General features: G+C 66.7%; 109 protein-coding genes, 1 tRNA gene and 3 pseudogenes (2 of these 113 only partly in view). 60 read left to right on the top strand and 53 right to left on the bottom strand.

Translation table 11 applies throughout. The features are described 5' to 3' along the window. The 5 genes in view from G6N66_RS05470 to G6N66_RS05450 are tightly spaced (at most 30 nt apart) and all read left to right on the top strand, a layout consistent with a single transcriptional unit that may run on beyond the window. A protein-coding gene (locus tag G6N66_RS05470) for an acyl-CoA dehydrogenase family protein (RefSeq protein WP_085234124.1) crosses the window boundary here: on the top strand, positions 1-1,028 show its 3' portion. 211 nt of this gene lie to the left of the window's left edge; the window shows 1,028 of its 1,239 coding nt (coding positions 212-1,239); its start codon lies beyond the left edge, outside the window; it ends in the stop codon at positions 1,026-1,028. Continuing rightward, the gene (locus tag G6N66_RS05465) at positions 1,025-2,398 is read left to right on the top strand and encodes a phosphotransferase family protein (RefSeq protein WP_085234123.1); all 1,374 of its coding nucleotides are present in this window, start codon (positions 1,025-1,027) and stop codon (positions 2,396-2,398) included. The genes G6N66_RS05470 and G6N66_RS05465 overlap by 4 nt, the downstream gene beginning before the upstream one ends. Next, positions 2,395-2,799, top strand: coding sequence for a nuclear transport factor 2 family protein (locus G6N66_RS05460; protein ID WP_085234122.1), 405 nt, complete (start codon positions 2,395-2,397; stop codon positions 2,797-2,799). Before G6N66_RS05465 ends, G6N66_RS05460 begins: the two co-directional genes overlap by 4 nt. A gap of 16 nt (positions 2,800-2,815) precedes the next feature. Next, on the top strand, positions 2,816-3,352 hold the full coding sequence (locus tag G6N66_RS05455; protein ID WP_169721527.1) for a YceI family protein: 537 nt from the start codon (positions 2,816-2,818) through the stop codon (positions 3,350-3,352). Positions 3,353-3,382: 30 nt separating this feature from the next. Beyond that, entirely contained in the window at positions 3,383-3,784 is a 402-nt protein-coding gene (locus G6N66_RS05450) for an Rv3143 family two-component system response regulator (protein ID WP_085234121.1), read from the top strand. A gap of 9 nt (positions 3,785-3,793) precedes the next feature. On the opposite strand, the gene G6N66_RS05445 is transcribed toward G6N66_RS05450, so the two are convergent. Then, positions 3,794-5,233: a PPE family protein gene (locus G6N66_RS05445; protein ID WP_085234120.1), complete on the bottom strand. Its 1,440-nt coding sequence runs from the start codon at positions 5,231-5,233 to the stop codon at positions 3,794-3,796. Positions 5,234-5,535: 302 nt separating this feature from the next. On the opposite strand from G6N66_RS05445, the gene G6N66_RS05440 reads away from it, so the two are divergent. Genes G6N66_RS05440 through nuoN form a run of 14 tightly spaced genes read left to right on the top strand, consistent with a single transcriptional unit; the run spans position 5,536 to position 20,983 of the window. Then, positions 5,536-5,913 carry an NADH-quinone oxidoreductase subunit A gene (locus tag G6N66_RS05440; RefSeq protein WP_085234119.1) on the top strand — a complete coding sequence of 126 codons (378 nt, stop codon included), beginning with the start codon at positions 5,536-5,538 and terminating at the stop codon, positions 5,911-5,913. Positions 5,914-5,921: 8 nt separating this feature from the next. Beyond that, on the top strand, positions 5,922-6,476 hold the full coding sequence (locus G6N66_RS05435) for a NuoB/complex I 20 kDa subunit family protein (RefSeq protein WP_085234118.1): 555 nt from the start codon (positions 5,922-5,924) through the stop codon (positions 6,474-6,476). Then, the gene (locus tag G6N66_RS05430; protein ID WP_085234117.1) at positions 6,473-7,198 is read left to right on the top strand and encodes an NADH-quinone oxidoreductase subunit C; all 726 of its coding nucleotides are present in this window, start codon (positions 6,473-6,475) and stop codon (positions 7,196-7,198) included. The genes G6N66_RS05435 and G6N66_RS05430 overlap by 4 nt, the downstream gene beginning before the upstream one ends. Before the next feature lie 16 nt (positions 7,199-7,214). Next, a complete protein-coding gene (gene nuoD / locus G6N66_RS05425) occupies positions 7,215-8,513 on the top strand; it encodes an NADH dehydrogenase (quinone) subunit D (protein ID WP_085234116.1) in 1,299 nt (432 codons plus the stop codon). Then, positions 8,510-9,286 carry an NADH-quinone oxidoreductase subunit NuoE gene (nuoE, locus tag G6N66_RS05420; RefSeq protein WP_085234115.1) on the top strand — a complete coding sequence of 259 codons (777 nt, stop codon included), beginning with the start codon at positions 8,510-8,512 and terminating at the stop codon, positions 9,284-9,286. The genes nuoD and nuoE overlap by 4 nt, the downstream gene beginning before the upstream one ends. Next, positions 9,283-10,602, top strand: coding sequence for an NADH-quinone oxidoreductase subunit NuoF (gene nuoF / locus G6N66_RS05415; protein WP_085234114.1), 1,320 nt, complete (start codon positions 9,283-9,285; stop codon positions 10,600-10,602). Before nuoE ends, nuoF begins: the two co-directional genes overlap by 4 nt. Before the next feature lie 7 nt (positions 10,603-10,609). Next, positions 10,610-13,054, top strand: a complete 2,445-nt coding sequence (locus G6N66_RS05410) for an NADH-quinone oxidoreductase subunit G (RefSeq protein ID WP_085234113.1) — start codon at positions 10,610-10,612, stop codon at positions 13,052-13,054. After that, positions 13,048-14,298, top strand: a complete 1,251-nt coding sequence (gene nuoH / locus G6N66_RS05405) for an NADH-quinone oxidoreductase subunit NuoH (protein WP_085234112.1) — start codon at positions 13,048-13,050, stop codon at positions 14,296-14,298. The genes G6N66_RS05410 and nuoH overlap by 7 nt, the downstream gene beginning before the upstream one ends. Further along, positions 14,270-14,848 carry an NADH-quinone oxidoreductase subunit NuoI gene (gene nuoI, locus G6N66_RS05400; RefSeq protein WP_372515868.1) on the top strand — a complete coding sequence of 193 codons (579 nt, stop codon included), beginning with the start codon at positions 14,270-14,272 and terminating at the stop codon, positions 14,846-14,848. The genes nuoH and nuoI overlap by 29 nt, the downstream gene beginning before the upstream one ends. A gap of 2 nt (positions 14,849-14,850) precedes the next feature. Then, the gene (locus tag G6N66_RS05395; RefSeq protein WP_372515871.1) at positions 14,851-15,636 is read left to right on the top strand and encodes an NADH-quinone oxidoreductase subunit J; all 786 of its coding nucleotides are present in this window, start codon (positions 14,851-14,853) and stop codon (positions 15,634-15,636) included. Further along, positions 15,633-15,932 (top strand): NADH-quinone oxidoreductase subunit NuoK, encoded by a 300-nt coding sequence (nuoK, locus tag G6N66_RS05390; protein WP_044510267.1) that lies wholly within the window; start codon positions 15,633-15,635, stop codon positions 15,930-15,932. Before G6N66_RS05395 ends, nuoK begins: the two co-directional genes overlap by 4 nt. A gap of 10 nt (positions 15,933-15,942) precedes the next feature. After that, on the top strand, positions 15,943-17,832 hold the full coding sequence (gene nuoL, locus G6N66_RS05385) for an NADH-quinone oxidoreductase subunit L (protein ID WP_085234109.1): 1,890 nt from the start codon (positions 15,943-15,945) through the stop codon (positions 17,830-17,832). Next, complete coding sequence (locus tag G6N66_RS05380) at positions 17,829-19,406, top strand: NADH-quinone oxidoreductase subunit M (protein WP_085234158.1); 1,578 nt, start codon at positions 17,829-17,831, stop codon at positions 19,404-19,406. The genes nuoL and G6N66_RS05380 overlap by 4 nt, the downstream gene beginning before the upstream one ends. Continuing rightward, on the top strand, positions 19,403-20,983 hold the full coding sequence (nuoN, locus tag G6N66_RS05375; RefSeq protein ID WP_085234108.1) for an NADH-quinone oxidoreductase subunit NuoN: 1,581 nt from the start codon (positions 19,403-19,405) through the stop codon (positions 20,981-20,983). The genes G6N66_RS05380 and nuoN overlap by 4 nt, the downstream gene beginning before the upstream one ends. 302 nt (positions 20,984-21,285) lie before the next feature. On the opposite strand, the gene G6N66_RS05370 is transcribed toward nuoN, so the two are convergent. Genes G6N66_RS05370 through G6N66_RS05350 form a run of 5 tightly spaced genes read right to left on the bottom strand, consistent with a single transcriptional unit; the run spans position 21,286 to position 25,402 of the window. Continuing rightward, positions 21,286-21,723: a hypothetical protein gene (locus G6N66_RS05370; protein ID WP_085234107.1), complete on the bottom strand. Its 438-nt coding sequence runs from the start codon at positions 21,721-21,723 to the stop codon at positions 21,286-21,288. Position 21,724: 1 nt separating this feature from the next. Further along, the gene (locus tag G6N66_RS05365) at positions 21,725-22,987 is read right to left on the bottom strand and encodes a DUF58 domain-containing protein (RefSeq protein ID WP_085234106.1); all 1,263 of its coding nucleotides are present in this window, start codon (positions 22,985-22,987) and stop codon (positions 21,725-21,727) included. 9 nt (positions 22,988-22,996) lie between these two features. Continuing rightward, the gene (locus G6N66_RS05360) at positions 22,997-23,947 is read right to left on the bottom strand and encodes an AAA family ATPase (RefSeq protein ID WP_085234157.1); all 951 of its coding nucleotides are present in this window, start codon (positions 23,945-23,947) and stop codon (positions 22,997-22,999) included. Positions 23,948-23,984: 37 nt separating this feature from the next. Continuing rightward, positions 23,985-24,467 carry a hypothetical protein gene (locus G6N66_RS05355; RefSeq protein WP_085234105.1) on the bottom strand — a complete coding sequence of 161 codons (483 nt, stop codon included), beginning with the start codon at positions 24,465-24,467 and terminating at the stop codon, positions 23,985-23,987. Further along, the gene (locus G6N66_RS05350; protein ID WP_085234156.1) at positions 24,464-25,402 is read right to left on the bottom strand and encodes a DUF4129 domain-containing protein; all 939 of its coding nucleotides are present in this window, start codon (positions 25,400-25,402) and stop codon (positions 24,464-24,466) included. The genes G6N66_RS05355 and G6N66_RS05350 overlap by 4 nt, the downstream gene beginning before the upstream one ends. 135 nt (positions 25,403-25,537) lie before the next feature. Here G6N66_RS05350 and G6N66_RS05345 point away from each other — a divergent pair, with 135 nt between their 5' ends. After that, positions 25,538-26,893, top strand: a complete 1,356-nt coding sequence (locus tag G6N66_RS05345) for a 13E12 repeat family protein (protein ID WP_163645784.1) — start codon at positions 25,538-25,540, stop codon at positions 26,891-26,893. On the opposite strand, the gene G6N66_RS05340 is transcribed toward G6N66_RS05345, so the two are convergent. Then, entirely contained in the window at positions 26,890-27,759 is an 870-nt protein-coding gene (locus tag G6N66_RS05340; protein WP_085231937.1) for an SDR family NAD(P)-dependent oxidoreductase, read from the bottom strand. The genes G6N66_RS05345 and G6N66_RS05340 overlap by 4 nt on opposite strands. After that, the gene (locus G6N66_RS05335; protein WP_085231938.1) at positions 27,756-28,358 is read right to left on the bottom strand and encodes a TetR/AcrR family transcriptional regulator; all 603 of its coding nucleotides are present in this window, start codon (positions 28,356-28,358) and stop codon (positions 27,756-27,758) included. The genes G6N66_RS05340 and G6N66_RS05335 overlap by 4 nt, the downstream gene beginning before the upstream one ends. 44 nt (positions 28,359-28,402) lie before the next feature. On the opposite strand from G6N66_RS05335, the gene G6N66_RS05330 reads away from it, so the two are divergent. Continuing rightward, positions 28,403-29,539, top strand: a complete 1,137-nt coding sequence (locus G6N66_RS05330; protein ID WP_085231939.1) for a phosphotransferase family protein — start codon at positions 28,403-28,405, stop codon at positions 29,537-29,539. Further along, complete coding sequence (locus tag G6N66_RS05325) at positions 29,539-30,663, top strand: hypothetical protein (RefSeq protein WP_085231940.1); 1,125 nt, start codon at positions 29,539-29,541, stop codon at positions 30,661-30,663. Before G6N66_RS05330 ends, G6N66_RS05325 begins: the two co-directional genes overlap by 1 nt. A 32-nt stretch (positions 30,664-30,695) precedes the next feature. Here G6N66_RS05325 and G6N66_RS05320 read toward each other — a convergent pair whose 3' ends face one another. Both G6N66_RS05320 and G6N66_RS05315 read right to left on the bottom strand, forming a co-directional pair. Next, entirely contained in the window at positions 30,696-32,066 is a 1,371-nt protein-coding gene (locus tag G6N66_RS05320; RefSeq protein WP_085231941.1) for an LLM class flavin-dependent oxidoreductase, read from the bottom strand. Between the two features lie 16 nt (positions 32,067-32,082). Further along, positions 32,083-33,063 (bottom strand): TIGR03617 family F420-dependent LLM class oxidoreductase, encoded by a 981-nt coding sequence (locus G6N66_RS05315; RefSeq protein WP_085231942.1) that lies wholly within the window; start codon positions 33,061-33,063, stop codon positions 32,083-32,085. Between the two features lie 62 nt (positions 33,064-33,125). On the opposite strand from G6N66_RS05315, the gene G6N66_RS05310 reads away from it, so the two are divergent. Next, positions 33,126-34,493, top strand: coding sequence for a flavin monoamine oxidase family protein (locus G6N66_RS05310; RefSeq protein WP_085231943.1), 1,368 nt, complete (start codon positions 33,126-33,128; stop codon positions 34,491-34,493). Positions 34,494-34,497: 4 nt separating this feature from the next. Here the strand turns inward: G6N66_RS05310 and G6N66_RS05305 are convergent, their stop codons facing one another. Continuing rightward, the gene (locus tag G6N66_RS05305) at positions 34,498-35,475 is read right to left on the bottom strand and encodes an alpha/beta fold hydrolase (protein WP_085231944.1); all 978 of its coding nucleotides are present in this window, start codon (positions 35,473-35,475) and stop codon (positions 34,498-34,500) included. Positions 35,476-35,688: 213 nt separating this feature from the next. Further along, positions 35,689-36,462 carry a hypothetical protein gene (locus G6N66_RS05300; RefSeq protein WP_085231945.1) on the bottom strand — a complete coding sequence of 258 codons (774 nt, stop codon included), beginning with the start codon at positions 36,460-36,462 and terminating at the stop codon, positions 35,689-35,691. Positions 36,463-36,584: 122 nt separating this feature from the next. Here G6N66_RS05300 and G6N66_RS05295 point away from each other — a divergent pair, with 122 nt between their 5' ends. Further along, positions 36,585-37,037, top strand: a complete 453-nt coding sequence (locus G6N66_RS05295; protein ID WP_085231946.1) for a hypothetical protein — start codon at positions 36,585-36,587, stop codon at positions 37,035-37,037. Beyond that, positions 37,021-37,719: a TetR/AcrR family transcriptional regulator gene (locus tag G6N66_RS05290; protein WP_085231947.1), complete on the top strand. Its 699-nt coding sequence runs from the start codon at positions 37,021-37,023 to the stop codon at positions 37,717-37,719. The genes G6N66_RS05295 and G6N66_RS05290 overlap by 17 nt, the downstream gene beginning before the upstream one ends. On the opposite strand, the gene G6N66_RS05285 is transcribed toward G6N66_RS05290, so the two are convergent. Beyond that, entirely contained in the window at positions 37,720-38,163 is a 444-nt protein-coding gene (locus G6N66_RS05285) for an SRPBCC family protein (protein WP_085231948.1), read from the bottom strand. It lies immediately after the preceding gene. Positions 38,164-38,216: 53 nt separating this feature from the next. After that, complete coding sequence (locus G6N66_RS05280; protein ID WP_139825108.1) at positions 38,217-38,642, bottom strand: STAS domain-containing protein; 426 nt, start codon at positions 38,640-38,642, stop codon at positions 38,217-38,219. Between the two features lie 364 nt (positions 38,643-39,006). Between G6N66_RS05280 and G6N66_RS05275 the strand changes: the two genes are divergently transcribed. Continuing rightward, entirely contained in the window at positions 39,007-39,624 is a 618-nt protein-coding gene (locus G6N66_RS05275; protein ID WP_232079210.1) for an ANTAR domain-containing protein, read from the top strand. 1 nt (position 39,625) lies between these two features. On the opposite strand, the gene G6N66_RS05270 is transcribed toward G6N66_RS05275, so the two are convergent. Then, the gene (locus G6N66_RS05270; RefSeq protein WP_085231950.1) at positions 39,626-40,672 is read right to left on the bottom strand and encodes a helix-turn-helix transcriptional regulator; all 1,047 of its coding nucleotides are present in this window, start codon (positions 40,670-40,672) and stop codon (positions 39,626-39,628) included. A 61-nt stretch (positions 40,673-40,733) separates the two neighbouring features. Continuing rightward, positions 40,734-41,897: a glycosyltransferase gene (locus tag G6N66_RS05265; protein ID WP_085231951.1), complete on the bottom strand. Its 1,164-nt coding sequence runs from the start codon at positions 41,895-41,897 to the stop codon at positions 40,734-40,736. Positions 41,898-42,082: 185 nt separating this feature from the next. On the opposite strand from G6N66_RS05265, the gene G6N66_RS05260 reads away from it, so the two are divergent. After that, the gene (locus tag G6N66_RS05260) at positions 42,083-43,006 is read left to right on the top strand and encodes a chemotaxis protein CheB (protein ID WP_085231952.1); all 924 of its coding nucleotides are present in this window, start codon (positions 42,083-42,085) and stop codon (positions 43,004-43,006) included. On the opposite strand, the gene G6N66_RS05255 is transcribed toward G6N66_RS05260, so the two are convergent. Genes G6N66_RS05255 through G6N66_RS05245 form a run of 3 tightly spaced genes read right to left on the bottom strand, consistent with a single transcriptional unit; the run spans position 43,003 to position 46,688 of the window. After that, positions 43,003-44,856 (bottom strand): CheR family methyltransferase, encoded by a 1,854-nt coding sequence (locus G6N66_RS05255; RefSeq protein ID WP_085231953.1) that lies wholly within the window; start codon positions 44,854-44,856, stop codon positions 43,003-43,005. The genes G6N66_RS05260 and G6N66_RS05255 overlap by 4 nt on opposite strands. A gap of 52 nt (positions 44,857-44,908) precedes the next feature. Continuing rightward, positions 44,909-45,676, bottom strand: coding sequence for an STAS domain-containing protein (locus tag G6N66_RS05250; protein WP_372515964.1), 768 nt, complete (start codon positions 45,674-45,676; stop codon positions 44,909-44,911). After that, positions 45,669-46,688, bottom strand: coding sequence for a chemotaxis protein CheB (locus tag G6N66_RS05245; protein WP_085231955.1), 1,020 nt, complete (start codon positions 46,686-46,688; stop codon positions 45,669-45,671). Before G6N66_RS05245 ends, G6N66_RS05250 begins: the two co-directional genes overlap by 8 nt. Positions 46,689-46,792: 104 nt before the next feature. Here G6N66_RS05245 and G6N66_RS05240 point away from each other — a divergent pair, with 104 nt between their 5' ends. The 6 genes from G6N66_RS05240 (at position 46,793) to G6N66_RS05215 (ending at position 52,095) form a co-directional block, all read left to right on the top strand. Further along, positions 46,793-48,904 (top strand): catalase, encoded by a 2,112-nt coding sequence (locus tag G6N66_RS05240; RefSeq protein ID WP_085231956.1) that lies wholly within the window; start codon positions 46,793-46,795, stop codon positions 48,902-48,904. Positions 48,905-48,976: 72 nt separating this feature from the next. After that, positions 48,977-49,234, top strand: a complete 258-nt coding sequence (locus G6N66_RS05235; RefSeq protein WP_085231996.1) for a DUF7218 family protein — start codon at positions 48,977-48,979, stop codon at positions 49,232-49,234. A 17-nt stretch (positions 49,235-49,251) separates the two neighbouring features. After that, complete coding sequence (locus G6N66_RS05230; protein WP_085231957.1) at positions 49,252-49,962, top strand: glycosyltransferase; 711 nt, start codon at positions 49,252-49,254, stop codon at positions 49,960-49,962. Further along, on the top strand, positions 49,959-50,708 hold the full coding sequence (locus G6N66_RS05225; RefSeq protein ID WP_085231997.1) for a PIG-L deacetylase family protein: 750 nt from the start codon (positions 49,959-49,961) through the stop codon (positions 50,706-50,708). Before G6N66_RS05230 ends, G6N66_RS05225 begins: the two co-directional genes overlap by 4 nt. Then, positions 50,705-51,331, top strand: coding sequence for an SAM-dependent methyltransferase (locus G6N66_RS05220; RefSeq protein ID WP_232079209.1), 627 nt, complete (start codon positions 50,705-50,707; stop codon positions 51,329-51,331). Before G6N66_RS05225 ends, G6N66_RS05220 begins: the two co-directional genes overlap by 4 nt. Beyond that, positions 51,331-52,095 carry an endonuclease/exonuclease/phosphatase family protein gene (locus G6N66_RS05215; protein WP_085231959.1) on the top strand — a complete coding sequence of 255 codons (765 nt, stop codon included), beginning with the start codon at positions 51,331-51,333 and terminating at the stop codon, positions 52,093-52,095. Before G6N66_RS05220 ends, G6N66_RS05215 begins: the two co-directional genes overlap by 1 nt. A gap of 58 nt (positions 52,096-52,153) precedes the next feature. Here the strand turns inward: G6N66_RS05215 and G6N66_RS05210 are convergent, their stop codons facing one another. After that, on the bottom strand, positions 52,154-52,441 hold the full coding sequence (locus tag G6N66_RS05210; RefSeq protein ID WP_085231960.1) for a DUF3349 domain-containing protein: 288 nt from the start codon (positions 52,439-52,441) through the stop codon (positions 52,154-52,156). Positions 52,442-52,712: 271 nt separating this feature from the next. Here G6N66_RS05210 and G6N66_RS05205 point away from each other — a divergent pair, with 271 nt between their 5' ends. The 6 genes and pseudogenes from G6N66_RS05205 to G6N66_RS05180 all read left to right on the top strand — a co-directional run bounded on the left by G6N66_RS05205 (position 52,713) and on the right by G6N66_RS05180 (position 61,244). After that, entirely contained in the window at positions 52,713-53,531 is an 819-nt protein-coding gene (locus tag G6N66_RS05205) for an SDR family oxidoreductase (RefSeq protein ID WP_085231998.1), read from the top strand. A gap of 35 nt (positions 53,532-53,566) precedes the next feature. Continuing rightward, positions 53,567-54,191 (top strand): annotated as a pseudogene (locus tag G6N66_RS05200) (superoxide dismutase). A 132-nt stretch (positions 54,192-54,323) separates the two neighbouring features. Beyond that, positions 54,324-55,337, top strand: coding sequence for an SDR family oxidoreductase (locus G6N66_RS05195; RefSeq protein WP_085231961.1), 1,014 nt, complete (start codon positions 54,324-54,326; stop codon positions 55,335-55,337). Positions 55,338-55,377: 40 nt separating this feature from the next. Beyond that, positions 55,378-57,171, top strand: a complete 1,794-nt coding sequence (locus tag G6N66_RS05190; RefSeq protein ID WP_085231962.1) for a thiamine pyrophosphate-requiring protein — start codon at positions 55,378-55,380, stop codon at positions 57,169-57,171. A gap of 24 nt (positions 57,172-57,195) precedes the next feature. Further along, a complete protein-coding gene (locus G6N66_RS05185) occupies positions 57,196-58,308 on the top strand; it encodes an enolase C-terminal domain-like protein (protein ID WP_085231963.1) in 1,113 nt (370 codons plus the stop codon). Beyond that, positions 58,305-61,244: an FAD-binding and (Fe-S)-binding domain-containing protein gene (locus G6N66_RS05180; RefSeq protein WP_085231964.1), complete on the top strand. Its 2,940-nt coding sequence runs from the start codon at positions 58,305-58,307 to the stop codon at positions 61,242-61,244. Before G6N66_RS05185 ends, G6N66_RS05180 begins: the two co-directional genes overlap by 4 nt. On the opposite strand, the gene G6N66_RS05175 is transcribed toward G6N66_RS05180, so the two are convergent. The 3 genes from G6N66_RS05175 to G6N66_RS05165 are packed head-to-tail and all read right to left on the bottom strand — an operon-like array spanning position 61,206 to position 63,393. Next, positions 61,206-61,838, bottom strand: a complete 633-nt coding sequence (locus G6N66_RS05175) for a UdgX family uracil-DNA binding protein (RefSeq protein WP_085231965.1) — start codon at positions 61,836-61,838, stop codon at positions 61,206-61,208. The two genes, G6N66_RS05180 and G6N66_RS05175, sit on opposite strands and share 39 nt — an antisense overlap. Then, a complete protein-coding gene (locus tag G6N66_RS05170) occupies positions 61,835-62,791 on the bottom strand; it encodes a TIGR03557 family F420-dependent LLM class oxidoreductase (RefSeq protein WP_085231999.1) in 957 nt (318 codons plus the stop codon). The genes G6N66_RS05175 and G6N66_RS05170 overlap by 4 nt, the downstream gene beginning before the upstream one ends. Before the next feature lie 41 nt (positions 62,792-62,832). Next, a complete protein-coding gene (locus G6N66_RS05165; RefSeq protein ID WP_085231966.1) occupies positions 62,833-63,393 on the bottom strand; it encodes a hemerythrin domain-containing protein in 561 nt (186 codons plus the stop codon). 158 nt (positions 63,394-63,551) lie between these two features. Between G6N66_RS05165 and G6N66_RS05160 the strand changes: the two genes are divergently transcribed. Next, positions 63,552-63,770, top strand: a complete 219-nt coding sequence (locus G6N66_RS05160) for a hypothetical protein (protein WP_085231967.1) — start codon at positions 63,552-63,554, stop codon at positions 63,768-63,770. Positions 63,771-63,831: 61 nt separating this feature from the next. After that, positions 63,832-64,809: a sensor domain-containing protein gene (locus tag G6N66_RS05155; RefSeq protein ID WP_085231968.1), complete on the top strand. Its 978-nt coding sequence runs from the start codon at positions 63,832-63,834 to the stop codon at positions 64,807-64,809. A 4-nt stretch (positions 64,810-64,813) separates the two neighbouring features. Here G6N66_RS05155 and G6N66_RS05150 read toward each other — a convergent pair whose 3' ends face one another. The 5 genes from G6N66_RS05150 to G6N66_RS05130 form a co-directional block, all read right to left on the bottom strand. Beyond that, positions 64,814-65,572, bottom strand: coding sequence for an SDR family oxidoreductase (locus G6N66_RS05150; protein WP_179968254.1), 759 nt, complete (start codon positions 65,570-65,572; stop codon positions 64,814-64,816). 75 nt (positions 65,573-65,647) lie between these two features. Beyond that, positions 65,648-65,935, bottom strand: a complete 288-nt coding sequence (locus tag G6N66_RS05145; RefSeq protein ID WP_085231970.1) for a cytochrome C oxidase subunit IV family protein — start codon at positions 65,933-65,935, stop codon at positions 65,648-65,650. Positions 65,936-65,938: 3 nt separating this feature from the next. After that, positions 65,939-66,517 (bottom strand): cytochrome c oxidase subunit 3 family protein, encoded by a 579-nt coding sequence (locus G6N66_RS05140; protein WP_085231971.1) that lies wholly within the window; start codon positions 66,515-66,517, stop codon positions 65,939-65,941. After that, complete coding sequence (locus tag G6N66_RS05135; RefSeq protein WP_085231972.1) at positions 66,514-67,329, bottom strand: hypothetical protein; 816 nt, start codon at positions 67,327-67,329, stop codon at positions 66,514-66,516. The genes G6N66_RS05140 and G6N66_RS05135 overlap by 4 nt, the downstream gene beginning before the upstream one ends. Then, the gene (locus tag G6N66_RS05130; RefSeq protein WP_232079463.1) at positions 67,326-67,997 is read right to left on the bottom strand and encodes a hypothetical protein; all 672 of its coding nucleotides are present in this window, start codon (positions 67,995-67,997) and stop codon (positions 67,326-67,328) included. The genes G6N66_RS05135 and G6N66_RS05130 overlap by 4 nt, the downstream gene beginning before the upstream one ends. Before the next feature lie 147 nt (positions 67,998-68,144). Between G6N66_RS05130 and G6N66_RS05125 the strand changes: the two genes are divergently transcribed. Genes G6N66_RS05125 through G6N66_RS05105 form a run of 5 tightly spaced genes read left to right on the top strand, consistent with a single transcriptional unit; the run spans position 68,145 to position 73,149 of the window. After that, on the top strand, positions 68,145-68,735 hold the full coding sequence (locus tag G6N66_RS05125; protein ID WP_085231974.1) for a TetR/AcrR family transcriptional regulator: 591 nt from the start codon (positions 68,145-68,147) through the stop codon (positions 68,733-68,735). 55 nt (positions 68,736-68,790) lie between these two features. Then, the gene (locus tag G6N66_RS05120; RefSeq protein WP_085231975.1) at positions 68,791-70,221 is read left to right on the top strand and encodes a long-chain-fatty-acid--protein ligase; all 1,431 of its coding nucleotides are present in this window, start codon (positions 68,791-68,793) and stop codon (positions 70,219-70,221) included. Beyond that, positions 70,218-71,687, top strand: a complete 1,470-nt coding sequence (locus G6N66_RS05115) for an acyl-CoA reductase (protein WP_308205870.1) — start codon at positions 70,218-70,220, stop codon at positions 71,685-71,687. The genes G6N66_RS05120 and G6N66_RS05115 overlap by 4 nt, the downstream gene beginning before the upstream one ends. After that, entirely contained in the window at positions 71,684-72,259 is a 576-nt protein-coding gene (locus G6N66_RS05110; protein WP_085231976.1) for a TetR/AcrR family transcriptional regulator, read from the top strand. The genes G6N66_RS05115 and G6N66_RS05110 overlap by 4 nt, the downstream gene beginning before the upstream one ends. Next, the gene (locus tag G6N66_RS05105) at positions 72,259-73,149 is read left to right on the top strand and encodes an SDR family NAD(P)-dependent oxidoreductase (RefSeq protein WP_085231977.1); all 891 of its coding nucleotides are present in this window, start codon (positions 72,259-72,261) and stop codon (positions 73,147-73,149) included. The genes G6N66_RS05110 and G6N66_RS05105 overlap by 1 nt, the downstream gene beginning before the upstream one ends. 19 nt (positions 73,150-73,168) lie before the next feature. Here G6N66_RS05105 and glgX read toward each other — a convergent pair whose 3' ends face one another. After that, positions 73,169-75,319 carry a glycogen debranching protein GlgX gene (gene glgX / locus G6N66_RS05100; protein WP_085231978.1) on the bottom strand — a complete coding sequence of 717 codons (2,151 nt, stop codon included), beginning with the start codon at positions 75,317-75,319 and terminating at the stop codon, positions 73,169-73,171. 86 nt (positions 75,320-75,405) lie between these two features. Beyond that, positions 75,406-76,587, bottom strand: coding sequence for an alcohol dehydrogenase catalytic domain-containing protein (locus G6N66_RS05095; protein ID WP_085231979.1), 1,182 nt, complete (start codon positions 76,585-76,587; stop codon positions 75,406-75,408). Positions 76,588-76,665: 78 nt separating this feature from the next. Between G6N66_RS05095 and G6N66_RS05090 the strand changes: the two genes are divergently transcribed. After that, on the top strand, positions 76,666-77,820 hold the full coding sequence (locus G6N66_RS05090; RefSeq protein ID WP_085231980.1) for an NAD(P)/FAD-dependent oxidoreductase: 1,155 nt from the start codon (positions 76,666-76,668) through the stop codon (positions 77,818-77,820). On the opposite strand, the gene G6N66_RS05085 is transcribed toward G6N66_RS05090, so the two are convergent. Beyond that, a complete protein-coding gene (locus tag G6N66_RS05085) occupies positions 77,821-78,168 on the bottom strand; it encodes a MerR family transcriptional regulator (RefSeq protein ID WP_085231981.1) in 348 nt (115 codons plus the stop codon). Between the two features lie 143 nt (positions 78,169-78,311). Here G6N66_RS05085 and G6N66_RS05080 point away from each other — a divergent pair, with 143 nt between their 5' ends. From G6N66_RS05080 to G6N66_RS29970, 3 genes are all read left to right on the top strand, one after another. Next, complete coding sequence (locus G6N66_RS05080) at positions 78,312-78,740, top strand: Hsp20/alpha crystallin family protein (RefSeq protein WP_085232001.1); 429 nt, start codon at positions 78,312-78,314, stop codon at positions 78,738-78,740. Positions 78,741-78,866: 126 nt separating this feature from the next. Next, positions 78,867-79,562 carry a PAS and ANTAR domain-containing protein gene (locus G6N66_RS05075; protein WP_085231982.1) on the top strand — a complete coding sequence of 232 codons (696 nt, stop codon included), beginning with the start codon at positions 78,867-78,869 and terminating at the stop codon, positions 79,560-79,562. A 118-nt stretch (positions 79,563-79,680) separates the two neighbouring features. Continuing rightward, positions 79,681-79,806, top strand: coding sequence for a hypothetical protein (locus G6N66_RS29970; protein WP_269474924.1), 126 nt, complete (start codon positions 79,681-79,683; stop codon positions 79,804-79,806). Positions 79,807-79,816: 10 nt separating this feature from the next. Here the strand turns inward: G6N66_RS29970 and G6N66_RS05065 are convergent, their stop codons facing one another. The 6 genes from G6N66_RS05065 to G6N66_RS05040 all read right to left on the bottom strand — a co-directional run bounded on the left by G6N66_RS05065 (position 79,817) and on the right by G6N66_RS05040 (position 87,027). After that, a complete protein-coding gene (locus G6N66_RS05065; protein WP_085231984.1) occupies positions 79,817-80,833 on the bottom strand; it encodes a PhzF family phenazine biosynthesis protein in 1,017 nt (338 codons plus the stop codon). Positions 80,834-80,914: 81 nt separating this feature from the next. Next, positions 80,915-83,092: a glutamine synthetase III family protein gene (locus tag G6N66_RS05060; protein WP_085231985.1), complete on the bottom strand. Its 2,178-nt coding sequence runs from the start codon at positions 83,090-83,092 to the stop codon at positions 80,915-80,917. A 153-nt stretch (positions 83,093-83,245) separates the two neighbouring features. Further along, positions 83,246-83,674: a DUF732 domain-containing protein gene (locus G6N66_RS05055; RefSeq protein ID WP_163645783.1), complete on the bottom strand. Its 429-nt coding sequence runs from the start codon at positions 83,672-83,674 to the stop codon at positions 83,246-83,248. A 253-nt stretch (positions 83,675-83,927) separates the two neighbouring features. Continuing rightward, positions 83,928-85,037 (bottom strand): NAD(P)H-dependent amine dehydrogenase family protein, encoded by a 1,110-nt coding sequence (locus G6N66_RS05050; protein WP_085231987.1) that lies wholly within the window; start codon positions 85,035-85,037, stop codon positions 83,928-83,930. Positions 85,038-85,048: 11 nt separating this feature from the next. Then, positions 85,049-86,254: a cytochrome P450 gene (locus G6N66_RS05045; RefSeq protein ID WP_085231988.1), complete on the bottom strand. Its 1,206-nt coding sequence runs from the start codon at positions 86,252-86,254 to the stop codon at positions 85,049-85,051. 11 nt (positions 86,255-86,265) lie between these two features. After that, on the bottom strand, positions 86,266-87,027 hold the full coding sequence (locus G6N66_RS05040) for a spirocyclase AveC family protein (RefSeq protein WP_085231989.1): 762 nt from the start codon (positions 87,025-87,027) through the stop codon (positions 86,266-86,268). Positions 87,028-87,217: 190 nt separating this feature from the next. On the opposite strand from G6N66_RS05040, the gene G6N66_RS05035 reads away from it, so the two are divergent. After that, positions 87,218-87,871, top strand: coding sequence for a TetR/AcrR family transcriptional regulator (locus G6N66_RS05035; protein WP_085231990.1), 654 nt, complete (start codon positions 87,218-87,220; stop codon positions 87,869-87,871). Positions 87,872-87,894: 23 nt separating this feature from the next. Here G6N66_RS05035 and G6N66_RS05025 read toward each other — a convergent pair. After that, positions 87,895-89,702: pseudogene (locus G6N66_RS05025) on the bottom strand (molybdopterin-dependent oxidoreductase). Between the two features lie 141 nt (positions 89,703-89,843). Between G6N66_RS05025 and G6N66_RS05020 the strand changes: the two are divergent. Next, positions 89,844-91,349 carry a molybdopterin-dependent oxidoreductase gene (locus tag G6N66_RS05020; RefSeq protein ID WP_085231993.1) on the top strand — a complete coding sequence of 502 codons (1,506 nt, stop codon included), beginning with the start codon at positions 89,844-89,846 and terminating at the stop codon, positions 91,347-91,349. Between the two features lie 4 nt (positions 91,350-91,353). Here the strand turns inward: G6N66_RS05020 and G6N66_RS05015 are convergent, their stop codons facing one another. From G6N66_RS05015 to G6N66_RS05005, 3 genes are all read right to left on the bottom strand, one after another. After that, positions 91,354-91,554: a hypothetical protein gene (locus G6N66_RS05015; protein WP_085231994.1), complete on the bottom strand. Its 201-nt coding sequence runs from the start codon at positions 91,552-91,554 to the stop codon at positions 91,354-91,356. Between the two features lie 29 nt (positions 91,555-91,583). Further along, positions 91,584-93,461, bottom strand: a complete 1,878-nt coding sequence (locus G6N66_RS05010) for a PE family protein (protein ID WP_163645782.1) — start codon at positions 93,459-93,461, stop codon at positions 91,584-91,586. Between the two features lie 225 nt (positions 93,462-93,686). Beyond that, a tRNA-Met gene (locus G6N66_RS05005) sits at positions 93,687-93,763 on the bottom strand. A gap of 91 nt (positions 93,764-93,854) precedes the next feature. Here G6N66_RS05005 and G6N66_RS05000 point away from each other — a divergent pair. Further along, positions 93,855-94,829 (top strand): GlxA family transcriptional regulator, encoded by a 975-nt coding sequence (locus G6N66_RS05000; protein ID WP_179968253.1) that lies wholly within the window; start codon positions 93,855-93,857, stop codon positions 94,827-94,829. A 13-nt stretch (positions 94,830-94,842) separates the two neighbouring features. On the opposite strand, the gene G6N66_RS04995 is transcribed toward G6N66_RS05000, so the two are convergent. From G6N66_RS04995 to G6N66_RS04975, 5 genes are read right to left on the bottom strand one after another with little or no spacing between them, the layout of a single operon-like run. Next, positions 94,843-96,432 carry a UbiD family decarboxylase gene (locus G6N66_RS04995; RefSeq protein ID WP_085231371.1) on the bottom strand — a complete coding sequence of 530 codons (1,590 nt, stop codon included), beginning with the start codon at positions 96,430-96,432 and terminating at the stop codon, positions 94,843-94,845. Then, on the bottom strand, positions 96,429-97,037 hold the full coding sequence (locus tag G6N66_RS04990; RefSeq protein WP_085231372.1) for a UbiX family flavin prenyltransferase: 609 nt from the start codon (positions 97,035-97,037) through the stop codon (positions 96,429-96,431). Before G6N66_RS04990 ends, G6N66_RS04995 begins: the two co-directional genes overlap by 4 nt. Positions 97,038-97,050: 13 nt before the next feature. Further along, positions 97,051-97,542: a hydrogenase gene (locus tag G6N66_RS04985; RefSeq protein WP_085231373.1), complete on the bottom strand. Its 492-nt coding sequence runs from the start codon at positions 97,540-97,542 to the stop codon at positions 97,051-97,053. Positions 97,543-97,562: 20 nt separating this feature from the next. Beyond that, on the bottom strand, positions 97,563-98,063 hold the full coding sequence (locus tag G6N66_RS04980; RefSeq protein ID WP_085231374.1) for a Dps family protein: 501 nt from the start codon (positions 98,061-98,063) through the stop codon (positions 97,563-97,565). Positions 98,064-98,117: 54 nt separating this feature from the next. Then, complete coding sequence (locus G6N66_RS04975; RefSeq protein ID WP_085231375.1) at positions 98,118-99,041, bottom strand: AraC family transcriptional regulator; 924 nt, start codon at positions 99,039-99,041, stop codon at positions 98,118-98,120. A gap of 710 nt (positions 99,042-99,751) precedes the next feature. Between G6N66_RS04975 and G6N66_RS04970 the strand changes: the two genes are divergently transcribed. The 4 genes and pseudogenes from G6N66_RS04970 to G6N66_RS29965 all read left to right on the top strand — a co-directional run. Then, positions 99,752-101,140 carry an FAD-dependent oxidoreductase gene (locus G6N66_RS04970; RefSeq protein WP_085231376.1) on the top strand — a complete coding sequence of 463 codons (1,389 nt, stop codon included), beginning with the start codon at positions 99,752-99,754 and terminating at the stop codon, positions 101,138-101,140. Between the two features lie 33 nt (positions 101,141-101,173). Further along, positions 101,174-101,878 (top strand): alpha/beta fold hydrolase, encoded by a 705-nt coding sequence (locus G6N66_RS04965; RefSeq protein ID WP_263988159.1) that lies wholly within the window; start codon positions 101,174-101,176, stop codon positions 101,876-101,878. 69 nt (positions 101,879-101,947) lie between these two features. Continuing rightward, positions 101,948-102,679 (top strand): nitroreductase family protein, encoded by a 732-nt coding sequence (locus tag G6N66_RS04960; protein WP_085231377.1) that lies wholly within the window; start codon positions 101,948-101,950, stop codon positions 102,677-102,679. A gap of 195 nt (positions 102,680-102,874) precedes the next feature. Next, positions 102,875-103,123, top strand: a pseudogene (locus G6N66_RS29965) (hypothetical protein); the annotation flags it as partial. On the opposite strand, the gene G6N66_RS04950 reads toward G6N66_RS29965, so the two are convergent. The 4 genes from G6N66_RS04950 to G6N66_RS04935 all read right to left on the bottom strand — a co-directional run bounded on the left by G6N66_RS04950 (position 103,015) and on the right by G6N66_RS04935 (position 108,555). Further along, the gene (locus G6N66_RS04950) at positions 103,015-103,494 is read right to left on the bottom strand and encodes a cupin domain-containing protein (RefSeq protein ID WP_085231378.1); all 480 of its coding nucleotides are present in this window, start codon (positions 103,492-103,494) and stop codon (positions 103,015-103,017) included. The pseudogene G6N66_RS29965 and the gene G6N66_RS04950 sit on opposite strands and share 109 nt — an antisense overlap. Then, a complete protein-coding gene (locus G6N66_RS04945; protein WP_085231553.1) occupies positions 103,491-104,141 on the bottom strand; it encodes an HD domain-containing protein in 651 nt (216 codons plus the stop codon). Before G6N66_RS04945 ends, G6N66_RS04950 begins: the two co-directional genes overlap by 4 nt. A 353-nt stretch (positions 104,142-104,494) precedes the next feature. Next, positions 104,495-107,482, bottom strand: coding sequence for a UPF0182 family protein (locus G6N66_RS04940; protein ID WP_085231379.1), 2,988 nt, complete (start codon positions 107,480-107,482; stop codon positions 104,495-104,497). 50 nt (positions 107,483-107,532) lie between these two features. Beyond that, entirely contained in the window at positions 107,533-108,555 is a 1,023-nt protein-coding gene (locus G6N66_RS04935) for a YlbL family protein (protein ID WP_085231380.1), read from the bottom strand. Positions 108,556-108,631: 76 nt separating this feature from the next. On the opposite strand from G6N66_RS04935, the gene G6N66_RS04930 reads away from it, so the two are divergent. The 3 genes from G6N66_RS04930 to G6N66_RS04920 are packed head-to-tail and all read left to right on the top strand — an operon-like array spanning position 108,632 to position 112,305. Further along, entirely contained in the window at positions 108,632-110,041 is a 1,410-nt protein-coding gene (locus G6N66_RS04930; protein WP_163645947.1) for a zinc-dependent metalloprotease, read from the top strand. 37 nt (positions 110,042-110,078) lie between these two features. Beyond that, positions 110,079-110,924 carry a cyclodehydratase gene (locus G6N66_RS04925; protein ID WP_085231554.1) on the top strand — a complete coding sequence of 282 codons (846 nt, stop codon included), beginning with the start codon at positions 110,079-110,081 and terminating at the stop codon, positions 110,922-110,924. Between the two features lie 31 nt (positions 110,925-110,955). After that, positions 110,956-112,305, top strand: coding sequence for a macrolide-binding ATPase MABP-1 (locus G6N66_RS04920; protein WP_085231382.1), 1,350 nt, complete (start codon positions 110,956-110,958; stop codon positions 112,303-112,305). On the opposite strand, the gene G6N66_RS04915 is transcribed toward G6N66_RS04920, so the two are convergent. From G6N66_RS04915 to G6N66_RS04905, 3 genes are all read right to left on the bottom strand, one after another. After that, positions 112,302-112,565, bottom strand: a complete 264-nt coding sequence (locus G6N66_RS04915; protein ID WP_085231383.1) for a WhiB family transcriptional regulator — start codon at positions 112,563-112,565, stop codon at positions 112,302-112,304. The genes G6N66_RS04920 and G6N66_RS04915 overlap by 4 nt on opposite strands. 150 nt (positions 112,566-112,715) lie before the next feature. After that, positions 112,716-112,856: a hypothetical protein gene (locus G6N66_RS04910; RefSeq protein WP_163645781.1), complete on the bottom strand. Its 141-nt coding sequence runs from the start codon at positions 112,854-112,856 to the stop codon at positions 112,716-112,718. A 103-nt stretch (positions 112,857-112,959) separates the two neighbouring features. Next, positions 112,960-114,870 carry the 3' portion of an ATP-dependent DNA helicase UvrD2 gene (locus G6N66_RS04905; RefSeq protein WP_163645780.1) on the bottom strand. It continues 192 nt past the right edge of the window, so 1,911 of the gene's 2,103 nt are visible here — the last part of the coding sequence; the start codon falls outside the window, past its right edge — the gene reads right to left on this strand; the stop codon is at positions 112,960-112,962.

Below are 114,870 nucleotides of genomic sequence, written 5' to 3'. Positions count from 1 at the left end.
GCTGGTTGCGTTACGGGTTGCCGGCATCCCTCGGCGGCCGCGACGGCACCAACGTGGACATGGCCGTCATCCGGGAACACCTGGCGCACAAGGGACTCGGCCTGCACAACGACCTGCAGAACGAGTCCTCGATCGTCGGGAACTTCCCGCAGGTGATCATGATGGAGCGCTTCGGCACCGACGAGCAACGCAGCGTTTGGTCCGAGGCGCTGATCACCGGGCAACGCTCGATGGCCTTCGGTCTCACCGAACCACAACACGGCTCGGACGCGACCTGGCTGGAAACCTACGCCAAGCCGGACGGCGACAGCTGGGTCATCAACGGCTCCAAGCGGTTCAACACCGGTGTGCACCGCGCGACGCACGACCTGATCTTTGCCCGCACTTCCGGCGAGCCCGGGCAGGCCCGGGGCATCACCGCCTTCCTCGTCCCCACCGATGCGGACGGGTTCAACGTGCCGTACTACTGGTGGACGTTCAACATGCCCACCGACCACGGGGAAGTCGAGTTGACCGATGTGCGGGTGCCCGCAGACGCGGTGCTCGGCGAGGTGGATCGTGGCCTCGAGGTCGCCCAAACCTTCTTGCACGAGAACCGGATTCGGCAAGCCGCCAGCAGTCTGGGCGCGGCGCAATACTGCATCGATCGAGCCGCCGACTATGCCGCGAAGCGCGTCGTGTTCGGCAAGCCGTTGTCGGTCAACCAGGCGGTGCAATGGCCGCTTGCCGAGCTGCAGACCGAAGCCCAGATGGTGCGTTTGTTGGTGCATTACGCGGCCTGGCACCTCGACCGCGACCACCACATGGAGGTCTCCGACAAGGTATCGATGGCCAACTACCGCGCCAATCGGTTGGTCTGTGACGCCGCCGACCGGGCCATGCAGATCTTCGGCGGCCTCGGCTACAGCCGTCACGAGCCCTTCGAACACATCTACCGCCATCACCGTCGCTACCGAATCACCGAGGGCGCCGAGGAGATTCAGATCCGGCGGGTGGCGCAGCGACTGTTCAAGTTCGGCACCAAGTGAGTGAGCTTGAAGCCAAACTGCGAGGGGTGCTGACGGACGCACTCGGCGCGGACGTAACGGTCGACAATCTGCGCGCACTGACCGGTGGGGCCAGCCGCAGCACGTGGGCCTTCGAGGCCGGCAGCGGCGCGGACCGCCGGTCGCTGATCCTGCGGACCGGGCCGCCCGACGATATGCACGCCAGTATGGAACTCGAAGCCCGCGCCCAGGCCGCGGCCGCCGCGGCGGGCGCACCCGTACCGGACATCCTGGTCGCCGACGATTCGCCTGCCGCACTGGGCAATCCGTTTCTGATCTGCAATGAGATCAAGGGCGAGACCATCGTGCGGCGCATCCAGCGCCAGCTCGACGCCGGGGATGGACCACAGGGCCGCGCCCGGCTGCTACGCCAGTGCGCGCAGGCGCTGGCCGCCATCCACCGCGCCGCTATCGACCGGGCCGGCGGCCCCGCTCTGACCCGCGAAGACCAGCTGGCGGAATGGCGCGCGCGCCTCGATGCCATGGGTGACACCACCGCGACGTTCGAGTGGGCGTTTCGCTGGCTGGCCGCGCACCGGGCACCCCCGTCGGAACCGGTGCTGGTGCACGGCGATTTCCGGATGGGCAACCTGATCGTCGACGGATCCGACCTCGCCGCCGTGCTCGACTGGGAGCTGGTGCACGTCGGCGACCGCTACGAAGACCTGGCGTGGTTCTGCGTCCGGGCCTGGCGGTTCGGCGCTCCGGCCAGCCACGGCGCCGGGGGGCTCGGCAGCATCGACGACTTCCTGCGGGATTACCAGGAGGCCAGCGGGACCGCCGTGGACCGCGAGGCGTTTCGCTGGTGGCTGGTGTTGGCCACCCTGCGCTGGGGCATCATCTGCCGGTACCAGGCCGAGCGTCACCTGAGCGGACACACCCGCTCGGTGGAACTGGCCACCATCGGCCGCCGGGTGTGCGAGAACGAATGGGACCTGCTCGACCTGCTCGACGCGAGCCAGGTACCGCCCACGGAACCCGCGCGGGCGCGGTCCGACGACGCGTTGCACGGCCGGCCGACGGCGGCCGAACTGGTGGCGGCGGTCGCCGAATTCCTGGAAACCGCTGTCCGGCAAGAGACAAGCGGCCAGGTCAACTTCCATGCCCGGGTCGCCGCCAACGCGCTGCGCATGGTCGAGCGCGAGCTGCTGGACACCGATGACTCGCACGTGCGCGCCGCCCTGGCCGAGCAGGGCTTCGCCGACGAGGCCGGGCTTGCCGCCGCCATGCGCACGGGCGAGCTTGGGGATCGGCCCGGCCCGGCCGTCATCGCCTGCCTGCGAACGCTGGTGCGACGCCGATTGGCCGTCGCGCATCCCGGATACGACAGCGAAAAGGAGCCAGCCCCGTGACCCCCAGCCCCGATACCTCAGCCGTCATCGACGTGGCCGACCGCTTGTTCACCGCGATCGAGAACGGCGATGGGGCCGCGGTGAATTCGCTGTGGAGCGCCGATATCGCCGTCTGGCGGCCCGGTGCGCGCCGCGACGACGACAAGGAGCGCGCGCTGCGCGTCATCGACTGGTTCATCGGCGCCACCACCGAGCGCCGCTATGAGATCCTCGATCGTCAAGTGTTCGACGGCCCAACCGTGCGGGGCTTCGTGCAGCAGCACATCTTGCACGCCACCGGGCACGCCGGACAATCGATCTCATTGCGGGTCTGCATCGTGATCAAGGTGGGCCCAGACAACTTGATCAACCGGATCGACGAGTACTTCGACCCCGCGGGGATCGGCCCGCTGCTCGACTGAGAGAGGGTGCGCGTCCGTGACGACGCTGGAAACACTGCTGCTGGATCCCGACATGGCCGGCGTGTGGAACCTGGTGCCGGATCGCTCGGCCATCACCTTCAAGATCGGGAACATGTGGGGCCTGCTGCGCGTCAAAGGCCGGTTCACCGAGTTCAGCGGCGACGGGCAACTCACCGGCAACGGCGCGGTCTACGGCAGGCTGGACATTCGCGCGGCCTCGCTGCGCACCGGGATCGGGCGCCGCGACCGGCACCTGTGCTCGCCGGACTTCTTCGATGTCGAGCGCTACCCCGACATCAGCGTCGTCGTCACCGCCTTGCGGCCGACCACCGGGAATGCCGCCGAGCTGCGCGCCAACTTCACCATCAAGGGCAACGACGAGCCGGTGCCGCTGCCGGTCAAGGTCACCGAGCTCGATGACGGCTCGGTGCGGATATCCGGCGAAACCAAGGTCGATCGAGCCCGGTTCGGCCTGGGCTGGAACAAGCTGGGCGTGATGAGTGCGACGGCGACGGTGGCGGCGGACACCGTCTTCGTGCGGGCACCCCGGTAGGGCCGCGCGGAAACCAGTACCATCTGCAGCGTGCCAGAGTCCACCGTCACCCTGCGGATCCTCGTCTACAGCAACAACGTCCAGACCCGCCAGGACGTGATGCGCGCGTTGGGCACACAGCTGCACCCCGATCTGCCCGAGCTGAGCTACGTCGAGGTGGCCACCGGCCCGATGGTGATCCAGCAGATGGACGCCGGCGGTATCGACCTGGCCATCCTGGACGGGGAGGCGACGCCGACCGGCGGCATGGGGATCGCCAAACAGCTGAAAGACGAACTCGAGGTGTGCCCGCCGATCGTGGTCCTCACTGGGCGCCGAGACGACGCGTGGCTGGCCAGTTGGTCGCGCGCCGAAGCCTCGGTGCCCCATCCCGTCGGCCCCATCGTGCTGGGCCGCACGGTGCTCGGGCTGCTACGCGCCCCGGTGCAATAGACCGCCCGGCTAACTGGGCCAGATCAGCTGGCCGTGACTGAAGTACGGACCGCCCGTCGGGTCGTACTGCGAATAGCCCGCATTGACCATCGGTGTCAGCACGGTGTTCAGGTGCTCGACGATCGGCTCCGGCACACCGAACGTTTGCAGCGGCAGCAGCATCGGAAGGATCGATGCCGGGATCATGTAGGTGGTCGTGGTCCCGCCCGCGGAGTTCGTCACCGAGGACACCTCGACCACCTGAGTCTGCGAGGTGAACTCCGTATTGAGGTGGTAGTGGTTGACGCCCGCCATAGCGTTCGCGTCGGCCAGTAGGTTCCACGGCCGGTCCGGCGGGTTGGATAACCCCTCGTACTGGTGGTAGATGATCGTCGTGTTGTACGGACTCGCCGACGTCGGGTTTTGCACGGTGTATCCCAGCAGCGGGACATGGAAGCCGGCGGGAACGTACGTGTCGGCGATGCCGCGCTCAGGGTTGGCGAATTCGACGAACGACAACTGGTCGGGTGACGGCGCGCCGTCAAGATGGGCGACCAGATAGGCCTGCTCGCGGTCGCTGGTCATGGCGCCGAGCGAGGCGCCCGCGACCACCACCTTCCCGTCGGGGTTGGCGGTGACGGCGGCCATGATGTCGTCGTTCAACGCCTTCACGCCGGCGGCCATCGACTGATCGGCGGTGGCTTTGAAGAAGCCGCTGATCAGACCCGCGGTGGCCGGGTATTTCACCACCGTCGGCGTCGTGCCGGGGAACCAGTTCTCGCCAACTCCTGAGGCGAGGACCGAATACGACGGCAGGTTGAGCAGCGGCGCAAGCCACGGCTGGTTTTCGAAGATGTAGGCCGGGGCCACGCTGATACGGACGATGTTCGATGACACGGATGACACGGATGACACGGATGACGCCGCGGCGGCCGACGCGCCTTGTGACAGCCCCTGCAAGGACGTCCACGGCATCAGCTCGCCGACGGCCGCCGACGCCGCCCCGTGATAGCCCACCATCGCGGCGACGTCCTGGGCCCACATCTGTTCGTAGTCGGCCTCGATCGCCGCGATCCCCGGCGCGTTCAGCCCCAGCAAATTCGACCTGACCAGCGACACCAATTGCGCGCGGTTGGCCGCGACCGCCGCCGGATGCACCGTCGCGGCGAACGCCACCTCGAACGCCCCGGCCGCCGCCCGGATCTGGCTGGCCGAGCGCTCGGCCGCCGACGTCGCCGCGCTCAGCCAGGCCACATAGGGGGCGGCCGCCGTTTGCATCGCCGCGGCCGACGGACCCTGCCAGGGCCCGCTGATCATGCCCGAGACCACCGACCCGAACGATGTCGCCGCGGACTGCAGCTCGGCGGCCAACCCCTCCCACGCACTCGCGGCCGCCAGCATCGGCCCAGAACCCGTGCCGGAGAACATTCGCAGCGAGTTGACCTCGGGCCCTAGCACCAAAAAATCCATCCGCGCCCCGCATCTATTCGTGCACCAGAAGGCTTCGGCACCGGCCCAAGCACCGAGTTCATCATCGTATTCGGCGGCACCCCCGGCTGTTCGGATTTCGAGGCAAATCCGTTCGCTTTGCACAACCCCCGCGAGCGTTGGATCATGAGGCCGACCCCGGGCACAGGCTCCGCCCCTCGCGACGCTATGTTGAAGGTCACTGCGACGGCCCACAAGCCCGGTCCGTCACAGCAGCCCGGCCACCCGCCCGGCCGCCACCAAAGGGGTTTGGTGGCGGCCCGTATGACGGACTTTGGAGCGAGTTGAACGCCTACCTACCCATCCTGGTTCTCGGAGGGATCGCGGCCGCTTTTGCCGTGGGCTCGGTCGGGATCGCGAGCATCGCCGGCCCGCACAGATACAACCGGTCCAAGCTGGCTGCCTACGAATGCGGGATCGAGCCGACCGAGACATCGGTCAGTGGCCCGAACGCGACGGCCGGGCAGCGGTTCCCGGTGAAGTATTACCTGACCGCAATGCTATTTATCGTCTTCGACATCGAAATCGTGTTCTTGTATCCATGGGCGGTCAGCTACGACGCACTCGGGACGTTCGCACTGGTCGAAATGGTGATATTCATGCTCACGGTCTTCGTGGCCTACGCGTACGTGTGGCGCCGCGGGGGCCTGACTTGGGATTGAGGTAAGACGTGGGCCTGGAAGAACAGCTGCCCGGTGGCATCCTGCTGTCGACCGTCGAAAAGGTGGCCGGCTACGTCCGCAAGAACTCGCTGTGGCCGGCGACGTTCGGGTTGGCCTGCTGCGCGATCGAGATGATGGCGACCGCCGGGCCGAGGTTTGACATCGCCCGGTTCGGGATGGAGCGCTTCTCGGCGACACCACGGCAGGCCGACCTGATGATCGTGGCCGGACGGGTCAGCCAGAAAATGGCGCCGGTGTTGCGTCAAATCTACGACCAGATGGGCGAGCCGAAATGGGTTCTGGCCATGGGTGTCTGCGCGTCGTCGGGCGGGATGTTCAACAACTACTCGATCGTGCAGGGCGTCGACCACGTCGTGCCGGTGGACATCTACCTGCCCGGCTGCCCGCCGCGGCCGGAGATGCTGTTGCACGCAATCCTCAAGCTGCACGAGAAGATTCAGGAAATGCCGTTGGGCGTCAACCGGGAAGAGGCCATCGCCGCGGCCGAGCAGGCCGCGCTGTCGGCCAAGCCCACGATCGAGATGCACGGACTGCTGCGATGAGCTCTCCCGAAAAGGACCCGAAGCGAGCCGCGGCCGAAGTAGGAGGAACCCCAACCACCGGGGGCGAAGTGATCGACGTCCGCCGCGGCATGTTCGGCGTCGCCGGCAGCGGCGACACCACCGGCTACGGCCGGCTGGTTCGCGAGATCACGCTCCCGGGCAGCAGTCCGCGGCCGTACGGCGGCTACTTCGACGACATCGCCGACCGGCTGGCCGAGGCGTTGCAGCGCCGCGAAATCGAATTCGACACCGCGATCGAGAAGGTCGTCGTGGACCGCGACGAGCTGACCCTGCACGTGCGCCGCGAACTGTTGCCCCAAGTCGCCCAGCTGCTGCGCGACGAGCCGGAGCTGCGCTTCGAGATGTGCCTGGGCGTCAACGGGGTGCACTACCCGCACGAGACCGGCCGGGAACTGCACGCCGTCTATCCGCTGCAGTCGATCACGCATAACCGTCGGCTCCGGCTGGAAGTGGCTGCGCCGGACAGTGATCCGCACATCCCATCGCTGTTCGGGATCTACCCGACCAACGACTGGCACGAGCGTGAGACCTACGACTTTTTCGGCATCATCTTCGATGGGCACCCGTCGTTGACCCGAATCGAGATGCCCGACGACTGGCACGGGCATCCGCAGCGCAAGGACTACCCACTCGGCGGAATTCCAGTCGAGTACAAGGGCGCACAGATACCCCCGCCCGACGAGCGGAGAGCCTACAACTGATGTTGGAAAACCAGAGATGACCGAAACCGAAACCGTTTTAGTCGCCGGCGGGCAGGATTGGGAACAGATCGTCGACGCCGCCCGCAACGCGGATCCCGGCGAACGCATCGTCGTCAACATGGGGCCCCAGCACCCGTCCACACACGGCGTGCTGCGGCTGATCCTCGAGATCGAAGGCGAAACAGTCACCGAGGTCCGATGCGGAATCGGCTACCTGCACACCGGAATCGAGAAAAACCTCGAGTACCGGTATTGGACGCAGGGGGTCACGTTCGTGACCCGGATGGATTACCTGTCGCCGTTCTTCAACGAGGCCGCCTACTGCCTGGGTGTGGAGAAGCTGCTCGGCATCACCGATGAGATCCCGGAGCGGGTCAACGTCATCCGGGTCATGATGATGGAGCTCAACCGGATCTCGTCGCATCTGGTCGCGCTGGCGACCGGCGGCATGGAGCTGGGCGCGATGACGCCGATGTTCGTCGGGTTCCGCGGACGCGAGATCGTCCTCACCCTCTTCGAGTCGATCACCGGCCTGCGGATGAACAGCGCCTACATCCGCCCGGGCGGCGTGGCGCAGGACCTACCGCCGGACGCCAAGACCGAGATCTCCGACGCGCTCAAGGAATTGCGCGTCGTGCTGCGCGAGATGGGCGACCTGCTGAACGAGAACGCCATCTGGAAGGCCCGCACCGAAGGCGTCGGCTACCTGGACCTCACCGGCTGCATGGCGCTGGGCATCACCGGCCCGATCCTGCGTGCCACCGGATTGCCCCACGACCTGCGCAAAACCGAGCCCTACTGCGGATACCAGGACTACGAGTTCGACGTCATCACCGACGACGGGTGTGATGCCTACGGGCGCTACATGATTCGCGTCAAGGAGATGTGGGAGTCGGTCAAGATCGTCGAGCAGTGCCTGGACAAGTTGCAGCCCGGGCCGACCATGGTGGAGGACCGCAAGATCGCCTGGCCGGCCGATTTGAAGGTCGGCCCGGACGGCATGGGCAACTCCCCGGAGCACATCGCCAAGATCATGACCGGCTCGATGGAGGCACTGATCCACCACTTCAAACTCGTCACCGAGGGCATCCGGGTGCCGGCCGGCCAGGTCTATGTGGCCGTCGAATCCCCGCGCGGAGAGCTCGGCGTGCACATGGTCAGCGACGGCGGCACTCGCCCCTACCGCGTGCACTACCGCGATCCGTCCTTCACCAACCTGCAGTCGGTCGCGGCGATGTGCGAGGGCGGCATGGTCGCCGACCTGATCGCCGCGGTCGCCAGCATCGACCCGGTCATGGGCGGGGTCGACCGATGACGGCGAGCAGCGGCGACGTATCCGGCAGCGGCGAGCGGGTATTCCTCCGCCTCGGACCGCCGCCCGAGGAGCCCAACCAGTTCGTCGTCGAGGGCGCGCCCCAGTCGTACTCACCCGACGTACAGGCCCGGCTCGAGGTCGAGGCCAAGGAGATCATCGGCCGTTACCCGAACAAGGGCTCGGCCCTGTTGCCGTTGCTGCACCTGGTGCAGGGCGAGGACTCCTACATCACCCCGGCGGGACTGGAATTCTGCGCCAGCCAGCTCGGGCTGACCAGCGCGCAGGTGTCCGCGGTGGCGACCTTCTACACCATGTACCGCCGCGGACCCACCGGCGAATACCTGGTCGGCGTCTGCACCAACACGCTGTGCGCCGTGATGGGCGGCGACGCCATCTTCGCCGAACTCAAAGAGCATCTCGGCATCGGCAACGACCAGACCACCGACGACGGGTCCATCACCCTGCAGCACATCGAGTGCAACGCGGCCTGCGACTTCGCGCCGGTGGTGATGGTCAACTGGGAGTTCTTCGACAACCAGACCTGCGAGTCGGCGCGCGAACTCGTCGACTCACTGCGCGCCGGCAAACCCAAGGACCCCACCCGCGGCGCGCCGCTGTGCGGCTTCCGCCAGACGTCGCGGATCCTGGCGGGCCTGCGCGACGAGCGCCCCGACCAGGGCCAGGGCGGCGCCGGTGCGGCCACGTTGGCCGGCCTGCGGGTGGCGAAGGAACACGGCATGGAGGCGCCGACCGCGCCGGAGGACCAGTCATGACCGCAACCCCGTTGACACCGGTGATCAGCCGGTACTGGGACGACCCCGAGTCGTGGACCCTAAAGACTTATCAACGCCATGACGGGTACAAGGCCATGGCGAAGGCGCTGGCGATGGAGCCCGACGCGGTGATCGGCGCCGTGAAGGACTCGGGTCTGCGCGGGCGCGGCGGCGCGGGCTTCTCCACCGGCACGAAATGGTCGTTCATCCCGCAGGGCGATACCGGTGCCGCCGCCAAGCCGCACTACCTGGTCGTCAACGCCGACGAGTCGGAACCCGGTACGTGCAAAGACATTCCACTGATGCTGGCGACACCGCACGTGCTCGTCGAGGGCGTGATCATCGCCTCGTATGCGATCCGCGCGAGCCACGCCTTCATCTACGTGCGGGGTGAGGTGCTGCCGGTGTTGCGCCGCCTGCAGAACGCGGTGGCCGAGGCGTACGCCGCGGGCTTTTTGGGCCGCAACATCAACGGCTCCGGTTACGACCTGGAGCTGGTGGTGCACGCCGGCGCGGGCGCCTACATCTGCGGCGAGGAGACCGCGCTGTTGGACTCGCTGGAGGGCAAGCGCGGCCAGCCGCGGCTGCGCCCGCCCTTCCCCGCCGTCGCGGGCCTGTACGGCTGCCCCACGGTGATCAACAACGTCGAAACCATTGCCAGCGTGCCGTCGATCATCCTCAACGGCGTCGACTGGTTTCGGTCCATGGGCACCGAGAAATCGCCTGGGTTCACGCTGTTTTCGCTGTCCGGTCACGTGACCAACCCGGGCCAGTACGAGGCGCCGCTGGGCATCACGCTGCGCGAGTTGCTCGACTACGCCGGCGGCGTGCGCGCCGGCCACCAGCTGAAGTTCTGGACACCCGGCGGGTCCTCGACGCCGTTGCTCACCGCCGAGCACCTCGACGTGCCGCTGGACTACGAGGGCGTGGGTGCGGCCGGTTCGATGCTGGGCACCAAAGCTTTAGAGATCTTCGACGAGACGACGTGCGTGGTGCGCGCGGTGTGGCGCTGGACCGAGTTCTACCGACACGAGTCGTGCGGGAAGTGCACGCCGTGCCGGGAGGGCACGTACTGGCTGGACCAGATCTACGAGCGGCTGGAAACCGGCAAGGGCACGCACGAGGATATCGACAAGCTGTTGGATATCGCCGACGCCATCTTGGGAAAGTCGTTCTGCGCGTTGGGCGATGGCGCGGCCAGCCCGGTGTCGTCGTCGATCAAATACTTCCGCGACGAGTACATCGCCCACGTCGAGGGCGGCGGATGCCCGTTCGATCCGAAAGACTCCATGCTGACCGCGAATGGAAAGGCCTGAGAGCCCAGTGACTAGTGCGGCCAAGACCGAAACCGGCGGCGCCAAGGACGACGGCGCGCGTCCGCCGGAGATGGTGACACTGACCATCGACGGCGCCGAAATCAGCGTTCCCAAGGGAACTCTGGTGATTCGTGCGGCCGAGTTGATGGGCATCCAGATCCCGCGGTTCTGCGACCATCCGCTGCTCGATCCGGTCGGCGCCTGCCGGCAGTGCCTGGTCGAGGTCGAGGGGCAACGCAAACCACTGGCATCGTGCACCACCGTTGCCACCGACGACATGGTGGTGCGTACCCAGGTGACTTCGCCGGCCGCCGACAAGGCCCAGCACGGTGTGATGGAGCTGCTGCTGATCAACCATCCGCTGGACTGCCCGATGTGCGACAAGGGCGGCGAATGCCCGCTGCAGAACCAGGCGATGTCCAACGGCCGCGCCGACTCGCGCTTCCAGGACGTCAAGCGCACGTTCGCCAAGCCGATCAACATCTCGGCGCAGGTGCTGCTGGACCGCGAACGCTGCATCCTGTGCGCCCGCTGCACGCGGTTCTCCGAGCAGATCGCCGGCGATCCGTTCATCGACATGCAGGAGCGGGGCGCGCTGCAACAGGTCGGCATCTACGCCAACGAGCCCTTCGAGTCGTACTTTTCGGGCAACACCGTGCAGATCTGCCCGGTCGGCGCGCTGACGGGAACCGCCTACCGGTTCCGTGCCCGTCCCTTCGACCTGGTCTCCAGCCCCAGCGCGTGCGAACACTGCGCATCCGGGTGCGCGCAGCGCACCGACCACCGCCGCGGCAAGGTGCTGCGCCGCCTGGCCGGCGACGACCCGGAAGTCAACGAGGAGTGGAACTGCGACAAGGGCCGCTGGGCCTTCAATTACGCGACCCAGCCCGACGTGCTCACCACCCCGCTGGTTCGGGACGCGGCAGGAACACTGCAGCCCGCGTCGTGGGCACACGCGATCGCCGTGGCGATCGCCGGCCTAGAGGCCGCCCGCGGCCGTACGGGCGTGCTGGTCGGCGGCCGGGTCACCTGGGAAGACGCCTACGCGTACGCCAAGTTTGCGCGAATCGTGTTGGACACCAACGACATCGACTTCCGGGCCCGCCCCCACTCCGGCGAGGAGACCGAGTTCCTGACGAACCGAATCGCGGGCCGACCGGTGACCGTCAGCTACGCCGACCTGGAATCGGCCCCGGTGGTGCTGCTGGTCGGGTTCGAGCCCGAGGAAGAGTCGCCCATCGTGTTTCTGCGGCTGCGTAAGGCGGCGCGCAAGCGCGGTCTGCCGGTCTACGCGGTCGCCCCGTTCGCCACCCGCGCGCTGCAGAAAATGTCCGGCCGATTGCTGAAAACCGTTCCGGGCGCTGAAGCTTCGACGCTGGACGGGCTGGCCACCGGCGAAAGCTCGGGTGACCTCCGAAAGCTACTGTCCACCCCCGGCGCGGTCATCATGGTCGGGGAACGGCTGGCCACCGCGCCGGGCGGATTGTCCGCCGCGGCGAGGCTCGCCGACGCCACCGGGGCGCGGCTGGCCTGGGTGCCGCGCCGCGCCGGGGAGCGCGGCGCACTGGAAGCCGGCGCGCTGCCCGGGTTGCTGCCCGGCGGCCGCCCACTCGCCGACGAAGCCGCGCGCGCCCAGGTTTGTGCCGGCTGGCACGTCGACGAGATCCCCACTGCCAGTGGCCGCGACGTCGACGGCATCCTGGCCGGCGCCACCGACGGGAGCCTGGGGGCACTGCTAGTCGGCGGTATCGAACCCGACGACTTCGCCGATCCCGACGCGGTGTTGACCGCCCTGGACGCCGCCGGGTTCGTGGTGAGCCTCGAGCTGCGGCACAGTGCCGTCACCGAACGCGCCGATGTGGTGTTCCCCGTCGCGCCGACCACCCACAAGGCCGGCGCCTTCGTCAACTGGGAGGGCCGCTACCGCGGATTCGGGGCCGCCCTGCACGGCAGCATGCAGTACGCCCGCCAATCGGATCACCAGGTGCTCGACACGTTGGCCGACGAAATGGGTGTCTACTTGGGCTGTTCCACGGTCGAGGAGGCCCGCGAGGAGCTGTCCTGGCTGGGCACCTGGGACGGCGACCGGGCCGCGGGTCCTCAGGTTCCGGCCGCGCAGCCACCCGAACCCGGTTCGGGTGAGGCCGTGTTGGCGGGCTGGCGGATGCTGCTCGACGCGGGCCGCGGCCAGGACGGCGAACCGCATCTGGCCGGCACCGCACGCAAGCCCGTGGTCCGACTCTCGTCGGGCACCGCGGCCGAAATCGGCGCCGCCGACGGGGACGACGTCACGGTCAGCACCGCGCGCGGCTCAATCACCTTGCCGCTGAACATCACCGACATGCCCGACAAGGTGGTGTGGCTGCCGCTGAACTCGCCGGGTTCGGCGGTGCACCGGCAGCTGGGCGTCACGATCGGCAGCTTGGTAAAGATCGGAGTGGGCTCGTGCTAAACGGCTTCGGACACGACCCGTGGTGGTTGGTACTGGGCAAGGCCCTGGCCATCTTCGTGTTCTTGATGCTCAACGTGCTGCTCGCGATCCTGCTCGAGCGCAAGATCCTCGGGTATATGCAGCGGCGGCCCGGCCCCAACCGGGCGGGGCCGTGGGGCGTCCTGCAGAGCCTGGCCGACGGAATCAAGCTGGCGCTCAAGGAAAGCATCACCCCCGCCGGCATCGACAAGTTCGTTTACTTTGCGGCCCCGGTCTTCTCGACGATCCCCGCGTTCACCGCGTTCGCGTTCATCCCGTTCGGTCCCGAGGTGTCGGTGTTCGGCCACCGCACACCGTTGCAGCTGACCGACCTGCCGGTCGCGGTGCTGTTCATCCTGGGGCTCTCGGCGATCGGGGTGTATGGGATCGTGCTCGGCGGTTGGGCGTCCGGCTCCACTTACCCGCTGCTCGGCGGCGTGCGGTCCACCGCCCAAGTCATCTCGTACGAGGTCGCGATGGGACTGTCGTTCGCGACCGTGTTCCTCTACGCCGGCTCGATGTCGACCTCGTCGATCGTCGCCGCCCAGGACCGGGTTTGGTACGTGTTCCTGCTGCTGCCGTCGTTCGTGATCTACCTGATCTCGATGGTCGGCGAAACCAACCGGGCCCCATTCGATTTGCCCGAGGCCGAGGGCGAACTCGTCGCGGGCTTCCACACCGAGTACTCGTCGCTGAAGTTCGCGATGTTCATGCTGGCCGAGTACGTGAACATGATGACGGTTTCCTCGCTGGCCACGGTGCTGTTCTTCGGCGGCTGGCATGCTCCGTGGCCGCTCAACATGTGGGAGGGCGCCAACACCGGCTGGTGGCCGGTGCTCTGGTTCACCGCCAAGATGTGGACCTTCATGTTCATCTACATGTGGCTGCGCGCCAGCCTGCCCCGGCTGCGCTACGACCAGTTCATGGGGCTGGGATGGAAGCTGCTGATCCCCGCGTCGCTGCTGTGGGTGTTGATCGCGGCGGTCATCCGCTCGGCGAGCAACCAGGGCTTCCAGCATTGGACCCCGGTGCTGGTGGTCAGCAGCCTTGTCTTCGCCGTGGCGCTGGTGCTGACGCTGCGAAAACCGTTCACCGCGCCCAGCATTCGCGCGTTGGCGAAGGAACGGCGCAAGCAGGAGCGCGCCGGCGGCCTGAAGAGCATTGAGCCGGCATTCCCGACACCGCCGCTGCCAGTGGGTGCGAGCAAGGAGAAGGTGCGTGGCTAATTTCCTTTCAAATTCCTTGGCCGCCGTAGCAGGATTCGGCGTGACCTTCGCTTCGATGTTCAAGAAGAGGGTCACCGAGGAGTACCCGGAGAAGCCGGGCCCGGTGAAGCCGCGCTACCACGGCCGTCATCAGCTCAACCGGTACCCCGACGGCCTGGAGAAGTGCATCGGCTGCGAGCTGTGCGCGTGGTCCTGCCCGGCCGACGCGATCTACGTCGAGGGCGCGGACAACACCGACGAGGCGCGGTTTTCGCCGGGGGAACGCTACGGCCGGGTTTACCAGATCAACTATCTGCGTTGCATCGGTTGCGGCTTGTGCATCGAGGCCTGCCCGACCCGGGCGCTGACGATGACCAACGACTACGAGCTGGCCGACGACAACCGCGCCGACCTCATCTACGAAAAGGACCGCCTGCTCGCGCCGCTGCTGCAGGGCATGCTCGCGCCGCCGCATCCGCGGGCGGAGGGCGCCACCGATAAGGACTACTACCAGGGCAACGTGACCGCGAATGGCCTGCGCCACAAGCAAAACGCGGGAGAGCCGCAGTGACCGTGATCAGTCTGGCCTCGGATGCCATCGTGCGCACCTCCACGGGTGAGGCAACCACGTTCTGGCTGCTGGGCACGCTGGCGGTGATCGGCGCGATCGGTGTGGTGCTGGCGGTCAACGCCGTGTACTCGGCGATGTTCCTGGCGATGACGATGATCATCCTCGCGGTGTTCTACATGATCGAGGACGCGGTGTTCTTGGGTGTCGTTCAGGTCGTGGTGTACACCGGCGCGGTGATGATGCTGTTCTTGTTCGTGCTGATGCTGATCGGCGTGGATTCGGCGGAGTCGCTGAAGGAAACGCTGCGCGGCCAGCGGGCCGCCGCGGTGATCACCGGCATCGGCTTCGGCATCCTGCTGATCGCCGCCATCGGCAACGCGGCGACCGGAGGCTTCGTCGGGCTGACCAACGCCAACTCCAACGGCAACGTCGAGGGTTTGGCGGCCCTGATCTTCTCTCGGTACCTGTGGGCGTTCGAGTTGACCAGCGCGCTGCTGATCACCGCCGCCGTCGGAGCGATGGTGCTGGCCCATCGGGAACGCTTTGAGCGCCGCAAGACGCAGCGGGAGCTGTCCGAGGAGCGCTTCCGCCCGGGCGGCCATCCGACCCCGTTGCCCAGCCCGGGTGTCTATGCCCGCCACAACGCGGTCGACGTGGCGGCGATGCTGCCCGACGGGTCCTACTCGCAGGTGTCGGTGTCGCGGATTCTGCGCAGCCGCGGCTCCGACGGCAAGGCACTCCCCTCCCCCCAGCCTGTCTCAGGAGCACTCGAAAGCGGCGAGTCATGAATCCGGCCAATTACCTGTACCTTTCGGCCCTGCTGTTCACCATCGGGGCCGCCGGCGTGCTGTTGCGGCGCAACGCCATCGTCATGTTCATGTGCGTCGAGCTGATGCTCAACGCCGTCAACCTGGCCTTCGTCACCTTCGCGCGCCTGCACGGCCACCTGGACGGCCAGATGATCGCGTTCTTCACCATGGTGGTGGCCGCGTGCGAGGTCGTCATCGGCCTGGCCATCATCATGACGATTTTCCGTGCCCGCAAATCGGCGTCCGTCGACGACGCGAATCTACTCAAAGGCTAGAAACGCCAACATGACTCAATACAGCTGGCTATTGGTCGCGCTGCCACTGGCGGGTGCCGCCATCTTGCTGTTCGGCGGCCGGCGCACCGACCCATGGGGTCATTGGCTGGGTTGTGCCGCCGCGCTGGGGGCGTTCGGGGTGGGCGCCGCACTGCTGTCCGACCTGCTCGGCCGCAGCGGCGGCGACCGCACCATCCACCAGACCTTGTTCAGCTGGGTGCCGGTCAACCAGCTACAGGTCGACTTCGGCTTGCAGATCGACCAACTGTCGATCTGCTTCGTGCTGTTGATCTCCGGCGTCGGGTCGCTCATCCACATCTACTCGGTCGCCTACATGGCCGAAGACACCGACCGGCGCCGCTTTTTCGGCTACCTCAACCTGTTCCTGGCCTCGATGCTGCTGTTGGTGCTCGCCGACAACTACCTGGTGCTCTACGTCGGTTGGGAGGGCGTCGGCCTGGCCTCCTACCTGCTGATCGGTTTCTGGTATCACAAGCCGACGGCGGCGACGGCCGCCAAGAAGGCCTTCGTGATGAACCGCGTCGGCGACGCGGGCCTCGCCGTCGGCATGTTCGTCATGTTCGCCAACTTCGGCACGCTGTCCTACTCCGGGGTGTTTTCCGCCGCACCCGGCGCCGACCAGGGTGCCCTGACCGCGATCGGGTTGCTGCTGCTGATGGGCGCGTGCGCCAAGTCCGCGCAGGTCCCACTGCAGGCCTGGCTGGGTGACGCCATGGAGGGCCCCACGCCGGTGTCCGCCCTGATCCACGCCGCCACCATGGTGACCGCCGGCGTCTATCTGATCGTGCGCTCCAACTCGCTCTACAACCTGTCGCCCGATGCGCGACTGGGCGTGGTCATCGTCGGCGCCGTCACGCTGCTGTTCGGGGCGTTCATCGGCTGCGCCAAGGACGACATCAAACGCGCACTGGCGGCGTCGACCATGAGCCAGATCGGCTACATGGTGCTGGCCGCCGGGTTGGGCCCGGCCGGCTACGCGTTCGCGATCATGCACCTGTTGACGCACGGCTTCTTCAAGGCCGGGCTGTTCCTCGGGTCCGGCTCGATCATCCACGCCATGCACGAAGAGCAGAACATGCGCCGCTACGGCGGACTGCGCAAGGCCCTGCCGATCACGTTCGTCACGTTCGGGCTCGGCTACCTGGCGATCATCGGGGTGTGGCCGTTCGCCGGCTTCTTCTCCAAGGACGCCATCATCGAGGCGGCGCTGGGCTCCGGCGGCACCCAAGGTTACGTGCTGGGCGGCGCCGCGCTGCTGGGTGCGGGCATCACCGCGTTCTACATGACGCGGGTGATGCTGATGACCTTCTTCGGCGAAAAGCGTTGGGCCCCGGGCAGTCACCCGCACGAGGCACCCGCCCTGATGACCTGGCCGATGATCCTGCTGGCCTTCGGTTCGGTGTTCTCCGGCTTCCTGTTCACCTTCGGTGACTCCCTGCCACGCTGGCTCGAGCCCGTCGTCGGAGTTCGGGAGGAAGCGGCTCACGGCATCCCTGCGGGGGCGGTCAGCGCCGTGGCCCTGGCTGTCGTCGCCGTCGGCGTCCTGGTGGCCTACCGGATGTACGGCGGCAAGGCGGAAATCCCAAGCGTGGCCCCGGTTCGGGTCTCGGTGCTGACGACGGCGGCCCGCAACGACCTGTACGGCGATGCCTTCAACGAGGAGGTGTTCATGCGCTCGGGCGCCGAACTGACCGACGCGCTGGTCGAAGTCGACAACGCCGGGGTGGACGGCTCGGTCAACGCGCTGGCAGCGCTGGTGAGCCGGACCTCGAATCGGCTGCGGGAGATGGAAACCGGCTTCGTGCGCAACTATGCGCTGTCCATGCTGACCGGTGCGGCCCTGGTGGCCGCCGCGATCCTGGCGGTGAAGCTGTGGTGAATTCCCACCTGCCCTGGCTCAGCGTGCTGTGGCTGGTGCCGTTGGCCGCGTCGCTGCTGATCATCCTGCTGCCCCCGTCGCAGCGGCAGCTGGCCAAGTGGACCGGTCTGGTGGCCAGCGTGCTGACGCTCGCGGTGGCGATCGCCGTCACGGTCGGCTTCGACAAACACGGCGCCACCTACCAATTCGTCGAATCCCACCGGTGGATACCGGCTTTCGGCGCCGGCTACACGCTGGGCGTGGACGGCATCGCGGTGATCCTGGTGCTGCTGACCGCCGTGCTGATCCCGCTGCTGCTGGTGGCCGGCTGGAACGACGGCGGCGAACGCGACAACCGGGGCGTGCAGGCCTACGTGGCCTTGACGCTGGCCATCGAGTCGATGGTGCTGATCTCGGTGATCGCGCTGGACGTGCTGCTGTTCTACGTGTTCTTCGAGGCCATGCTGATCCCGATGTACTTCCTCATCGGCGGCTTCGGCAAGGGCTCGCGCCGGTCTCGCGCCGCGGTGAAGTTCCTGCTGTACAACCTGTTCGGCGGCCTGATCATGCTGGCCGCGGTGATCGGGCTGTACGTGGTGACGGCACAGCACGGCTCGGGCACGTTCGACTTCCGCGAAATTGTGACCGGCATCGCGACGGGCCGGTTCGCCGGTGTGGACCCCGCGGTGTTCAAGGCGCTGTTCTTGGGCTTCATGTTCGCGTTCGCGATCAAGGCTCCGCTGTGGCCGCTGCACCGCTGGCTACCCGACGCGTGCGTCGAGGCGACCCCGGCGACCGCGGTGTTGATCACCGCGGTGATGGACAAGGTCGGCACCTTCGGCATGCTGCGCTATTGCCTGCAGCTGTTTCCCGACGCCTCAACGTATTTCCGCCCGCTGATCGTGACGCTGGCGATCATCGGCGTGATCTACGGCGCGATCGTGGCGATCGGCCAGACCGACATGATGCGCCTGATCGCCTACACCTCGATCTCGCACTTCGGGTTCATCATCGCGGGCATCTTCGTGATGACCACGCAGGGCCAAAGCGGTTCGACGCTCTACATGCTCAACCACGGCCTGTCCACGGCGGCCGTCTTCCTGATCGCGGGATTCCTGATCGCCCGGGGCGGCAGCCGGTCCATCGCCGACTACGGCGGCGTGCAAAAGGTGGCGCCCATCCTGGCGGGCACCTTCCTGGTCTCGTCGATGGCGACGCTCTCGCTGCCCGGCCTCGCGCCCTTCGTCAGCGAATTCCTGGTCCTGCTGGGCACTTTCAACCGCTACTGGTTGGCCGCGGCGTTCGGTGCCACCGCTCTGGTGCTCGCGGCGATCTACATGCTGTGGCTCTACCAGCGGATGATGACCGGCCCAGTGGCCAAGCGCAGTGAGGGCATCGTCGACCTGAAGGCACGCGAATTGATTGTGGTGGCGCCGCTTATCGCGCTGTTGTTGATTCTGGGCGTCTACCCCAAACCGCTGCTGGAGGTCATCAACCCCGCGGTGGACCACACCATGACTACCACCGGCCAGCATGATCCCGCGCCACGGGTACCGGTCGGAATTCCCCGGACAGCCGAAGGACCGCACCGATGACCCTGCCGACCCCGAGCGTCGAGTACTTCCTGCTGTGCCCCATCCTGATCGTCTTTTCCGTCGCGGTGGTGGGCGTGCTGGTCGAGGCCTTCGTGCCGCGTTCCGCCCGCTACGGCGCGCAGGTCAGCCTGGCGTTGGGCGGATCGATCGCGGCGTTCATCGCGGTCATCGAGGTCTGGCGGGCGCTTCCCGCTTCGGGTCGTCAAGCGGTGCTGGGCGCCGTGGCCATCGATCGACCTGCCCTGTTCCTGCAGGGAACCCTGCTGCTGGTCACCGTCATGGCCGTCATCTTCATGGCCGAGCGCACGCACACCGCCAACGCCAAAGTCGCTGCGGCCGTGGCCAGTTCGGGGGGATTGGATTCGTTTACCCCGCAGGCCTCCGCGGTGCCCGACAGCGACGCCGAACGCGAGGCGCAGCGGGCGGGAGCGGCGCAGACCGAGCTCTTCCCGCTGGCCATGCTGTCCGTCGGCGGGATGATGGTTTTCCCCGCATCCAACGACCTGTTGACGATGTTCGTCGCGCTGGAGGTCCTGTCGCTTCCGCTCTATCTGATGTGCGGGCTGGCCCGGCATCGCAGGCTGCTGTCGCAGGAATCGGCGATGAAATACTTTCTGCTGGGCGCGTTCTCGTCGGCGTTCTTCCTTTACGGCGTCGCGTTGCTGTACGGCGCGACCGGGACGCTGACCCTGACCGGTGTCCGGGATGCGTTGGCTGCGCACGGCGACACCTCGATGGCGTTGGTCGGCGTGGCGCTGCTGTCGGTCGGACTGCTGTTCAAGGTCGGCGCGGTGCCGTTCCACTCCTGGATTCCCGACGTCTATCAGGGCGCACCGACGCCGGTCACCGGCTTCATGGCGGCGGCCACCAAGGTCGCGGCGTTCGGGGCACTGCTGCGCGTGGTCTACGTCGCGCTGCCGCCGCTGCATGAGCAATGGCGACCGGTGCTGTGGGCGATCGCGATCCTGACCATGGCGGTCGGCACCATCACCGCGGTCAATCAGACCGACGTCAAGCGGATGCTGGCGTATTCTTCGGTCGCCCACGTGGGCTTCATCCTCACCGGTGTCATCGCCGACAACGCGGCGGGCCTGGCGGCGACGCTGTTCTACCTGGTCGCCTACAGCTTCAGCACGGTCGGCGCGTTCGCCATCGTCGGCCTGGTCCGCAACACCGACGGTGAGGAGGACGCCACCCTGTCCCACTGGGCCGGGCTCGGTCAACGCTCTCCCATTGTGGGCGTGATGCTTTCGATGTTTCTGCTGGCTTTTGCCGGCATCCCGCTGACCAGTGGATTCATCAGCAAGTTCTCCGTGTTCAAGGCCGCCGCGCAGGGCGGCGCGGTGCCACTGGTCATCATCGGTGTGATCTCCAGCGCGGTGGCGGCCTACTTCTACGTGCGGGTGATCGTGTCGATGTTCTTCAACGAGGCATCCGACGCCACACCTCAGGTGGTGGCGCCCAGCACGCTGAGCAAGACCGCCATCGCGGTGTGCGCCGTGGTCACCCTGGAGCTGGGCATCCTGCCGCAGCCGGTGCTCGACCTGGCCGACCACGCCGCCCAGCTGCTGCATTAGACCAGCCGCGGTTCGCGGCCCGCGCTCATGAAGTGGACGACGTCGGCGGCTGTTCGGGCAACAGCCGCCGACGCCGAATCTGTGGGCGGTTCAGGAGAATTCGACGATGCCTGTACGATGTCGGCCTCGTGGGAACTTCTGACGGAGCGTCCCTCCCCTAGGCATGACAAATCGACACGACACATACTTTTCCCCCGGGACCGTGCGTGCCCGAAACGCCATCACCCCGCAGATTCGGAGTCTAGCCACAGCTGATCGCTTCGCGTGGCATGAATCGATTTTTTTACAACGAAGTTTGGAATTCAGCGACCCACGAACGGGCGGGTGGCCACGACGTAGATCGCCACGACGGCCAGCGGGGCCGCCAACGGCAGCCACGGCAGCTGCAGCGGGAACGAGGTCGCGACCAGACCGGCGAAACCGAACCCGACGGCCGCGAGAATCGTTGGCCAGTCGGCGATTACAGTATGGGCATATTGGGACACCAGGTAGCCGGCCGCGCACAGCCCCGAGAGGGCCGCGAGCAGATGCGACGGGTCGGCCAGCACGATGGTGAATACCGACAGCAGCACGGCAAGCGTCGCGATCGGCCTGAGGGCGATGCCCACGCCCACCGCGACCGCAGCGACCCCGGCGGCGGCCACCGCCGGTCCATGTGTTCCGACGGCGGCCGAGCCCACCATGGCGAATCCGAATACCGTTGCGAGAAACCGGTTTCCGAGTCGACCGAGCGCTGCCATGCTATCGGCGTCCCCGTACCCGGCGGCCGCGGTTGGGCAGCACGCCCATCGACTGTTCCAAGCCGCGATCCCCCTGCCAGGAAATGACGTCCACCCCGATGGTGGCCATGTCGCGATACATGGCCGACCGCTGCAGCGCCCACATCCGATCCACCAGGGGATCCTGCTCGCCGTCGAATGGGGAGCTGTCGAGAATGTCGACGGCGACCACGACGTGACCGCGTTTGCGGAGGTCGATCAGGGCCAGTGCGAACTCCGTATCCAGCAGGGTGGAGAACGCGATGACGATCGCTCCCGGGGGAACGGCCGCGCGTGGCGCCAGTGTTCCTGTGGTGCTTTCGAATTGATCACCAGCGCCGAGCACGGTGTCGAGCACGCGATAGAACTGGCGCTGCCCGATGTCGGCGCCCAACCATCGCGGCCGGTTGCCGCCGAGGGCGACCATGCCCGCACGGTCACCGTTGCGCAGCGCGGTCTGCACCACCTGCGCGGCGCCCCGCACGATCCGTTCGGTGGCCTCTGTCGCCGGTCCCGGGGGCTGCTGATAGGTGTCGATCAACACGATCACGTCGGCGGCCCGGTCGGTCAGCCGCTGCGTCACGTGCAGTCGGCCGCGGCGGGCGCTCACCGGCCAGTTCACCGCCCGAAGTTGATCGCCCGGCACGTAGGGCCGAATGTCGGCGTATTCGACACCCGGGCCGGTATGCCGGGTGAGATGGGCGCCCAGGCGGTCGAGCAATTCGGTCTGCGGCAGCGATGTCGCCTGCGGCGGCGTCAACGGAAACACGATCACCGTCGCCGTGTCGACGGTCGCCGTCCCGGCCAGCAGCCCACCGCGTGCCGTCACTTCCGTGCGCGCCCGGATTGGGTATCGGCCCCACCGGTGTGCCACCACCGCAACGGCTTTGGCCGGTCCGGGTTGGGTATTTAGAAGTTCGATCTGCATTCCCTCGACGACCTCGATGTCGAGCCGCACCGCCGCCGTGCCGCTCGCCTCGCCCGCCAGGGTGACCCACACCCTCACCCTGACCTGTTCGCCTTCGAAGCATCGCTGCGAATCGGGTTCCGCATGCACCAGGATCTTGGGTACCGGGCGCTGCCAGCTGATCGAGCACAGCACGCCGAGCAGCGGAGCCGCGAACGCGATTAGTTGCCACCGCGCACCGATCACCGCGACGGCCAGCGCCACGCCCACGCAGGTAGCCAACGTCCGGGTCAGGGGTGATGCGCTCCAACGCACCTCGGCTTCGTGGGTTTCGATCACGCCGGACCCTTACCCGGTTCGGGGCACGGGCAGGCGACGCAACAGCTCGCCGACGACATCGGCACCCTGAATCTTTCGCACCCACATCTCCGGACGCAACGTAATCCGGTGGGCGACAGCGGGAACGGCGAGCGCCTTGACGTCTTCGGGGACCACATAGTCCCGGCCGAGTAGCAGGGCACGCGCGCGGGCGAGCTGAACCAAGTCGAGTTCGGCTCGCGGGCTGGCGCCGACGGCGACCTGCGGGTGATGGCGGGTAGCGGTGGCCAGCGACACCACGTAGTTCAGCACGTCGTCGTGCACCGTGACCTGCTCGACCGACTCGCGCATCGCCAGCAGGTCGTGCGCGTCCACCACTTGATTCACCGTCGGCTCGCCCGATCCGCGCTCCAGGCGGCGGCGCAGCATCAAGGTCTCGTCGCTCTCGGAGAGGTATCGCAGTTCCAGCCGGATCGCGAACCGATCCAGCTGCGCCTCGGGTAACGGATAGGTCCCCTCGTACTCGATCGGGTTGTCGGTGGCCAGGACGACGAAAGGCTTGGGCAGCTTGTGCGTTTCGCCGTCGATGCTCACCTGCCCTTCGGCCATCGCCTCCAGCAACGCCGCCTGCGTCTTCGGCGGCGTGCGGTTGATCTCGTCCGCGAGCAGCAGGTTGGTGAAGATGGGTCCTCGCCGGAACGCGAAACGGCCCGACTGCATGTCGTAGACGGTCGAACCGAGCAGGTCCGCCGGCAGCAGATCGGGCGTGAACTGGACCCGGGTGAACTCAAGACCCAACGCGGCGGCAAACGACCGCGCGATCAGCGTCTTGCCGAGGCCGGGCAGATCTTCGATGAGCACGTGGCCCCGCGCCAGCACGGCGGTGAGGATCAGTGTGAGCGCGGAGCGCTTCCCCACCACGGCGCGTTCGATCTCGTCGAGCACGGCCTCGCAGTGGGCGGTGGTCGTTGCAGCGGGCATCGCGGCCGGCAAAGTCATCTCGGGCTGTTCCCTCCGCTCATACCTCTTCCAACCTTTGCAGGATTTCCTCGAACTTCACCCGCCCGGGACCGGGTTCGTGGCCGCCGGTGCGCGCAACATTGTTGGGGTTGACCCAATCCCATAGCTCGGGACCGAAAAGCATTTGACCGCTGGCATGAAAGGTCTTCGGGTCCTTGGCCTGCCCGTGCCCGGTGGCGAGTTCGAACCGTCGTGCCAGCAAGGGACGCAGATGCCGGTCCCAGTCCGCCCGCGTGGAGTCGGACCACCGGATCGTCGTTTCGGTGGTGATCAGCCAGCGGCGCAGCGCATCCCCCAGATCTTCGGGGTCCGGCTCGGCCGCGGACTGCATCCCATGTCCGAGGAAACGACGAATATTGAGCAGCACCAACGCCGCGGCGGCACCCGACGCCGCGAGCACGACGCGTCGGTCATGCAGTATCAGTGCCAACAGTTCGGTGCCAACGATGAGGGAAATACCCAGCGCGACAAGCCTTTTCATGGCACGCTCACCGCGAGTTCGTCGAGGACAAGTTGCAGCACGCGCACCGCCACCTGACGATGTCCCTCGTTCATGACGTGCGGGCTAAACCGCGCCTCCTCGAACAGGTTCACCAGCTGAACGGCGTTATCGGCATGCAGCGCATGGCGATGCACCGCACGGGCCAGCACCTCGGTGGGCGTATCGAAGTCCTGGGGGGCCGCCCCCGGCACGTTGGCGAGTTCACGTTCCATCGCCGCGTAACAGGCGATGATCGCCTCCCGCGGTTCGCGGCTGAGGTCGGCAATTTCCGCGAGCCCGACTTCCGCTGCGCGGACAAGTAACTCCGGATGTTGGGCGGGCGCCTGCCCCGCGACGCCCTCACCGGTGCTGATGCCCTGCGCCGGGCGGCCAAACCGCCGCCTGGTATTGATCACCGCCGCCGCGACGATGATCAGCAGCAGCGGGACCGCGCTCGCAAGCAGGACTCCGATCATGTCCCCGGGATCGTTGTGCGGGTGGGGCGTCGGCGCCGGGACGGTGGGATGCGGCGGCGCCGTCGTAGCCGATTGGGACGGCGGCGGCGCCGGCGCAACCTCGTGCGGCACGAATAGGTGCGCCAGCAGCATCGCGATCACCAACCAGGCCGCGATCACCGCGAACCCGATCAACAGCACCCGCCAGCTCGGCCGACCCCGGCCGCCACCGAGCATGTCGGATACATCGAAGGTGGTGGGCGCCACCGCACGCGGGTCGCGCAGGCGCGCGATGATCGCGACGGTCATCAGGGCGAGCGTCCCGGCCAGGGCCGCGATCACGAACATCATTGCGGCCCGGTTGCCACCCGCGGACGAGAGCGGCGCATGGGCCTGGGCGGGAAGGTAGCCGCGCAGGGCGGCGGCGGCGGCGATCAGCAGCACGATCAGGGCGACGACGCGTCCCGTCGGCTTGTCCATCATCGGCACACCTGCCCGGCATCGGCTTTTTTCATACTGGCACGTCGGAGGCGCCTTATCCACAGTCGGCCGTTCATCCACAGATGGGCGGGCGTGCCTGTTGTGTGCGAACGTATGTTCGATAGTGTTTGGGGCATGGGCTTTGTCAGCGGCGCAGCGGCACGAGAGCGGATGGCTGCTGCCCTGGATGCGATCGACGCCGCCCACGATGCGCTGCGGGAGACGTCTTCGGATCTGGTCGGCAGTTCGTTCCGCGTGCAGGTAGCCGAGCGGCTGGAGACTCAGGAGCGGGTTAACCGCGGTCTGATGTATCGGATCTTCGCCGAGATCGCCGATCCGCCCGACGAGACCGGGTTCGTGCCGGCAGTACGGGACACGTTGTGGGCGCGGCTGCGGATCACTCCGGGGGAGATCACGCGCCGGTTTAAGCTGGCCGCGCGCATTCGACCGCGGCGCTCGCTGACCGGTCCGCCGCTGCCCGCGCCGCTGCCCGAGCTGGCCGCCGCCGTGCAGGCCGGCGACGTCGGCGAGGACCACATCCGGGTTGTGTGCCGCGCCCTGGATGTGCTGCCGGCCAGCGTGGCGCCCGCCGAGGTGGCCAACGCCGAGCGCCGCCTGGTCGAACACGCTGGCCGCGTGGACGCCAAAGTCGTCGAACGACTCGGCCAGCGCATCGCCGACTACCTCAACCCCGACGGTGTGTTCACCGACGCCGACCGCGCCCGCCGCCGCGGCTTGCATTTGGGCCCGCAAGGCCCCGATGACATGTCGCGGATCAGCGGATGGATCGACCCCGAAGCCCGCGCCTACTTCGAAGCCGTCGAGGCCGCCGTACGGCCCGGCCGCCACCAACCCGACGACACCGAGCGCGACCAGCGCACCCCCGCACAACGCTGCCACGACGCCTTCAAACTCGGCATGCACCACGCCATCGCCTCCGGGCAGCTCGGTGTGCACCGCGGCCACCCGGTGACTGTGGTGGTCACCACCACCATGGCCGAGCTCAACCAAGCCGCCCACGCCGTCGCCGACCCCACCATCGCCATGCCCGCACCCGCGCGCACCGGCGGCGGCTCGCGGCTACCCATGCCCGATCTGATCCGCATGGCCGCCAGCGCGATTCACTACCTAGCGGTCTTCGACGACCACACCCAACGCCCGCTGTACCTGGGCCGGCAAAAACGCCTCGCCACCGCCGACCAACGACTCATCTGCCATGCCCGCGACCGCGGCTGCACCCGACCCAACTGCCTGGTGCCCGGCTACCGCTGCGAAGTCCACCACTGCCCAGACTGGGCACACGGCGGCCGCACCGACGCCGACAAACTCTTCTTCGCCTGCGGCTGCGACCACGCCGCCACCAGCCGCGGCGACCTGCACACCCAAATCACCAACACCGGACGCCTCGGCTGGACCACCGGCAACGAACCACCCCAAATCAACCACGCCCACCACCCCGACGAACTCCTCCGCGACGACCCCGACCCCTAGCCGAGTGTGAACGGCCGAAAGCTGCCGTCGAGTACCTCGAGATGACCGATGGTGCGCCCGGTGACCGCGCCCGGGTCCACCAGCGCCAGCCGCACCGCCGCCGCGGCGAACTCCTCCGCGGAGGCGGTCTCGTCGAACTCGCGGGCGTAGTACGCCAGGCCCGGGGTGAGGATCGGTTTCGACGGCGACAGCGCGTTCACCGCGATGTTGTGGTCGGCAAGATCGAACGCGGCGCACTGGGTGAGATGCTCGAGGGCGGCCTTTGAGCCGCCATACCCGGGCAGCACCCCGCCGCTGCGGTCGGCGTAGGGGCCGTCGCCGGGCAACCGCGATGCCACCGACGTGATGTTGATGACCGAACCACCCCCGGCGGCGATCATGTCCGGGCACACCAGCTGCATCAGTTCGTAGGCCGCGAACACCGCGATCTCGAAATGCCGGCGGTAGGCGGCCAGTGGCGTGCTGACGAAGCCCGGCCAGCCGGGCTTGGCGGCGCCGGGCGGCTTCTGCGGCTTAGCGGGTCGTTCGGCACCGGGCACCGGCGGCCGGCCGGGCGCGGTGAACGCCGCATTGTTGATCAGGATTGCGATGGGGCCCAAGGAATCTCGCGCCTCCGAAACCAAGCGGGCGACATCGTCGCGGTCGGTCAGATCGGCGCGCACTGCGACCGCGCGCCCGCCGGCCGCCTCGATATCGGCGACCGTCTCGCCGATGGTCCCGGGCAACCGGTCGTTCCACACCTGTTCGGTGCGCCCGACGACGGCCACCGCCGCGCCCTCGGCCGCCAGCGCCAACGCGATCGCGCGGCCCAGGCCGCGGCTGGCTCCGGTGACGATCGCGACCCGGTCCGCAAGCCGGCCACTCACCGCGTGACCCCGTGCACGACGATCGCGGTGGTCTGATCCACCCACGCGTCGTCGAGCTTTTCGTCCGGGCGCAGCAGCATCCGCAGCATGGTCGCTCCTCCGATCACCTCGAGCAAGCGGTCCGGGTCCACGTCGGGGTGGGCTTGTCCGCGGTCGACGGCCTCCCGCAGCCGCTCCCCCACCGCGGCGAACAGTTCGGCGAATCGAGACATCACCCGCGCATTGAGCTCCGGGTCGGCCGTCATGTCGGCCACCAAGCCGGGCAGCGCGGCGCGCACCACCGGGGTGGTGAACACGTCGCGGGTAGCCTCGATCATCATCCGGATGTCCGCGGCGAAGTCGCCGGCGGGAGCCTCCAGCGCGCTGGGCGCCACCGGGAACGCCGCCTCGTGAACCAGCTCGGCCTTGCTCGACCACCGGCGGTACAGCGCGGATTTGGTGGTTCCGGCTCGCTCGGCGACGGCGGCCAGGCTGAGGTTCGAATAGCCGATCTCCACAAGCAGTTCCGCGGTCGCCGACAGGATGGCCGAGTCGATCCGCGGATCCCGGGGCCGCCCGGCACCGGGGGCCTTGTCAAGGGTGGGTGGGTCTGCTTTCATAACGCTACCTACCGTATCGTAATTGCCTCGAGAAGGAGGCACGTGTGGCCAGTGAACCAACGCTCGACAATGTCGAGAAACTTCAACGCTCTAGTCGCGACGTCACCACCCTGCCGGCGGTCATGTCGAAATGGTTGTCGACCCAACTGCCCGGCGGGGCGATACCAGAGGTCACCGTCGAGAGCGGCGTGGACTCGACCGGCATGTCGTCGGAGACGATCATCTTGACCGCTCGCTGGCAGCAGGACGGGCAGCCGATCGAACAGAAGCTCGTCGCCCGGGTGGCGCCCACCGCCGAGGACGTGCAAGTCTTCCCCACCTACCGCCTCGACCATCAATTCGAGGTGATCCGAAAGGTCGCCGAACTCACCGACGTGCCCGTCCCCCGGGTGCGCTGGATCGAGACCACCGGCGAGGTGCTGGGCACCCCCTTCTTCGTGATGGACTACGTCGACGGTGTGGTGCCGCCCGACGTGATGCCCTATACGTTCGGCGGCAACTGGTTCGCCGATGCCCCGGTCGAACAACAGCGCCAACTGCAGGACGCCACCGTCGAGGTACTGGCCAAGCTGCACTCGATACCCAACGCGGAGAAGACATTCGGCTTTCTCGCCGACGGCCAGTCCGGCGATAGCGCACTGCGCAAAAACTTCAACTGGGCCAAATCCTGGTATGACTTCGCGGTGCCCGACATCGGCCGCTCGCCGCTGATCGAGCGGACTTTGACGTGGCTGCAAGACAATTGGCCGACCGAGGCCGCCGCCCGCGAGCCGGTGCTGCTCTGGGGTGACGCCCGCGTGGGCAACGTGCTGTACCGCGACTTCGCGCCGGTGGCGGTGCTGGACTGGGAGATGGTTGCACTCGGGCCACGTGAGCTCGACGTCGCCTGGATGATCTACGCGCACATGGTCTTTCAGGAACTCACCGGCCTGGCTGGACTACCCGGATTGCCCGACGTCATGCGCGAGGAGGACGTGCGCGCCACCTACCAACGACTCAGCGGAGTCGAAATTGGCGACCTACGTTGGTTTTACGTCTACTCGGGCGTGATGTGGGCATGCGTTTTCATGCGTACCGGTGCGCGACGGGTGCACTTCGGCGAGGTCGAGAAGCCCGATGACGTGGAGTCGCTGTTCTACCACGCGGGATTGATGAAACGTCTTATCGGAGAGGACAACTGATGCCGCATCATCTGGGCCCGCTCGATGAGTACCCGGTACACCAGGTTCCCCAGCCGATCGCGTGGGCCGGATCCTCGGACCGCAACTTCTATGATCGCTCCTATTTCAACGCCCACGACCGGACCGGGAACATCTTTTTGATCAGCGGCATCGGTTATTACCCCAATCTCGGCGTGAAGGACGCGTATGTGCTCATCCGGCGTGGGGACACCCAGACCGCGGTGCACGTATCGGACGCGATCGACCAGGACCGCCTCAACCAGAACGTGATGAGCTACCGCATCGAGGTCGTCGATCCGCTTCGCAAGCTTCGGCTGATCCTCGACGAAACCGAGGGCATCGCAGTCGATCTCACCTGGGAAGGCCTGTTCGACGTCGTGCAGGAGCAACCCCACCTGATGCGGTCCGGCAACCGGGTGACGCTGGACGCGCAGCGGTTCGCCCAGCTGGGCAGCTGGAGCGGCCGCATCTCGATCGACGGCGAGGAAATCACCGTCGATCCCGCGATCTGGATCGGCAGTCGCGACCGGTCGTGGGGCATCCGCCCGATCGGCGAGCCCGAGCCCGCGGGCCGGCCCGCCGACCCGCCGTTCGAGGGCATGTGGTGGCTGTATGTGCCGATCGCGTTCCGGGACTTCGCCATTGTCCTGATCATCCAGGAGGAGCCGGACGGGTTCCGCTCGCTCAACGACTGCACCCGGGTATGGCGCGACGGCCGCGTCGAGCAGCTGGGCTGGCCGCGGGTCAAGATCCACTACCGGTCCGGCACCCGGATTCCCACCGGCGCCACGATCGACGCCACCGCTCCCGACGGCACACCGGTGCACTTCGACGTGGAGTCCAAGCTGCCGGTGCCGATCCACGTCGGTGGCGGATACGGCGGCGATTCGGATTGGCTGCACGGCATGTGGAAGGGCGAGAAGTTCGTCGAGCGGCTGACCTACGACATGACCGACCCGGCGATCATCGGGCGGTCCGGCTTCGGCGTCATCGACCATGTCGGGCGCGCCCTGTGCCGCGACGGCGACGCGGAGCCGGTGGAGGGCTGGGGCCTGTACGAGCACGGCGCGCTGGGCCGCCACGACCCGTCGGGCTTCAAGGACTGGCTAACGGTCGCGCCTTAGCCCGACGACGGCGAGCGCCGGCACGGCGCGAGCTAGGAGTCGGGCCATCGACCCAGCCTGAAGCGCGCGCCGGGATGGTCGGCCGGCAGCAGCGGTCCGGCGCCACCCAGCCGTTCCCGCAACGTGGCACGCGGTACCCGCTCTGGCACCCGCCCACGCCTGCGCAGTTCGGGCACAACGAATTTGGCGAAGTCGGCGAAGGTGCCCGGCGTCGTCACGTAGGCCAGATTGAACCCGTCGACGTCGGCTTCGTCGACCCAGCGCTCGAGTTCGTCGGCCACCTCGATGGGCGAACCCACCAGCACCGGTCCCCGACCGCCGATGCCGATCTCTTCGGCCAATTCCCTTGCGGTCCAGGTGCGTTCGCCGGTGGTGAATGAGGCCAGCGCGGACCGGTTGGCGTCGGTCTCGACGTAGCGCAGCGGATCGTGGTCACCGAGCTCGGCCAGGTCCACCCCGGTCCATCCGCCGAAGAGCGCCAAAGCTCCTGTGGTGCTGACGAATTGGCGATATTCGGCCAGCTTCGCGACGGCCTGTTCATGGGTTTCGGCCACCACCGGGGTGACCATGGTGAAGACCTTGATGGACCGCGGATCGCGGCCCAGCTCGGCGGCCGCCGTCCGCAGGGCCCGCACCGGGCCACGCACGATCTGCGCCGAGGGGCCGGAGATGAAGGCCGCCTCGGCGTGTGCCGCCGCGAACCGGACGCCGCGCGGCGAGGCGCCGGCCTGAAACAGCACCGGGGTGCGCTGCGGTGACGGTTCGCACAGGAACGGACCCGGCACCGAGAAGTAGCGGCCTTTGTGCCCGATGTCATGCACCTTGGCCGGGTCGGTGAACACGCCCCTGGCCGCGTCGCGCACCACCGCGTCGGGTTCCCAGGACGCCTCCCACAGCTTGTAGCACACCTCGAGATACTCGTCGGCGATCTCGTAGCGCTGGTCGTGTGGGATCTGGGCATCCAGGCCGAGATTGCGCGCGGCACTGTCTAAATAGGACGTGACGATGTTCCACGCCACCCGGCCGCCGGTGAGGTGATCCAGCGTCGAGAGCCGGCGTGCCAGCGCGTAGGGCTGCTCGTAGGTTAGCGACAGCGTGATCCCGAACCCCAGGGTCTCGGTCACCGCGGCCATCGCCGAAACCGCCATCGTCGGGTCGTTGACCGGGATCTGCGCGGCATCGGCCACCGCCGCGTCGCGCGAGCCGCCGTACACGTCGTAGACCCCGAGCACGTCGGCCAAGAACAGCGCATCGAAGCCGCCGGCTTCCAGCAGCCGGGCCAGCTCGGTCCAATACCCGAGTTCGCGGTAGCGGTAGCCGTGATCGTCGGGATGCCGCCACAGGCCCGCCGACTGGTGCCCGACGCAGGCCATGTCGAAGGCGTTGAGGTAGATCCTGCTCATGCTCTTTGCTTGCGGCTCAGCGCAATTCGTCGACGATCGCAGCCAGCGTTTCCAGCCCGATCGGCGCCGCCTGATACAGGCACACGGTGTCGGAGACGCCGTCGATGCGGTCACGGATGTGCGCGGCGATCTCCTTCGGGGTGCCACAGGCGGCGATGGTGTGCATCATCTCGTCGTCGATGAGCGAGGCCATCTCCTGCCAGCGGCCCTGCTTGGACATGGCATTGAGTTCGGGCTGCAGATCCTCCCAGCCGTGCGCGGCCAGCACCGGACGGTAGGCCGGGGTCGACCCGTAGAAGGCCAACAGCCGCCGCGTGCCCGCGTCGGCCTGTTCGCGCTCGGCGTCGGTTTCGCCGGCCGACACGATGATCTCGGGCATGATGGCGAACTCCTCGGCCCGCCGGCCGCCGGCCCGCAGCCCTTCGCGCACCGCCGGCATGGTGTGGTGATGCAGGAACCGCTTCGAACCGAACGGCATCACCAGCAGGCCGTCGGCGTGCTCGGCGGTGGCCCGGGTCAGCCTCGGCCCCAGGGCACCGACATAGATCGGTGGCGGACCGTGCGGGTTGGGGCCGGGGTTGAAGGTCGGTGTCATCAGCGTGTGCCGGTAGTACTCGCCGCGAAAGTCCAGCCGTTCCCCGCTGCTCCAGGCCTGGAAAATTGCGCGCAACGCGGCGACGAGCTCGGTCATCCGCTCGACCGGATGGTCGAATTGGGCACCGAACCGTTTCTCGATCTGCGCGCGAACCTGCGTGCCCAGGCCCAAGATGAACCGGCCGCCGCTGAGCAGCTGATGGTCGTTGGCCTGATGCGCCAGGTGTATCGGGTTGCGCGGGAACGCGATTGCCACATTGGTCATCAGACCGAGACCGCCCACCGTGGCGGCCACGGTCAGCGGAGCGAAGACGTCGTGCGGTCCCTCGAAGGTGGCAACGCCACTGGCGCCGGCGTCGCGCAACTCGCGCGCACGCTCGGCGGCATCGGTGAGCCCGTACAGGGCGGTGAAGACTTTAACGGGGTCAGCCTACGGAAGCCGCGCAATGCGGTTGACTAGGGGACGTGGCCAACCCGTCCCGCCCGTCCTGGACCGTCGACGTGGTGGTGGTGGGTGCGGGCTTCGCTGGGCTGACCGCGGCCCGCGAGCTGACCCGATTAGGTCACGACGTGCTGGTGCTGGAGGGGCGCGATCGGGTGGGCGGGCGCTCCTTCACCGGCAGCGTCGCGGGCCTGCCCGCGGACCTGGGCGGCACTTTCGTCGGCCCCACCCAAGACGCCGTCCTGGCCCTGGCGGCCGAACTCGGCATCGCCACCACCCCGACCTACAACGACGGCAAGAACCTGATCCAATGGCGCGGCTGGGCGCGCCCCTACCGAGGCGCAATCCCCAGGCTCTCACTGGTCAGCCTGCTCGACGTCGGTCGGCTGCGCTGGCAGTTCGAACGCCTCGCCCGCACCGTGCCGGTGGCCGCGCCCTGGGATGCGCGGCACGCGCGCAAGCTCGACGCCCTTTCCCTCGGGGGCTGGTTGCGCTCGATCCGCGCCACCGCCTCGTCGCGCGACCTGATGGCCATCATGGCGCGGGTGACGTGGGGATGCGAACCCGACGAGGTGTCGATGCTGCACGCCGTCCGCTACGCCCGCGCGGCCGGCGGGCTGGATCGGCTCCTCGACGTCGAGAACGGCGCCCAGCAGGACCACTTCCCGGGCGGCACCCAACAGATCGCCACCGCGGCCGCCGACGAGCTCCGCGAACTCGGCACACGGGTGGTGCTCAACGCCGCCGTTCGTCGCATCGACCGCCACGGCGGCGGTGTGACGATCACCTGCGATGGCGGTCTGGCCGAGGCGGGCTTCGTCATCGTCGCCATACCGCCCGCGCACCGCACCTTCATCGAGTTCGATCCCCCGCTGCCGCCCGCCCACATCCAGCTCGCCAAACATTGGCCGCAGGGTCGACTGAGCAAGGCCTACGCGGCATATGACACGCCGTTCTGGCGCGCGAACGGGCTTTCCGGTCAGACATTGTCCGACGAGAGCCCGGTATTCATCACCTTCGACGTCAGCCCGCAGGGCGACGACGGACCGGGCATCCTGATGGGGTTCGTCGATGCGCGCGCCTTCGACACGCTGCCGGCCGAGCAGCGCCGCCGTGACGCGCTGCGCTGTTTCGCCGCGCTGTTCGGTGACGAGGCGCTCAAACCCCTCGACTATGTGGACCATCGTTGGGGCGCAGAGGAATTCGCCCCGGGTGGCCCGACGGCCGCGGTTCCGCCGGGGGCCTGGACGCGATACGGGCAGTGGCTCCGCGAGCCGATTGGACCGATCCACTGGGCCGGCACCGAGACCGCAGACGCATGGACCGGCTTCCTGGACGGAGCCGTCAGGTCCGGTCAGCGGGCGGCCGCTGAGGTCAGCAGGCTGCTCTGAGTCGCTATGAGCTGATCCGCCGCATCCCGGCCGTCACCGACTCGACCAGCGACCGCAGGTGGCGGTTCACCTCGTGGGGCTGTTCGAGCATCGCGCAGTGGCCGCCGGGCAGTTCGACGAGACCCACGACGTTGGGTGCGGTGCGCGCGATCCTGCGCGCCTGGCTGATCGGGGTGAGCCGGTCACGTTCGCTGCCGATCACCAGCGTTGGCACGGTCAGACCGTCCAGGCTGAGGTGGTGCTGGCGCAGGGAGTCGACGAGCATCTTGGCGCAACCCCCGCGGCCTCGCGGTGGCGTGTGCACGAAGAGCTCGTAGATCAGCCGCGCGGCGCTCGGGTCCGCCTCGGCCGCGACCGCCAGCATCGCGACCAAATAGCGGGTCGGGATGCGGGCCACCCCCGGGATCGGGAACCCGCCAAAGATGTCGATCAGGCGCCTCCCGGCCATGACCCGGACCGGCGAGAACTCCCGCGGCACCGAAAGCAGCTTCACCTCGCGCAGCAGGTCGCCGGTGGTGGTGTTGACCAGCGCGACGGCGTCGGCGCGCTGGCGAACCTTGTCGCGGTAGTGCTGCGACCAGGCGACGATCGCGATGCCGCCCATCGAGTGCCCGACCAGCACCGCGCGCTCGTGCGGGGCCACCGTCGCCTCCAGCACCGCATCGAGATCGGACGCGAGGTGCTCGAGGCTATAACCACCCCGGCCCGGGACGCCGCTGCGTCCATGCCCCCGATGGTCGAACGCGATCACCCGGTGGTCGGTGGCGAGCTCGGCGATCTGGTAGCCCCAGGCCCGGATGGCGCACGTGATGCCATGCGCCAGCACGATCGGATAACCGTCGGGCGGCCCGAAGATCTCGGTATGCAGCGCGGTGCCGTCCGCCGCGCGGACGGTGAGGCTGTGGCTTGGCGGCAATACGTCGGGCAATCGCTGGGGGGCGCCGGCCCGTGGTTCGTCCAGTACCAACGTTGAAGCACTCATCGCCGCTCCCCCCTCGAAGGCGGCCCCGTTGCCGCTTCTGGTTGGGGCGAGTTTAACGCTCGGTTATCGGGGAACGAGGCGAATCGGCCAAACTCACGCCACCAATTTCAGCACGGCCGTCCAATAAATTTGGTCCGGTGAGACGCTGAATGACCGCCACCGGACAGCGGGCAGTACGCCGCGGCCGAGCTGATGCGCCGATTGGGTTGACGCTCAGTGCTTGCGCTCGCGCACTTTGTAGGTCGACGGCCATGACTTTCGCGACTCGTCCCCGGTCAGCGGGGTTCCCATGCCGCCGACTTTGACGTTGTAGGCCTCCTTGCCCGGACCGACTTCGCGATTGGCGTGTTCCTGGGCCAGGTAATAGAGCTCGTCGATGGTGGCTTCGTCGTACGCGACGAACGAGGTTTCGCGCTCGACGTCGTCGATGCCGGCAAGCATTCGCTCGGGCCCCAACGGCGACGCCAATGCGGCCACGCCGAAGAGCGAAAACGGAATGATCCAGCACAGCAGGTAGGACCACGGCGCCTTGACGTTGACCAGCGCCGGGATCAGCGACGACACCGTCATGGCGGCGAACACGGCGACCCAGAGCCAGCTCAGCACCGTGACCATCCGCCCGAACAGCTCCGTCTTGACCACATCGGCGGGATACTCCGCGGCGGCGTACTCGCGCGCGAACGGCTTGCCGATCAGCACACCGACAAGCGCAACCAAGAAGATCCCCGCGTTGCCCAGCGTCAACCACCACCGCTGCATCGACGAATCATCTAGCACGAATGTCAGCGCGGAGATGACGAAAAGTGCTGCCACGGAACCGATTTGAAGCGCCCCCGCCGGCTGGCCGGCGCCCCGCCCCGACGCAAGTCCCACAAGGGCCCCGACGACGGCCAAGGCGAGCGCGACCACGGCGGCGGCGGTGCAGGGGACGTTACCGACGAGCACCCAATAGACGAGCCAGGGTGTGAACCCAAACAGTATGCCCACGAAGGGCCAGTGTATGAGCGGCTCCGCCGCAGCGGGTGTGGGGGTAGTGGGCGCTTTCAGACCGGCGGTCTGTCATACCGACCATTGGTCGGTTAGACTCGGTTGGTCACCAGGGGGTAGCAATGAACTCATCGGATCAGTCGCAGCGTCGTACCCGGATGTTCGCCCGCGCGTTCGGGCCGTTCTTCACCATCGTCCCGGCCATCGTGGCCGCGCGCGCCACCACGCAAATGCCGGTGCTGCTGCGCGAGTTCGCCGGCGATCCGATGTGGCAATGGGTGTTGGGAGCCGCCTTGCTGTTGTGGGGCAGCGTGATCATCGCGTTTCACCAGTATTGGCGCAGTGTCGCTGCCGTCCTGGTGTCGTTGCTGGGCTGGTTCCTCGCGATCCGCGGGGTGCTGGTCCTGGCCATCCCCGATAGTTACGACTCGGCCGGAAAATCTTTGGCGCAGAACGATATTCCGGTGGTCCGCGCCATGTTCATCGGGGTGGCCCTGATCGGGCTGTACCTGACCTATGTGGGCTGGATCGCAAAACCCAACCGGCGGGAACCGCGGGATGCCGCGGGTCGTTAAACATCCCGATATTCGTCGTGCCGAACTTCTCGATCGCGCCTCGGCACTGTTCGTCCAGCACGGCTACGACAACGTCAGCCTCAACGACCTCATCGCTGCTGCTGGAGTCTCCAAAGGCGCTTTCTACCACTGGTTTTCGTCAAAGGACGAGCTGATCACCGCGCTGGCCGAGCGCGGCGGCCGCGCACAGCTGGCAGCCATCGAAGAGGCGCTCGCCGCGTCTCGGGGCACCGCGCTGGATCGACTCAATGCGTTGCTACGCGCGGGTTTTGACGTCAAGATGCGGTTGGGCGTTGCGGAGCAGCTGGCCGCGATGGTCTCGCTGCTGCGTCCCGAAAACGCCCATCTGTATGGGCGGATCGTCGCGGTGAGCGAGGATCTGGTGCGGCCCCTGCTGGCTCGCGTCATCGCCGACGGAGTGGCAGAGGGCGTGTTTGAGACCTTCGACGCCGATGGGGTCGCGGACATGATTCTGGGCCTGTCGGCACGCGTCAACGCGAACGTCGTTCAGATTGTCGACGCGCCGGATTCCTCGGCCCGAGAGCACGCCATCGATGTCCTGGCCAGCCGGCTCAGGCTGCACGGGTTGGCCGTCGACCGCATCCTCGGGTTGCCCGACGGAAGCGTCACCGTTTTAGATCGCGCGCAAGTCGAAATCATGGTGGGCCGAACAAGCAAGTGATCAAGCAGCTTGGCGTTCAAGCTGTTTCGCGCACGCGGTGAACAGCGAAAGGAAGCTCGCGCGCAGCAACCGGCGGGTCACCGCCTCGAGCACCCTGCCTCCCGCCCAACTCGGGTGGGTGTAGTTAGTCAGCCAATCGACGTGCGTACCGGCGCCCGACGCGGTGAAGGTCAGGGTGCCGCCGTCGTGCTTGAACGACGGGACCGAGCGAATGATGAGGTAGGAGTAGCTGTGCGGCCGGTCGTAGGCCGTGATTTCTTCGCGAAACCACGCACCAATCCCGGCCACCTCCCGCACCGCGCCGACGGCAGGCGCCTGCGAACCCTTGGCCCAGCCGGCGTTGACCACCAACGGGGCGGCCGCCAGGTTGGCCGGGTCGGTCATCCAGTCAAAAACCTTCTCGACCGGTGCGGTGATCGTCTGCTGTATGTGAATTTCGACCATTCCCACATGCTAGGCCGAGCCCGGGCGCGCGCTCCGACGTGCCACGCCAAGGTTCACTTTGCCGAGTCGGCCAGAGGATCCGGGTGGTCTTCGCCCTCGACGCGCATGAGGGCCGCGGAGACGGAATCCACAAGCGACAACCCGTGATTGGTGACGACGCGCGTCAGGCGACGCAGCGCCGCGCCGGCGACGACCTGGCACGACGGTCCGGTCGCCTGGATTTGCTCGTTGAAGGCCGCCAGTGCGCGAAAGCCGGCAATGCCCAAGAAACTCAGCTGGCTGAGGTCGATGACCACAGGAACGTCTGGCCGCGCAAATCGGCGGATCGTTTGACCGACCAGACCGGCATTGGCGGAGTCGATTTCGCCATCGATGCGCAGCACCGTGGCTGCGCGGCGCGCGTGAACGTACAGTTGCGCCCCGGCGCAGTCGATGGAGAAGCGGGACGGCGTGTGTTCGCTTCGCTGCGGAGAGTGCATGTCACGTAAAGCAGTCATGTCGTCGCGCCGTCCGGGGGGTGAGCACAACAAACACACAAGGTGCCCGGTGGCTGGCAAGTCAACAGCCTAGCGGCAACACCCGTTGCCGTCTTCCGAAAATCGTCGGGGACCCACCGCCTTGAGCATCGAAGATCAAGCCAGCCAACGGTTTCCGCTCAAAACGCACCCTCACGAGTCCCAAAAGGTCTTCGTTTGGTGGCTTACGGCGGGTGGTCCGGTTTCGTTTGGCGGCTCGTGTGCCGCGCGTCGGGGCCGCCTTCGCCGGCCGCGCCTTCTTATCCGAAATGCGAAATTGGGCTGGTGTCGGGTACCCGCGCGACCACTGCCGGAATAGGTTGAGCTCGTGCGCGTGCGCGAAGAGGGTGAAGAGTTGGTGCGGCCCATTGCCCGCACCCCCGTGGGAAGCTTCCGCTACACCGTCGCGGGCGACCGCTGGGAATGGTCCGACGAAGCCGCACGCATGCACGGCTACGAACCGGGCACTGTTTGCCCCACGGCCGAATTGGCCGGTCTGCTCGAGCAGTTGCGTCAGCGCGGCTCCCCGGTCAGCAGTCGGCACCGGGTTACCGACACCCACGGGCACGAGCGGCTGGTGATGGTGGTCGCCGACCAGTTCTGCGACGACGGTGGCGCACTCGCCGGCATCACCGGGTTCTGTCTGGATGTCACCGACCAGGTCAACGACGAGATTCAAGCGCAAGTCAGCGAATCGGTGCGGGCCGTCAGTGCGCGCAGGGCGGTCATCAACCAGGCGATGGGCGCGCTGATGCTGCGCTACGGGTTGACCGCGGACTCGGCGTTCCTGCTGCTCGCGAGGTTGTCTCAGGAATCCAACGTCAAGGTGCGCGTCCTCGCCGAGCGCGTGGTGGCCAGCACGGCCGCGCGCGGCAAACTGCCAGACGATGTGGCCGACCGTGCCGGCATCGTGCTGCGGGAGGCCGCGGGGCATCCGCACCCGTAAGTCACTGTCTGAGCGCCGTGTGCGGGCTGTGTCCATAGGTCTGGCGGTACAGGACCGCGAACCGGCCGGTGTGCGCGAAGCCCCAACGCTGGGCGATCTCGGTCACCGTGGCCGATCCATGGCTGGCGGCCCTTAGATCCTGATGTGCGCGGTGCAGCCGGACCCGCCGCAGGTACTCCGTCGGAGTGGTGTCGAGCCGCTGCCGGAACAGGTATTGCACGGCCCTCGGCGTGAGGTGCACGGCGTCGGCGATCTCGTTGACGCCGATATCCCCGGCGGCGTGGCGATGGATGAACGACATCGCGTCTTTGAGTGCTCGCGGCACCGTCGCATCGCTCAGTAAGTCGTCCTCCGCGGTCACGTTGGACGGGTAGCAATCGAGCAGGGCGGCGGCGAGCAAGGGAGCCGCCGCGGCGGCGATCATCGGTTGACCGACGGTGTCTGCCGAAGCCAACGTCGTGGTCACATAGTCCAGCGCTCGGTGCCATGCGCGCACCGCGGCGGGCGAACGCGGTTGCCAGCTGAGGAACTGAATCTGCTGCGGCAACGGCACGCGCCGCTCGGCGGCGGCCTTGTGCAGCACGTCCGCCGCGATGCTCACCACGCCGAACCGGGCGGTGTTCAAGTCCAGCGCGCCCAACGTGCCGTTAGCGACCAATACCGGACACTCCGCCGTCGGTAACGGGCCGTCGGTTACGGTCAGAGATCCCGCGCGAGGCTGGATCACGACGACAGTGTCGGCGGCCGGAATCTCGCAGCGCAGGCGCCCCTCGATCAGCACCTCGTCGAGGGTGATCGACCGGGCCTGGCAGCGCCGGTGATTGACGGCCGAACCCGTCGTGAGCCCGGTGAGCCGCCACCCCGGCGCGTAAGCTCCGCTGAAGAACCGCCGCGCGGCGATCGCGTCGGACGTTCGGAATTGCTCGAACTGGACCGCGACCGAGCCCGGCCCACCGCCTGGGTCCGACTCGTGGGGGCGACGGGGAACGTCCTCGTGCGCCGCCGCGGGTGGCACCTCGGCTGCTGTGTTTTCAGTGACGCTCACCATGGTTGTACCGGCCGGCGTAGCGGCCTACGACGAGCGTACACACAGACGACCGGGTAAGCAGTCAGCGCGCTCTCGCAAGGTGGGCCGCCGGAAGGGAATCCACCTGTTCATAGATGGTCAGCGATTCCAGCGCCATCCGATCCCAGGTGAACCGCGACATCGCGCGGCTGCGGCCCGCCGCGCCCATGCTCTGCCGCAGAAAGCGTTGCGCCTGAAGCCTTCTCAACGCCCCGACCAATTCGGCGGGCTTGCTCGGCGACAACACGTACCCCGTGACGGCGTGCACCACAGCGTCAGCCAGGATACCCACGGGCAGCGTGACCACAGCGACACCACTGGCCATGGCCTCTAACACGGCGGTCGCACGTGGCGACTCGCGCGGCGTACACGCGAGCACGTCGGCGGATCGCAGCAGCTTCGGCAGCTCTTTGTCGGCGACCGTGCCCGCGAACTGCACCCGGTCGGCCACTCCGATTTGCTGGGCGAGTCGTTGAAGCTGGGCCCGCGCCACGTCGTGTGAGTCATTGGTGGCGGCGGTTTCGGCGACGACCAGCTCCGCGCCGGGAACTTTCGACAGCGCTCGGATCACGATGTCAAACCCATTGCCCGGCAATGGGTTCGGCGCCAAGCAGAGGATGCGTGGCAAATCGGTATGGGCAGCCTCCGGTCCGACCGGACTGAACCGGTCGACGTCGACGCCACCGGGCAGCATGGACAACCGCGCCCGCCCGCGCCGGAATCTGGCCAACGCGTCGACGGCCGCGCTGCTCTCGCCGGTCACCCAGGTCGCATTGCGGGCAAGCAGCGGTTCGATGCGTTCGCGCTCGCTCACCTCGGCTGGGCCGTCCGTAGAGCCCGAAATGGTAGCCAATCCCTGGAATGTCTGGACGGTCGGCAACTGCCGTCGCCGTGCCGCCAGTTGAGCGGCGAGGCCGCCGAGCCAACCGTGGGCATGCACCATGTCCGGCTGATCCGCCGACCACCGACGCTCAAGCTTGGCCGCCCAGTCGCCGATGAATGGCAACACTTCTTCGTCGGATCGCGGCGCCTTGGGACCGACGTTTATCGGGACGACCCGATAAAGGTCGTCCCCCTTTACCGCACGCCGGCGATCCCGTCGCCTCACATAGGATGTGACGTCCTGCCCCTGCGCCGCGAGTGCCGCGCAGAACTGCAAGGAGTCTTCACCGGCGACATCGTCACCGCTGACCATCGCGATTTTCATTGCAACATCCTTCGAACGGCCCCCGTTCGCGCACGTTGCTATACGCGAGCAACATCTCCGTGCCTACCCTTGTAGCCAGAGTTGTAACCGGCTAAACGCGCCGGCTCGAGCTGTTCGCCTGCTGTCGGAACCCTTCGGATGGTGGATACTGTGCCAAAGCCCTCCGATGGGTAGACACTTGAGCAATGGCGACAGAGACGCGTCGTCCGGCTATCGAGCTGGTCGCTTTGCTGGCGTCGGCAGGTGGATTGGATCCCCTGTCGATCGTGCTGAGCGACCTGCCGAGAAATTTTCCGGCCGCCCTTGTCGTGCAACAGCACCTTGGTGGCCATTCCAGTGTCCTGCCCGCGATCCTGAGCGGACGATCACCACATCGGGTCGACTGGGCCGTCGACGGGCAGGTCGTCACCCCGGGGCGCGTGCTCGTGTGTCCACCGGATTTGCACATGGAACTGACGCCGGAAGGCTTCTGTCGCCTGCGAACCAGGAAAACCGTCGGCGAGCGGCGGTTCGACGTGCTGTTGACGTCGGTGGCCGAATCGTACGGCCCGCGGGGTGTGGGCGTGGTGCTGTCGGGCTCCGGACGAGACGGCGCCGCGGGCACTGCTGCCATGAAACGGGCGGGTGCCATCGTGATCGCCCAGAGCCCCGGCACGGCCGAATACCCGTCCATGCCGATCGCCGCGGCGCGCGCCGGAGCCGACCTGGTGTTGCCGGTGTGCGAGATCGGTCGCGTTCTGCTGGCCATCATCGAGGGTGCGCCACTGCCACGCCCGCTCGAAAGTAGTTGGGCTGCAACGTCACCGAGGGCATCAGCGGAGGAGCCCGCCGACGCTGCCAAACTGGACGCGGGTGACGCGACCACCGCAGAACGTGACGTTCGGGCCGCGATGTCACGCGATCAGGTCCTCGACGGGGCGGCCGCGCGTGCGGAGGCCGCCCGGATGCGGGTGGCCGAACTTCGGCGCAGACGCGAGGAGCTCGCAGCGGGTCGGGGCGCAACGCCGCAGACCGTAGCCGCGGCGCGGCAGCGTGCCGCGGAGTCGTTGCGTCGTGCGCAACAAGCGCACCAAGCCGCCGCGCACGCGGCCGCCAGGAGGCCGGTCTAGGCCGAGGGCTGTTCCAGCACCTCCATCAGCAGCAGCGCCCCGCTGACAGCTCCCTCGTTCGAGATGAACGACGTACACGTGACGCGCACCCGAGTCGTTCGGCCGCGGCGGTTAATGGCGTCGACCAGTGTTTCACCGGTACTGTCCGGATCGACGAACGCATTGCCGATCAGCGGGCGCACGGTATCCATCGGCAGGCCGATATCGAGCGCGGTGAAGTTCACTCCGGCCGCCTCGTCGGCCCGCAGACCCCAGAGCTCTTCGCTCCCGCGATTCCACACCGCCACCCTCATCTCCAGGTCCACCACGACCATTCCCAGCCGAACCGAGTTGACCAGCGAGTCGAGGAAATTCTTGGCGTCGTCCAGCTCGACGCTGCGTTCGCGCAGCGTGTCGTTGATGGTGTGCAGTTCGTCGTTGGTGGACTGCAGCTCCTCATTCATGGTCTCGAGTTCTTCGTTGGTGGATTGCAGTTCCTCGTTGGTGGTCTCGAGTTCTTCCACCGTCGACTGCAGTTCTTCGTTGGTGGTCTCGAGTTCCTCGTTGGTGGATTGCAACTCCTCGTAGGCCGCCTCGAGCTGGCTGTTGGTCTGGACGACCTTGTCGAGCAGCGCGCGTGTCGCGGTGACGTCGAAGAACACGATCGACACCCCGAGCAGGCCGTTGTCGACGTCGACGAGGGGATTGATGTGGATCTCGAACCACACCGTTTCAGCGCCTGGCCGCTGCCACTTCACGTCCTGAATTCGCGCCGACCGGCGCTCCACCTTCGCCTGCTCGAGATAGGCGCGCAGCTCGACCGGGCGGTACGACACTTCGAGATCACGCAGCAGCCGGCCGATGTCGCGTGCCGAGAGACCGAAGGTGTTCTCGGCCTGCTGATTGATCATGGCGACGGTGTCCTCGCCGGTGACCACGATCTGGGCCACCGGGCTTGCGCGGAAAGCCATTTCGCGCAAGTTGCTCAGGCCGGACTGGTCATTTTGTCGATCGTAGAAAGCCGCACTCGGGTCGTAACGATCCACGCCCGTGTGTGAGCCGATGGCCTTGCGGAAGATGCGATCTTTGAGGTTCAGCGGGGTGAACCGATCGCTGTGACTGAGCAGCATCTCGGCATGTCCCAAAAACAGCGTGCCCTGCGGACCAAGGGCAAAATGCAGACGGCCCAGGACATTTCGTTGGGTTTCGGCGTTGAGATACATCAGGGTGTTGCGGCACACCAACAGGTCGACCCGGGAGATCGGCGCATCCTTGACCAGGTCGTTGCGGCCGAAAATGACCGCACGGCGCAGATCCTTGTGAAACAGGTAGCGGCCGTTGACCTGCTCGAAGTAGCGGGCCAACAGATCCGCCGGCACCCCCTCGACGGCCCGGGCGTCATACGATGCGGCGCGCGCCTCCGTCAATGCCTCCTCATCGACGTCGGTGGCATAGATCTTCACGCGCTGGCGAAACGCCTCGGGGCCCAGCGCCTCGGCGAGCAGCATGGCCAGCGTGTAGGCCTCCTGCCCGGACGCGCATCCCGCACTCCACACCCGCACCGGGTCGTTGGGACCCCGCTCGGCCAGTAGCCGGGGGATGACCTCGGCGCTGATGAAGTCCCACGCGTCGGGATCGCGGAAGAACGCGGTGACATTGATGAGGATGGTGTTGAACAACGACGCGAACTCGTCCGAGCTGGCCTGCAGCACGTCGAGGTATTCCTCGAATGAGGTGCATCCGGCCTGATCCATCCGATGCTGGACGCGACGCATCAGCGACGTCCGCTTGTAGCCGGTGAAGTCGAAGCCGCGGGAATCGCGCAGATAGCGCAGCAAAGCCTCGAAGGACTCGTCCGTCGTACCGTCCATGGAGTTCCGTTTCAAAAGCGTATGCCGAAGAACTCGAACACTACTCGCGACGTTAAAGCCGGTTTTCGCGACCGACCGATGCCCACACCGTCTTGCCGGTGGGTGTCGGGGTACTTCCCCAGGCGCGGCAGAGCGCGGCAACGATGCCCAGACCGGACACGATTTCCGCGCCGCGGTCGGAATCCTCATGCAGGCTCGCCGGCGTTCGGCTGCCATCCTGCACCGCAACGGTGACCGTGTCTTGATAATTCTCGACGATCAACAGCGGCGCGCTGTCGGTGTGAGCGAGGACGTTATCGACGAAAATGGTTGCCACCAAGCCGGCAACGGCGGTCAGCTCCTCCTGACCCCACGCGGTGAGCCAGTCGGCGACCGAGTGTCGGGCCAGACCGATGCTGACGGCGTCGGCCGGAAGCTGGGTCCGTGCGCGCCGCCGGGCCGCCGGCGACCCATCGGCGACCATCGCCAGTGCCGCCTCGCCGGTGGGGTGCACCGGCGCATACCGTGCCGCGCCGCTGCGCGTGATCGCCTGCCGACGCCGCGGGTCCGCGCAGACCAGCAGGATCGGCACGTCGGGCCAGACGCTGACGTGCCAGCGGGCGCTGGCGAACACCGAATACGACGATGGTGACGACACGGATAAATCGTTGATGTCGACGAGCACCGCGCGCGGCTCGTCGAGCGCCGCCTTGATCATAGTGTCGCGCAGCATGCGATAGCTGGCGGCATCCAGGGCTCCCGCCAGTTTGAGGAACGACACCCCATGGTGGCACTCGGTGTCGATCCGGATAGGCCGGGTAGGAAAGTTGTTTTCAGCCACCGGCATCACCCCGGCGGGGGCCGGAGGCCGCCAGACGCTGGCTGAGCACGCTCAGCGCGCGTTCGGCCTCCTCGGCCAGGGACACATAACGCTGAAAGAGCAGGCCGTGATCCACGGTGTCCGCCAGTTGCCTGGCTAATTTCGCCTTCTCCTGCAGGCTGCGCAGGGCCACCCACAGCGCGTTCTCCACCTCGTCGTCGCGGGCGGCCAGCAGCGCGTCGCGCGTCCAGGCGTGACCGACGCGGCAGCGAAAACTCCCGCCGTCCAACGAAACGAGCGATCCCTTGCAGTCCGGGCAGGTGTACCCCGACGCCGGGCCGAGTTCCTGGGTGTCGAAGTCGGTGGCGAAGTGGGAGGCCATGGCGATGCGGTTTTCCACCTCCATCGCAGCGTCGGGCTCCATGTCCAACTCCTCGATCTCTCGGTGCGACAGCTTTCTGAGCACCTCGCCCATGTCGGCGGCCGCCGCTTGCTGCTCCACCACGCCGGCGTCACGGGCATTGGTCGGCATGGCCGAGAACAACGCGTCGTCGGGTGACTGACCGATCGTGGTGCCGCCCCGGGAACGGATCGCCGCCAGCCCCAACACGCCGTCGTCAAGCACACCCGAGAGCAAAACGCCGATCGCTCGTGGCCCAAAAGCCAATGCAGCCGAACGGAATAACGCGTTGATCGCGGGTCGGTGCCCATTCTCCGTCGGCCCCTGCGACACGACCAGGCGATGGTCTTCGACCAAAAGATGGCGATTCGGGCGTGCGACGTAGATGTGGCCGGGCAGCAGGGACGCCCCGTCTTCCGCGGTGACAGCGGGCAGCGGACCCTTCCGGTCGACGATGCGGGCCAGGATGCTCGGCGCTCCGGCGGGCATATGCAAGACCATCAGGTAGGCATAGGGCAGATCCGGCGACAACCCCGCCGCCAGGTTGGACAGCGCTTCCACACCCCCAGCAGACGCACCGATCGCTACGACGCCCCGCAAGTCGTCGGATCCCTTGTTCGCCTGAATCACCACACCCTCGGTTACCCCCTTAGAGCCTAGGCAACCGGAGCAGCGGTGAACAGGTGACAAGGGTCGGTTCCTGTTTCGTTCTGATTAACGGTGGTAACCGGAACGCCATGGCAACCGACAACACGTCTGACAAAAAGCACCAGGCTTTGCAGCCGAACCGGGTCCGTCGCGACACCGGATACCTCACCACCCAGCAGGGTGTCCGGGTCGACCACACCGACGATTCGTTGACGGTGGGTGACCGGGGTCCTACGCTGCTGGAGGACTTCCACGCCCGGGAGAAGATCACTCATTTCGACCACGAACGCATCCCGGAGCGAGTGGTGCATGCGCGCGGAGCCGGCGCCTACGGGTTTTTCGAACCGTACGACGACTGGCTGGCCGAGTACACGGCGGCGAGGTTTCTGACCAGTCCGGGCACGCAGACCCCGGTGTTCGTCCGGTTCTCCACGGTGGTCGGGTCTCGCGGTTCGGCCGACACGGTGCGAGATGTGCGCGGCTTCGCGACGAAGTTCTACACCGAGCAGGGCAACTACGATCTGGTCGGCAACAACTTTCCGGTCTTTTTCATCCAGGACGGAATCAAGTTTCCCGACTTCGTACACGCCGTGAAGCCCGAGCCGCACAACGAGATTCCGCAGGCGCAATCCGCGCACGACACGCTGTGGGATTTCGTTGCGCTGCAACCGGAAACGTTGCACACCATCATGTGGCTGATGTCGGATCGAGCCCTTCCGCGCAGCTATCGCATGATGCAGGGTTTCGGCGTACACACGTTCCGGTTGGTCAACGACCGCGGCGAGGGCACGTTCGTGAAGTTCCACTGGAAGCCGCGCCTCGGTGTGCATTCGCTGATCTGGGACGAATGTCAGAAGATCGCCGGCAAGGACCCCGACTTCAATCGCCGCGATCTGTGGGAGGCCATTGAGGCGGGCCAGTACCCGGAGTGGGAGCTCGGGGTCCAGTTGGTCGCCGAGGCCGACGAATTCAAGTTCGACTTCGATCTGCTCGACGCGACCAAACTCATTCCCGAAGAACAGGTTCCGGTGCGACCGGTGGGCAAGATGGTGCTGAACCGCAACCCGGACAACTTCTTCGCCGAGACCGAGCAGGTGGCATTCCACACCGCGAACGTGGTGCCCGGCATCGACTTCACCAACGACCCGCTGTTGCAGTTCCGCAACTTCTCCTACCTCGACACCCAGTTGATCCGCCTCGGCGGACCCAACTTTGCACATTTGCCGATCAACCGGCCGCTGGCCGAGGTCCGCAACAACCAGCAGGACGGGTACTCCCAGCACGCGATCCCGCAGGGCCGCTCGAGCTACCTCAAGAACAGCCTCGGCGGCGGCTGTCCCGCGCTGGCCGACGAAGGCGTGTTCCGCCACTACACGCAGCGAGTTGACGGCGCCACCATGCGAAAGCGCGCGCAGTCCTTTGAAAACCATTACAGCCAGGCGCGGATGTTCTGGAAGAGCATGACGGCGGTGGAAGCCGAACACATCGTCGCCGCCTTCGCCTTCGAACTGGGCAAGGTGGAGGTACCCGACATCCGTGCCGCGGTGGTGGCACAGCTCGCCCGCGTCGACCACACGCTGGCCACCCAGGTGGCCGCCAAGCTGGGGCTGCCCGAGCCGCCCACGGAACCCATCGACGACAACATGGCGTCGTCTCCGGCGCTGTCTCAGATATCGAATGCGGGCGACACGATCGAGTCGCGCAGGGTCGCCGTGCTGGCCGCTGACGGTGTGGATGTCGTTGGAACGCAGCGGTTTATCGAACTGATGCAGCAACGTGGGGCGGTGGTCGAAGTGCTGGCCCCCGTCGCCGGCGGGAGCCTGGAGGGCGGATCGGGCGGCGAACTGCCGGTGGACCGCGCCTTCACCACGATGGCATCGGTGCTTTACGACGCGGTCGTGGTGGCGTGCGGGCCACGGTCGGTGTCGACGCTTGCCGCCGACGGCTACGCACTGCACTTCGTCGTCGAGGCGTACAAACATCTCAAGCCCATCGGCGCGTTCGGCGCCGGTGTCGATCTGCTCCGCACCGCGCGGATCGGAAACGATCTCGCCGAGGATGTTGCCGTCGTGAGCGACCAATCCGTCGTGACCACCACCGCCGCGGCCGACGACTTCCCGGAGGAGTTCGTCACCGAATTCGCCGCCGCGCTGGCCCAGCACCGCTGTTGGCAACGACAGACCGACCCGGTGCCGGCCTAAGGCGGGGTTTGACCAGCATCAGGATGGGCATCCTGGCAACCGGGTCTCAGCAATCTATCGGAGGTGACGACCGTGCCGAACTCGTCGATCAAGAACGAGAAGATGTATCAGGACCTGCGCAAGCAGGGCGACTCCAAGGAAAAGGCAGCGCGGATTTCCAACGCGGCGGCCGGCCGCGGGAAATCGTCGGTGGGACGCAAGGGCGGCAAGTCCGGTTCCTACGCCGATTGGACCGTGCCGCAACTGAAAAAGCGCGCCAAAGAACTTGGCATGTCTGGTTATTCCGGCTTGACGAAAGACAAGCTGGTCGCCAAGCTGCGCAACCACTGAGGAAGCGGTCCTAGAAGATGTCCACCCCTCCCCTCCGGGGCTATGACCGGGCCGCTGTCGTGATCCCAGCCCGCAACGAACGAGCGAGTCTGCCCGCGTGCCTGCGGGCGGTGCTGACCGCCGCCCTGTGCGTGCCGATCCCGGTCACCGTGGTGGTGGTCCTGGATGCCAGCGACGACAGCAGCGCAAAACTCGCCGGCCAGTACGGGCCCGACGTGCACTTCGTCAGCATCGAGGCCGGCAACGTCGGGACGGCACGCGCGGTCGGCTTCGGTTACGCCCGTTCGCTGTGTGGGGACGATGCCAAGTGCTGGTACGCCACCACCGATGCCGACAGCCGCGTGGATCCCAATTGGCTGGTCCACCAGCTGGGCCTCGGCGCGGACATGGTGCTGGGCGTGGTTCGAGTCGCCGACTGGGAGCAGCGTTCCCTGGCCGTCGCCGATCGGTATGTGCGGGACTACCGGGCGGACCCGCACGCGCACGTGCACGGCGCGAACATGGGCTTCAGCTCCAGGGCCTATTGGCGGGTGGGTGGTTTTCGCGCGCTGGCCTCCGGGGAGGACGTCGATCTGGTCGAGCGATTCGAGGCCGCTGGCTATCGGGTCCATCGCGACGCCGAGTTGTCGGTCACCACCTCGGCGCGCATCCAGTCCCGAGCCCCGCATGGATTCGCTGACTACCTCAACCGACTCGACGACGCGACGGCGACGGACGATTGCGCTTGACGGGCGGCAACGCGGCCCGGTTTGCGGCCACGCCGCTCTCCGGCGGCGGCACGCCGGCGCGGGAGTGGGCAATCCGCCCGACGGCGGCGCTGGATCTCACCGAGTGCCCCGGTCTGATCGTCGTCGCACCGCATCCCGATGACGAGACCCTCGGGATGGGTGCGACGGCAGCCCAACTCGCCGCGTCGGGGGTGGACGTTGCGGTGGTGTCGGTCAGCGACGGCGGGGCCGCCGAGCCCGGCGCGTCGCCGTCGCAGCGAATTCGCCTGGAGTCGCTGCGGCGACGCGAACTCCGCAGGGCGACAGAGGTTTTGGGAATTGGCGCACCGATGTCGCTGGGCCTGCCCGACGGGCAGTTGGCTGACCACGAGGATGAGCTCACCGAGTCGCTCGCGGTGATCCTCGAGAAAGCCGCGCCGGGGACCAGGTGCGCCGGCACCTGGCGGGGGGACGGCCATCCCGACCACGAGGCCGTCGGACGCGCCGCCGCGGCGGCGTGCGCGCGCACCGGCACCACCCTGTTGGAGTATCCGGTGTGGATGTGGCATTGGGCCAGCCCGACCGACCCTGCGGTCCCCTGGGACCGCGCGCGTTCGGTGCGCGCGTCGCCCTGGGCGCTGCATCGTAAACACCTTGCCGCGCAATGCTTTCGCAGCCAATTCGAGGCCGCGCGAGGCGGCGCCCCGGTGTTGCCGGCGTTCGTCCTGCAGCGGCTGCTGACCGTCGGAGAGCTGGTGTTCGTGTGACCGCACGACTGCCGGACGCCTACTTCGACCGAATGTATAGCGGCACCGAAGATCCGTGGGAGTTGGCGACACGGTGGTACGAGCAGCGTAAGTATGCGATCACCCTGGCGCTGCTCCCCCGGCGCCGCTACCAGCACGCATTCGAACCCGGCTGTTCCATCGGGGTATTGACGGAGTTGCTGGCGCTGCGCTGCGATCGGGTGACCGCGGTGGACGTGGCGGACGTGGCGGTGCGGACCGCCGACATGCGGCTGCGCGATGCCGGGTTCCGCGGGCAAGTCACCCTGGCACGGGCGTCGCTCGACGACGCGTGGCCGCCCGGGCCCTTCGATCTGGTGGTGCTCAGCGAGGTCGCCTACTACTTGGGGGCCGATGCATTGACCACGGTGTTGCACCGCGAATGCCGCCGGTTGCCGCCGGGCGCGACCCTGGTGGCCGCGCATTGGCGCCATGCCGTGGCCGACTACCCGCTCACCGGCGACGAGGCGCACGCGATCATCGCGGACACTCCCGGAATGACGACGCTGGGCTGTTACCGGGACCGCGATGTCGTCATCGAGGTGTTCGACAACGGCGACGGCCAGTCGGTGGCGGTCCGCGACGAGGTGCCCGGGGCCCGCTGATGCGCGTGGCGACCTTCAACATCCTGCACGCCCGCACCGTTGGCGACGGGGTGGATTTGCAGCGACTCAGCGACTGCGTGCGCCGGCTTGACCCCGATCTGCTTGCGTTGCAGGAGGTCGACTGCGACCAGCCCCGTTCGGAGCGCGCCGATCTGACCGCGGCGGCGGCGACGGCGATGGGTGCGGTGGAGCACCGGTTTGTGGCCGCGATCTCGGGCACCCCCGGGGCCACCTGGGTGGCCGCCACTGGGCGTGAACAGCCCGGCACCGCCGCCTACGGGATCGCGCTGTTGTCCCGTTTTCCGGTGAACAGTTGGCAGGTCTTGCGATTGCCGCGGATTCCGATGCGTTTCCCGATGTACCTGCCCGGGCCCAACAAGGTGATGATGGTTGACGAGGAGCCGCGGGCCGCGGTGATCGCACTTGTGCACACCCCGCTGGGGGCGCTGACGGTCGCGAACACGCACCTGTCGTTCGTGCCCGGTTGGAATCGGCGCCAGCTGCGCCGCCTGGTTCGGGACCTGAGCGGCCTGCCGGGCCCGCGGTTGCTGGCCGGCGACCTCAACATGACACCCGCGGCGGTTCGTCGCTGGTCGGGCATGCGATCGCTGGCCGACGTCGCGACGTTCCCCGCGTCGGGCCCCCACCGCCAGCTCGACCACATCCTCACCGATGACTCCGCCCTGCGCGCCAGGGCCGTGGAGGCCGAGCTGATGCCCATCTCCGATCACCGTCCGCTGCTGGTCGACGTGCAGCGCGCTTGACCCCGCCGGTTTGCTGTGCGTGATGCTGGCCGCGGAATTACGTTGCGCGGCAGGACATTCAGGCTTTGGGCCGTTGCTCGGTGGCGAGCCGCCGCCGGATACGCGCGATGTCACCCGGAGCGGGCATGTCGTCGGTAACCCGGGTGATCTCGACGCCGATATCGGCCGTGTCGACCGGCCAACGCCGTTGCCCGACGAGCTTGCGGCTGATCGCGACGACTTCGCTATCGGTCACGCGTCGCCGCAGCAGGGCCAGCAGCGCCACGTGGCCCGTCGTGGGCGCACCGGCGGCGTAGCCGGCCCGCAGGAAGGCAATGAACCTCGATAACCGATCCGACAGTCTCATCGCACACCTCGCTCACCCGCCCCGCTTGTTATTCGCATCGTGTATAGCCCGCCGCCGCGGTTCCAAACTGAGGTTGGCGGAACCACATCCGTACATGTAACAGAGCGTAGATGGGCCCGGTCCGACAGACCGCACTGGGACTCGACGTGTGTCGAGTTGTCGCCTTTGGCGCTGTTCGGCGGCCTTCGCGTCGCGCCGGCCCACCCCCGGATGCGATCGGGCGTTTGGGCCGCGATTCCCTGGGTATTGGGCCCCTACCCAGGGGCTGCCGATCACCGGGTGCCCCGCCGAAAGGGGTTGGGCCACGACCAACATCGCCGTCATCGGGGCCACTGGCACCGCCGGTTCCCGCGTCGTCAGCAGGTTGAAAGACCGCGCTACCGAGGTGGTACAAATCGCTCGTGCCCGCGGGGTGGACGTCATCACGGGCGAGGGTTTGTCGGAGGCGCTGCGCGGAGTCGACGTCGTGATCGACGTGTCGAACCCGACGCCCGACCCCGCGGCGGCCGCGCGCAACGTGGTGGGCGCGTGCATCGCGCGGGGAGTCCAGCGAGTGGTGCTGTTGACGATCGCGTGCCTCGAACAGGCCGCCTTCGACGGATATCCCACTTTCGCGGCCAAACGCGCCGCCAAAAAGATCGTGCTGGACAGCCAGGTGCCGGCGACGATCGTGACGTCCACCCAGTTCCACGAATTCGCCACCAATCCCGCCGCGGTGATCTGCAACGACGACGAGGTGATCGTGCAGGACTGGCTGATCCAGCCCGTCGCCGCCGATACCGTCGCCGACGTCCTGGTCGAGGCCGCGCTGGCACAGACCCGCGCGCCACGCACCATCACCGGGCCACACGCGATCCGGCTGCCCCGGCTGACAGCGAAATATCTTGCCGCGCAAGGTGATAAACGTCGCGTGCGCGCCGTGAAACCCGTGCCGGCAGCCCTCGCGGCGGGAGTGCTGCTGGCGCCGAGCCACGCGGCGGTGGTGGGCCCAGACGTCGACACGTGGCTACAGACCCTGATGCTGCCCCGCACCGACGGCAACAGCGACCAACCGGAAAAGCCTCGATCGCGAGGTTTTTTGCGCGTCTGAACCTTCGAAGCAGAAACCGCGAGAAAGGACTTCCGATGGCCGAATACACGCTGCACGACTTGGACTATGACTACGGTGCGCTCGAACCGCACATTTCGGGGCAGATCAACGAGCTGCACCACGGCAAGCACCACGCCACCTACGTCAAAGGCGCCAACGACGCCCTCGCCAAGCTGGCCGAAGCCCGCGAAAAGGGCGACCACAGCGCCATCCTGCTCAACGAGAAGAACCTCGCCTTCAACCTGGGCGGGCACGTGAACCACTCCATCTGGTGGAAGAACCTGTCCCCCAACGGCGGGGACAAGCCCACCGGCGATCTGGCCGCCGCCCTCGACGACTCGTTCGGTTCCTTCGACGCCCTTCCGGGCACAGTTCACGGCCGCGGCCAACGGGTTGCAAGGCTCGGGCTGGGCCGTGCTGGGCTATGACAGCCTCGCCGACACGCTGCTCACCTTTCAGCTGTACGACCAGCAAGCCAACGTGCCGCTCGGGATCGCTCCACTGCTGCAGGTGGACATGTGGGAACACGCGTACTACCTGCAGTACGCAAACGTCAAGGCCGACTACGTCAAGGCATTCTGGAACGTGGTCAACTGGGGCGACGTCAGCAACCGGTTCGCCACCGCCACCGCCGGCACCAACAACGTGATCGTGGTCTGACCCGACGACTTTGTTGCCTTCTGCAATCTTTGCCTGAAAGCACATATAGGCAGGAATAACCGGCGGAATTGCGGGTATCACGACGAGGTGGCAGGTGGCTTAGCAGGTGGCAAGGGCCCTACCGGGCAAGTCGTGGTCGTTACCGGCGCCAGCGGCGGAATCGGGCGAGCCACCGCCGCGGCCTTCGGCGCCCGCGGGGCGCAGGTGGGCTTGGTGGCACGCGGCGAGCGGGGGCTGAACGCCGCGGCCCGTGAGATCGAGGCGGCCGGCGGCAAGGCGTGTGTGGTACCCACCGATGTGGCCGATCCGGAGCAGTGCGAGGCGGCGGCGAGTGAGGTCGAAAGCGCCTTCGGGCCCATCGACGTGTGGGTGAATGTCGCCTTCACATCGGTCTTTTCGCCGTTCTCCGAGATCGCGCCCGCGGAGTACCGGCGCGTCACCGAGGTGAGCTACCTCGGGTACGTCTACTGCACCATGGCCGCGTTGCGCCGGATGAAACCGCGAGATCGCGGCACCATCGTCCAGGTTGGCTCCGCGCTGGCATACCGCGGCATTCCGCTGCAAACCGCCTACTGCGGCGCCAAGCATGCGATCCAGGGCTTTAACGAGTCGCTGCGCTGCGAGTTGCTGCACGAACACAGCAAAGTGCGCGTCACGATGGTCCAGATGCCCGCGGTCAACACCCCGCAGTTCTCCTGGGTGCTGTCGCGGCTGCCCAAACAGGCCCAACCCGTTCCACCCATCTACCAGCCCGAGGTCGCCGCTCGGGCGGTGCTGTATGCCGCCGACCATCCGCGGCGGCGCGAATATTGGGTGGGCGCCAGCACGATGGGCACGCTGGCCGCCAACGCGATAGCGCCCGGTCTTTTGGACCGCTACCTGGCCCGGACCGGGTTCGACTCCCAGCAGACCGACCAGCCCCGCCCGTCGGACCAGCCGGCCAACCTGTGGCAGCCGGCCGACGGCACTGACGGCCATGACTTCGGCGCCCACGGCATTTTCGACGACCAGTCCACCGATCGCAGCGCGCAGCTGTGGGCCTCCCAGCACCACGGCCTGATCGGGCTGCTCGGCGGCGTTCTCGGGGGCACGGCGGCGGCGGCCCTGGCTAGCGCGGCGGGGCGGGTGCGCCGGCGCCTCACTTGACGATCACGCCGAACTTCGAACTGTTCGAGAAAGGAAACTCATGTCCAAACAAGACGTTGCCGACTATTTGCTGGAGCGGTTGCGCGCCTGGGACGTTCAGCACGTGTTCGGCTACGCCGGAGACGGCATCAACGGAATCTTGGCGGCATGGGGCCGCGCCGACAACAAGCCCATGTTCATCCAGTCGCGACACGAGGAAATGAGCGCGTTCGAGGCCGTCGGCTACGCCAAATTCACCGGTCGCCTCGGCGTCTGCGCGGCCACCTCGGGCCCCGGGGCGATTCACCTGCTGAATGGTCTTTACGACGCCAAGCTCGACCACGTACCGGTACTGGCGATCGTCGGGCAGACCAACCGCAGCGCCATGGGCGGCTCCTACCAACAAGAGGTCGACCTGCTGAGCCTGTACAAGGACGTTGCCAGCGACTACGTCCAAATGGTCACTGTCCCAGAACAATTGCCCAATGTGCTCGATCGCGCCATCCGGGTGGCGATGACGCAACGCACCCCCACGGCGCTGATCATTCCCGCCGACGTGCAGGAGCTGCCATACTCGCCGCCCACCCACGCGTTCAAGATGGTGCCGTCCAGCCTGGGCATCGAGTGGCCGGCCGTCTCCCCCGACGATGCGGCCATCGCACGCGCGGCCGAAGTGCTCAACGCGGGCACCAAGGTCGCCATGCTGGTCGGGAGCGGCGCGCGCGGAGCACACGACGAGCTCGCCGAGGTCGCCGACCTGCTCGGCGCGGGAGCCGCCAAAGCGCTGTTGGGCAAGGACGTGCTCTCCGACGAGTTACCTTGGGTCACCGGATCCATCGGGCTGTTGGGAACCCGCCCCAGCTACGAGTTGATGCGAGAGTGCGACACCCTGCTGACCGTGGGATCCAGCTTCCCGTACACGCAATTCCTGCCCGAGTTCGACCAGTGCCGCGCGGTGCAGATCGACATCGACGGTCGGTTCATCGGCATGCGCTACCCGTACGAGGTCAACCTGGTATCCGACGCGAAGGCGGCACTGCGGGCCCTGATTCCCCATCTGCTTCGCAAGGAGGACCGGTCGTGGCGCGAGGGGATCGAGAAAAACGTGTCGCGCTGGTGGGAAACCATGCACAAGGAGGCGATGGTCGGCGCCCACCCGGTCAACCCGCTTCGGCTGTTCTCCGAACTCTCCCCGCAACTGCCCGACAACGCCATCGTCACAGCCGATTCCGGGTCGTCGGCCAACTGGTACGCGCGCAACTTGCGCTTCCGCGGCAACATCCGAGGCTCGCTGTCGGGCAATCTCGCCACCATGGGCCCCGGCGTCCCCTACGGGATCGGCGCCAAGTTCGGGCACCCGGACCGGCCGGTCATCGTCTTCGCGGGGGATGGCGCCATGCAAATGAACGGCATGGCCGAGCTGATCACGATCAAACGGTTCTGGCAGGAGTGGAGCGATCCACGCCTGATCGTGGCGGTCCTGCACAACAACGACCTCAACCAGGTCACCTGGGAAATGCGTGCCATGGCCAGCGCACCCAAATTCGTTGAGTCCCAGACACTTCCCGACGTTGACTACGCCGCGTTCGCGGCCAGCCTCGGCCTGAACGCGATGGCGGTCAAGGATCCGGAGGAACTCGCGGACGCCTGGCGGAATGCGCTGTCGGCCGACCGTCCCACCGTCCTGGACGTCTACACCGATCCCGACATGCCGCCGATCCCGCCGCACGCCACCTGGGAGCAGTTCAAGGCCCTCAGCACGGCCGTGCTCGCCGGTGACGAAGACCGGGTCGGTTTCGTCAAGCAGGGCCTGAAAACCAAGGTGCAGGAATTCCTGCCGCACAAGAACAGCTAGCGCGATCCGAAGCCAGCTGCAGCCATGTCGCCCCCCTCACCCGTCACCGACCTCAAGGCCACGGCCTACACCATCCCGACGGACGCGCCCGAGGCCGACGGCACGCTGAGCTGGGACGCCACCACGATGGTGGTGGTGCAGGCCCATTGCGGCACGGTGGTGGGAACGGGCTGGACCTACGGCAGCCCGGCGTGTGCCGTCGTCGTCAACGGCACGCTGGCCGATCACGTGATCGGCCGTAGCGCGCTTGACACCGCCGGGGCCTCGGACGCGATGGTCAAGGCGCTGCGCAACGTGGGCCGGCAAGGGATTGGTGGACAAGCGCTTTCGGCCGTCGACATCGCGCTATGGGACCTCAAGGCGCGGCTGTTGGACGTTCCGCTACACCGATTGATCGGTGCGGTGCGCGAGACGGTTGCGGTGTACGGCAGCGGCGGATTCACCTGTTACACCAAGGAACAGCTCTGTGCTCAGCTCAACGATTGGACGGACCGGCTGCAGATCCCCCGGGTGAAGATCAAGATCGGCGAATCCTGGGGCACCTGCCCGGACCGCGACTTGACCCGGATGGACCAGGCCCGCGACGCGATCGGTCCCGCGGCCGAGCTGTACGTCGACGCCAACGGCGCATACGGCCGCAAGCAAGCGATCCGGATGATGGCCGACGCGGCCGATCTGGACGTGCACTGGTTTGAAGAGCCCGTCTCCTCTGACGACCTGGACGGGCTGCGCGCCGTCTCCGAAGCGGTGGCCGCCGACGTGACCGCCGGCGAATATGGCTACGACCTCGTCTACTTCCGCCGGATGTGTCAGGCCCGCGCGGTGGACTGCCTGCAGGCCGACGCGTCGCGGTGCGGCGGCATCACCGAGTGGCTGCGCGTCGCCGCCGTCGCCGCCTCGCACGGCTTGGACATCTCCGCGCACTGCGCGCCCAACCTGCACCTGCATGCCGGGGCGGCGACGCCCAACCTGCGCCACCTCGAATGGTTTCACGACCACGTCTGCATCGAATTGATGGCGTTTGACGGCACGAAGCTGCCGGTGGGCGGGTTTCTGCGCCCCGATCCGGACGCCCCGGGCCACGGTTTCACGCTTCGGGCACCTGACCTCGAAAAGTACCGGGAGGAGCTGGCATGACCGCGAATCGGGCGGACCGAACACCCAAGCTGTTCGACGCGGTGGCCGCGGATCTGCGCGCCCAGGTGGACGGCGAGATCCGGTTCGATCCCGGGTCGCGCGCGGCCTACTCCACGGATGCGTCCAACTATCGGCAAGTGCCCATCGGCGTGGTGGTGCCGCGCACCCCGGAGGCCGGGGCCGAGGCCATCGCGGTGTGCCGCCGGCACGACCTGCCGGTGTTGTCCCGGGGCGGCGGCACCAGTCTGGCCGGACAATGTTGCAACGCGGCGGTGGTGATCGATTGGAGCAAGTACTGCACCCGGATCGGCTCCGTTGACACCGAGGCGGGCATCGCCGTCGTCGAGCCGGGCATCAAGCTCGACGTGCTCAACGATCAACTGCAATCATCGGGCTGGATGGTGGGCCCCAAACCGTCCACCCACGTCAGCTGCGCGATCGGCGGCATGATCGGCAACAACTCCTGCGGTTCCAGCGCTCAGGCGTACGGCAAGATGGTCGATTCCGTGCGCCGGCTCGAGGTGGTGACCTACGACGGGCTGCGGATGTGGGTCGGCCCGACCGACGACGACCAGTTCGCCCGGATCCTCGACGAGGGCGGGCGGCGCGCCGAGATCTATCGCGGCCTGAAGGCCATCGCGGATGGGTACGCCGACGACATCCGGTCGAAGTACCCGAAGATCCCGCGACGGGTTTCGGGCTACAACCTCGATTCGCTGTTGCCGGAGAACAACTTTCATGTCGCCAAGGCGCTGGTGGGCTCCGAAAGCACCCTGATCGCGGTGCTCCGCGCCGAGCTGCAACTGGTTCGCATCCCAGCGGCCGACGCACTGGTGGTCTTGGGCTTCGAAGACATCGCCTCGGCCGCCGACGCGGTGCCGGCCGTGCTCGAGCACAACCCGGCGGCTTTGGAGGGGCTGGATCACCGTCTGGTTGAACTCGAGCATTCGCAGCGGCTGGCCGAGAAGGCGCTGCGCCAGTTGCCCGACGGCAACGCCTGGCTCATGGTGCAGCTCGACGGCGACGACCAAGACGACGCGGATCACAAGGCCAAGTCGATGATCGATGCGCTGCGGAAAAAGCTGAAGGTCGATTCGACCGTCCTCGATGACCCCACCCGCAAGAAGGAGGTCTGGGCCGCCCGGGAGGCCGGCTTGGGCGCGACCGCATATCCGCCCAACGAGCCCGAGACCCACGAGGGCTGGGAAGACGCCGCGGTGCCGCCGGACCGGCTCGGCGATTACCTGCGCGACTTCCACCGGCTTCTCGACCGCTACGACTACGGAACTTCCTCGCTGTACGGCCATTTCGGTCAGGGCTGCGTGCACACTCGTATCCCGTTTGTCCTGCGGACGGCCGAGGGCGTGGCCAAATACCGTTCATTCGTTGAGGATTCGGCACGGCTGGTGGTGAAATACGGCGGTTCGTTGTCCGGCGAGCACGGCGACGGCCAATCGCGCGGCGAGCTTTTGCCGATCATGTTCGGCGAGCGCATGGTGGGAGCGTTCGAGAAGACCAAGGCGCTGTTCGACCCGCACAACCGGATGAACCCCGGGAAGGTCGTCCACCCTTACAAACTCGACGAAAACCTGCGGCTGGGCGTGGATTACCGCCCGATCGAGCTGGCCACCGAGTTCGCCTATCCCGACGACGATCACCGCTTCTCGCGCGCGGCCGCACGCTGCGTCGGGGTCGGCAAATGCCGCGGCCACGAATCCGGCGTGATGTGCCCGAGCTACCGGGCGACCGCCGAGGAAGAGCACTCCACCCGCGGGCGCGCCCGGCTGCTGTTCGAGATGGTGCAGGGTGACGTCATCACCGACGGGTGGCGTTCGCACGCGGTCCACGATGCGTTGGATCTCTGCCTGGCCTGCAAGGGCTGTCGCAGCGACTGCCCGGTCGACGTGGACATGGCGACCTATAAGGCGGAGTTTTTGTTCCATCACTATCAACGCCGGTTGCGGCCGATGGCGCACTACTCGATGGGCTGGATCCCGCTGTGGGCCCGGCTGGCCACGGTGATGCCGCATGCGGTCAACACCGTCACCCATACGCGCGGACTGTCGACCCTGATCAAGAAGGCCGGCGGGATCGCCGCCCAGCGCGAGATGCCCAACTTCGCCGACGAGCGGTTCACCAGTTGGTTCCGTAACCGCCGTCCGGCCGGCACGGAACCATCAGGGCCGTCGCGCGGACCGGTGCTGCTCTGGCCGGATAGCTTCGTCAACAACTTCGAACCCGAAATCGGGCAGGCCGCGGTGGCGGTGCTGGAGTCGGCGGGCTTTGCGGTCGAGGTGCCGCGCCGAACCGTGTGTTGCGGCCTGACCTGGATCTCCACCGGTCAGCTCCGCGTCGCCAAACGTGTTCTGCGCCGGACCCTTACGGCGCTCGCTCCGACGCTGCGCACCAGCACGCCGGTGGTGGTGCTGGAACCCAGCTGCGCCGCGGTGTTTCGATCCGATCTGCCCGAACTGCTCTACGGCGACGAGGACGCACACCGGCTGTCCAAGCAAACGTTCACGCTCGGTGAGTTTTTGGCGCGCAAGGCGCCCGAGTGGGAGCCGCCCCAGATCAGCGCCGACGCCGTGATCCAGCAACATTGCCACCAGCATGCGGTGCTCGACGGCTATTCTCACGAGCGGCAGCTGCTGGCGGATGCCGGACTGGACGCCGAGGTGCTCGATGCCGGATGTTGCGGCCTGGCAGGGAATTTCGGCTTCGAAAACGGTCACTACGACGTGTCCGTCGCGTGCGCCGAAGATAAGCTGCTGCCGGCGCTGCGCGACGCCGACGCCGATGCCTTGGTTCTCGCCGACGGGTTCAGCTGCCGCACCCAGATCCGTGAGCTCGCCGCCGACCGCCGGCCGATGCATCTCGCGCAGGTTCTCGCCGCCGGGCTAGCAACGAGAAGCGAGGCGCAGATCGTCGACGAATAGCCGGTAGGCCTCGCCGTGGCGCTCGCTGCGGTCGCGCAGCACAGCCGAAGGATGGACCGTCGCCAGCACGATCGGCTCGGGGTCCAGGTGCATATCGAGCGCCGCGGGCAACCGCAGCGCCTCGCCGCGCTGAGCGGACACTCGAAAAGCCGTGCCCAGCAGCGATTGCGCGGCTGTGGCGCCGAGGCACACGATCACGTGCGGCCGCACCGCGTCGATCTCGGCGATCAGCCAGGGTTGGCACGCGACGACCTCGGTACGGTTGGGCTTCTGGTGGATGCGCCGTTTGCCGCCTTTGCGGGTGAACTTGAAGTGTTTGACCGCGTTGGTCTGGTAGGTCAGCGCGGGATCGATGTCGGCGTCTTCGAGTGCCCGGGCGAGCAGTCGCCCGGCGGGGCCCACGAACGGTGCGCCGGCGCGATCCTCCTGGTCTCCCGGCTGCTCACCGACCAGCATGATCGGCGCTCGACGCCGACCGCGGCCGAACACGGTTTGGGTCGCGTCGGCGAACAGCGAGCATCCTTGGCAGTGCGCGGCCGCATCCGCGAGGGAACCGAGCGTACGGTTCTCCGGCAGGTAGCGGGTGGCGCTCACGCCGCGATCTCGGGCACCACCTTCGACTCCCAGAAGTCGAAGAAGCCGTCCTGCGACGGACCGATCTGCTGGATGTACACCTCGTCGAAGCCGGCTTCGGAGAATTCCCGGATCCGTTCCAGGTACGGCTTGATGTCCGGGCCGCAGGGCACCGCTTGTTCCACGGCGGAGGCCGTAACGAGACTGGAGGCCTGCTCGAAATGCGCAGGGGTGGGCAGGATTTGGGCCAACTCCCCGGGCAGGTGCTCATTGGGCCACAGGCGGTGCGCGGTGCCTACGCCCTCTTCGACGGTTGCGGCGTGGCACACCTTGAAGCCGGCCTGAGAGGGTTTGCCCGCCCCGCCCGCCGCACGGAACTCGGACAGCAGCTCGCGCGAAGGCGAGGTGGTTTGGTAGCCGTCACCAATCCGGCCGGCCAACCGCGCCGACTGCGGCCCGAATCCGGAAATGTAGATGGGCGGGGGTTGGGCCGGCAGGGTGTAGATGCGCGCGTTCTCCACCGTGAAATACGTTCCGCGATGGCTGATTTGCTCGCCGGTAAAGAGGCGGCGAATCACCTCCACCGATTCCTCCAGCATGTCGCGCCTGGTGGCCGCGGGCGGCCAGTGCTCACCGGTGACGTGCTCGTTGAGCGCTTCGCCGGTGCCCAGGCCCAGCACGAATCGCCCGTCGAGTTGCGCGGCGCTGGTCGCCGCGGCCTGAGCGACCACCGCGGGATGAAGCCGCATGATCGGACAGGTGACCGCGGTGGTGACCGGCAGCGCGCACGCCTGAGACAGCGCGCCGATCACCGACCAGACAAAGGGACTATTGCCCTGCTTGTCGTTCCACGGATGGAAATGATCGGAGATCCATAGCCTTTCGAACCCGGCGGCCTCCGCGCGCACGGCTTGGCGCACCAATTCGTCCGGAGGGAATTCTTCGCAGGACAGGAGGTAGCCCAGTGACGTCATGCCACCGGGCATACCCCTGCGACATCGGCTGAAACGCCGGCTCAGCCCTTCCCGACGATGGCGTCGCGGGCCCGGTCGAGCATCGCCGCGAACGGCCCCGCCAGCAGGTTGGCCACCTGCGATTCGACGCCCGGATGCGGCCGGGTGGGCGCGATCGCTTCCGCGAGCTTGGCTGCGCGGCCCATGTTTTCGAGCTCGTCGCTGCTCAATTCCTGGCCCAGCTTGCTGAACTCGTCGTGCTCCTCATGCTTCGCGTGATCGAGTACGGCGCCGCGAAGCTCGGCCAGTTGGCGGGTGAACTCATCGCTGTCGACCTCGAGCTTCTCCAGCCGCTTGAGCACGGATTTGGCCTCGTGCTCCTCGTGCAATCGCTCGTCGACGACCGCGCCGGCGTTGGCGATCTTCCGCTTGGCCCGCGGGTGGACGATCTCTTCCTCGACCGTCTCGTGCACGGCAAGCAGTTGCCGAAGCTGAATAAAGGACTGCTCGCGCTTTTTGCCCGACGCCGACAGCGTCTGGTCGAACAGACCCTTGATTTGTTGATGCTGGCTGACGAGGAAGTCGACCACGTCGGTGGGCGACTGGTTGGCGTGCTCTGCCATGGGTGTGTCCTCCCCCGGATTTGTCCTGCTTGAGCGCGCGGGCTGTGTTGCGCGCCTCGACGCGGGCTACCCGTTCGGCCCATCCGCTAAAACGCCCGTGTGGCGGCGCGCAGGCGGGGTACTGCTGAGAGATCGCGGCCAGATAGCGGGGGAAGCTTTTGAGTGACGACGAGCGCGACGAGCAACAGCCCGACCTCACCACGAGGTGGAGCGCGGCCTTGGCGGAGCGACTGCAACGCGTGGCCCGGCACAGCTCGCTGGGCCTGCTCAGCCAGGCGGACGAGCGGCGATTTCAGGCGCTGTGCGAGGAGCTACACACGTTGTCCGATCTGATCGACCGGTTCGAGCTCACCCAGCAGACAACCGAGAAAAGCTAGCGGCGAATATCGGGGGCGGTCGTAGGGTTAATTACACGCCGGCGCCGAGGAGGACCCCTCCGTGACCAACCCGTTCAGTTACGACCCGCTGGGCCGCGTCCCCAGCGGCGCCCCGGCGGAACCGGTCGAGGAGTTCCCCGAGCCCGCCGGGCCGGCACCCGGTCCCCGCGTCAACAGCTTCGCCACGTTGTCGTTGGTGTACGCGTTCGTGTTCGCTCCCGCCGGCGCGGTCCTCGGACATCTTGGGCTATCGCAGATCCGTCGCACCGGCCAACAGGGCCGCCAACGCGCGCTGGCGGGGCTGACGCTGTCGTATCTGTTCATCGCGTTGAGCGTCGTCGGGCTCGTGGTGTGGGCCACCTTCGGCTCCACCCGCTCCAACCGGACCGCGGCACCCGCCAGCGCGACCACCGCAGCGCCGCCGCCGGCGACGGTGGCACCGACTGACCTTGCCCGGCTGTTGCCGGGTGTCGCCGACGTCAGGAACCTCACGCGGGACAACAACCTGGCGGTCGGCCAAACCTGGGACCACGTCGGCCGACGCGACCGTGGCGGAACCATCGACCGCACCGAGTGCTGGGGAAGCATCGATCCCGGGTCTTCGGACGCCTACAACGTGGAAGCCGTCTTCGGTTATCGCGCATCGGAGTTTTCCGACAACCGCTATCCGCAGAACCCGCTGCAGGTCGTCGCCGGGGTGGCGGCGTTTCGCGACCCGTCCGCCGCCCAGGCGCAACTGGCGGACCTGCTGTCGGGATGGCACCAATGCGGCGGCTCCGACGTGAAAGTGACTTTGCCCTCGGCGCAAGCGGTGACTTATTCGGTCGGCTTGCCCACTGATGCGGGCAACGGCATCACCACCATGGAAGTCGCGACCAAGGGATTGGTGCCGCGGCACTTCGTCCGCGCGCTCGCCGCCAAGGCCAACGTCGTCATCGACCTGAACCTGTCGTACGTGCCGTCGAGCGGCTCCACCACCGACCGGCCCCAGCAGGCCGTCGCGGTGGCGGACTACATCCTGCGGAAGGTCCCCGGCTGACGACTTACGTCGCGAAGGCCGGGGTGCCAGCCGGCGGGGCAGCGCGGGCGACCACGACCGGCATCGACGTCGAGGCATTGGTACCGAGGACCATGCGCACCACCTCGACGAGGTCTTCCACCGGCATCAAGTTGGGCGACATGCAGCCACGCGCGATCCACATCGGATAGGCCTGCTTGGCCAGTTCAAGGTCCCAGCCGGCGTTGAATCCCGTTTGCGCGTCGCCCTCGCCGCCCGCGCATTCCCCGACGATGATGCAGGTGAAGCCGATGTCCGGGTGCTCGGCTCGCCACGCCTCCACCAGTCTTTCGAGCGCGGCCTTGCTGACGCCGTAGGCGCCCAGGCCGGGCCAGGGCGGCCCGATCGTGCCCGAGTCGGACGAGAGGTATACCGCCTTGCCCGCCGAGGCGGTCAGGTACGGCACCGCCGCCGCGGTGGTGAGCGCCGCGCCCGTGACGTTGGTTTCGAAGACGCGCCGCCACGTCTCGGCATCGGTGTCCACCAACCGGACCAGCGGCCCGATGCCCGGCGTGTAGACCAGGTTGTCGATGCCGCCAAGCTGGTCGGCGGCGTCGTTGATCGCCGATCGACAGGATGCCTCGTCCGTCACGTCGCATTCGATGGCGACCGTACCCGGTCCCGCCTCCGCCGCCGCGGACTCGATGCGATCCCGCCGCCTGGCGAGGAGCGCGACGCTATCACCCCGCTTTGCCAGGCCGACGCCAATGCAGCGCCCGAGCCCGCTCGACGCGCCAACTACCACAGTTCTCGACATTTCCGTCCTCAATGGTCGACAACGTTGTCGGCGAGAAACATATCCTGTTCGGCCCGCCGCGCACTACCGGATCGCCGTGCCGATGAAATAGCTGCCCAGCAGTGCCGCACCGATCAGCACCACCCAGGCGTCCGTCAGCCGGCACAGCAGCACCGGGGCCTGGCGCACCTCCATGAACTCCCGAAAGATGATGCGCACCTTGATGAGTGCGATCACGATCACGCCCGAGGTGACCAGCGCGCTGCCAGTAAGCGAACCGCTCAACGAGTGATCAATCCACAGATAGCTAAGGGTGAACGCGGCCAGGATCAACCACACCACCAACAGCCTCTTGTTGAAGGTCGGCTTCATTGCTCACCTCACCACGTACAGGAGCGCGAAAATGAGCACCCACAGGAAATCGACGGTGTGCCAGTAGGTGGCGCAGGTTTCCACCAGGTGTTGGGATCGCCTGGCGGGGCTTCGGAGTTGGTAGACGGCGACACCGAGGACGACGAATCCGATCAACAGGTGCACGAAGTGGATGCCGGTGAGGAAGAAGTAGTAGGTGAAGAAGTCCGAGGCGTCAAAGTTGTTGCCCAGTTGGATTTGTCGGGCCCACTCGAACACCTTGACGCACAAAAACACCGCACCGAAGCACGCGGTGAGGTAGGCGTCGCGGAGAGCCAATTGGTAGGCGCCGGCCCGGGCCGACTGCACGCAGCGCGCCACCGACCACGAGCTGAGCAGCAAAACGAGGGTATTGAACACTCCGATGCGCAGGTCCAGCTGCGCCTGGGAGTGCAGAAACGCCTCGGGGCTTTGGGTGCGGTAGAACAGGTAGAAGCCGAAATAGGCGGTGAAGACCAGCGTTTCGAACAACACGAAGGCCCACATGTCGGGCTGCCCCGGCACGAACCTGACGCGGGCGCGCTCCTCGGCCAGGTCGGTCATCGGGCGGCCGCCGCTTTCTTGGCGAGTTCCGGCAGCGGTCCGGTGCCGAAGTCCTCGCGCCGAATCATCTGAAACAGCATCACGATGAAGGTGACTTGGTAGATGCCGAACACGACCATGTCCAGCCACCAAGCGATCTGGCCATTCCAGGCCAGCACGCCGCGCCGAAAGATCCAGCAGGGCGCCACCACCACCTCGGTGAGCGCGTTGCACAGGTTGAGGTAGCCGAACCACTTTGGGAAAACCCGATTCCTGTCGATCAGAATCGCGACCATCCAGATCAGCGAGCCGATCAGGAACACTCCCATGGTTCCGTCGAAGGACAGGAACGCGAAGTCGTAGAGCCAGCCGATCGCTTCGGGATTTCGCTCCGGTCGCAGCGTCCCGACGATCAGCGCGATGCACAGCAGGTACAGGCCGGGGACCGCGCTCAGCGCGTAGATCAACAGGTAGGAGTAGGCGAACGCGCGGGTGACCGACATCCGGCGCATCGAGTACGCGATGAGGGCGTTGTTGATCGCGTTCATGCCGCCGATGGCGAAGATGATGCCCAGCCCCACCGGTATCCCGAGGTGGCGTTCGTTGAACCAGTGGATCTGCGTCGGGAGATCCCAGGTGGGCTGCGGCGGGGGCTGAACCTGCGCCACGACAAAGAAAATCGGAAAGAAGAGGTTGTAGAAGATCAGCATCGTCGTCCAGGCCAGCCACAGTTCGCGCTTGGGGCTGCGCGTTAGGTGCCAGGCGATGCGATGATGCAGCGGCCCCGCCGGCGGCGTGGCCGGGGACGCGGTGGGGGTGACCACCGCGCTCATGCGGCGCGCTCGCGATAGACGGCCTGCCCCAGAACGACGCCCATGACGACGATCCATACGGCGATGGCGATGTTCTTCAGCCAGAACGACAGCGCGCCGTCCCACGCGAGCGGTCCGGTCAACGCGACGCCGACGAAGGCCGCCGGCACCAGCGCGGCGGCCACGACCAGATTGAAGTGGGCCACCCATCGGCTGAATATCGGGCGCGGCTGATCGTCGAAATAGATTGCCAGAGCGAGGATCACGCTTTGCCCGATCAGATAGGGAACCAGGATCGTGAAGGTGATCCAGGCCAAATCGTTGAGCAACTGGGTGAGCTCCGGGTTTCGCTCCGGACGGAAGGCGGCCAGCAGCCAGCAGACGTTGGCGATGAGGAAAAGGGTGGGCCCGCCGGCCACGCAGCCCAGCATCGCCCAAGAGAAGATCGGCGTGCGGTGCGCCATCCGGCGGATCTGCATGGCAATCAGGATCACGATCGGGACGAGGCACACGCCGAACCAGTTGAACAGGATCATGCTGGAGCGGATCAGCGCGCGGTTGTCCCGGTAGAACGCGGCGACCTGGTCCGCGGACATCGTGGGCGACATGGGCGGCATGAAGCCGGGGAACAGGGCGAAGGCGCCGATCCAGATGAGTAGCGTCGCGGGTAGCGTCCACAGCAGGATCAGCTCTCCGTCGATACGCCTTTCCGCGGTTCGCCGGTCACCGGCGTCGGACACTGTCGACTCCAAGGTCACTCCCTCCAGCGCGGCTCGAGAGCGAAACTAGCCGCCCGGCTAGCCAGCGGTCAATAGCCGTTCGTCTAGTCTCGGTGTGTGAAATCCGCACGACGGCCGGCTACCGATGGCGAACTGAAGATCGTCCAGTACAGCGCGGCGCGGACGCGGGTGCTGGATGCCGCGCTGGTGCTGTTCGCCGAGCACGGCGTGAGCGGCACGTCGCTGCAGATGATCGCCGACGCGGTCGGAATCACCAAAGCCGCTGTCTACCACCAATTTCGGACCAAGGAGCAGATCGTGCTCGCGGTCACCGAGCGCGAACTCGGCCGGCTGGGACCCGCGCTCGAGGAGGCCGAGGCGCACGGCGGGCCGCAAGCCCGCGACGCGCTGCTGGTGCACGTCATCGACATGGCGGTGCGTGACCGCCGGCTGGTGCGCACGCTGCAATTCGATCCCGTCGTGGTGCGACTGCTCGGTGAGCACGAACCCTTCCAGCGGTTCATGGAACGGCTCTACCGCGTGCTCATGGGCGAAGGTGAGGACGGCGCGCTGGAGGGCGCGATGTTGTCGGGCGCGATCAGCAGCGGGGTGATGCACCCCTTGATCGGCGACATCGACGACGACACCCTGCGCACCAAGCTGACCGATATGTGTCGCCGCCTGCTGGGGATGCCCGTCGAGCACTAATTTGCAGACAACTGCACTCTTGCACTGTACTGCACAGTGTGGCTACCATCCGAGGATGAGTGCACTCACCACGAAGTCGGTCACGGAGTTCATGGACGACCCGATCAACTTTTTCGGGCAGTCCTACACACAGATGCACAGCATGGGGCGCGCTGACCTCGAGGAGCTGCAGCGGCAAGCGATGGGCATCCGCTTCCAGCAGCACCGTGCGACCATCGAGATGCTGCGCAAGCTGGCCGACCGCCTCGGGATCACCGCACTCAATGAGTTCAATGATGTTGTCCCGCTGATGTTCTCGCACACGGCCTTCAAGTCGTACCCATCGGCGCTGATCGACAAGAAGCGCTTCGACTTGATGACCAAGTGGCTGGACAAGCTGACCAGCTATGACCTGTCGAATGTCGATACGCAGGGGTGCAACGGCATTGACGATTGGATCGACCGCCTCGACGAACAGACCCCGCTTCAGGTGATCACCTCCAGCGGGACCACCGGCACCATATCGATCCTGCCCAAGGATAAACGCGGCGCCGTCGAGGGCATGACGCTGTGGAAGATCTGCCTGTTTCAGACCTTCGGAGCCGAACCCACCGACAAGGAACTGAATCCCACCGTCGACGTCATCTGGCCCAACTTCGCCAGCGGCAAGCTGGGGCACCTGCGTATCGCGCAGATGATCAAACAGGGTTTCACCGGCGGGGACGAATCGAAATTCCATCCGCTGTACCCGGGGTCGGTGGAGACCGACCTGATGTTCCTGGCGTCGAAGATGCGCGCGGCCGCTTCGCGCGGCGAGTTGGACCGCCTCGAAATAGACCCGGCGCTGGCCGCCCGCAAGGACGAATTCATCGCGATGCAGCTGCGCCAGCCCCAGGAGCTGGATGCCTTCTTCGTCAAGATCACCGAAACACTGCGCGGCAAACGGGTTTTCATGACCAGCGCCTACCCCCAGATGTACGAGATCGCCAAGGCCGGCCTGGAACGCGGCGTCCGCAACGTCTTCGCCAAGGACTCGGCCATCCTCACCGGCGGCGGCATGAAGGGCGTGGCGCTGCCCGACAACTTCATGGACGTCATCACCGAGTTCCTCGGGGTCGACAGGATCCAGCAGGGCTACGGCTTCTCCGAGTCGAGCACGTTCCACTGGGGCTGCGAAGAAGGCCGCTACCACGTCATGCCGTGGGTCATTCCCTTCGTCCTGGATCCCGACACCAGCGAGGCCCTGCCGCGCACCGGGCGCCAGACGGGCCGCGCGGCGGTGTACGACATTCTGTTGCGGGCGCACTGGGGTGGTGTGATCTCCGGCGACGAGGTGACCATCGACTGGGATCTGCAGTGCCCGTGCGGGCGCAGCAGCGTTGCGTTCGAGAAGGACATCATGCGCTACAGCGAGAAACAAGGTGTCGAGGACGACCGGATCACCTGCGCGGCGACCCAGGAAGTGCACGACGAGGCGATCGACTTCATGAAGGCTGTCGAGCTGTGAGCGTGCTGGCCGCCTACACGGTCCCCTTGTTCCTACGTGGCGAGGTGATCGCGGACGACCTGGTGTCATTCGGAACTCGCCAGGGCATCAACGAATTCCAGGCCCCCGACATGGTCAGGTACGTCGACCGGCTGCCGCTGAAGAGTCCCGGCGAGATGTCCGACCTGTATGACGTGAGTTTCGACGAGATCCTCGACGTGCTGGAAGCCCTCGGCGACGCACTGGATTTCGATACCAACGCCCACCTGCAGGAGGCCTACGAAGCCGCGCTGGTGGCAAACGTGCTGCCACCGGAGATGATGCGCAACAGCTATCGGGTGCTGCGCCCGCTGTTCACCCGACGGCACGTGCTGGAGGTGGCCGACAGCCAGGTCGGCCTGGACTATCTCAATGGCTGGGTGCCGCAACGGCTTTCCGACGGCCGTGAGCTGCGGGTGCGCGCGTTCGGGTCACGGGTGCTGCACATCCCGGCCGGCAACGGGGGCCTGGTGTCCGCGGTCACCATCCTGCGTTCGGTGATCGCCCGCTGCGACACCATCATCAAGGCCCCCTCCAACGACCCGCTGACCGCGATCGCCATCGCGCGGACCCTGGCCGACGTGGCGCCCGGCCACCCGATCACCAAGCATTTGGCCGTCGGCTACTGGAAGGGCGGCGACCTCGCGGTCGAGGAGGTGCTGTACCAGCCGCGGCACGTCGAAAAGATCGTCGCCTGGGGCGGATTGGCCTCGGTCAAGCACGTCACCCGCTACATCCAGCCCGGGCTCGAGCTGATCGCGCTCGACCCCAAGCGCAGTGCCACCATCATCGGCGCCGAAGCGTTCGCCGACCACGCCACCATGCGTGAGGTTGCCCGGCGGGCCGCCATCGATATCGGCGTCGCCAACCAGGAGGGCTGCGCCAACGCCCGGGTCATCTACGCCCTCTCGGGAACCGACGAAGCCGGGCTGGCGAAAGCGAACAAGCTCGGCGAGCTGATCTACGCCGAGCTAGTCGCGCTGCCGCCGTTCATCAGCACCGCGCCGCTGTACCCCAACCGGGACCTGTTCGAGCGCCTCGAATCCTCTCGGATGACCGACGACTTCTACCGCGTGTTCGGCGGCGAACGGCGCGAGGGTGCGATCGTGGTGTCGCAGTTCGACGAGCCCGTCGACTACGCGCCGATGCTGTCGGGTCGAGTGGCCAACATCGTCCCCGTCGACCACATCGACCAGGTGACCCGCGCGGTCAACGCCTACACCCAGACCATCGGGATCTACCCGGAATCACTCAAACGCCAACTGCGCGACAACCTTCCGCTGTTCGGAGCGCAACGATTGACCAGCCTGGGCTACGCCTGTAGCGTCGCTATCGCCATGCCCCAGGACGCCATCGAACCGATCCGCCGAATGTGCAAGTGGATCGTCGACGAGGAGTGCGACCCGGAGGTGGTCGTTCCGCTCTGGCGAGTCGGGGCCGCGCAGTGAATCGGGCCGAGCGACGCAAGAACGAACTGCGCGAACGCATCCTGGCCGCGGCCTTCGAGTTGTTCCTGAGTCAAGGCGTTTCCGCCACCCGCATCGACGAGATCTGCGAACGCGCCGATATCGCCAGTCGCACGTTCTTCAACCACTTCCCCACCCGGGCGGACATGGTCCGGGCCCTGGCCGAGAGCCGCCTGGTCAACCTGCACGACGTGGTCTTCGCCCGGAGCGATGAGCCCGTGCCGGAGCGCCTCGTCGGCGTATTCGACGACATCGCAACCACGTTGGTCGACTCCGGCGAGACCTACCGCGAGATGATCGGTGAGATGATGGCGGCGGTCGGCTATGGCGCTCAACGCGGCTCGCCCTTCCACGACACGTTTGTCGAACTCGTCAAGGACGGATTGGCCCGCGGAGAGATCCACACCCGCCACGACCCGCAGATCGTCGCCGACATCATCGCCGGCGCACTCTCGGGGGCGCTGGCCAACTGGCGCGTCGACACCACCTATTCGCTACCGACAAATCTGCACAATCTCGGTGTGGCACTGGCCGATCTGTTGGTGGCGCAGTGATGTTCGGATTCGCCAGCACCGTCGATGACGTGATCGCCGGCGTTGATCTGACCGGCAAGACCGCCGTGGTCACCGGCGCATCCAGTGGTCTGGGACTGCAGACGGTCACCACGCTGGCGTCGGCCGGCGCGCACGTCATTGCAACGGTGCGGGATCCGGACAGCGTCCATGTCGACGGGGTGGCCGTGACCGCGCTGGACTTGGCGCGCCTGGACAGCGTTCGTGCCGCGGCGCAGGCGATCGCGGCACAACACCAGCGGGTGGACATCCTGATCAACAATGCGGGCGTGATGTTCACCCCGCCGATGACGACCGCCGACGGTTTCGAGCTCCAGTTCGGCGTCAATCATCTCGGGCACTTCCTGCTGACGACGCTGCTGCTGCCGCCGCTGCGCGCGGCCGCCGCTGCATCGGGCGATGCCCGGGTGGTCACGCTGTCGTCGGAGGCACACCGAAACTGGGGAATCGACCTCGACGACATCGACTTTGAGCGACGGGGTTACGACACCTTCCTGGCCTACGGACAGGCCAAGTCCGCGAACGTCTTGATGACGGTCGAGCTGCACCGGCGCTTCGGCGCCGAAGGCATCACCGCGCTGGCCGTTCATCCGGGCACCTGCGCCACCAACCTGGCCCGCTACATGGACCGCGCGACCCTGAAGAAGATGTTCGCAATGAGCCCCGAAACCTTCGCCCCGGAGAACATGAAGACGGTGGCCCAGGCCGCCGCCACCACGGTATGGGCCGCGACCGAACCGTCCCTGGCCGGACGCGGCGGCGCGTACCTGGCGGACTGCCAGGTCGCCCAGGCCGCCGACGCCGCGACCGATCCTGTTGCCGCGCAACGGTTGTGGGCATTGTCGGAGCGACTCATAGTGGGAGTTGAGTAGGCCGATCGGTGAAAGGCCGTCAGCTTGTTGCTGTGGCCTGCAGCACCACGGTGCTGTGCGCGTTGACGGTGAACGTGGCGGCCGCACCCAGTTCCTCGGACTCGGCCACCTCGTCGGCTCCCGTGTCCACCACGATGCGCCACTGGTCACCGAATTCCGTTGGTGGAAGGGTGAATTCGATCGGCTCGTGGTGGGCGTTGAAGCACAGCACGAACGAGTCGTCGAGCACCCGCTGGCCCCGTGCGTCGAGATACGGAATGCCGTGACCGTTGAGGAACACTGCGACCGATTTGGCGAAACCCGTGCCCCAATCCTCGTCGGTCATCTCGGATCCGTCGGGAGCGAACCAGGTGATGTCGGGCAGGCCGCCCTGGCCGCGGCGGCCCACCGGTTTGCCGCTGAAGAAGCGGCGCCGGCGGAACACCGGGTGGTTGGTGCGCAACGCCGACACCGCGCGAGTGAACTCCAGCAGGCCGTCGTCGGGCTTGGACCAGTCAATCCAGGTGATCTCGTTGTCCTGGCAGTAGCCGTTGTTGTTGCCGTCCTGAGTGCGGCCGAGCTCGTCGCCGTGACAAATCATCGGCACGCCCTGCGACAGCAGCAGCGTGGTGATGAAATTGCGTTGCTGGCGGCCGCGCAGTTCGTTGACCCCGGCGTCGTCGGTCGGTCCCTCGACGCCGCAGTTCCACGACCGGTTGTGGCTCTCGCCGTCGTTGTTGTCCTCGCCGTTGGCCTCGTTGTGCTTTTCGTTGTACGACACCAGGTCGCGCAGCGTGAATCCGTCGTGGGCGGTGACGAAGTTGATCGAGGCCACCGGCCGGCGTGCGGTGTGCTCGTACAGGTCGGCCGAACCGGACAGTCGGTAGGCGAACTCGTCCAGCGTTGCCGGCTCACCGCGCCAGAAATCCCGCACGGTGTCGCGGTACTTCCCGTTCCACTCCGTCCACTGCGGCGGGAAATTGCCCACCTGATAACCGCCCGGCCCGACATCCCACGGTTCGGCGATCAGCTTGACCTGGCTGACGATCGGATCCTGTTGCACGAGTTCGAAAAACGTCGCCAGCCGGTCCACATCGTAGAACTCCCGGGCCAGCGTCGCGGCCAGGTCGAAGCGGAAACCGTCGACGTGCATCTCGGTCACCCAGTAACGCAGGGAATCCATGATCAGCTGCAGCGCGTGCGGGTGCCCGACGTTGAGGCTGTTCCCGGTACCGGTGTAGTCCATGTAGTAACGCTTGTCGTCGTCGACCAAGCGGTAGTAGGCGGCGTTGTCGATACCGCGCATGGACAGGGTCGGACCCAGGTGATTGCCCTCCGCCGTGTGGTTGTAGACGACATCGAGGATCACCTCGATGTCGGCCTCGTGCAGGGCCCGCACCATCGCCTTGAACTCCTGCACCTGTCCCCCGGGGGTGGTGGCGCTGGAGTACTTGAAGTCCGGCGCGAGAAATCCGATCGTGTTGTAGCCCCAGTAGTTGGACAGGCCCTTGTCGACGAGGGTGGAGTCGTTGGCGAAGTGATGAACCGGCATCAGCTCGATCGCGGTGACGCCGATGCTGCTGAGGTGCTCGATGATCACCGGGTGTGCCACGGCGGCGTAGGTGCCGCGCATCTGTTCGGGGATGTCGGGGTGGGTCTGCGTCAGGCCTTTGACGTGCGCCTCGTAGATGACGCTGTCGGCGTACTGGTGATCCGGTGGGCGGTCGTTGCCCCAGTCGAAGTAGGGGTTGATCACCACCGACTTGGGCATGCTGGGCGCCGAGTCGTCGTCGTTGCGGCTGTCCGGGTCACCGAAGTTGTAGCTGAACAGCGACTGGTTCCACTCGAAACTGCCGTCGATGGCTTTCGAGTACGGATCCACCAGCAGCTTGTTCGCGTTGCACCGCAGTCCCGACTCCGGCTCGTACGGGCCGTGGACGCGGTACCCGTAGCGCTGACCGGGCTCGATTGACGGTATGTAGGCATGCCAGACAAAGCCGTCGACCTCAGGCAGCGCCACCCGGCTCTCGTTGCCGTCGGCGTCGAACAGGCACAACTCGACGAGCTCGGCGACCTCGCTGAACACGGCGAAATTGGTGCCCGCACCGTCGTACGTCGCTCCGAGGGGGTACGCCCTGCCCGGCCACACCTCTCCGGAGGGCGTCGGGGCGGGGGCTTGTGCGGTGGTCATGGCGCAGTTGATACCCGGCTATTGTGGTGGTCAAACCGTTAGACGTAAAACCCTGGCGGACATAGCTTTTCCGCTCTTTTCCCGGTTCACGGTTTTAACATGATCTTCACGGCACCGTCTTGCTTTTTCTGGAAGATTTCATACGCGTGCGGCGCCTCCGCCAGGGGCAGCACGTGGCTGGCGAAGTCGTCGACGCCGAGCGGGTCGTCGTCGGTCAGCAGCGGCATGATGTCGTCGACCCACCTCTTCACGTTGGCCTGACCCATCCGCAGCGTCACTTGCTTGTCGAAGAGGGTGAGCATCGGGAGGGGATCGGCCATCCCGCCGTACACCCCGATCAGGGAGATGGTGCCGCCGCGACGCACGATGTCGATGGCGGAATACAGCGCGTTGAGCCGGTCCACCCCGGCGGTTTGCATCAGCCGCTTGGCCACCACGTCCGGAAGGAAGGTCGTGGCTTGCTGGGTCAGCCGGGCGACCGGTGAGCCGTGCGCCTCCATGCCGACCGCGTCGATCACCGAGTCCGCGCCCCGACCGTCGGTCAGGTCCCGAATCGCGGCACCGAGGTCGGAGTCGAGCCGGCCCACGTCGATGGTGTGGATGCCGCGCGCCGCCGCGCGCGCCAGCCTTTCGGCGACCAGGTCGACGGCGATGACGCGGTAGCCGAGATGGTCGGCGATGCGTGCGGCCATGTCCCCGATGGGGCCCAGGCCCAGCACGGCCACCGTGCCGCCATCCGGGATGTCGGCGTAGGCGACCGCCTGCCACGCGGTCGGCAACACGTCGGACAGATAGACATATCGCGAATCGGGCGGCTCCATGGGGACCTTGATGTGGGTGAACTGAGCCTGCGGGACGCGCATCAGTTCGGCTTGACCGCCCGGGATTTCGCCGTAGAGCTCCGAGTAGCCGAACAACGCCGCGCCCATGCCTTGGTCTCGCACCTGGGTGGTTTCGCATTGCGTGTAGAGCTGCTTGCCGCACATATAGCAGCTGCCGCAGGAGATCTGAAACGGGATGACGACCCGGTCGCCGACCTTCAGGTCTCCCGTCTGTCCGCCGACTTCGCGCACGATTCCCATGGGTTCGTGGCCGAGGATGTCCCCCGGTTTCATGAAGGCCCCGAGCACCTCATAGAGGTGCAGGTCGGAACCGCAGATGTTCGTCGAAGTGACTTCGATGATGGCGTCGGTGGGCTGCTGGATCTTCGGGTCGGGCACCGACTCCACCCGCACGTCGCGCTTGCCGTGCCAGGTGACTGCTTTCATGACTGGCTGGCTACCCGTGTCTCGCCCGTCAAAACGCCCCGGCAGATTAGGCCCAGCCGGTGCGGGTAACACCCGGGGATGACGGAAAACGGCGTGATCATCGTGGGCAGCGGGCCGGCCGGGGTGGCCGCGGCCGAGTCATTCCGCGAACACAACACCGATGCGCCCGTACGCATCCTGACCGCCGACATCGACCCGCCCTACGCCAGGCCGCCGCTGAGCAAGGAGTACCTGCGCGGCGAGACCGACGACGTCGGCCTGCATCCCGCGCAGTGGTTCGACGACAAGAAGATCGAGCTGGTTCGGGGCACCGCCGTTGACCGGTTGGACCTGAGCGAGCGCGCGGTCTATGCCGGCGATCGGTGCCATGCGTTCGACGTCCTCGTGTTGGCGTGCGGTTCGGCTCCGGCGGCCCCGACGATCCCCGGTGGGCACCGCGCCCTGCTGTTGCGCTCCCTGGCCGACGCCGCCGCACTCCGCGACGCCGCGCGCAGAGCGTCGTCGGCGGTCGTCATTGGTTCGGGCTTCATCGGCTGCGAGGCGGCCGCGTCCTTGGCGGTGCGGGGCATGCCGGTGACCCTCGTTGCCCCCGAACCACTTCCGCAGGAAAAGCGGCTCGGCGGTGCGGCGGCGGAGCGTTTGCGTGATCTGGTCGTCGAGACGGGCGCGCGTCACGTCGGCGGGGTGGCGGTGGAGGAAATCACCGACGCCGGCGTCCGACTGGACAACGGGGTCACCATCGACTGCGACCTAATCCTGGCCGCCACGGGAGTGGAGCCGCAGAGTCGCATCGCCGCCGAAGCCGGCCTACCGGTTCGGGATTCGCGCATCGTGGTCGGGCCCGACATGGCGACCGAGGCGCCGGGCGTGTATGCCGCGGGCGACGTCGCGCTAGCACACCACGACGTCGCCGGTCGCCCCCTGGCCGTCGAACATTGGCAGGACGCGACCGACCAGGGCGCGGTAGCGGGGGCCTGCGCGGCGGGACAGCACGCGAAATGGGATACGGTACCCGGATTTTGGACGTCCATCGGTGATGCCACGGTGAAGTATCACGCCTGGGGGGATGGCTACGAACGCAGCCGGATGCTGGCTCACCCGGACGGATTCACCGTGTGGTACGAGGCCGGGGGTGCCGTGGTCGGCGTCCTCACCTACAACGCCGACGCCGATTACGACCTTGGCGAGCGCTTGATCACCGAGCATCGGCCCGCCCCGGTGCCCATGCACTGACTAGTTGGATGCGTCCTGGCGCTTCTTCCCCGCGGCTTTGCGCAACGAGCGGTTGCTGGACCGCAGGTCGGTGTTGGCCGTCGACAGCGCGGCATTGTCGTCTTCGAGCTCAAGGATGCGGGCGATGCCGGCCAGGTTGACCCCGGCATCGACCAGCTCACTGATACGGCGCAACCGGGCCAGGTCATCGGCGCTGTAGCGCCGCGTTCCACCCTCGCTGCGGGCGGGGGTGAGCAGGCCATAACGCTCATAAAGGCGCAGCGATTGGACCGCGACGCCGGAAAGCTCGGCCGCGACGGATATGCCGTACACGCCGCGATCGGGAGCGGGACCGGGACGATCGACCATCGGGCATCTCCTCAAGGACTTACTACAGAAAACCTGTTTACCACACTTGCGGAGAACTTTCGATAGTGATATATGAAATCTATGTCTATTGCCATAGGTAATAGAGGACCGTCAACAGCAGATTGGAGTGAGGAGTGACCGCCATGCTGATGCGTACCGACCCGTTCCGTGAGCTGGACCGTTTCGCCAATCAGGTGCTGGGTACGGCAGCCCGCCCGGCCGTAATGCCGATGGATGCCTGGCGCGAGGGCGAGGAATTCTTCGTCGAGTTCGACCTTCCGGGCATCAACGCCGATTCGCTGGACATCGACATCGAGCGCAACGTGGTGACCGTGCGCGCCGAGCGGCCCGCCGTCGACCCCAATCGGGAGATGCTGGCCACCGAGCGGCCGCGCGGAGTGTTCAGCCGGCAGCTGGTGCTCGGGGACAACCTGGACACCGACAAGATCGACGCGTCCTACAACGAAGGCGTCCTACGGCTGCGCATCCCCGTCGCCGAGCGGGCCAAGCCGCGCAAGATCTCCATCGAGCGCGGCGGCGCGGTGGCAGACCGGGAGGTCATCAACGCATGACAGCGCCCAGGGGTGCGGCGGTCGCGACCGGGAGCACGCGGTTGCGGCCGCCGCACCCCTACGCGGCGCACCACCGAGCGCGGTGACGGGGCCGACATTTGACGGTGCGAAGGGTCGAAGATTGCGATGAACTTTGATTTCAACGGCGAGTCCGCCGATATCGAACAGGCTTTGGCCGGCGGTGCCCCGCAACGGGTGGGGTGGTTCCGCTTCTACTTCGCCGACCAACGGTGGGAATGGTCCGAACAAGTCGAGCGGATGCACGGCTACAAGCCCGGCAGCGTCACCCCCACCACCGAGCTGGTGTTGTCCCATAAACATCCGGACGACCGCGGTCAGGTCGCCGCCACCATCGACGAGATCCTCAACAGCCATAAGCCCTACAGCACCCGCCACCGGATCATCGACACGAGCGGGCACACGCATCAAGTTGTCGTCGCCGGCGATCGGCTCTACGACGCCGACGGTGCGGTGATCGGGACACATGGGGTCTATGTCGACATCTCTCGGCTGCAGGACGCCGACTACGAGGAGCGCGTCGCGGCGAAGCTGGCCGAGATCGCCGAAAATCGCGCCGTCATCGAGCAGGCCAAGGGCATGCTGATGCTGATCTACGGCATCAATGACGAGGGCGCGTTCGACCTACTCAAGTGGTTGTCCCAGGAAGCCAACGTCAAGCTGCGGCTGCTGGCCGAGAGGATCTCCGAGGACCTCCGCAGCAGCGGCCCGGCCTTCATACCGCAATCGGAATTCGACCAACTACTGCTGAGCGCCCGTTCGCGCGTCGGCCGCCCCGGCGGGCCGGCTCTCGCGCGCAAGTAATAAACGAACGAACCGCTTTGCTGACGGGCGCTGAGAAGAAGTGCTTTAGGCACGGTCGCGACAAATGAAAGCCAGCCGACGGCCGCGCGGCGAACTTTATTTTTTGCTTGGAATAACGATGACGACGATCAGTGTGATGATGGAGAAGAAGAACCCCAGAATCCCCCACCCAAGGGGATTGCGGCCCTTCATCGCGGCGATGACAGCGCAGATGATGGCCGCGATCACGCCGCCGATCAGGTAAAAGATTCCCTTTATTCCCCTGAGAATAAGTCCCGCCGCAAGCGGATCCGAACTTGCCAGAACCAGCGAGTGCAACATGAAAGATCCTTTCTTGAGGGTAAAAAGCCATCACGTGATACCTGCGGCGAAAACGGATTAAACCGCAAGCCGTCCGTCGCCGCGCGCACCCTAAAACGGCGAGATCGCCGGTTCTGCCAATTGCTGGCGAGCGAACGCAACCGGATCTTTCGGTTACGAGTGATGGCCAGGTTGCCTCGAGTGATGGTGACCGCCCGCCCGCTCAGATTGACCCGGTCATCTCTGAGGTGCACATCGACGCGGCCACCGCGAGCCGACACCTGAAGGCCGGTCAACGCGTCCTTGCCCAATTTCTTCGACCAATACACGCCCAGGGTGCAGTGTGCGGACGCGGTGACGGGGTCCTCGTCGATTCCGGCGGCGGGCGCGAAGAAGCGGGACACGAAGTCGCTGTCGGCGTCGCCGACGGCCGTGACGATCACACCGCGAGCGTCCAGCGCGGCCAGCGCCGTCAGGTCCGGGGTCAGTTTTCGTACGCTTTCGATCGAATCCACCTCGACGAGATAGTCGAGGCGTCCGCGCCATACCGCCAGCGGCTTGACGCCTAATGCCGCCGCGAGTGCGGCGGGCGCGGTCACCGGCTCGGGGTCATCGGCGGGAAAGTCCAACATGATCCGTCCATCCGGCTGCCGATGTGCGCCGAGGCTGCCCGCGCAGGTCTTGAAGACGAGAGTCGTTGCGCGGTCGCCGGTTTCCCACAACACGTGTGCCGCCGCCAGCGTCCCGCTGCCACACAGCGCAAGTTCTGTCTGCGGGCTAAACCAACGTAACTCGGTGTGGGGCCGGTCGTAGCGCACGAATGCGGTGGCGGGCAGATTCAGCTCGGCTGCCAGCCGCTGTAGCCACGGCGTCGCGGGCCACGCTTCGTCGAAAACGCACACGGCGGTGGGGTTGCCGGAAAACGCCCGGTCGGTGAAGGCGTCCACGGTGCAGACGAGCGGCTCGCGCATCAACCGATCATGCCCGGATCGCCGGGCGTGGGGCCGCGAATCACCAAGTTTCTGCGGACGACCCACGCCCGACGACGTCCGTTACAGGATGTAGAGCATCTCCTGGTAGGTGGGCAGCGGCCACAAGTCGTCGGCCACAAGGCTTTCCAGCGTGTCGGCGGCGGCGCGGACCGCCGCCATCGCCGGCAGCAACGCGGACTGGGCGTGCTCGGCCTCGGCAAGCGCCGTCTCGGCCGAGTGGTCGGACAGCGCCGACTTCAGCTCCGCCAGCCCCGCCTGGAGGTCGGCGATCGGTGCCGAAACCGCTTCCAGCGCAACGGTGCTCGCCTCGACACCGGCCTTCTTCAGGGCCGCGACGTTCTGGGCCAGCTCGGTCTGGTAGCGGATCGCGGCCGGCAGGATCACCGTCGTCCCGAGTTCCAGGGCCAGCTTCGCCTCGACCGCGATGGTCAGCGCGTACTGCTCCAACCGGACCTCGTAGCGGCTGTGCAGTTCGCGCTCGTTGAACACGCCGTATTTCTCGAAGAGTTCAATCGATTCGGGCTTGATCAACTCCGGAATGGCGTCCAGCGTGGTCTTGAGGTTCGGCAGGCCCCGCTGCGCCGCCTCGATCTGCCACTTCTCCGAGTACCCGTCGCCGTTGTACACGACCGCACCGTGCTCGGTGATGATGTCGGTGAGCAACTGCTGAACCGCGTTGTCGAAGTCCGCACCGTCCGCGACGGCCTCCTCGAGAACCGTGGCCATGTAATCGAGCGAGTCCGCCATGATCGTGTTGAGCACGATCAACGGCACCGCGACCGTCTGCCCGGAGCCGGGCGCACGGAACTCGAACCGGTTCCCGGTGAACGCGAACGGGCTGGTGCGGTTGCGGTCGCCCGGGTCCGTCGGCAGATGGGGCAACGTGTCGACACCAATGATCATGGTGCCCTTGCCCTTTGACGATGTGGCGGCACCCTTGGCGATCTGCTCGAAGACGTCGGCGAGCTGCTCGCCGAGGAAGATCGAAATGATCGCCGGCGGCGCCTCGTTGGCGCCCAGGCGGTGGTCGTTGGTGGCGGATGCCACCGAAACCCGCAGCAGCCCGGCGAACTTGTGCACGGCGCGGATCACCGCGGCGCAGAACACCAAAAATTGCGCGTTCTCGTGCGGGGTGTCTCCCGGCACCAGCAGCGAGCCCAGCTCGGAGTTGCCCATCGAGAAGTTGACGTGCTTGCCCGACCCGTTGACGCCGGCAAACGGCTTCTCGTGGAACAGGCACTCCATGCCGTGTTTCTTGGCGATCGTCTTGAAGATCGTCATCAGCAGCTGCTGGTGGTCGGAGGCGATGTTGGCCCGCTCGAACATCGGCGCGATCTCGAACTGGCCGGGGGCCACCTCGTTGTGCCGGGTCTTGGCCGGAATGCCGAGCTTGAACAGCTCCCGCTCGGTGTCCATCATGAAGCCCAGCACCCGCTCGGGCACCGCGCCGAAGTAGTGGTCGTCGAACTCTTGACCCTTGGGCGGCTTGGCCCCGAACAGGGTGCGGCCGGCGTTGACGAGGTCCGGGCGCGCGAGGAAGAAGTGCCGGTCGACGAGGAAGTATTCCTGCTCCGGGCCGCAAAACGAGACGACACGGTTGAGGTCCTTGTGCCCGAACAGCTTTAGGACCCGCTCGGCGTGTATGCCCATCGCCTGCTGACTGCGCAGCAGCGGCGTCTTGTAGTCCAAAGCTTCGCCGGTCATCGAGACGAAGACCGTCGGGATGCACAGCGTGTTGCCGTTCGGGTTCTCCAGGATGTAGGCCGGGCTGGTGACGTCCCAGCCGGTGTAGCCGCGCGCCTCGAAGGTGCTGCGCAGGCCGCCCGACGGGAAGCTCGACGCGTCCGGCTCGCCCTGGATGAGGGTCTTGCCGGCGAACTCCGCCAGCGTCTGGCCGTCGGAGACAGGCTCGAGAAAGCTGTCGTGCTTCTCCGCTGTCAGGCCGGTCATCGGGTAGAACACGTGCGCGTAGTGGGTGGCGCCCTTTTCCAGCGCCCAGTCCTTCATGGCCACCGCGACCGCGTCGGCGACCGCGGGGTCAAGTTTGGTGCCCTTCTCGATGGTCGCCACGACGGACTTGTACACCGACTTGGGCAGTCGCGCCTGCATTTCCGCCTTGGTGAAGACGTTCGAGCCGAAGATCTGGCCCGGCTCTTCGCCCGGCACAAAGCTGACGGCCGGGGGTATGTATGCCTCGACATTGTTGATCGCCGCGAGGCGAACCGCGTTTCCGCTCAATTGTGTTCCTATCGCTGAGGGTCCACTGATGATCGCTACGAAGGTGGACCGCCCCACACTAGGAAGCTTCGATGCCAATTTTGTTACGCCGGCGTCAACGCTGAAATGCAAGGGTTGCGAACGTGAAACGCCCGCTGGAAGCAGGTTCGCGAACTACCGGTGCCAGGGGCAGAGGTCGCGGACCACGATTTGCACCACCTTCGCCGCCCCGTCCAGGCCCAGCGCCGGGTTGTCCGCCGCGAACTGGCTCACCATCTGCTGTCGGGTCAGGCCGGCGTCCATCAGGCCACACATGTCCAGGCCCTGGTCCAAGGCCACCTGGTTGCCGTTGCTGTCTTCGAGACCCGCGGCATTGATATCGGCCAGGAACGCACGCTGGCCGCACGCCGGGCCCGCCCCCGGGTCGGGCCCTTGCGGGCAGACCGGAACCGGGGCGGCGGTGGCAGCGGGAGCGGGCCACATACCCACAGCGGTTAGCGCGGCCAGGGCGGCCAGGCCCGCTTTCGCTGCCCGTCGCGCCCCACCGTTGGCCCACGTGAACGCCGCCGCCTCCTGGCGGCGGACGCGGGAGAAAGTCGACATGTGCCACCCCGCTCGGCCGCTTGCGGTCGGTCGGCACCTGAGCCACCCGTGACCTCGCATTTCGGTCGAGGTGCGACGAGTGCACGATGTCGTGACCGACTTGCTACGGTGTGTTGCTCAGCGTGATTTTCATGGTGGCCCCGCGAGCTTGGGACAAGCTGTGGTTTGGTTGGACGTTTCCTACCATTTCCATTTAGTTCACTGTTTGGACATCTCACGCCGACTGCGCGACGACCGCGGTGCTCCCAAACGCTCAGACCTGTTGCGTGGCAAAGACATTCTTGGGAATGGTCAGTGGCAGATCGACGGCGCTTAACAGCCCGGGCGCGGCATCGACGACGTAGGGCACGGCGTTGACGACGCGCATCGCGGTGGCCACCATCGCACCGGCCCCGGAGGTCATCGAGGCGATCCCGGCCCGTCCGGGGTCGCGCAGGGTCGCGGCCATGGTGCAGTCGATGTCGGGGTCGCCGGTGATCATCACGCGATAGGACAGGTCGCCGATTCCCCGCGGCCAGTCCGGAGCGACGCTATGCGCAAGCCGCGTCACATGTTCGACGATGATCGCCTCGCGGCCGTCGACGACGCCGATCGCCTTCATGCGGATCGCACCGCACGTCCCCGCCTCGACGGTGCCCATCGCGACTTCGAGGGTTTCGTTGGTCACGGCGCGATCGAACTCTTCGCGCATCTCCTGGACTTCGACCCCCAAGGCTTCGCCGATCAACCGGACCTGACCCGCCCACTCGCCGGCGATCGCACCGGGAAACGAGATCCAGGGCTCATAGTCCAGCGGTTGGCCAAATCCCAAGCCGTTGATCATGATGTCGGGCACACCGTAGTCGTCGTACAACCCGATCTCGTAGGAGTGGATCTTCTCGATCGACGACGATTGCGTCGACAGCACGAGCGGCAAGTAGTCGGCCGCGAATCCGGGTTCGATGCCCGACGCGTACAGCGACACCTGTCCCTGTTTGGCCGCGGCGACGAGTTGCTCGCGCCACTCGGCGGGTTCGTAGGCGTGCGGGTTGACCAGCCGCGTGGTGCTGGTGGTCACGACGTTGATGCCGGATTCGAGCAATTTCACGTAGTCCGGGATCGCCAGGGCGTCACGCTCGGGGCCGGCGGCCGCATAGACCACGCAATCCGGCTTGAGCGCAATCAACGCATCCGCGTCGTTGGTGGCCGCCACACCGATGGGATCGCCGTTGGCCAGCTCGCCGGCGTCCTTGCCCACCTTTTCCTCGGAGTGCACCCACACCCCGACGAGTTCGAGGTCGGGCCGGTTGGTGATGGTGCGAATGGCGATCGACCCGATCCCGCCCGTCGCCCACACCACCACGCGGTAGTTGCCTGCGGTCATGCTTCCTCCTATTACCTTGCAACTCTTAATGTTTTGACGGGCAGCCGGCCCCAACCCCGCACACTGGACGTCCGGGCCCTGCTCGCGTGCTCGTAGTCGACTTCCCAGTCGGCCCAGCGCTTGAAGACTTCCTCGAGCGCGACGCGCGCTTCCAAGCGCGCCAGCGCCGAGCCGAGGCAAAAGTGCAGTCCCTGGCCGAAGCTCAAGTGCCCGCCCGTGCGGTGGATGTCGTAACGGTCCGGGTTCTCATAGCGCGTCTCGTCGCGATTGGCCGACGCGTTGAGCAGAAGCATGTAGGACCCTTCGGCCACCGTCTGCCCGTGCAGCTCGACGTCGCGGGCGACGTAGCGCGCCTGCACCGGTGACGGCGGTTCGAAGCGCAGTGTCTCCTCGACCGCGTTGGGGATCAGTGAAAAGTCTTCTACCAGTTCGCGTCTCTGGTCCGGATGGTTGCCGAGCACCTCGCCCATGAAGCCGATCAGCCTCGCGGTGGTTTCGTTGCCCGCGCCGGCGATCATCGCGGTGTAGGCCAGCACCTCGGTGCGCTCGAGCGGACGCACGGTGCCGTCGGGCTCTTCGACCTGGGCATTGAGCAGGTCGGTCATCAGGTCATCGGAAGGATGCGTCGCCCGCCACTCGATGTAGTCGGCGAACAACGCCACCGAATCCTCGAATTTCTCCGGGTCGAAGGCAGCGCCGTCGGAGTCGATGGTGATGTTTTTGTCGTTGCGGTCGCGGATCGCCTGCTGGCCCTCCTCGGGTATCCCCAGCAGGTAGCCGATGGTGCGCATCGGCATCACGGCGCCGAGGTCTGCGACAAAGTCAAACCCGTCCGCGTCGCGCAGCGGATCCAGTGCGCGACAACACAAGTCGCGCACTAGGTCTTCCACGGCCAGCATCCGGCGGGGAGTGAAGACGCGGGATAACAGGCGCCGGTGCAGGTCGTGCAGCGGTGGATCCTCGAAAAGCAGGATGCCCGGTGGGATCTCGACGCCGGCGAACAAGATGTCGGCGGTGGTGCCGTGTCCGGACCGATAGGTCTGCCAATCGTGCAGGGCCGGTGCGACGTCGTCGTAGCGACTCAACGCATAGAAGTTGTGTTTGTCGTTGTAGTACAGCGGGGCTTCGGCGCGCATCCGCTTCCAGATGGGATAAGGGTCGTCGTCGATCTTGTGGTCGAACGGGTCGTAGTACAGCTCGACGGTGGTCTCGGCCAAGGTGTTTCGTCCTACTTGGGTTGGTTGGGTGTGCCCGGGTACAGCTGCTCGGTGGGTCCCGCGGTCACCCAGCCCCCCAGCTTCGTGATCAGATGCGGCGCGAAGACCGCGCCGTAAACCAGGTGCCCGACGACGATGACGGCGACGACGGACAGGACCGACGACTGCAGGCGGCCGGTCGACTTCTTGTCGGCCCACATCTCGATGACGTTGCGGCCCTCGTGGTCGGTGCGGCCGAGAAGGTAGGTGAAGACCATCATCTGGATGCCCATGGCGAGCGAGTCGTATAGCGGGTACTGGTGTTTGGTCCCCTCGAATATCGCGAGACCCGGGATCACGTAGCCGTAGTAGAAATTGCCGAGCTGGGCACCCGTGATGGCATTGAAGAAGAACGCCCAGCAGAAGCCGACGGCCAGGCCCACTATCAGCAGGGTGATCGGCCTGCGCCAGCCGAATTTCCTGCTCGCCCATCGTCCCAGGGCCGCTCCGACCAAAGCGGGCAGCACGAAGTAGGAGATGTACCCGATCGGGACCGACGACGGCAGCCCGCCCCACGTCACGTTCAGCGGCCACCAGGACGGCATCCGGGGCAGGGCGGGCGGAAATTGCGCGTACATCGCCCAGTCGTACGGCGACTCGATCCAGGAGAAGGAGAGCGCCGCGACGCTCAGCAGCAGCAGCGGATGGATGCGCTTCCGGCGATAGCTCAGATAGATCCCGATCAACAGAAACGCGGTGCCGCTAACGATCGCGAAGTACAGCGCTCCCGCCATCAGAGGCGTCACGAGCGGCTCTCCGGGTCGCAACGCAGAACCAGCGCGAATACCAGCGCGATCAGCCCGAACAACGTGCCTAGCATGATCACAGCACCCACGTCCGTACCCTTCCGAGAGCCAACCCGATCATTAAGATAGTGCCGACTATCTTAATGACAGTCAACACCGAACCTGTTCGAGGAGCGAAGTGTCACCTTCCGCCAAAAGGCAGGCCGAGGCGCCGGCTCAGGGTTCGCGCCGGCCGCGTGGCGAACCGCGCAAGCTCCTGCTCGCGGCCGCGCGCGACCTCTTCGCCCGCCAGGATTACCGGAGCACCACGACGCGGGAAATCGCCGAAGCCGCAGGGGTTACCGAACATTTGCTGTTCCGCAATTTCGGGTCCAAGGCGGGGCTGTTCCGGGAAGCCCTCGTCTTGCCCTTCACCGGATTCGTCGACGACTTCGGCCGCACCTGGGAGTCCGTCATCCCCGAGGAGACCGACGAGAAGGAGCTGGCGCGGCGCTTCGTCGGGCGGCTCTACGACGTCTTCGTCGAACACCAGGGCCTGCTGTTGACGCTGATGGCCGCCGAGGCTCTCAGCGAGGAGGAAATGGCCGAAGCGGGGATCGCCGACATCAGGAGGGCTTTGACCGTGCTCAGCCAGATCGGTGCGGACGGCATGCGGATTCGCGGTCTGCGCTCCAGTGAGCCGGACCTGCCGGCTCACTCGACGGTGGCGATGATCGCCGGCATGGCCGCGTTGCGCTCCACCTATTTCGGCGCCCAACCACCGTCGCGAGAAGCGATCGTCGAGGAACTCGTGCAGGCGATTCTGCACGGGTTCCTGCACCGGCAAAACTGACGAGATTCGTCGTCGCGAACCGGTCAGATCGGCATGCGATAGCCGTAGAACTCGTGGTCCTCGTTATATCCGCCTTGTCCGAACCCGAGATCGGAGAAACTTTCCACGAACTCGATCGCTTCGACCCACTTGACCTGCTTGAAACCCAGCTCGCGCTCATTTCGCAGGCGTAGCGGCGCGCCATGGGCCTCGTTGAGCGGCTGCCCGTTCATCTCATAGGCGAGCAGACACGTCGGGTCATGCATGTGCTCGATCTTGTGGCAGTCGTAGTACCGGCCCTCGGTGGCTCCGCCGGCTCCTTCGGCGAAGGAGTAAAACACCACCCAACGAGCCGACGGCAGGGGTGGACCATTTCGAGGATGTCCGACATGGCAACGCCTCCCCACTTGGCGACGCCGGACCATCCTTGAATGCAGTAGTGCTGGGTGATCTTTTCGTGTTTGGGCAATTTGCGAAGTTCGTCGTAAGACAGCGCGACCGGGTTCTCGACGAGTCCTCGAATGCGCAGGGAATAGTCTTTCCAGTTCCCGGCCTGTAACCGGCGATAATTGTCCGATGTCGGCAGTGTGCCGTTTGCCCAAAGATACGGCGAGATGTCCTTCTCGGAATAGGTGGCATTGGGATGCAGCCGCTCCAGAATGTCCTTGGGCCATCCCACCACCGCGCGGCCGACTACCTGGACTACACCGGGAAAGCGCAGCGTGATGGGGGAAGCGCTTAGCCACATGCCGGTGATGACGATCATCGCCACGACGTAGATCAGTAGCGGCCAGTAGGATTTGGTATCGGTGCCCAAGACGATGTGGTTCAGGTTGCCCACGAGTCCCGTGGTGAACACCATCACCGTGTGGACAAAGATGAAAAACACCATCCACACGAGAATTGCGAAATGGGCGGTCCGCGCCACTTGCCTATTGAACGGGCCGCTGCCGAATCCAAACCGCGCGGCAATCGCCGGCGCCTGCAACAGCCCGGTCAGGAAGGCCAGCGGCGCGGCAACGAAGACGGTGGTGAAGTAAGCGATGATCTGCATCCCGTTGTAATTCGTGAAGCCCACATTCGCCGGGAAATCAAGGGATGCATATTGAACCGCCGTGGACAGCGCATTGGGAAAAACATCCCATGACCGCGGGACAATCCGGCGCCATTGCCCCGAGGCGAAAAGCAACACATAGAAAACAAGACCATTCACGAGCCATAACAGATCAAAACTGAAATGCCACCACCGGGCCAGCCCGATCGTATGCCGTAATCCGGGTATCCCCAACCACTTTGGCAGCGCAACCGCATCGTCCTTGGCCGTCCACACGCGTGCCGCGTCCTCTTGGTCGAGGCGGTCCGGCGGAACCGGATCGCGCATTCTGAACCATTCCGTTCCGGGGCGGCAACCGGAATTGAGATACAGCCGCGGATGATCGGCGAGAATCTGCATTCCCGCCCGAATGATGAACAGCATGAAGACGATGTTGAACAGGTGCTGCCATCGCAGCCAGGCCGGGAACCCGGACGTGACTGGCGGCGCATACGCTGTCGATGTTCCCGGATAGGTCTCTATGAAGCTCTGCATCCAGCCGTATTGACGCAACTGCTGCGCCAGTGCGATCGCGACGACGAGCCCGGCAGCGGTGACCGGCACCAGCCACAGCGAGTTGAGCCAGCGCCGACCGATTCGAATCGTCGGTACCCGGGCGAACTCTTGTGTTATCCCGCCGGCCCAGTCGTCGAGAGCGACAGAGCGCTTCAGCATTGGCGGGCGCCCACGCTGGTCGAGCAATGACTCGAAGTGGCCGTCAGCGGCCGTGCCGTCGCCGGGGTGCGGATCGCCAGCCATGGTCCGTCTCCTCTGGGTCTCACACTGGGTCAACCACCCGGACGCCTTCCGCCGGTTTGGCTGCACCGCAAGTGGTTTGAGCCGTTGAATATCGAACGCGAGTACAGTAGCTCCGTGGCTGGCGCCCCGTCGAACGAACGAATGATTGCCGGGGTCGCCGCCGCGGCCGTTTCACTCGGGGTAGCCCAGCTCGTCAGCATCCCGTTCGGTGCGCGGGCCGACGCGCGTACTGCGATCGGCTCATGCGTCGTTGACCTGACGCCGGGGGCCGTCAAGGAGTGGGCCATTCAGGCCCTGGGCTCGCTGGACAAGGTCTTTCTGGCCGTCGCCGTGCTGGTGGTGATCGCGACGATCGCCGCGATCGCCGGGAGCCTGGAGACACGTCGCCGCCCCATCGGCAGCGCTGTGATCCTCGCTGCGGGCCTACTCGGTTGCGCCGCAGTGCTGTCGCGGCAGGGCGCGACGCTGCTCGACACGATTCCCACCGTCGTGGGCGCCGCCTGCGGGGTGGCCGCCCTGCGATTGCTCACCCGCCGGTGGTTCCGGGCCGGCCCGGAGCAATCGGAAGCGCCCGACGCCGGCAGGCGCAGGTTGGTCATGTTCGGATTGCTCGGCTTCGGAGTGCTCAGTGGGGTGGCGGGTGCGGTCATCACGCGGTTGGTGCATTCGGTCGCCGGCGAACGCAGCACCGTCGCACTCCCCCGACCGCGGGTCGCGGCACCGCCGATAGCCGCCGATGTGCAACCGAAGGACGTTGCGCTACCGAGCTTTATCACCGCAAGCGCCGACTTCTACCGGGTGGACACCGCGCTCAGCGTCCCTCAACTCAGCCACCGTGACTGGCGGCTGCGCATCCACGGCATGGTGGACCGCGAAGTCAACTACAGCTTCGACGAGCTCGCCGGGTTTGAGGTCGTCGAAATGGTGATGACGCTGGCATGCGTGTCGAATCCAGTTGGGGGCAAACTGATTTCGACGGGTGTGTGGACGGGCTATCGGGTCGCTGATCTGCTGGCCGCCGCCCACGTGCACCCGGACGCCGATATGGTGCTATCGACGTCGATCGATGGCTTCACCGCCGGCACGCCGGTTCAGGCACTCACCGACTCCCGCAATGCTCTGCTGGCGATCGGTCTCAACGGTCAGCCCCTGCCCGTCGAGCATGGCTACCCGGCCCGGCTGGTGGTGCCCGGGCTCTACGGGTATGTGTCGGCGACCAAGTGGATCGTCGACATGGAGCTGACCCGCTTCGACAAAGCGGTGGCGTACTGGACGCGGATGGGCTGGGCGGCCCAAGCGCCCGTCAAGACCGAGTCGCGCATCGACGTGCCGAAGCCAAATCAAGAGCTGCCGATGGGCCCGGTGGTCTTCGGCGGCGTCGCATGGGCACAGAATCGCGGCGTGCGGCTCGTGGAGGTCCGCATCGACGACGGGGCATGGCAGCCGGCCGAACTGGGTGCGAGCTATTCCAATGCGACGTGGCGATTGTGGAGCTTCCACTGGCAGGCGAAAAGCCCCGGGAAACACGCCATCACGGTGCGCGCCACCGACAACACCGGAGCGACCCAAACCGCGGATCAGGCCGAGACGGTCCCCGACGGCGCCACCGGTTGGCACACGGTGGGCTTCACCGTGGCGCGCGCCTGAGGCACTATTTCGACGAGAATTTCCGCCAACTGACCACGGCGATCACGATGCCGATCACGGCGGTGATCGGACCGATGATGGACCAGGTGGTGGTGTTGCTCATCGGGCTTCCGCCCAGGACCCCGAATCCCTGCAGCGCCCAGATCAGACCGAACAGCGCGACCAACAGCCCGAGCGCGAACGTGACGGCAAAGGCCCTTCTCATAGCGCGATCCTAGGCTCGACGCGGCGGGCTTATGTCTTCCCGTCTTGTCCGGGGACGCCGATGAGGCCGCCCGTGCCGCCGTCACCCGCGGCACCTCCCGGCGTACCGGGCCCGGCGTTGCCACCGTTCCCGCCGGCGCCGATCAACATGCCACCATTGCCGCCGTCACCGCCATTACCCCCGGCACCGCCGGCGCCGAGCCCACCGGCGCCGCCGTCGCCGCCGCTGCTTTGGATCAGCCCGCCATTGCCACCGTGACCGCCGTCGCCACCGGTGGTCGCGCCGTACCCGCCGGCGCCCCCGGCACCGCCGTCACCGGAGAACAGGAAGCCGGTGCTACCGCCGGCCCCGCCGTCCCCGCCGACACCGGTGTCGCCGATCCCGCCGGCTCCGCCCGCCCCGCCGGACCCCACCAGCCCGCCGGTCCCGCCCGCCCCACCGGCCCCGCCGGCCGCGGCGCCGAGCCCACCGGCCCCGCCGCCTCCGCCGGCCCCCAGCATCCCGGCGGCCCCGCCGTCCCCGCCGTCACCGCCGGTGCTGGCGCCGCCGAGCGCGCCGGCGCCGCCCGCGCCGCCAGGGCCGCCGGTGCCGATGACCACCGCGCCGTTGCCGCCGTGACCGCCGTGACCGCCGGCGGCTTCGCCGAACCCGCCGGTCCCCCCGGCGCCGGCGTCGCCGTACAACAGGGCGGCGTTACCGCCGGCACCGCCGGCGCCGCCGACCCCTGCTTCGGCGACCCCACCGGCCCCGCCGGCCCCCCCGTCACCCCACAACACCTGGCCCACACCGCCGGTCCCGCCGTCCCCTCCGGCGGTGACGCCGAGCCCGCCGGCCCCGCCGGCCCCCCCGTCGCCGTACAGCACGCCGCCTCCCCCGCCGGCACCGCCGGCGCCGCCGTCGGCGGTGGCGCTGATCCCCCCGGCCCCGCCGGCCCCGCCGGACCCGACCAGCCCACTGGTGCCGCCATGGCCGCCGTGACCGCCGGTGCCGCTGGTACCCATGCCGCCGGCGCCGCCCGCGCTGCCGTTGCCGGTGAACAGCGCGCCATTGCCGCCGTGGCCGCCGTCACCGCCGGTGGTGGCGCCGAGCCCGCCCGCGCCGCCGACGCCGCCGTCGCCGAACAGCACACTGGCGTTGCGGCCGACCCCGCCGGCGCCGCCGGCCCCGCCCTGCCCGGTCCCACCGGCCCCGCCGCTGCCGCCGTCGCCGAACATCAGTCCGCCGGCCCCGCCGGCACCGCCGGCCCCGCCGTCGATGGCGCCGGTCCCACCGGTCCCGCCGGCCCCGCCGGCGCCCCACAGCAGCCCGCTGGCCCCGCCCGACCCGCCCTTTCCGCCGGTTCCGGTGGCGCTGGTCCCGCCGTCCCCGCCGGCGCCGCCGTATCCCCACAGCCCGGCGGCCCCGCCGTTGCCGCCGTTCTGGCCGGTCCCGTTCGCACCGGACCCGCCGGCCCCGCCGTTGCCGTAGAGCCATCCCCCGGGCGCGCCGTTTTCTCCCGTTCCCGGCGCGCCGTTGGCGCCGTTGCCGATCAGCGGGCGCCCGGTGAGCGCCAGGCTCGGCGCATTGATCGCGTTCAGCAGATGCTGCTGTGCCGCCTGCGCCGGATGGGCCGCGAACGCCGCAACATTGGCGGCCTCGGTGCTGACATAGGTTTGCGCACCCGCGGTCAGCGTCTGGACAAATTGGGAATGAAACGCCCCCGCCTGCGCGCTAGCCGCCTGAAAGCCCCGTCCGTGGGCGGAGAATATCTCCGCGATGGCCGCCGACACCTCGTCTTCGGCCGCGGCCAATAGGCCCGTCGTCGGGGTCGCGGCCGCCGCATTGGCGGAGCGGATCGTCGTGCCGAGACTGGCCAAATCCCTTGTTGCCGTGTCTATTAGCCCTGGCACCGCGACGACAGACGACATCTGCGACTCCTCACAGGTCATGACAACCTGACTGGCGCCCGGTCGTCACCAATGCCCCACTGCGAGGGGCAGCTTAACTTGCAGGAGGAGCCGATCTGCGGGTTATCGGAGGGATCGATCGGCCGAGAGATTGCCCGAAGACGCGAGCACTCGGCCGCGACGATAGCGACAAATGCGACCGGCAAGAAAATGGCCCTCGGGCTTGCGCCTGGGGGCCATTTCCGCTGGTAGCGGGGACAGGATTCGAACCTGCGACCTCTGGGTTATGAGCCCAGCGAGCTACCGAGCTGCTCCACCCCGCGTCGGTAAACGCAAGGTTACCCAACGCGTCCGAAGGTCGCCAAATCGCCCGGCCTCGGCAGCCGCCGTGGCGGGAAACGACACAATAGGTCTGTGGCAGAAGCCGGCGCGGGTCCGCATGTGGTGGTGATAGTCGTCTTCGACGATGTGACGATGTTGGACGTCGCCGGGCCGGCCGAGGTCTTCGCCGAAGCCAACCATTTCGGAGCGAACTACCAAATCAGGATCGCATCGCTGGACGGACGCGACGTCATGACCTCCATCGGGACCCGGTTGGGCGTGACCGACAGCATCGCGTCGATCGAGTCGGCCGACACCGTCATGATCGCCGGCAGCAACGAGATGGTGCGGCGCCCGATCGATCCCGCCCTGGTGGAAGCGATCAAATCAGTGTCGGCCCGAACCCGCCGGCTGGCGTCCGTCTGCACCGGCTCGTTCATCTTGGCCCAGGCGGGCCTGCTGCGCGGGCGGCGCGCCACCACGCACTGGCACGACACCCGGTTGTTGGCGCGCGCCTTTCCCGATACCAGCGTTGAACCGGACGCGATTTTCGTCCAGGACGGCGAAATCTTCACCTCGGCCGGGGTGTCGTCGGGCATCGACCTCGCACTGGCCCTGGTCGAAATGGACTACGGCACCAAGCTCGTTCGCGAGGTGGCGCGGTGGTTGGTCGTCTATCTCAAACGCGCGGGCGGCCAATCGCAATTCTCCGTGCTGGTCGAGGTCGATCCACCGCCGCAGTCTGCGCTGCGCGCGGTCACCGATGCGGTCGCGGCCAACCCGGCCGCCGAACACAGCATCAAAGCCCTGGCCGCGCGCGCCGCCCTGAGTTCACGTCAGCTGACCAGGCTGTTCCAATCCGAGCTTGGGACGACCCCGGCGCGTTACGTCGAAATGGTTCGCATCGACGCTGCGCGCGCGGCGCTCGATGCGGGCCACAGCATCACCAAGGCGGCACATCTGGCCGGCTTCGGCAGCCCCGAAACCCTGCGCCGGGTGTTCGTCGACCGCCTCGGAGTGTCCCCGAAGGCCTACCGGGACAGATTCCGCACTGCGTCCCGCGATTGAGTCCGCGGGCGCTCTACACGTCGGGCAGTCGCTTGCTCAGCTGCTCCATCGTCAGCAGTTCCCGCCGCTCGTCGTCGAGGTAAGGGATACCGATCCCGTAGTCCTGCCATCGGGCGGCGATGCGGGATTCCAGCTCTGCAGCGATCGTGTCGACTGCCGGGTAGTGGCGGCCGCCCCACTGCGGCCGGGGCTCGGATTCCCAGCTCCGGGTGGCATCGATGAGCACTCGATGCCATTCTCCGGAGCCGTATTTGGCCATGTTGGCCTTCTCGTGCGGGGTCGAGGGATCCAGCGGCGAGCCCAGGGTTGGCCCATAGAGCGTGATGTCGCTGAGGCTAGCGTTCACCCGGTACGCCAACGCCCAGTCGAGCGCCTGCGGGTCGCGGATGTCGATGTCTTCCTCGACGACCATGACGTTCTTGTAGAACCAGATGGATCCACTGGTCCCCCACAGCGCCGCGGCGACCTGCTGGGCGTGACCCCGGTAGGCCTTGCGGATCTGCACCACGATGTTGGTGCCGTTGGATACCGGCGACATCCATACGTCGGTCACGCCCCTGACCCCGAGACTGTCGAGCAGGTTCCAGGCGATCGCCGAGCGCGCGTAGTTGCACATGGAGTCCTCGACGAGGAATCCCGGCCGCATTCCCTCGAGGGCGCCACGCAGCACGGGGTCGTTGCGATGGCTGATCCGGGTGACGCGCAGGACCGGCGTCGGGGCCGCGTGGTTATCGAGGTAGCCCGGGTATTCCGCGAACGGGCCCTCGTCCACGAAGGTCGCGGGGTCGGGGTCGAGGAAGCCCTCGACGACGATCTCGGCGCTCGCCGGGACGTGCAACGGCACCGTTTCACAGGCCACCAGGTCGACGGGGCGACCGAGCAGGGCCCCCATCATGTCCCATTCGCAGACGTCTTTCGGGAATGGGCTGCCCGCGCAGAACGGCAGCACGTCGTGCCAGCCGTGGACGACGGCGACCGGCATCGGCTCCGGCTTATACCCGTCGAAATGACCGCCCCAGCCCTGAATCGGCGCCAACAGCTTGGCGATCTTGTCGCGGTCGACGATCATGCCGCGGTAGACACCGATGTTGTCACGTCCGGTCACCTTGTCCTGGGTGACCACGCCACAGAATGTGTCGATGTAGCGACCGCCGTCGGTGGCATGCCATTTCGGCGCGGGAAACTGCCACAGGTCGATGTCGTCGCCCGCGACGATGTTTTCCTTGACCGGACCGGTCTCGACCACCCGCGGCGGGATCGGCCGCTTGAAGGTGTCCCTGAGGTGACGCACGATGGCCGCGTCGCCGGTTTCGTCGGGCATACCCAGCATGAGCTGGATCTGCCGCCGGTTGCCGATGCCCGATGTGAAGAGCTTTGTGCACCTGGTGGTTCGGTGACCGACGATGTTCTCGAACAACAGCGCGGGGCCACCCAGGGAAAGGTTGGCGCGGGTGATCGCGCCGATCTCTTCATCCCAGTCGACCAAGGCTTTGATGCGACACAACTGGCCCGCGGCCTGCAGTGTGGCCAGCCAGCTACGCAGGTCGGGCCCTGGCTCGCCCGCTTCCGGCCTCGACGCCAAAGCACTTGTTGTTGTACTCAATTCGTTGACCTCACCATCGAAATCACGCTGTCACCGTTCACCGGGTGGGGGTTGTCCTTCCACCGCTCGATCAGGGAGTGCTCGATCCCGAGCTGGTCGACGACGCGACCGACCATGTAGTTCGTCACCTCGTCGACCGAGGCGGGTCGGGCGTAGTAGGCCACCGTCGGGGGGAAGATCACGGCCCCGGCCCTCGCCAGGTAGTGCATGTTCTCCAAATGGATCTCGCTCAACGGAGCCTCCCGTGCGACCAGGACGAGCCTGCGGCGCTCCTTCAGCGTCACGTCGGCAGCGCGGGTGATCAAGTTGTCGCTGAACCCAATTCGGATGGCGCTCAACGTTTTCATGCTGCACGGGCAGACCACCATCCCATCGGTGCGGAACGACCCACTGGAGATGCCTGCGGCAAGATCGCGGGCACTGTACGCATGCGACGCCAGTGCCCGCACCTGTGCGACGGTCTGGTCGGATTCCATTTTGATGGTCGCCCGTGCCCAGTCGCTGAGAATCAGGTGCGTCTCGACACCCAGTTCACGAAGGACTTCCAGCAGGCGAATGCCCACTGGGGCGCCCGTCGCCCCGGTCATGGCCACCACCAAGCGCATGGTCTTACTCCCCTCACCGAAACTTCTGTTGTTCAGCGGCGTCCTCGGACTCGCGCACGGATTCGCGCGCCTCAGCCCGACGGCGGATTAGACCCCATAGGACCAGCGGCAAGCCCACGAAGAGCGAGTTGCGCATGCTGCGGAAGCCGAGCCCCACCACCCGCTCCTGCCAGGGCTTCCCGCTATGCCCCTGCGACAGAATCGGATTCGCGACGGCGGTACCCATCACAGCACCCAGGCTGGTGAACAACCAGTTGCCGTATGTGCCGTAGAGCATCGCCCATCGTGCCGTGCGCTGCACGCTTGGCGGGAGGTTGACTTCGCCCCATATGGCACCCAACGCCATCAAGAACATGCCATTCATCACGCCTTCGAGATGGGCGGAAAGCCCCATGCGCATATTTTTGAAGTGTCGCTCCTGCGTACCTGTCACCAGCCCGATCACAAACAGGAAAACGCCGAGCCAGATCATCGGGCGGTCGTGCGCGTCGTGCGTTGCTGCCATGTCCGCTCCTCTTGATCGCCTTATGCTGTGCCGTTTTCCGCCTTGAGTAACCACGCCTCTTTCTCCAGGTCGTCGATGATCGCGTGCAGCAAGTCGGCGGTCGAGGGATCGGCTGCGTCAACCTCGTCATGCACGGTGCGCACCGTATCCACCACCGCGTAAATCCGATTGGTGATCATGTCGACGGTTTCGGTGGCACCCAGCAGGCCGGGCGGTATGGCGGGGACGGTCGTGGTCGCGACGACCGTGTCGGAGCGTCCGTCGGGAACCGCGTCAAGGGCGCGCATCCGCTCGGCAATCGTGTCGCTGGCCCCACGCGCGGTATCGACGATGCCGTCGAGTTGCAGATGTAAGTCCCGAAAGTTGGTGCCGACGAGGTTCCAGTGTGCCTGCTTTCCTTGCAGGTGCAATTCGATCAAATCGACGAGCACCTTTTGCAGGGCCTCGAACAAGCTTGCCGGGCCGCGAAACATCCGGACCTCGCCGGCGTCGCGGCGGTTGGCAGATAGTGAAGTTGTCATGGCGGGGTCTCCTAACTCGCATGCTTTTGTTGGCTTGAAAGCTACGGTGATACGTCAATTGAGCAAGTGCGAACGATACGCAGTGGGCGTTGTGCCAAGGCGCCGACGCATCACGGTAGCCAGGTGTTGGGAACTCGCGAACCCACATTGATGCGCGATCTCAGTGATGGTCAGTGACGGCCTGCCCAGCAACTCACATGCCCGCATAAACCGACGGTTCATCAACCAACGATGGGGCGGCTCACCGGTGCCCTCACGAAAAAGACCCGCAAGACGTGCCGTTGACAAACCCACCACTTTCGCCACGTCGTTGAGTCCAACGTCATCGCAGAGGTGCGCGTCCAGGTACTCGATTGCGCGCCGTACGCGCCAATCACGGTAACCTGCACCGCTTCTCGCGGCGAAAGCCTTGGAGCCGGACACGCTAGAATGTTGGCGTAACAGGCGGACCACGAGTTGTTGGCCCAGTGAATCGATCATCATCCGGGAACACCCGTCGGGGCTATTCATCTCACGAGTGATCTGTCGACAGATGTGCTCGACGAGCGGATCCCGTGAACACATCGGATCGACCAGGGCGACCGAGCGACCCGCTTTGACCGCACCGATTTCAACGGCGACTCGTTCGACCATGGCGTGCGGCACATACACATGCAGATAGCTAAATGGCCGCTCTGAGCGGAAAATGCCCCTGGGCTCCTCGCCGGCTACCACCATGTTCATGTGAAATGGTGGATGTGTGAGGCTCCATTTGCGTCGACCGTCGCCGAAGTAGGTGTGGTGGTGATGCCCGCTCACCGGCATCGAGATCAGGTCTGTGTTCTCAACCGCGGGGCCGTGCAGTTCGAATCGCGAGTCATGCTCGAACCGCCAGATGGCCGCCGACAGCGTACCGCCGGAAGCCGTGATGTGCCGATCGGGCGCGAAACCCAGTCGGTGCGACACGTTTTCAGCAGTAATGAAGGCCGGTGCTCTCATGTGTTCACTCCATAACCTGCAGTACAGAGTCCAGTGTCTGTCCGGCCACGGCAGGACAACTAGCGAAGACTGGACGTCTTCCCCACAGATAGCGACATCCGCCGGCCACACCTCGCGCGCGATGACCCGGTTTGCGTCTCGTGCACATCGCACGCAGCCCAGACACGTCCTCGCCTTTTGATCGCGGTAAACACAACACGGGCGCCGCACCGGACGCCCCGGTCGCAACCGCGCTGTGGCGGTGCTCCCGTCAACATCGCGAAGGAACATGATGAGTGGTATCCGTCTGGACGGCGAAGATACGTCCGCGGGAACAGCAGTCAAGCTACCCGTACTCGGGCGCACGCACGACACGTTGAGTGTTGCCCGGCCTCCATTCCTCGCGCCGGTCGGCGCCCAGCGCAGTGACGGAGCGTACCGTTGGTGGCGCAGTGGCCCGCTGCCACACAACGGCTTTGGTTCCAGACGCAATCACTATGTCGTAGCTGATCGTTCGCGACCGCACGCGCTCGACCCACCATGCCAGGTGGTCGCTCTACGCCAATTGCTTGTGCACAGCCTTTTCACGATAGCCCTGGCGCTCGCAATTCTCATGCTGGTGGCGACGACCATCGGAAGGCTCGATTGGCTCGGAGTCGCGCCTTGCCGGCATTGCCCGCACCACGCGAATGCCTTCGACCAGCAGCCCTAAACCTGAAGGAGACTACGAAATGCCCGAATTCGGCGAAACCGCAATCGTTCTCGGGGCGAGCATTGCCGGGCTGATGGCTGCCCGCGTCCTGGCTGACTTCTACACCACGGTCATTGTGGTCGAACGTGATGTACCACCCGACGAACCCGTGGCAAGGCGCGGAGTGCCGCATGGCACCAGTCCCCACATTCCACAAGTGCGCGCAACACAGACGATGGAGGAGCTGTTTCCCGGTCTCCTCGACGAGATGGTCGTCAACGGCGCGCGGGTGTGGAAGGATGGTGACCTTTCGCGGATTTGGATGTCTTACGGCGGCCACGAGTTTCTCCGATCTGGCAGCATTCCCGACCCCGAGTCGGTGATCAAGTACTTCGTGAACCGGCCATTTCTCGAATGGATAATCTCGCGGAGGGTGCGCGCTATCCCGAACGTCGAATTCCTCGCCGGCCACGACGTGGTGAGCTTGACGTCGACCCCGGCCCGTAACCGGATCACCGGTGTCGTTGTGGCGCAGCACGACTCCGGAGCCGAAAGAACCCTCGCGGCCGAACTCGTGGTGGACGCGACCGGACGCGGTTCACGCACGCCGGTTTTTCTCGTCGATCTCGGCTATGACCGGCCTCGCGAAGACGAACTGATGGTGCACGCCGCCTACGCGAGCACGCAGCTGCGCGTGCCACACGAGATGCTGCGCGAGTACATGGCGGTCGGCGGCGCGTTGCCGAGCCGACCCATGGGGTTCGCAATGTTCGGCGGTGAAAATGACACCTACATGCTCGGGATTCAGATGATGGCGGGCGGGCAACCGCCCGCCGATCGCGACGCTCTGCTCGCCCGGCTGGCCGAGGTCGCACCGGCGCACGTGGTCGAGGCGGCGCGCCACGGCGAACCGCTCGGACCGCTGCGGCATCACCGGTTTCCGGCGAACCGGTGGCGTCGCTACGACAAGCTAACGCGCACACCCGACGGTCTGATAGTCGTCGGCGACGCGATGTGCAGCTTCAATCCGATTTATGGACAAGGCATGTCGATCGCGGCCGTCGAAGCTGTCATCCTTCGGGATTGTCTGCAGCACGGTGATCGCGGCCTTCCGCGGCGTTATTTTCGGGCTGCCGCCAAGGAGATTCGGATCGCATGGCGAACGGCAGTGGGCGCCGACCTGACGCTGCCCCAGATACCGGGGCGGCGGCCGCTGTCCATGCGGATCACCAACGCTTATCTACGTCGAGTGCTGGCCGCCGCCGAAACTGACCCGGTCGTAGTGCAGCAATTCATGCGGTTGATCGGCATGGTCGATCCTCCCTCGCGCCTGCTGCGCCCATCGATGCTGGTGCGTGTCCTCAGGAAATCGCGAAAGCGGGCGGAGGCAGACAAACCGGCACCCGAGACGTGCGCGATTCCGACTTAGTCGAACGCTTCTGCTACCCAAGGGGATACTGCGATGCAAACGTCGACATACGTGCTGATTCCGGGTGCCTGGCAAGGGGCGTGGTCTTGGTTACCGGTGGCTAAGCGACTTCGCGCAGCGGGCCATCGGGCGATCACGTTGACGCTGCCCGGTCTGGGCGACGGCGATGATCCGTCGGGTCTCGTCCTCAAAGACGCGATCGGTCACGTCGTCAACGAGGTGCGCCGCCGCGACCTCGACAACGTGACCCTGGTGGCGCACAGTTGGGGCGGCTATCCCGCCACGGGCGCGGCGCACCTGCTCGCCACGCGGGTAAGCAAGGTTGTCTACTTCAACGGGCTCGTGCCGGCTGTTGGTGGGTCGGTAATCGATGACGACCCCGACAGGCGTGAGTTAACGCTGCGGTTGATCGGCGAATCGCCCGTCGGCGCCGTCACGCCCGCGCTGGAATTCGTCGAGCGGATGTTAATGCAGGGCGTTGCGCCCGCGCTGCAGCGAATGGTGGCCGAACTGATGACCCCGCAGCCCGGTCGTTACTTCCTTGACACTCTCGACGTCGACGTGGCGACCCTTGGTGTCGACACCGCGTATATCGCCAGTGACCGCGATCATGCGCTGCCGTTTCCGGCGGCCGGATTCGCCGCCCGGCTCGGCGTTGCACCCGAGTTCGTCCCGGGCACGCATGTCAGCATGCTGACCCACCCCGACGAGGTGGCCAAGGCGATTTTGGCGACCTGAACGGCCTTGCCGCTCTTGGGGACTGACGGCGTGATCCGTCGAAGTCGTTGTTCTATCGGGAGATGATTGATGGACATTTACGAAGCGCTCTACACCACCAGGACGATGCGGCGGATGCGACCGGATCCGATTCCACTGGGGACCCAGAGCCGGATCCTCGATGCGGCGATCCGTGCCCCCAACGGCGGCAACACGCAGCGCTGGCATTTCCTGGTCGTCGACGACCCGGAACTCAAACGCCAGTTCGCCGAGCTGTATCGGCGCGGCCGGGAATTCGAGCACCGAGAATTCGAGACCGGAACCATGGCCCTGCCGGCGCCGGGCAGGGATCGTGCTGCCTACGCCGAGACGCTGCGCCAGGTTATCCGGTCGGGGAACTATCTCGCCGATCACTTCGACGAGGTCCCGTTGCTGCTATTCGTTTTCGCCATCGACGACCATGGCGGTGCCAACATCTTTCCGGCGATCTGGAGTGCCCTGCTCGCCGCACGCGCCGAAGGCGTCGGCGGTGTCATGACGACGCTGTTGCGCTACTTCCCCGATACGGTCAACAAATTACTAGGGGTGCCGGTTGAGCAGGGCTGGACGATGTCGGCCGTGGTGGCCTTCGGTTATCCGCTGGGCAGGTGGGGCGTGGCTGCCAACCGCCATCCCGTGCACGAGGTCTCATCGCGCAACCATTGGGGTGCGCCATTCGGCGTAACAGTGCCGCAACCGCTGTGGCCGAGTGCTGCTGCAGCGCCCGAGGACTACCGCCGCTTCGTCCCAGCCACCGGAAAGGGAACCCGTGACAATTTCTGACACACCATCATTCGACCGACGGACAGCTGGTCCCGCCAAGGTGATGCAGGAGTGCTGCTCGGCGCGTAGGTCGCCCAGACGATAACCGGGGTGGCCGATCCGGGCGTGGCGGATACGCTCGCCGCCGGACCGCTGCCGCTCGATGAGTTGGCCGGCAGAGTTGGGGCCGATCCCGATGCGTAGCACAGAGCTTTGCGCGCGTTGATCAGGTCCATGGGAAAGGTGCTGGGCGGCGGGTCCAGCATCAATGTGATGGCCTGGTCGCGAGGGGTCCTCCAAACGACGAAATCGTACCGCGGCGCGACGCGAGAGGAAGGCGCCGTTGGGTGGCCCCGTCACGTCGTAAGTATCGATGCGGTTATCCCGACCGCCGCGTTTTCTTCGGGCGTGGCCAACCAGTATCCGTACCGGCTCGCGGTCGCGGCAAAGTCCGCCATGTCTTGAGCAGTGGGTGGCGGGGAGCCAACGGGCCGGCCCACCTCCCGAAAGAAATCGCCCACGCGCGCCGTCGTGATGATCAGGTCGACGGCAGTTTCTTCGGAAACGTTGCGCAGCGCATGAGGGGCGCCGCCCGGAACCCGGACGTATTCGCCAGCGTGGGCATCGCGCCATTCCATGCCGTCGTCGCCTTCGACAAGGATCTGGTAACTGCCGGCGAGGATGTAGAAATCCTCAAAGTCGTCGTGACTGTGCAGGGGCACCGTCACCCCGGGCGGCATGCTTGCGCGCATCACGCATACCCGATCGTCGTCATGCGGCGTTATGAAGTCGACAATGACCCCGAAAACGATAGATCGTGCAGTGGGACCGCTCATTCGGGCCAGGTGTTGCCGAGGATGATGTCGACGAAGTTGTCGCGGTCGAAGGTGGGGTCGAAGTGCTGCAGCACGTCGGCATTGACCGTGCCAAAGGTGCTGTGCGGGCGGTGCTTCATTCCGTCGTTGAAGGCGGCCAGGATGCGCCGCTTGAAATCCGGGCGCGGATGGGCAGCAAGGACTGCGGCAAGGGCTTCTGGGGAAAGGTCATCACGGCCAATTCCCAGCACGTCGGTTTCGACACCAGCTGTGACCAGGGCAATTTCGGGTTCGAGGAACTCGGGTATTCCGGGAGTCGTGTGCAACGCGATGCCCAGCCACACCTTGTCGGCGTCGGCCTTGTCGCGGCCATGTTGCAGCAAGAACTCGCGCGCCGCATTGGCACTGTCTACCTCGAAGCGCAGCGCGGAGGTGCGGTAGCGCCGGGTAAGCCCCAGGTCATGAAACATCGCTCCGGCATAAAGCAACTCCAGGTCCGGTTGCAGGCCGCGGCGCTGACCCTGTAGCACACCAAATAGGAACACCCGGCGGGAATGGTCGAAAAGCAAGTCGTCTTCGGCGTCGCGGATGAACTCGGTGATCTCATGTACCAGTGCGGTGTCGGGTATGGCGATGCCGGCGATGGAGTCGATCGACTGGGTGGCCATGGTCTCGTTCTCCTTGAGTTGGTCTGTGTTGTTAGTTTGCGGGGTGGTGGGATATCCAACGGCTGCTGTTAGCGCCATCCTTTCCACAAATTGCGACATCCGCGTCGCCTAAGATGCGGCGGGACCGCTGAGGTCTTCGCCGAAGCCAACCGCTTCGGCGGGAACTCTATTCGCCGCAGATCGCATCGGTCGGCGGGCGCGATGTGACGACCGCGATAGTCGAATCCGCCGATACCGTCATGGTCGCCAGCGGTGACAGCGTGCGCTACAACGCCACCGAGCGTGCACGAATTGTCAGGGTTTACGGCGTGTTGCTGCGCAGACACGCACGCTCGCGGGTTCTGGTTCGAGGCCTACTTGGTGTTGTTGAACTTGGTGATGGCGTCGTCGAGCCGCTGCAGCGCCGAACCGTACGCGGCGAAGTCGCCCTTCTTCTGCGCGTCGCGCGCGGCGCTGATCGCCGCCTGAACCTCTTGCAGCGCAGCGGCTTTGGCCGGCGACAGGGTGGCCGCCGCGTCGGGAGCCGGCGGCACGGCCGACGGCGGGGCCGGTGCACCCGGCCCGGCGGCCGGCGCCGGGGGGGTCGCGGGCGGGCCCGCGTTCGGCGGGGCGCCGGCGTCGGTGGGCTCGATTCCGGTCGCGGCGGCCGCCGCGCCGGGCCCGAACAGCTTGGTGAGGGCATCCCCCACGGTGGGGCCGTAGCCGATCTTGTCGTTGTACATCATCGCCACCCGGATCAGCCGCGGGTAGCTCGACGCGGCGTCGCTGGCCCCCGGCGACGCGTAGACGGGTTCGACGTAGAGCAGCCCGCCCTGCGCCACCGGCAGGGTCAGCAGGTTGCCCCACTTGATCCGGTTTTGGTTGTCCCGCCCGATCTGACCGAGGTCGGTGGACACGTCGGGATCGGTGGTGATCGCGTTGTTGGCCAGCTTCGGGCCGTTGACGTTGCCGGGAATGGTCAACACCGTGATCTTGCCGTAGGTCGCGGGATCGGAGCTGGCACTGATGTAGGCGGCCAGGTAGTCGCGCTTGAACCTGTTCATCGCGCTGGTCAGCTGATACGACGCCGAATTGTCGTTCTTGAGAATGTTTTTCGCCACGATGTAGTAGGGCGGTTGGTAGCTGCTGGCCGTCGGGTTCGGGTCCAGCGGCACGTCCCAGAAATCCGAGGTGTTGAAGAACGTCACCGGGTCGTTGACGTGGTACTTGGCCAACAGCATGCGCTGCACCTTGAACATGTCCTCGGGGTAGCGCAGATGCTCGGCGAGTTCGGGGGTGATGTCGCTCTTCGGCTTGACCGTGCCGGGGAACACCCGCATCCAGGCCTTGAGCACCGGATCCTGTTCGTCTTGCTGGTAGAGCGTGACGGTGCCGTCGTAGGCGTCCACCGTGGCCTTCACCGAGTTGCGGATGTAGGAGACCTGCTTGTCGGGAGCCAGCCGGTTGAACGCCACTTCGGTGGAATCCGCTGTGGCGGAGGACAGCGAGGTCAACTCGGAATACGGGTAGTTGTCCAGCGTGGTGTAGCCGTCGAGGATCCACACCAACCGCTTGTTGACGATCGCCGGGTACACCGCGCTGTCGGTGGTCAGCCACGGCGCCACCGCTTCCACGCGCTGCGCGGGATCGCGGTTGAACAAGATCTTGCTGTTGGAGCCAATCACCGTGGAGAACAAGAAGTTTCGCTCGGCGAACTTCGCCGCGAACACGCTGCGGGACAACCAGTTGCCGATCGGGACGCCGCCGCTGCCGCCGTAGGTGTAGCGCTTGGTGTCGGTGTTGGTTTCGTAGTCGTATTCGCGGTCGTCGCCGTTCTTGCCGACGATCGCATAGTCGGCCGAGGTATTCGAGATCACCGGGCCGAAGTAGACCCGCGGCTGCTCCAGCGGCGCCGGCCCGTCGGAAACCACCCCGCCGTTGGCGCCGACGACGTTGACCAGAAACTGGGGATACCCGCCGTTTTGGTTCGGGTCGTTGGCGATACCGCGCACGGTGTTGGCCGGGGAGGCGATGAAGCCGTTGCCGTGGGTGTAGACGGTATGCCGGTTGATCCAGTCGCGTTGGTTGTCGATCAGCCGGTCCGGGTTGAGTTCGCGGGCGGCCACGACGTAGTCGCGCAGCGCGCCGTTGCGGTCCACGTAGCGGTCGATGGACAGCTGGTCGGGGAAGTAGTAGAAGTTCTTGCCCTGCTGGAACTGGGTGAACGTCGGGCTGATGATCGTCGGGTCGAGCAGCCGGATGTTCGAGGTGGTGGCGCGGTCGGTGGCGACCTGCTGGGCGGTCGCCGGCGCGTCGCCGTTGTAATTGCGGTAGCTCACCACGTCTTCGGTGAGGCCGTAGGCCTGCCGTGTCGCGAGGATACTTCGACTGATGTACTCGCTTTCCTTGCGCGCGGCATCGGGCTTGACGCTGATCTGCTCGACGATCAACGGCCAGCCCGCGCCCACGATCAGCGACGACAACAGCAGCAGCACCAGGCCGATGGCCGGAATCCGCAAGTCCCGCAAGGTGATCGCGGAGAACACCGCGCCGGCGCAGATCAGTGCGATCGCCATCAGGATCAGCTTGGCTGGGAGCACGGCGTTGATGTCGGTGTAGCCGGCGCCGGTGAACGGCTTGCCGCCACGGGTATGCGAGAGCAGCTCGTAGCGATCCAGCCAATAGGCGATGGCCTTGAGCAGCACCAGGACACCTACCGCGGTGACCAGCTGAATGCGCGCCGAGCGGCTCAGCGCGCCGGCGCGTCCCGACAGCCGGATACCACCAAAGATGTAGTGCGCCACCAGGTTCGCCATGAAGGCGAGGAACGCCGCGATGAACAGGTAGCTGAGCACCAGCCGGTAGAACGGCAACTCGAACGCGTAGAAACCGAGGTCCTTGCCGAACTGCGGATCGCGTATCCCGAAGGTGCCGCCGTGCAAGAACAGCTGGATTCGCACCCAATAGCTCTGCGCCACCACGCCGGCCAGCAACCCGATCGCGGCCGGGATCCCGATGCCGAGCAGTCGCAGCCGCGACATCACCAACGCGCGATACCGTGCCACCGGGTCGCTGTCGCTACTCGGCACGAAGACCGGCCGGGTGCGATAGGCCAGCGCCATCCCGGCGAACACGATGCCGCCCACCAGGATCCCGGCCACCAGGAACACCACGATGCGGGTCACCAGCACGGTGGTGAACACCGAGCGGTAACCCAACTCACCGAACCACAGCCAGTCCACGTACGCGTCGATCAATCGCGGACCCGCAAGCAACAAGACGATCACACCGAGTGCGATCAGGATCAGAATCCGGCTACGCCGAGTCAGTTTCGGCATCCTCGCGGTGGGCCGCATCCCCACTAGCTACGCTCCCTGCTCGATGTGTAGACGATCACAACTCTACGCACGGGCTAACAACTCGGCGGCTGTCCGCCGGACGTCACCGCGTGCAGCGCGTCCACCGCTTGGCCGAGGGTCTCGACTTTCACCAGCCGCAAGCCGGCCTGGCGATTGGAGGTGGCCTCATAGCAGTTCTTGGCCGGCACCAAGAACACCGTGGCGCCGGCCGACCGGGCGGCGGCCATCTTGTGTCCGATGCCGCCAATGGGTCCCACCTTGCCGTCGACGCTGATCGTGCCGGTGCCCGCGACGAACGTCGATCCCGCCAAGTCACCGGTGGTGAGCTTGTCGACGACCGCCAGGCTGAACATCAATCCCGCCGAGGGCCCGCCCACGTTGGCCAGGTTGAAGTCCACGCTGAACGGCGCCCACGGCGCGTCCAGCACCGCGACGCCCATGTAGCCGTAGTCGCGATCTTTGTTGCTGCCCAACGTGATCTGTGTGGTTCCGGCCGGTTCGTTCTTGCGCCGGTAGTCGATGGTGACCACCTGCCCGGGCTTGGTCTTCTTCAGGTAGTCGGTGAACTGCTCGACGTTGGCCACCGGGTGCCCGTCGACCATGTCCAAGGCGTCACCGGCTTTGAGCTTGCCGACTGACGGACCGGGGTCGTTGACTGTCGCGGCGGTCACGGCCGACGGGTACTTCAAATACCCCAAGGCCGCGTACTCGGCGCTGTCCTCGGAGTTCTTGAAATCGGTGTTATTGGCCTTGTCGACCTCCTCGCGCGACTTCCCCGGCGGGTAGACCAGATCGCGGGGCATCAGCTGTTCCTGGCCGGACAGCCACAGCGTGAGCGCCTCCCCCAACGTCAGATCGTCACGCTGGGACACCGTGGTCATGTTGAGGTGGCCCGATGTGGGATGGGTCTGGGTGCCCTGGATCGCGACCACCTGCTTGCCGTCCACCTCACCCAACGTGTCAAAGGTGGGGCCCGGGCCCAGCGACACAAAGGGCACGGTGACCACCGCGAGCAACACGCCGAAAACCAGGACGGGTGCCAGCGCGACCATCAACGTCAGAATCCGCCTGTTCACGCCGCTAACACTAGACGGACCGGCCCGGCCCGGTTCAGCTGAGAGCGTGACCGAGACCGCGCGATCTGTTCCGCCGGTGGGTACCGTTGACGTTATGGCTGACCCGCCTTTCGGCTTCTCCGATTCGTCTCGGGGAGACGACTCCTCCAAAGACGAGTCGGGCCGCGACAAGCCCGGCAAGAACGATCCGTCCGACCCGCTGGCCGCGTTCGGCATCAGCGGCGACTTCGGCATGGGCGATTTGGGGCAGATCTTCACCCAGCTGGGTCAGATGTTCAGCAACGCGGGCAACGCCATGGCAGGGGGAGTGCCGGGCACACAGTCCGGGCCGATCAACTACGACCTGGCCAAGCGGGTCGCGTCGAATTCCATCGGGTTCGTCGCGCCGATCCCGGCGACCACGCACGCGGCGATCAACGACGCGGTGCACCTCGCCGAGACCTGGCTGGACGGCGCCACCGCCCTGCCGGCGGGCACGCACAAGGCGGAAGGCTGGAGCCCCGACGACTGGGTGAACAACACCATGGCCACCTGGCAGCGGCTGTGCGATCCGATGGCCGAGCAGATCTCCACGGTGTGGGCGGGATCGCTGCCCGAGGAGGCCAAGACCATGGCCGGCCCGCTGCTGTCGATGATGTCGCAGATGGGCGGCATGGCGTTCGGCTCCCAGCTCGGTCAGGCACTGGGCCGGCTGTCCCGCGAGGTGGTGACCTCCACCGACATCGGTCTGCCGTTGGGCCCCAAAGGGGTGGCCGCGATCATGCCCGACGCCCTGGACTCCTTCGCCTCCGGGCTCGAGCAGCCGCGCAGCGAGATCCTGACGTTCCTGGCCGCCCGGGAGGCCGCGCACCACCGGCTGTTCAGTCACGTGCCGTGGCTGTCCAGTCAGCTGCTGGGCGCCGTCGAGGCCTACGCCAAGGGCATGAAGATCGATATGTCGGGGATCGAGGAACTCGCCCGCGACTTCAATCCGGCCTCGCTGTCGGACCCGGCCGCCATCGAGAACCTGCTCGGCCAGGGCGTATTCGAGCCCAAGGCGACGCCGGCGCAGACCCAGGCGCTGGAACGGCTGGAAACGCTGCTCGCGCTGATCGAGGGCTGGGTGCAGGTCGTGGTCACCGCAGCCCTGGGCGAGCGGATTCCGGGCGCGGCCGCGCTGGGCGAGACCCTGCGGCGGCGGAGGGCCAGCGGCGGCCCGGCCGAGCAGACGTTCGCCACGCTGGTCGGCCTGGAGCTGCGGCCCCGCAAGATGCGCGAGGCCGCGGCGCTGTGGGAGCGCCTGACCCAGGCCGCCGGCGCCGACGCGCGCGACGCCATCTGGCAACACCCGGATCTGCTGCCCGCCGCGGACGATCTCGACGATCCGGCCGGCTTCATCGACCGGGTCATCGGCGGCGACACCAGCGGTCTGGACGAGGCGATCGCCCAGCTCGAGCGAGACGGCGACCGGGAAGACCCCGGCCCCGGCGGGCCTGTGGATAACTGATCGGGGCTTCCGCCCCGGCGTGGCACAGTTTCAGCTCATGCCGGGCACCGCGCTTTCCCTCTATGCGCTGGACCCGGCCATGCCGGTGTTGCTGCGGCCCGACGGCGCGGTCCAGGTGGGCTGGGACCCGCGCCGGGCGGTGCTCGTGCGCCCGCCGTCGGGCCTGACGGCGGCCGAGCTGGCCGCGCTGCTGCGGTCGATGCGCTCACCGACGTCGCTCACCGAGCTGCGCCACCAGTCGGTAGCCGACGACGACCTGGCCGACCTCGTCAGGCAGCTGGTGGGCGCCGGGGTCGCGACCCGCGGACGCCGCCAGTCCGGCGGCCGTGCCGCGTCGATCCGGGTGCACGGTCGCGGCCCGCTGTCTGACCTGCTCGTCGACGGATTGCGCGGCTCGGGTGCCCGGGTCACGCAGAGCAGCCAGCCGCACGCCGCGGTCACGTCGGCCGCCGTCGATCTGGTGATCCTGTCCGACTCCCTCGTCGCCGACCCGCGCATGGTCCGCGACCTGCACAGCCAGGGCGTCCCGCATCTCCCGGTCCGGGTGCGTGACGGCATCGGGCTGGTGGGGCCACTCGTCATCCCCGGCGTGACCAGTTGTTTGGCCTGCGCCGATTTGCACCGCAGCGACCGCGACGCCGCGTGGCCGGCCATCGCCGCGCAGCTTCGCGACGCCGTCGGGGTGGCTGACCGCGCCACCATGCTGGCGACGGCGGCGCTGGCGCTCAGCCAGGTGAATCGGGTGATCGCCGCCGTGCGCGGGCAGGAGGCGGTGCCCGATCCCGGGCCGCCGGCGGCGCTGAACGCGACGCTTGAGTTCGATCTCAACGCGGGTTCGATCGTCGCGCGGCCGTGGAGCAGACACCCGTTGTGCTCGTGTTGACGCGATTCACGCTCAAAGGGCGCCGACCGTCATGGACAATAGGCATGTGTCAGAGATCAAACGTGGCCGCGCGGCGCGCAACGCGAAGCTGGCCAGTATCCCGGTCGGCTTCGCCGGCCGGGCGGCGCTCGGGGTCGGCAAACGGCTGGCCGGCAAGTCCAAGGACGAGGTCCAGGCCGAGCTGCTGGAAAAGGCCGCCAATCAGTTGTTCACCGTCCTGGGCGAGCTCAAGGGCGGGGCGATGAAGGTCGGCCAGGCCTTGTCGGTGATGGAGGCCGCGATCCCCGAGCAGTTCGGCGAGCCCTACCGCGAGGCCCTGACCAAGCTGCAGAAGGACGCTCCACCGCTGCCCGCGGCCAAGGTGCACCGGGTGCTCGACGCGCAGCTGGGCACCAAGTGGCGCACCCGGTTCAGCTCCTTCGACGACACCCCGGTGGCCTCGGCCAGCATCGGCCAGGTGCACAAGGCGGTGTGGTCCGACGGTCGCGAGGTCGCGGTCAAGATCCAGTACCCGGGTGCCGACGAGGCGTTGCGGGCCGACCTGAAGACCATGACCCGCATGGTCGGGGTGTTCAAACAGCTCAACCCGGGCGCCGACATCCAAGGCGTGGTCGACGAGCTGATCGAGCGCACCGAGATGGAACTCGACTACCGGCTGGAGGCCGACAACCAGCGCGCCTTCGCCAAGGCGTATCGGGGGCACCCGCACTTCGGCGTGCCACGCATCGTGGCCAGCGCACCGAAGGTGGTGATCCAGGAATGGATCCAGGGCATTCCGCTGGCCGAAATCATTCGCAACGGAACCACCGAACAGCGCGACCTGATGGGCACGCGCCTGCTGGAACTCACCTTCGACGCGCCCAGCCGGCTGGGCCTGATGCACGGCGACGCCCACCCCGGGAACTTCATGCTGCTGCCCGACGGCCGAATGGGCGTCATCGACTTCGGTGCGGTCGCGCCCCTGTCGGACGGCCTGCCGATCGAGCTGGGCACGGCCATCCGGCTGGCCCGCGACAAGGACTATGACCTGCTGATGCCGACCATGGAGAAGGCCGGGTTCATTCAACGCGGCCAACAGGTATCGGTGCGCGAAATCGAGGAGATGCTGCGCCAATACGTCGAACCCATCGAGGTCGAGGTGTTCCACTACACCCGCAAGTGGCTGCAGAAAATGACCGTGGCCCAGATGGGTATCGAACGCTCGATGGCGCAGCTCAAGGCGGCGCGGCAGATGGACCTCCCGCCCAAACTGATCATCCCGATGCGCGTGATCGCGTCGGTGTCGGCGATCCTCTGCCAGCTGGACGCGCACGTGCCGATCAGGCGGCTGATGATCGACCTGGTCCCCGGCTTCGCCGAGCCCGACGTCGCCGCCGTCTAGGCCGCTACCTCTTCTTTCCGGTCCCTACGCGGCCTGCCGCGCGGGCGTTTGTGGCTCACGATCGAGCCGCGGTCGAAGATCTCACCGCCCCACACACCCCACGGCTCGGCGCGCTCCAGCGCGGCCGCCAGGCACTGCCGCCGCACCGGGCAGCTCGCGCAGAGCGCCTTGGCGCGCTCCAGGCCGTCGGGGGTCTCGGCGAACCACAGGTCGGGTTCGCCGAGGTGACATGGCAACTCGGGGACTGTCGGTGCCGACATGTCCGCTTCACCTGCTTCCTGGTCTGGGTGGCTGTCTTTTCGGTGATCCGGACCAGGTCGGGAGGTGTTCTCGGCGGAATTCTTCCCAAAATTATCGCCACGGATCCTGGTGACTTCGGGTCCGTGGCCATCTGATGTGGGGTTACTGCGCTACAGATAACCCCGATCCACGAACGCGTCAGTCGCGGCGGCGGCGGCGTGGTGCTTACCCGCGGCCGCCGGCATAGCGGCGGCGGCATGGGCGGGATGGGCGGCCGCCACCGCTACGTCGAACGCGTTGCGACTAATCATCTGGCCACCCTCCTCTCACACACGGCCGGTAAGAACGCGGTTTCGAGGGTAAATGGTAGCAGCCGCTGCTGACAAACGATTTTCTGACCTGCGCGTTTGGTATTCAGGCGCGGGCGCGGACCAACTCGAGCACGTCGGGACCGTACTGCTCGAGCTTGCGGGCGCCGATGCCCGGGATCGCGATCAGGGCCGCGTCGTCGTTGGGCCGCATCTCGGCGATCGCGATCAAGGTGTTGTCGCTGAACACGATGTAGGCCGGCACGTTCTGTTCTTTCGCGACGCCGGTTCGCCAGTCCTTGAGCTGCAGCAGCAACTCGTCGTCGACGTCGCCGGCGCAGGTTTCGCAGCGCCGCAGCATCACCGCGGCCGGCGTGGTGAGGTTGTTGTTGCAGATCCGGCAGCGCGTCGGCGTGCCCCGGCTGCGACGGGACTTGGCCTGCGTCGGATCGTGGCGGGTCTGCGGCGCGATGCCGTTGAGGAACCGCGACGGCTTGCGGCTCTGCCGCCCGCCGGGGCTGCGCGCCAACGCCCAGCTGAGCGCCAAATGCACTCGGGCCCTGGTGATTCCGACGTAGAGCAGTCGGCGCTCTTCCTCGACGGGTTCACTTTCCGCGCCGTGCGCCAACGCGTGCGAGATGGGCAGCGTGCCGTCGGCGAGGCCGACCAAAAACACCGCGTCCCACTCCAGCCCCTTGGCGGCGTGCAGCGACGCCAGCGTGACGCCCTGCACCACCGGCGGGTGCCGTGAATCGGCCCGGGTGCGCAGCTCGACCACCAGCCCGGGCAGGTCCAGGTGCGGACGCTGGGCGACTTCGTCGTCGACCAGCTGGGCCAGGGCCGTCAGCGCCTCCCAGCGTTCCCGCGCGCGTGTGCCGTCGGGTTCCTCGGCGGTCAGCCCCAGCGGTTCCAGGACGACGCGCACCACCTCGGGCAGTGGTCCTTCAGCCCCGCGCTCGGCGGCACGCTGCAGCGCCAACATCGCCTGCTTGATCTCCTGGCGGTTGAAAAACCCCTCGCCGCCGCGCACCTGGTAGGCGATGCCCGCCTCGGTCAGCGCCTCCTCGTACACCTCGGACTGGGCGTTGACCCGGTAGAGCACCGCGATCTCGGATGGCGGGGTGCCGGATTCGATGAGCCGGGCGATCGCCGCCGCGACCCCGGCGGCCTCGGCGTGTTCGTCGGGATGCTCGTGAAACGACGGGGCGGGACCCGGTTCGCGCTGGCCGACCAGTTGCAGCTTGCTGCCCGCGACCCGGCCCCGCGCCGCGGCGATCACCTGGTTGGCCAACGACACCACCTGCGGGGTGGATCGGTAGTCGCGCTCCAGGCGCACCACCGTGGCGTCCGGGAACCGCCGCGAGAAATCGAGCAAAAAGCGCGGGGAGGCGCCGGTGAACGAGTAGATGGTCTGGTTCGGGTCGCCGACGACGGTCAGGTCATCCCGATCACCCAGCCAGGCCGAGAGCACCCGCTGCTGCAACGGGGTGACGTCCTGGTACTCGTCGACGACGAAACAGCGGTAGCGGTCGCGGAACTCCTCGGCCACGGCGGCGTCGTTTTCGATCGCGGCCGCGGTGTGCAGCAGCAGGTCGTCGAAGTCGAGCAGGGTGATCGATTCGTCGCGAACCTTCAGCGCCTCGTACGCCGCGTAGACGGTCGCGACCTTCTCGGCGTCCAGCGGAATGTCGCGCGCGGCGGCGGCCACGGCGGCCGGGTACTGCTCGGGCCCGATCAGCGAGGCCTTGGCCCACTCGATCTCGCCGGCCAGGTCGCGCACGTCGTCGGTGCTGGTGTTCAGCCTGCAGCGGCTGGCGGCGCGGGCCACGACGGCGAACTTGCTGTCCAGCAACTGCCAGCCGGTGTCGCCGATGACCCGCGGCCAGAAGTACCGCAGCTGGCGGCGCGCCGCGGCGTGAAACGTCAGCGCCTGCACGGAGCCGATGCCCGGACTCGCACCTCCGGCGGCTTCCAGCGCCCGCAGCCGGGAGCGCATCTCACCCGCAGCACGCTGGGT

Source organism: Mycobacterium conspicuum, from assembly GCF_010730195.1.
Lineage (GTDB): Bacteria > Actinomycetota > Actinomycetes > Mycobacteriales > Mycobacteriaceae > Mycobacterium > Mycobacterium conspicuum.
Note: the sequence above shows the minus strand (reverse complement) of the source record. Positions and strands in the feature narration are given on the sequence as shown.

Coding starts and splice junctions, on each gene's coding strand:
- nuoE (WP_085234115.1), top strand. CDS start 8,510: ATGACGGCGAGCAGCGGCGACGTATCCGGCAGCGGCGAGCGGGTATTC.
- G6N66_RS05095 (WP_085231979.1), bottom strand. CDS start 76,587: ATGAAAGCAGTCACCTGGCACGGCAAGCGCGACGTGCGGGTGGAGTCG.
- G6N66_RS05105 (WP_085231977.1), top strand. CDS start 72,259: ATGTTCGGATTCGCCAGCACCGTCGATGACGTGATCGCCGGCGTTGAT.
- G6N66_RS05010 (WP_163645782.1), bottom strand. CDS start 93,461: ATGTCGTCTGTCGTCGCGGTGCCAGGGCTAATAGACACGGCAACAAGG.
- G6N66_RS04965 (WP_263988159.1), top strand. CDS start 101,174: ATGCAAACGTCGACATACGTGCTGATTCCGGGTGCCTGGCAAGGGGCG.
- G6N66_RS05265 (WP_085231951.1), bottom strand. CDS start 41,897: ATGAAAATCGCGATGGTCAGCGGTGACGATGTCGCCGGTGAAGACTCC.
- G6N66_RS05305 (WP_085231944.1), bottom strand. CDS start 35,475: ATGAGTGCTTCAACGTTGGTACTGGACGAACCACGGGCCGGCGCCCCC.
- G6N66_RS05290 (WP_085231947.1), top strand. CDS start 37,021: ATGCCGCGGGTCGTTAAACATCCCGATATTCGTCGTGCCGAACTTCTC.
- G6N66_RS04910 (WP_163645781.1), bottom strand. CDS start 112,856: ATGATTAGTCGCAACGCGTTCGACGTAGCGGTGGCGGCCGCCCATCCC.
- nuoL (WP_085234109.1), top strand. CDS start 15,943: ATGACTCAATACAGCTGGCTATTGGTCGCGCTGCCACTGGCGGGTGCC.
- G6N66_RS05255 (WP_085231953.1), bottom strand. CDS start 44,856: ATGGACGGTACGACGGACGAGTCCTTCGAGGCTTTGCTGCGCTATCTG.
- G6N66_RS05295 (WP_085231946.1), top strand. CDS start 36,585: ATGAACTCATCGGATCAGTCGCAGCGTCGTACCCGGATGTTCGCCCGC.
- G6N66_RS05445 (WP_085234120.1), bottom strand. CDS start 5,233: ATGGATTTTTTGGTGCTAGGGCCCGAGGTCAACTCGCTGCGAATGTTC.
- G6N66_RS04980 (WP_085231374.1), bottom strand. CDS start 98,063: ATGACAACTTCACTATCTGCCAACCGCCGCGACGCCGGCGAGGTCCGG.
- G6N66_RS04985 (WP_085231373.1), bottom strand. CDS start 97,542: ATGGCAGCAACGCACGACGCGCACGACCGCCCGATGATCTGGCTCGGC.
- G6N66_RS05215 (WP_085231959.1), top strand. CDS start 51,331: ATGCGCGTGGCGACCTTCAACATCCTGCACGCCCGCACCGTTGGCGAC.
- G6N66_RS05180 (WP_085231964.1), top strand. CDS start 58,305: ATGACCGCGAATCGGGCGGACCGAACACCCAAGCTGTTCGACGCGGTG.
- G6N66_RS05050 (WP_085231987.1), bottom strand. CDS start 85,037: ATGACCGCAGGCAACTACCGCGTGGTGGTGTGGGCGACGGGCGGGATC.
- G6N66_RS05325 (WP_085231940.1), top strand. CDS start 29,539: ATGCCGCATCATCTGGGCCCGCTCGATGAGTACCCGGTACACCAGGTT.
- nuoN (WP_085234108.1), top strand. CDS start 19,403: ATGACCCTGCCGACCCCGAGCGTCGAGTACTTCCTGCTGTGCCCCATC.
- G6N66_RS05055 (WP_163645783.1), bottom strand. CDS start 83,674: ATGTCGACTTTCTCCCGCGTCCGCCGCCAGGAGGCGGCGGCGTTCACG.
- nuoF (WP_085234114.1), top strand. CDS start 9,283: ATGACCGCAACCCCGTTGACACCGGTGATCAGCCGGTACTGGGACGAC.
- G6N66_RS05165 (WP_085231966.1), bottom strand. CDS start 63,393: ATGGCAGAGCACGCCAACCAGTCGCCCACCGACGTGGTCGACTTCCTC.
- G6N66_RS04945 (WP_085231553.1), bottom strand. CDS start 104,141: ATGGCCACCCAGTCGATCGACTCCATCGCCGGCATCGCCATACCCGAC.
- G6N66_RS05020 (WP_085231993.1), top strand. CDS start 89,844: ATGATTGCCGGGGTCGCCGCCGCGGCCGTTTCACTCGGGGTAGCCCAG.
- G6N66_RS05210 (WP_085231960.1), bottom strand. CDS start 52,441: ATGAGACTGTCGGATCGGTTATCGAGGTTCATTGCCTTCCTGCGGGCC.
- G6N66_RS05230 (WP_085231957.1), top strand. CDS start 49,252: ATGTCCACCCCTCCCCTCCGGGGCTATGACCGGGCCGCTGTCGTGATC.
- G6N66_RS05370 (WP_085234107.1), bottom strand. CDS start 21,723: ATGGCAGCGCTCGGTCGACTCGGAAACCGGTTTCTCGCAACGGTATTC.
- G6N66_RS04960 (WP_085231377.1), top strand. CDS start 101,948: ATGGACATTTACGAAGCGCTCTACACCACCAGGACGATGCGGCGGATG.
- G6N66_RS05090 (WP_085231980.1), top strand. CDS start 76,666: ATGACGGAAAACGGCGTGATCATCGTGGGCAGCGGGCCGGCCGGGGTG.
- G6N66_RS05270 (WP_085231950.1), bottom strand. CDS start 40,672: ATGGTGAGCGTCACTGAAAACACAGCAGCCGAGGTGCCACCCGCGGCG.
- G6N66_RS05360 (WP_085234157.1), bottom strand. CDS start 23,947: ATGCCCGCTGCAACGACCACCGCCCACTGCGAGGCCGTGCTCGACGAG.
- G6N66_RS05170 (WP_085231999.1), bottom strand. CDS start 62,791: ATGACGTCACTGGGCTACCTCCTGTCCTGCGAAGAATTCCCTCCGGAC.
- G6N66_RS05345 (WP_163645784.1), top strand. CDS start 25,538: ATGGGCTTTGTCAGCGGCGCAGCGGCACGAGAGCGGATGGCTGCTGCC.
- G6N66_RS05065 (WP_085231984.1), bottom strand. CDS start 80,833: ATGCGCGAGCCGCTCGTCTGCACCGTGGACGCCTTCACCGACCGGGCG.
- G6N66_RS05015 (WP_085231994.1), bottom strand. CDS start 91,554: ATGAGAAGGGCCTTTGCCGTCACGTTCGCGCTCGGGCTGTTGGTCGCG.
- G6N66_RS04970 (WP_085231376.1), top strand. CDS start 99,752: ATGCCCGAATTCGGCGAAACCGCAATCGTTCTCGGGGCGAGCATTGCC.
- glgX (WP_085231978.1), bottom strand. CDS start 75,319: ATGACCACCGCACAAGCCCCCGCCCCGACGCCCTCCGGAGAGGTGTGG.
- G6N66_RS05080 (WP_085232001.1), top strand. CDS start 78,312: ATGCTGATGCGTACCGACCCGTTCCGTGAGCTGGACCGTTTCGCCAAT.
- G6N66_RS05185 (WP_085231963.1), top strand. CDS start 57,196: ATGTCGCCCCCCTCACCCGTCACCGACCTCAAGGCCACGGCCTACACC.
- G6N66_RS05135 (WP_085231972.1), bottom strand. CDS start 67,329: ATGAGCGCGGTGGTCACCCCCACCGCGTCCCCGGCCACGCCGCCGGCG.
- G6N66_RS05120 (WP_085231975.1), top strand. CDS start 68,791: ATGAGTGCACTCACCACGAAGTCGGTCACGGAGTTCATGGACGACCCG.
- G6N66_RS04920 (WP_085231382.1), top strand. CDS start 110,956: ATGGACAATAGGCATGTGTCAGAGATCAAACGTGGCCGCGCGGCGCGC.
- G6N66_RS04990 (WP_085231372.1), bottom strand. CDS start 97,037: ATGCGCTTGGTGGTGGCCATGACCGGGGCGACGGGCGCCCCAGTGGGC.
- nuoK (WP_044510267.1), top strand. CDS start 15,633: ATGAATCCGGCCAATTACCTGTACCTTTCGGCCCTGCTGTTCACCATC.
- G6N66_RS05075 (WP_085231982.1), top strand. CDS start 78,867: ATGAACTTTGATTTCAACGGCGAGTCCGCCGATATCGAACAGGCTTTG.
- G6N66_RS05240 (WP_085231956.1), top strand. CDS start 46,793: ATGGCAACCGACAACACGTCTGACAAAAAGCACCAGGCTTTGCAGCCG.
- G6N66_RS05430 (WP_085234117.1), top strand. CDS start 6,473: ATGAGCTCTCCCGAAAAGGACCCGAAGCGAGCCGCGGCCGAAGTAGGA.
- G6N66_RS05140 (WP_085231971.1), bottom strand. CDS start 66,517: ATGACCGACCTGGCCGAGGAGCGCGCCCGCGTCAGGTTCGTGCCGGGG.
- G6N66_RS05190 (WP_085231962.1), top strand. CDS start 55,378: ATGTCCAAACAAGACGTTGCCGACTATTTGCTGGAGCGGTTGCGCGCC.
- G6N66_RS05040 (WP_085231989.1), bottom strand. CDS start 87,027: ATGGCGGGAGCGCTGTACTTCGCGATCGTTAGCGGCACCGCGTTTCTG.
- G6N66_RS05320 (WP_085231941.1), bottom strand. CDS start 32,066: ATGAGCAGGATCTACCTCAACGCCTTCGACATGGCCTGCGTCGGGCAC.
- G6N66_RS04950 (WP_085231378.1), bottom strand. CDS start 103,494: ATGAGCGGTCCCACTGCACGATCTATCGTTTTCGGGGTCATTGTCGAC.
- G6N66_RS05260 (WP_085231952.1), top strand. CDS start 42,083: ATGGCGACAGAGACGCGTCGTCCGGCTATCGAGCTGGTCGCTTTGCTG.
- G6N66_RS05280 (WP_139825108.1), bottom strand. CDS start 38,642: ATGCACTCTCCGCAGCGAAGCGAACACACGCCGTCCCGCTTCTCCATC.
- G6N66_RS04975 (WP_085231375.1), bottom strand. CDS start 99,041: ATGAGAGCACCGGCCTTCATTACTGCTGAAAACGTGTCGCACCGACTG.
- G6N66_RS04925 (WP_085231554.1), top strand. CDS start 110,079: ATGCCGGGCACCGCGCTTTCCCTCTATGCGCTGGACCCGGCCATGCCG.
- G6N66_RS29970 (WP_269474924.1), top strand. CDS start 79,681: ATGACGACGATCAGTGTGATGATGGAGAAGAAGAACCCCAGAATCCCC.
- G6N66_RS05335 (WP_085231938.1), bottom strand. CDS start 28,358: ATGAAAGCAGACCCACCCACCCTTGACAAGGCCCCCGGTGCCGGGCGG.
- G6N66_RS05350 (WP_085234156.1), bottom strand. CDS start 25,402: ATGGACAAGCCGACGGGACGCGTCGTCGCCCTGATCGTGCTGCTGATC.
- G6N66_RS05085 (WP_085231981.1), bottom strand. CDS start 78,168: ATGGTCGATCGTCCCGGTCCCGCTCCCGATCGCGGCGTGTACGGCATA.
- G6N66_RS05285 (WP_085231948.1), bottom strand. CDS start 38,163: ATGGTCGAAATTCACATACAGCAGACGATCACCGCACCGGTCGAGAAG.
- G6N66_RS04915 (WP_085231383.1), bottom strand. CDS start 112,565: ATGTCGGCACCGACAGTCCCCGAGTTGCCATGTCACCTCGGCGAACCC.
- nuoD (WP_085234116.1), top strand. CDS start 7,215: ATGACCGAAACCGAAACCGTTTTAGTCGCCGGCGGGCAGGATTGGGAA.
- G6N66_RS05145 (WP_085231970.1), bottom strand. CDS start 65,935: ATGAAGCCGACCTTCAACAAGAGGCTGTTGGTGGTGTGGTTGATCCTG.
- G6N66_RS05355 (WP_085234105.1), bottom strand. CDS start 24,467: ATGAAAAGGCTTGTCGCGCTGGGTATTTCCCTCATCGTTGGCACCGAA.